At 56.4% G+C, this 110468-nt stretch carries 119 protein-coding genes and 1 pseudogene (1 of these 120 running past the window's edge); 76 read left to right on the top strand and 44 right to left on the bottom strand.

The window, feature by feature from the left end; translation table 11 throughout:
* The 8 genes from AC0IYH_RS11065 to AC0IYH_RS11030 form a co-directional block, all read left to right on the top strand.
* Positions 1 to 4, top strand: partial view of an FAD-binding oxidoreductase gene (locus AC0IYH_RS11065; RefSeq protein ID WP_471834316.1) — the 3' portion only. Its footprint begins 986 nt before the window's first position; the window shows 4 of its 990 coding nt (coding positions 987–990); its start codon lies off the left edge, out of view; its stop codon occupies positions 2 to 4.
* 12 nt (positions 5 to 16) lie between these two features.
* Complete coding sequence (gene rfbF / locus AC0IYH_RS11060; protein ID WP_471834314.1) at positions 17 to 790, top strand: glucose-1-phosphate cytidylyltransferase; 774 nt, start codon at positions 17 to 19, stop codon at positions 788 to 790.
* A 3-nt stretch (positions 791 to 793) separates the two neighbouring features.
* Complete coding sequence (gene rfbG / locus AC0IYH_RS11055) at positions 794 to 1879, top strand: CDP-glucose 4,6-dehydratase (protein ID WP_471834312.1); 1086 nt, start codon at positions 794 to 796, stop codon at positions 1877 to 1879.
* Positions 1880 to 1903: 24 nt separating this feature from the next.
* Complete coding sequence (gene rfbH / locus AC0IYH_RS11050; protein WP_471834310.1) at positions 1904 to 3217, top strand: lipopolysaccharide biosynthesis protein RfbH; 1314 nt, start codon at positions 1904 to 1906, stop codon at positions 3215 to 3217.
* A 3-nt stretch (positions 3218 to 3220) separates the two neighbouring features.
* A complete protein-coding gene (locus AC0IYH_RS11045; RefSeq protein WP_471834308.1) occupies positions 3221 to 4930 on the top strand; it encodes a thiamine pyrophosphate-binding protein in 1710 nt (569 codons plus the stop codon).
* 95 nt (positions 4931 to 5025) lie between these two features.
* A complete protein-coding gene (locus AC0IYH_RS11040; protein WP_471834306.1) occupies positions 5026 to 6093 on the top strand; it encodes an NAD-dependent epimerase/dehydratase family protein in 1068 nt (355 codons plus the stop codon).
* Positions 6094 to 6342: 249 nt separating this feature from the next.
* Positions 6343 to 7662 carry a hypothetical protein gene (locus AC0IYH_RS11035; protein ID WP_471834304.1) on the top strand — a complete coding sequence of 440 codons (1320 nt, stop codon included), beginning with the start codon at positions 6343 to 6345 and terminating at the stop codon, positions 7660 to 7662.
* A complete protein-coding gene (locus AC0IYH_RS11030) occupies positions 7659 to 8630 on the top strand; it encodes a glycosyltransferase family 2 protein (protein WP_471834302.1) in 972 nt (323 codons plus the stop codon). Before AC0IYH_RS11035 ends, AC0IYH_RS11030 begins: the two co-directional genes overlap by 4 nt.
* 922 nt (positions 8631 to 9552) lie before the next feature.
* Here the strand turns inward: AC0IYH_RS11030 and AC0IYH_RS11025 are convergent.
* The 20 genes from AC0IYH_RS11025 to mtnA form a co-directional block, all read right to left on the bottom strand.
* Positions 9553 to 11547 carry a polysaccharide biosynthesis protein gene (locus tag AC0IYH_RS11025; RefSeq protein ID WP_471834300.1) on the bottom strand — a complete coding sequence of 665 codons (1995 nt, stop codon included), beginning with the start codon at positions 11545 to 11547 and terminating at the stop codon, positions 9553 to 9555.
* An 86-nt stretch (positions 11548 to 11633) separates the two neighbouring features.
* Entirely contained in the window at positions 11634 to 12647 is a 1014-nt protein-coding gene (locus AC0IYH_RS11020) for an MraY family glycosyltransferase (RefSeq protein WP_471834298.1), read from the bottom strand.
* A 100-nt stretch (positions 12648 to 12747) separates the two neighbouring features.
* A complete protein-coding gene (locus tag AC0IYH_RS11015) occupies positions 12748 to 13905 on the bottom strand; it encodes a glycosyltransferase family 4 protein (RefSeq protein ID WP_471834297.1) in 1158 nt (385 codons plus the stop codon).
* 88 nt (positions 13906 to 13993) lie between these two features.
* Positions 13994 to 14929 carry an NAD-dependent epimerase/dehydratase family protein gene (locus AC0IYH_RS11010; RefSeq protein WP_471834295.1) on the bottom strand — a complete coding sequence of 312 codons (936 nt, stop codon included), beginning with the start codon at positions 14927 to 14929 and terminating at the stop codon, positions 13994 to 13996.
* Between the two features lie 66 nt (positions 14930 to 14995).
* A complete protein-coding gene (locus AC0IYH_RS11005; protein WP_471834426.1) occupies positions 14996 to 15991 on the bottom strand; it encodes an EpsG family protein in 996 nt (331 codons plus the stop codon).
* A 41-nt stretch (positions 15992 to 16032) separates the two neighbouring features.
* Complete coding sequence (locus tag AC0IYH_RS11000; protein ID WP_471834293.1) at positions 16033 to 16875, bottom strand: glycosyltransferase family 2 protein; 843 nt, start codon at positions 16873 to 16875, stop codon at positions 16033 to 16035.
* A 105-nt stretch (positions 16876 to 16980) separates the two neighbouring features.
* A complete protein-coding gene (locus AC0IYH_RS10995; protein WP_471834292.1) occupies positions 16981 to 17988 on the bottom strand; it encodes a polysaccharide biosynthesis protein in 1008 nt (335 codons plus the stop codon).
* A 27-nt stretch (positions 17989 to 18015) separates the two neighbouring features.
* Positions 18016 to 18873, bottom strand: coding sequence for a dTDP-4-dehydrorhamnose reductase family protein (locus AC0IYH_RS10990; protein WP_471834291.1), 858 nt, complete (start codon positions 18871 to 18873; stop codon positions 18016 to 18018).
* 234 nt (positions 18874 to 19107) lie between these two features.
* Positions 19108 to 19557: a hypothetical protein gene (locus AC0IYH_RS10985; protein ID WP_471834289.1), complete on the bottom strand. Its 450-nt coding sequence runs from the start codon at positions 19555 to 19557 to the stop codon at positions 19108 to 19110.
* A 27-nt stretch (positions 19558 to 19584) separates the two neighbouring features.
* On the bottom strand, positions 19585 to 20781 hold the full coding sequence (locus AC0IYH_RS10980) for a glycosyltransferase family 2 protein (RefSeq protein WP_471834288.1): 1197 nt from the start codon (positions 20779 to 20781) through the stop codon (positions 19585 to 19587).
* Between the two features lie 801 nt (positions 20782 to 21582).
* Positions 21583 to 21879, bottom strand: a complete 297-nt coding sequence (ihfB, locus tag AC0IYH_RS10975; RefSeq protein ID WP_141605831.1) for an integration host factor subunit beta — start codon at positions 21877 to 21879, stop codon at positions 21583 to 21585.
* Between the two features lie 110 nt (positions 21880 to 21989).
* Positions 21990 to 22274, bottom strand: coding sequence for a hypothetical protein (locus tag AC0IYH_RS10970; protein WP_122773019.1), 285 nt, complete (start codon positions 22272 to 22274; stop codon positions 21990 to 21992).
* Positions 22275 to 22433: 159 nt separating this feature from the next.
* On the bottom strand, positions 22434 to 24119 hold the full coding sequence (gene rpsA / locus AC0IYH_RS10965; protein ID WP_016975322.1) for a 30S ribosomal protein S1: 1686 nt from the start codon (positions 24117 to 24119) through the stop codon (positions 22434 to 22436).
* 120 nt (positions 24120 to 24239) lie between these two features.
* Entirely contained in the window at positions 24240 to 24929 is a 690-nt protein-coding gene (cmk, locus tag AC0IYH_RS10960; protein WP_003172653.1) for a (d)CMP kinase, read from the bottom strand.
* The gene (locus tag AC0IYH_RS10955) at positions 24926 to 27136 is read right to left on the bottom strand and encodes a bifunctional prephenate dehydrogenase/3-phosphoshikimate 1-carboxyvinyltransferase (protein WP_471834424.1); all 2211 of its coding nucleotides are present in this window, start codon (positions 27134 to 27136) and stop codon (positions 24926 to 24928) included. The genes cmk and AC0IYH_RS10955 overlap by 4 nt, the downstream gene beginning before the upstream one ends.
* Positions 27137 to 27164: 28 nt before the next feature.
* A complete protein-coding gene (gene hisC, locus AC0IYH_RS10950) occupies positions 27165 to 28277 on the bottom strand; it encodes a histidinol-phosphate transaminase (RefSeq protein ID WP_116629548.1) in 1113 nt (370 codons plus the stop codon).
* 9 nt (positions 28278 to 28286) lie between these two features.
* Complete coding sequence (gene pheA / locus AC0IYH_RS10945) at positions 28287 to 29381, bottom strand: prephenate dehydratase (protein WP_116629547.1); 1095 nt, start codon at positions 29379 to 29381, stop codon at positions 28287 to 28289.
* Positions 29381 to 30466 carry a 3-phosphoserine/phosphohydroxythreonine transaminase gene (gene serC, locus AC0IYH_RS10940; protein WP_471834286.1) on the bottom strand — a complete coding sequence of 362 codons (1086 nt, stop codon included), beginning with the start codon at positions 30464 to 30466 and terminating at the stop codon, positions 29381 to 29383. The genes pheA and serC overlap by 1 nt, the downstream gene beginning before the upstream one ends.
* A gap of 111 nt (positions 30467 to 30577) precedes the next feature.
* Positions 30578 to 33232, bottom strand: coding sequence for a DNA gyrase subunit A (gene gyrA / locus AC0IYH_RS10935; protein ID WP_116629545.1), 2655 nt, complete (start codon positions 33230 to 33232; stop codon positions 30578 to 30580).
* Positions 33233 to 33656: 424 nt separating this feature from the next.
* A complete protein-coding gene (mtnA, locus tag AC0IYH_RS10930) occupies positions 33657 to 34727 on the bottom strand; it encodes an S-methyl-5-thioribose-1-phosphate isomerase (RefSeq protein ID WP_471834284.1) in 1071 nt (356 codons plus the stop codon).
* 109 nt (positions 34728 to 34836) lie between these two features.
* On the opposite strand from mtnA, the gene AC0IYH_RS10925 reads away from it, so the two are divergent.
* The 4 genes from AC0IYH_RS10925 (at position 34837) to AC0IYH_RS10910 (ending at position 38473) form a co-directional block, all read left to right on the top strand.
* Positions 34837 to 36168, top strand: a complete 1332-nt coding sequence (locus AC0IYH_RS10925) for a TRZ/ATZ family hydrolase (protein WP_471834282.1) — start codon at positions 34837 to 34839, stop codon at positions 36166 to 36168.
* Between the two features lie 64 nt (positions 36169 to 36232).
* Positions 36233 to 36931, top strand: coding sequence for a bifunctional 2-polyprenyl-6-hydroxyphenol methylase/3-demethylubiquinol 3-O-methyltransferase UbiG (ubiG, locus tag AC0IYH_RS10920; protein ID WP_116629542.1), 699 nt, complete (start codon positions 36233 to 36235; stop codon positions 36929 to 36931).
* 4 nt (positions 36932 to 36935) lie between these two features.
* Positions 36936 to 37607 (top strand): N-acetylmuramic acid 6-phosphate phosphatase MupP, encoded by a 672-nt coding sequence (gene mupP / locus AC0IYH_RS10915; protein WP_116629541.1) that lies wholly within the window; start codon positions 36936 to 36938, stop codon positions 37605 to 37607.
* A gap of 125 nt (positions 37608 to 37732) precedes the next feature.
* Complete coding sequence (locus tag AC0IYH_RS10910) at positions 37733 to 38473, top strand: YciK family oxidoreductase (RefSeq protein ID WP_122773110.1); 741 nt, start codon at positions 37733 to 37735, stop codon at positions 38471 to 38473.
* A 68-nt stretch (positions 38474 to 38541) separates the two neighbouring features.
* Here the strand turns inward: AC0IYH_RS10910 and AC0IYH_RS10905 are convergent, their stop codons facing one another.
* From AC0IYH_RS10905 to AC0IYH_RS10880, 6 genes are read right to left on the bottom strand one after another with little or no spacing between them, the layout of a single operon-like run.
* Complete coding sequence (locus AC0IYH_RS10905; RefSeq protein WP_471834280.1) at positions 38542 to 40056, bottom strand: ABC transporter substrate-binding protein; 1515 nt, start codon at positions 40054 to 40056, stop codon at positions 38542 to 38544.
* Between the two features lie 36 nt (positions 40057 to 40092).
* Complete coding sequence (locus tag AC0IYH_RS10900) at positions 40093 to 41064, bottom strand: ABC transporter ATP-binding protein (RefSeq protein ID WP_471834278.1); 972 nt, start codon at positions 41062 to 41064, stop codon at positions 40093 to 40095.
* Positions 41061 to 42017 carry an ABC transporter ATP-binding protein gene (locus tag AC0IYH_RS10895; RefSeq protein ID WP_471834276.1) on the bottom strand — a complete coding sequence of 319 codons (957 nt, stop codon included), beginning with the start codon at positions 42015 to 42017 and terminating at the stop codon, positions 41061 to 41063. The genes AC0IYH_RS10900 and AC0IYH_RS10895 overlap by 4 nt, the downstream gene beginning before the upstream one ends.
* A complete protein-coding gene (locus AC0IYH_RS10890) occupies positions 42014 to 42871 on the bottom strand; it encodes an ABC transporter permease (protein WP_471834274.1) in 858 nt (285 codons plus the stop codon). The genes AC0IYH_RS10895 and AC0IYH_RS10890 overlap by 4 nt, the downstream gene beginning before the upstream one ends.
* Complete coding sequence (locus tag AC0IYH_RS10885) at positions 42868 to 43815, bottom strand: ABC transporter permease (protein ID WP_471834272.1); 948 nt, start codon at positions 43813 to 43815, stop codon at positions 42868 to 42870. Before AC0IYH_RS10885 ends, AC0IYH_RS10890 begins: the two co-directional genes overlap by 4 nt.
* Positions 43816 to 43818: 3 nt before the next feature.
* Entirely contained in the window at positions 43819 to 44706 is an 888-nt protein-coding gene (locus AC0IYH_RS10880) for a proline iminopeptidase-family hydrolase (RefSeq protein WP_471834270.1), read from the bottom strand.
* Between the two features lie 183 nt (positions 44707 to 44889).
* Between AC0IYH_RS10880 and AC0IYH_RS10875 the strand changes: the two genes are divergently transcribed.
* The gene (locus AC0IYH_RS10875) at positions 44890 to 45654 is read left to right on the top strand and encodes a LuxR family transcriptional regulator (protein WP_122773013.1); all 765 of its coding nucleotides are present in this window, start codon (positions 44890 to 44892) and stop codon (positions 45652 to 45654) included.
* Positions 45655 to 45748: 94 nt separating this feature from the next.
* Entirely contained in the window at positions 45749 to 46681 is a 933-nt protein-coding gene (locus tag AC0IYH_RS10870; RefSeq protein WP_471834269.1) for a proline iminopeptidase-family hydrolase, read from the top strand.
* 99 nt (positions 46682 to 46780) lie between these two features.
* Here the strand turns inward: AC0IYH_RS10870 and AC0IYH_RS10865 are convergent, their stop codons facing one another.
* Positions 46781 to 48283 carry a nucleobase:cation symporter-2 family protein gene (locus tag AC0IYH_RS10865; protein ID WP_471834267.1) on the bottom strand — a complete coding sequence of 501 codons (1503 nt, stop codon included), beginning with the start codon at positions 48281 to 48283 and terminating at the stop codon, positions 46781 to 46783.
* A gap of 158 nt (positions 48284 to 48441) precedes the next feature.
* Between AC0IYH_RS10865 and AC0IYH_RS10860 the strand changes: the two genes are divergently transcribed.
* Entirely contained in the window at positions 48442 to 49275 is an 834-nt protein-coding gene (locus AC0IYH_RS10860) for a nucleoside-binding protein (protein ID WP_471834266.1), read from the top strand.
* A 69-nt stretch (positions 49276 to 49344) separates the two neighbouring features.
* Here AC0IYH_RS10860 and punC read toward each other — a convergent pair whose 3' ends face one another.
* Entirely contained in the window at positions 49345 to 50523 is a 1179-nt protein-coding gene (punC, locus tag AC0IYH_RS10855) for a purine nucleoside transporter PunC (RefSeq protein ID WP_471834264.1), read from the bottom strand.
* Between the two features lie 122 nt (positions 50524 to 50645).
* On the opposite strand from punC, the gene punR reads away from it, so the two are divergent.
* The gene (gene punR / locus AC0IYH_RS10850; RefSeq protein ID WP_116629529.1) at positions 50646 to 51569 is read left to right on the top strand and encodes a DNA-binding transcriptional activator PunR; all 924 of its coding nucleotides are present in this window, start codon (positions 50646 to 50648) and stop codon (positions 51567 to 51569) included.
* Here the strand turns inward: punR and AC0IYH_RS10845 are convergent.
* The gene (locus AC0IYH_RS10845) at positions 51541 to 52719 is read right to left on the bottom strand and encodes an acetylornithine/succinylornithine family transaminase (RefSeq protein WP_471834262.1); all 1179 of its coding nucleotides are present in this window, start codon (positions 52717 to 52719) and stop codon (positions 51541 to 51543) included. The genes punR and AC0IYH_RS10845 overlap by 29 nt on opposite strands.
* Positions 52720 to 52822: 103 nt before the next feature.
* Here AC0IYH_RS10845 and AC0IYH_RS10840 point away from each other — a divergent pair, with 103 nt between their 5' ends.
* Positions 52823 to 53728, top strand: coding sequence for a LysR family transcriptional regulator (locus AC0IYH_RS10840; RefSeq protein WP_471834260.1), 906 nt, complete (start codon positions 52823 to 52825; stop codon positions 53726 to 53728).
* Between the two features lie 127 nt (positions 53729 to 53855).
* On the opposite strand, the gene fabV is transcribed toward AC0IYH_RS10840, so the two are convergent.
* Positions 53856 to 55049 (bottom strand): enoyl-ACP reductase FabV, encoded by a 1194-nt coding sequence (gene fabV, locus AC0IYH_RS10835; protein ID WP_116629526.1) that lies wholly within the window; start codon positions 55047 to 55049, stop codon positions 53856 to 53858.
* Positions 55050 to 55357: 308 nt separating this feature from the next.
* On the opposite strand from fabV, the gene AC0IYH_RS10830 reads away from it, so the two are divergent.
* On the top strand, positions 55358 to 56182 hold the full coding sequence (locus AC0IYH_RS10830) for an aspartyl/asparaginyl beta-hydroxylase domain-containing protein (RefSeq protein ID WP_122773006.1): 825 nt from the start codon (positions 55358 to 55360) through the stop codon (positions 56180 to 56182).
* A gap of 147 nt (positions 56183 to 56329) precedes the next feature.
* Positions 56330 to 57703 carry a nucleotide 5'-monophosphate nucleosidase PpnN gene (gene ppnN, locus AC0IYH_RS10825; protein WP_116629524.1) on the top strand — a complete coding sequence of 458 codons (1374 nt, stop codon included), beginning with the start codon at positions 56330 to 56332 and terminating at the stop codon, positions 57701 to 57703.
* 4 nt (positions 57704 to 57707) lie between these two features.
* Here ppnN and AC0IYH_RS10820 read toward each other — a convergent pair whose 3' ends face one another.
* Entirely contained in the window at positions 57708 to 58100 is a 393-nt protein-coding gene (locus AC0IYH_RS10820) for a RidA family protein (protein ID WP_116629523.1), read from the bottom strand.
* Between the two features lie 155 nt (positions 58101 to 58255).
* Here AC0IYH_RS10820 and AC0IYH_RS10815 point away from each other — a divergent pair, with 155 nt between their 5' ends.
* From AC0IYH_RS10815 to AC0IYH_RS10805, 3 genes are all read left to right on the top strand, one after another.
* Positions 58256 to 58513: an AbrB/MazE/SpoVT family DNA-binding domain-containing protein gene (locus AC0IYH_RS10815; RefSeq protein ID WP_116629522.1), complete on the top strand. Its 258-nt coding sequence runs from the start codon at positions 58256 to 58258 to the stop codon at positions 58511 to 58513.
* Complete coding sequence (locus AC0IYH_RS10810; protein WP_116629521.1) at positions 58510 to 58905, top strand: type II toxin-antitoxin system VapC family toxin; 396 nt, start codon at positions 58510 to 58512, stop codon at positions 58903 to 58905. The genes AC0IYH_RS10815 and AC0IYH_RS10810 overlap by 4 nt, the downstream gene beginning before the upstream one ends.
* A gap of 72 nt (positions 58906 to 58977) precedes the next feature.
* Positions 58978 to 59352, top strand: coding sequence for a hypothetical protein (locus tag AC0IYH_RS10805; RefSeq protein WP_116629688.1), 375 nt, complete (start codon positions 58978 to 58980; stop codon positions 59350 to 59352).
* A 7-nt stretch (positions 59353 to 59359) separates the two neighbouring features.
* Here AC0IYH_RS10805 and AC0IYH_RS10800 read toward each other — a convergent pair whose 3' ends face one another.
* Both AC0IYH_RS10800 and AC0IYH_RS10795 read right to left on the bottom strand, forming a co-directional pair.
* The gene (locus AC0IYH_RS10800) at positions 59360 to 59689 is read right to left on the bottom strand and encodes a YXWGXW repeat-containing protein (protein WP_065874885.1); all 330 of its coding nucleotides are present in this window, start codon (positions 59687 to 59689) and stop codon (positions 59360 to 59362) included.
* A gap of 130 nt (positions 59690 to 59819) precedes the next feature.
* A complete protein-coding gene (locus AC0IYH_RS10795) occupies positions 59820 to 60719 on the bottom strand; it encodes a DMT family transporter (protein WP_471834256.1) in 900 nt (299 codons plus the stop codon).
* A 98-nt stretch (positions 60720 to 60817) separates the two neighbouring features.
* Between AC0IYH_RS10795 and AC0IYH_RS10790 the strand changes: the two genes are divergently transcribed.
* Positions 60818 to 61666 carry a LysR substrate-binding domain-containing protein gene (locus tag AC0IYH_RS10790; protein ID WP_471834254.1) on the top strand — a complete coding sequence of 283 codons (849 nt, stop codon included), beginning with the start codon at positions 60818 to 60820 and terminating at the stop codon, positions 61664 to 61666.
* Positions 61667 to 61765: 99 nt separating this feature from the next.
* Here the strand turns inward: AC0IYH_RS10790 and mqo are convergent, their stop codons facing one another.
* Positions 61766 to 63412, bottom strand: a complete 1647-nt coding sequence (gene mqo, locus AC0IYH_RS10785) for a malate dehydrogenase (quinone) (protein WP_471834253.1) — start codon at positions 63410 to 63412, stop codon at positions 61766 to 61768.
* 493 nt (positions 63413 to 63905) lie between these two features.
* On the opposite strand from mqo, the gene AC0IYH_RS10780 reads away from it, so the two are divergent.
* From AC0IYH_RS10780 to AC0IYH_RS10770, 3 genes are all read left to right on the top strand, one after another.
* Complete coding sequence (locus AC0IYH_RS10780) at positions 63906 to 65093, top strand: MFS transporter (protein ID WP_116629517.1); 1188 nt, start codon at positions 63906 to 63908, stop codon at positions 65091 to 65093.
* A gap of 199 nt (positions 65094 to 65292) precedes the next feature.
* Positions 65293 to 65958: a Wzz/FepE/Etk N-terminal domain-containing protein gene (locus AC0IYH_RS10775; RefSeq protein WP_471834251.1), complete on the top strand. Its 666-nt coding sequence runs from the start codon at positions 65293 to 65295 to the stop codon at positions 65956 to 65958.
* 435 nt (positions 65959 to 66393) lie between these two features.
* Positions 66394 to 67158 carry a lipopolysaccharide kinase InaA family protein gene (locus AC0IYH_RS10770; RefSeq protein WP_241092287.1) on the top strand — a complete coding sequence of 255 codons (765 nt, stop codon included), beginning with the start codon at positions 66394 to 66396 and terminating at the stop codon, positions 67156 to 67158.
* Positions 67159 to 67217: 59 nt separating this feature from the next.
* On the opposite strand, the gene AC0IYH_RS10765 is transcribed toward AC0IYH_RS10770, so the two are convergent.
* Positions 67218 to 67430: a hypothetical protein gene (locus AC0IYH_RS10765; RefSeq protein ID WP_116629514.1), complete on the bottom strand. Its 213-nt coding sequence runs from the start codon at positions 67428 to 67430 to the stop codon at positions 67218 to 67220.
* A gap of 447 nt (positions 67431 to 67877) precedes the next feature.
* Here AC0IYH_RS10765 and AC0IYH_RS10760 point away from each other — a divergent pair, with 447 nt between their 5' ends.
* The 9 genes from AC0IYH_RS10760 (at position 67878) to AC0IYH_RS10720 (ending at position 74991) form a co-directional block, all read left to right on the top strand.
* Positions 67878 to 68225 carry a metalloregulator ArsR/SmtB family transcription factor gene (locus AC0IYH_RS10760; protein WP_471834422.1) on the top strand — a complete coding sequence of 116 codons (348 nt, stop codon included), beginning with the start codon at positions 67878 to 67880 and terminating at the stop codon, positions 68223 to 68225.
* Between the two features lie 75 nt (positions 68226 to 68300).
* Entirely contained in the window at positions 68301 to 68771 is a 471-nt protein-coding gene (locus AC0IYH_RS10755; protein ID WP_471834249.1) for an arsenate reductase ArsC, read from the top strand.
* Between the two features lie 12 nt (positions 68772 to 68783).
* On the top strand, positions 68784 to 69485 hold the full coding sequence (arsH, locus tag AC0IYH_RS10750; RefSeq protein ID WP_471834247.1) for an arsenical resistance protein ArsH: 702 nt from the start codon (positions 68784 to 68786) through the stop codon (positions 69483 to 69485).
* A gap of 8 nt (positions 69486 to 69493) precedes the next feature.
* Positions 69494 to 70039, top strand: coding sequence for an arsinothricin resistance N-acetyltransferase ArsN1 family B (locus tag AC0IYH_RS10745; protein ID WP_460139766.1), 546 nt, complete (start codon positions 69494 to 69496; stop codon positions 70037 to 70039).
* Positions 70040 to 70514: 475 nt separating this feature from the next.
* Entirely contained in the window at positions 70515 to 71093 is a 579-nt protein-coding gene (locus AC0IYH_RS10740; RefSeq protein ID WP_471834245.1) for a hypothetical protein, read from the top strand.
* 256 nt (positions 71094 to 71349) lie between these two features.
* Positions 71350 to 72249, top strand: a complete 900-nt coding sequence (locus AC0IYH_RS10735) for a hypothetical protein (RefSeq protein ID WP_471834243.1) — start codon at positions 71350 to 71352, stop codon at positions 72247 to 72249.
* Between the two features lie 1248 nt (positions 72250 to 73497).
* Positions 73498 to 73836 carry a hypothetical protein gene (locus AC0IYH_RS10730; protein WP_105522402.1) on the top strand — a complete coding sequence of 113 codons (339 nt, stop codon included), beginning with the start codon at positions 73498 to 73500 and terminating at the stop codon, positions 73834 to 73836.
* A gap of 24 nt (positions 73837 to 73860) precedes the next feature.
* Complete coding sequence (locus tag AC0IYH_RS10725; RefSeq protein ID WP_471834242.1) at positions 73861 to 74544, top strand: SOS response-associated peptidase family protein; 684 nt, start codon at positions 73861 to 73863, stop codon at positions 74542 to 74544.
* Positions 74545 to 74598: 54 nt separating this feature from the next.
* Positions 74599 to 74991 (top strand): DUF2513 domain-containing protein, encoded by a 393-nt coding sequence (locus AC0IYH_RS10720; protein WP_471834240.1) that lies wholly within the window; start codon positions 74599 to 74601, stop codon positions 74989 to 74991.
* 83 nt (positions 74992 to 75074) lie between these two features.
* On the opposite strand, the gene AC0IYH_RS10715 is transcribed toward AC0IYH_RS10720, so the two are convergent.
* Together AC0IYH_RS10715 and AC0IYH_RS10710 are read right to left on the bottom strand one after the other, a co-directional pair.
* A complete protein-coding gene (locus AC0IYH_RS10715; RefSeq protein WP_471834238.1) occupies positions 75075 to 76094 on the bottom strand; it encodes a phage portal protein in 1020 nt (339 codons plus the stop codon).
* Positions 76094 to 77854: a terminase ATPase subunit family protein gene (locus AC0IYH_RS10710; protein WP_471834236.1), complete on the bottom strand. Its 1761-nt coding sequence runs from the start codon at positions 77852 to 77854 to the stop codon at positions 76094 to 76096. The genes AC0IYH_RS10715 and AC0IYH_RS10710 overlap by 1 nt, the downstream gene beginning before the upstream one ends.
* 153 nt (positions 77855 to 78007) lie before the next feature.
* On the opposite strand from AC0IYH_RS10710, the gene AC0IYH_RS10705 reads away from it, so the two are divergent.
* The 13 genes and pseudogenes from AC0IYH_RS10705 to AC0IYH_RS10645 all read left to right on the top strand — a co-directional run bounded on the left by AC0IYH_RS10705 (position 78008) and on the right by AC0IYH_RS10645 (position 84621).
* The gene (locus AC0IYH_RS10705) at positions 78008 to 78853 is read left to right on the top strand and encodes a GPO family capsid scaffolding protein (RefSeq protein WP_105227833.1); all 846 of its coding nucleotides are present in this window, start codon (positions 78008 to 78010) and stop codon (positions 78851 to 78853) included.
* Between the two features lie 46 nt (positions 78854 to 78899).
* The gene (locus tag AC0IYH_RS10700) at positions 78900 to 79952 is read left to right on the top strand and encodes a phage major capsid protein, P2 family (protein ID WP_471834234.1); all 1053 of its coding nucleotides are present in this window, start codon (positions 78900 to 78902) and stop codon (positions 79950 to 79952) included.
* Between the two features lie 10 nt (positions 79953 to 79962).
* Entirely contained in the window at positions 79963 to 80670 is a 708-nt protein-coding gene (gene gpM / locus AC0IYH_RS10695; protein WP_471834233.1) for a phage terminase small subunit, read from the top strand.
* A 104-nt stretch (positions 80671 to 80774) separates the two neighbouring features.
* A complete protein-coding gene (locus AC0IYH_RS10690) occupies positions 80775 to 81236 on the top strand; it encodes a head completion/stabilization protein (protein WP_471834232.1) in 462 nt (153 codons plus the stop codon).
* Positions 81236 to 81448: a tail protein X gene (locus AC0IYH_RS10685; RefSeq protein WP_471834230.1), complete on the top strand. Its 213-nt coding sequence runs from the start codon at positions 81236 to 81238 to the stop codon at positions 81446 to 81448. Before AC0IYH_RS10690 ends, AC0IYH_RS10685 begins: the two co-directional genes overlap by 1 nt.
* Positions 81449 to 81475: 27 nt before the next feature.
* Positions 81476 to 81829: a putative holin gene (locus AC0IYH_RS10680; RefSeq protein WP_471834229.1), complete on the top strand. Its 354-nt coding sequence runs from the start codon at positions 81476 to 81478 to the stop codon at positions 81827 to 81829.
* Position 81830: 1 nt separating this feature from the next.
* Complete coding sequence (locus AC0IYH_RS10675) at positions 81831 to 82109, top strand: phage holin family protein (RefSeq protein ID WP_046035110.1); 279 nt, start codon at positions 81831 to 81833, stop codon at positions 82107 to 82109.
* Entirely contained in the window at positions 82106 to 82951 is an 846-nt protein-coding gene (locus AC0IYH_RS10670) for an N-acetylmuramidase domain-containing protein (RefSeq protein ID WP_471834227.1), read from the top strand. Before AC0IYH_RS10675 ends, AC0IYH_RS10670 begins: the two co-directional genes overlap by 4 nt.
* Positions 82948 to 83151 carry a hypothetical protein gene (locus AC0IYH_RS10665; RefSeq protein ID WP_471834225.1) on the top strand — a complete coding sequence of 68 codons (204 nt, stop codon included), beginning with the start codon at positions 82948 to 82950 and terminating at the stop codon, positions 83149 to 83151. Before AC0IYH_RS10670 ends, AC0IYH_RS10665 begins: the two co-directional genes overlap by 4 nt.
* Positions 83148 to 83513 (top strand): annotated as a pseudogene (locus AC0IYH_RS10660) (Rz-like lysis system protein LysB); the annotation flags it as partial. The gene AC0IYH_RS10665 and the pseudogene AC0IYH_RS10660, both read left to right, overlap by 4 nt.
* The gene (lysC, locus tag AC0IYH_RS10655; RefSeq protein WP_240040482.1) at positions 83479 to 83691 is read left to right on the top strand and encodes an Rz1-like lysis system protein LysC; all 213 of its coding nucleotides are present in this window, start codon (positions 83479 to 83481) and stop codon (positions 83689 to 83691) included. The pseudogene AC0IYH_RS10660 and the gene lysC, both read left to right, overlap by 35 nt.
* Positions 83688 to 84170, top strand: a complete 483-nt coding sequence (locus tag AC0IYH_RS10650; protein WP_471834223.1) for a phage tail protein — start codon at positions 83688 to 83690, stop codon at positions 84168 to 84170. Before lysC ends, AC0IYH_RS10650 begins: the two co-directional genes overlap by 4 nt.
* Positions 84160 to 84621: a phage virion morphogenesis protein gene (locus AC0IYH_RS10645; protein ID WP_471834221.1), complete on the top strand. Its 462-nt coding sequence runs from the start codon at positions 84160 to 84162 to the stop codon at positions 84619 to 84621. The genes AC0IYH_RS10650 and AC0IYH_RS10645 overlap by 11 nt, the downstream gene beginning before the upstream one ends.
* Here AC0IYH_RS10645 and AC0IYH_RS10640 read toward each other — a convergent pair.
* Complete coding sequence (locus AC0IYH_RS10640; protein ID WP_471834219.1) at positions 84612 to 85310, bottom strand: DUF2971 domain-containing protein; 699 nt, start codon at positions 85308 to 85310, stop codon at positions 84612 to 84614. The genes AC0IYH_RS10645 and AC0IYH_RS10640 overlap by 10 nt on opposite strands.
* Before the next feature lie 115 nt (positions 85311 to 85425).
* Between AC0IYH_RS10640 and AC0IYH_RS10635 the strand changes: the two genes are divergently transcribed.
* The 14 genes from AC0IYH_RS10635 to AC0IYH_RS10570 all read left to right on the top strand — a co-directional run bounded on the left by AC0IYH_RS10635 (position 85426) and on the right by AC0IYH_RS10570 (position 97472).
* Complete coding sequence (locus AC0IYH_RS10635; RefSeq protein ID WP_471834217.1) at positions 85426 to 85998, top strand: phage baseplate assembly protein V; 573 nt, start codon at positions 85426 to 85428, stop codon at positions 85996 to 85998.
* Complete coding sequence (locus AC0IYH_RS10630; protein ID WP_471834216.1) at positions 85995 to 86339, top strand: GPW/gp25 family protein; 345 nt, start codon at positions 85995 to 85997, stop codon at positions 86337 to 86339. The genes AC0IYH_RS10635 and AC0IYH_RS10630 overlap by 4 nt, the downstream gene beginning before the upstream one ends.
* Positions 86336 to 87247, top strand: a complete 912-nt coding sequence (locus AC0IYH_RS10625) for a baseplate J/gp47 family protein (protein ID WP_471834215.1) — start codon at positions 86336 to 86338, stop codon at positions 87245 to 87247. Before AC0IYH_RS10630 ends, AC0IYH_RS10625 begins: the two co-directional genes overlap by 4 nt.
* Positions 87247 to 87864: a phage tail protein I gene (locus AC0IYH_RS10620; protein WP_471834214.1), complete on the top strand. Its 618-nt coding sequence runs from the start codon at positions 87247 to 87249 to the stop codon at positions 87862 to 87864. Before AC0IYH_RS10625 ends, AC0IYH_RS10620 begins: the two co-directional genes overlap by 1 nt.
* Positions 87861 to 89780, top strand: a complete 1920-nt coding sequence (locus tag AC0IYH_RS10615) for a phage tail-collar fiber domain-containing protein (RefSeq protein ID WP_471834213.1) — start codon at positions 87861 to 87863, stop codon at positions 89778 to 89780. The genes AC0IYH_RS10620 and AC0IYH_RS10615 overlap by 4 nt, the downstream gene beginning before the upstream one ends.
* A gap of 10 nt (positions 89781 to 89790) precedes the next feature.
* A complete protein-coding gene (locus AC0IYH_RS10610; RefSeq protein ID WP_471834212.1) occupies positions 89791 to 90348 on the top strand; it encodes a DUF4376 domain-containing protein in 558 nt (185 codons plus the stop codon).
* A complete protein-coding gene (locus AC0IYH_RS10605; protein WP_269131716.1) occupies positions 90345 to 90722 on the top strand; it encodes a DUF1353 domain-containing protein in 378 nt (125 codons plus the stop codon). The genes AC0IYH_RS10610 and AC0IYH_RS10605 overlap by 4 nt, the downstream gene beginning before the upstream one ends.
* Before the next feature lie 108 nt (positions 90723 to 90830).
* Positions 90831 to 92006 (top strand): phage tail sheath protein, encoded by a 1176-nt coding sequence (locus AC0IYH_RS10600; RefSeq protein ID WP_471834211.1) that lies wholly within the window; start codon positions 90831 to 90833, stop codon positions 92004 to 92006.
* A 57-nt stretch (positions 92007 to 92063) separates the two neighbouring features.
* Positions 92064 to 92579 (top strand): phage major tail tube protein, encoded by a 516-nt coding sequence (locus tag AC0IYH_RS10595; protein ID WP_276197073.1) that lies wholly within the window; start codon positions 92064 to 92066, stop codon positions 92577 to 92579.
* A 50-nt stretch (positions 92580 to 92629) separates the two neighbouring features.
* Positions 92630 to 92965, top strand: a complete 336-nt coding sequence (locus AC0IYH_RS10590; RefSeq protein WP_213552089.1) for a phage tail assembly protein — start codon at positions 92630 to 92632, stop codon at positions 92963 to 92965.
* An 8-nt stretch (positions 92966 to 92973) separates the two neighbouring features.
* Complete coding sequence (locus AC0IYH_RS10585; protein WP_083207100.1) at positions 92974 to 93093, top strand: GpE family phage tail protein; 120 nt, start codon at positions 92974 to 92976, stop codon at positions 93091 to 93093.
* Positions 93083 to 95758, top strand: coding sequence for a phage tail tape measure protein (locus AC0IYH_RS10580; protein WP_471834208.1), 2676 nt, complete (start codon positions 93083 to 93085; stop codon positions 95756 to 95758). The genes AC0IYH_RS10585 and AC0IYH_RS10580 overlap by 11 nt, the downstream gene beginning before the upstream one ends.
* 5 nt (positions 95759 to 95763) lie before the next feature.
* A complete protein-coding gene (locus tag AC0IYH_RS10575; protein ID WP_213552085.1) occupies positions 95764 to 96204 on the top strand; it encodes a phage tail protein in 441 nt (146 codons plus the stop codon).
* Complete coding sequence (locus AC0IYH_RS10570; RefSeq protein WP_471834206.1) at positions 96201 to 97472, top strand: phage late control D family protein; 1272 nt, start codon at positions 96201 to 96203, stop codon at positions 97470 to 97472. Before AC0IYH_RS10575 ends, AC0IYH_RS10570 begins: the two co-directional genes overlap by 4 nt.
* Positions 97473 to 97504: 32 nt before the next feature.
* Here AC0IYH_RS10570 and AC0IYH_RS10565 read toward each other — a convergent pair whose 3' ends face one another.
* The 3 genes from AC0IYH_RS10565 to AC0IYH_RS10555 form a co-directional block, all read right to left on the bottom strand.
* Positions 97505 to 97669, bottom strand: coding sequence for a hypothetical protein (locus AC0IYH_RS10565; RefSeq protein ID WP_213552081.1), 165 nt, complete (start codon positions 97667 to 97669; stop codon positions 97505 to 97507).
* 137 nt (positions 97670 to 97806) lie between these two features.
* The gene (locus AC0IYH_RS10560; RefSeq protein WP_213552080.1) at positions 97807 to 98331 is read right to left on the bottom strand and encodes a hypothetical protein; all 525 of its coding nucleotides are present in this window, start codon (positions 98329 to 98331) and stop codon (positions 97807 to 97809) included.
* A gap of 80 nt (positions 98332 to 98411) precedes the next feature.
* Positions 98412 to 98759, bottom strand: a complete 348-nt coding sequence (locus tag AC0IYH_RS10555; RefSeq protein ID WP_213552079.1) for a helix-turn-helix domain-containing protein — start codon at positions 98757 to 98759, stop codon at positions 98412 to 98414.
* Between the two features lie 85 nt (positions 98760 to 98844).
* Between AC0IYH_RS10555 and AC0IYH_RS10550 the strand changes: the two genes are divergently transcribed.
* The 12 genes from AC0IYH_RS10550 to AC0IYH_RS10495 all read left to right on the top strand — a co-directional run bounded on the left by AC0IYH_RS10550 (position 98845) and on the right by AC0IYH_RS10495 (position 105338).
* On the top strand, positions 98845 to 99060 hold the full coding sequence (locus AC0IYH_RS10550; RefSeq protein ID WP_065882224.1) for a DNA-binding protein: 216 nt from the start codon (positions 98845 to 98847) through the stop codon (positions 99058 to 99060).
* Positions 99061 to 99089: 29 nt separating this feature from the next.
* Complete coding sequence (locus AC0IYH_RS10545; protein ID WP_471834203.1) at positions 99090 to 99560, top strand: YmfL family putative regulatory protein; 471 nt, start codon at positions 99090 to 99092, stop codon at positions 99558 to 99560.
* The gene (locus tag AC0IYH_RS10540; protein ID WP_093514586.1) at positions 99560 to 99847 is read left to right on the top strand and encodes an Ogr/Delta-like zinc finger protein; all 288 of its coding nucleotides are present in this window, start codon (positions 99560 to 99562) and stop codon (positions 99845 to 99847) included. Before AC0IYH_RS10545 ends, AC0IYH_RS10540 begins: the two co-directional genes overlap by 1 nt.
* Positions 99847 to 100218 (top strand): hypothetical protein, encoded by a 372-nt coding sequence (locus AC0IYH_RS10535; RefSeq protein ID WP_057709692.1) that lies wholly within the window; start codon positions 99847 to 99849, stop codon positions 100216 to 100218. Before AC0IYH_RS10540 ends, AC0IYH_RS10535 begins: the two co-directional genes overlap by 1 nt.
* 76 nt (positions 100219 to 100294) lie before the next feature.
* Positions 100295 to 100528: a hypothetical protein gene (locus tag AC0IYH_RS10530; RefSeq protein WP_105522435.1), complete on the top strand. Its 234-nt coding sequence runs from the start codon at positions 100295 to 100297 to the stop codon at positions 100526 to 100528.
* Positions 100529 to 100534: 6 nt separating this feature from the next.
* The gene (locus tag AC0IYH_RS10525) at positions 100535 to 103249 is read left to right on the top strand and encodes a toprim domain-containing protein (protein WP_471834200.1); all 2715 of its coding nucleotides are present in this window, start codon (positions 100535 to 100537) and stop codon (positions 103247 to 103249) included.
* Positions 103250 to 103279: 30 nt separating this feature from the next.
* A complete protein-coding gene (locus tag AC0IYH_RS10520; protein ID WP_105522589.1) occupies positions 103280 to 103486 on the top strand; it encodes a hypothetical protein in 207 nt (68 codons plus the stop codon).
* Between the two features lie 55 nt (positions 103487 to 103541).
* Entirely contained in the window at positions 103542 to 103853 is a 312-nt protein-coding gene (locus tag AC0IYH_RS10515; RefSeq protein WP_105522436.1) for a hypothetical protein, read from the top strand.
* 58 nt (positions 103854 to 103911) lie between these two features.
* Positions 103912 to 104175, top strand: a complete 264-nt coding sequence (locus AC0IYH_RS10510) for a hypothetical protein (protein WP_105522437.1) — start codon at positions 103912 to 103914, stop codon at positions 104173 to 104175.
* Positions 104176 to 104177: 2 nt separating this feature from the next.
* On the top strand, positions 104178 to 104804 hold the full coding sequence (locus tag AC0IYH_RS10505; RefSeq protein ID WP_471834197.1) for a hypothetical protein: 627 nt from the start codon (positions 104178 to 104180) through the stop codon (positions 104802 to 104804).
* Positions 104801 to 105052 (top strand): hypothetical protein, encoded by a 252-nt coding sequence (locus AC0IYH_RS10500; RefSeq protein ID WP_471834196.1) that lies wholly within the window; start codon positions 104801 to 104803, stop codon positions 105050 to 105052. Before AC0IYH_RS10505 ends, AC0IYH_RS10500 begins: the two co-directional genes overlap by 4 nt.
* A gap of 10 nt (positions 105053 to 105062) precedes the next feature.
* Entirely contained in the window at positions 105063 to 105338 is a 276-nt protein-coding gene (locus tag AC0IYH_RS10495) for a pyocin activator PrtN family protein (RefSeq protein ID WP_471834194.1), read from the top strand.
* Here the strand turns inward: AC0IYH_RS10495 and AC0IYH_RS10490 are convergent.
* Positions 105313 to 106464 carry a site-specific integrase gene (locus AC0IYH_RS10490; protein ID WP_105522440.1) on the bottom strand — a complete coding sequence of 384 codons (1152 nt, stop codon included), beginning with the start codon at positions 106462 to 106464 and terminating at the stop codon, positions 105313 to 105315. The two genes, AC0IYH_RS10495 and AC0IYH_RS10490, sit on opposite strands and share 26 nt — an antisense overlap.
* Positions 106465 to 106567: 103 nt before the next feature.
* Here AC0IYH_RS10490 and dusA point away from each other — a divergent pair, with 103 nt between their 5' ends.
* Together dusA and tal are read left to right on the top strand one after the other, a co-directional pair.
* On the top strand, positions 106568 to 107578 hold the full coding sequence (gene dusA, locus AC0IYH_RS10485) for a tRNA dihydrouridine(20/20a) synthase DusA (RefSeq protein ID WP_471834192.1): 1011 nt from the start codon (positions 106568 to 106570) through the stop codon (positions 107576 to 107578).
* Positions 107579 to 107753: 175 nt separating this feature from the next.
* Positions 107754 to 108680, top strand: a complete 927-nt coding sequence (tal, locus tag AC0IYH_RS10480) for a transaldolase (protein ID WP_122772998.1) — start codon at positions 107754 to 107756, stop codon at positions 108678 to 108680.
* Positions 108681 to 108797: 117 nt separating this feature from the next.
* On the opposite strand, the gene rssC is transcribed toward tal, so the two are convergent.
* A complete protein-coding gene (rssC, locus tag AC0IYH_RS10475) occupies positions 108798 to 109280 on the bottom strand; it encodes an anti-sigma factor antagonist RssC (protein WP_003172602.1) in 483 nt (160 codons plus the stop codon).
* Positions 109280 to 110461, bottom strand: a complete 1182-nt coding sequence (gene rssB, locus AC0IYH_RS10470; RefSeq protein WP_471834190.1) for a two-component system response regulator RssB — start codon at positions 110459 to 110461, stop codon at positions 109280 to 109282. The genes rssC and rssB overlap by 1 nt, the downstream gene beginning before the upstream one ends.
* Between the last annotated feature and the right edge of the window lie 7 nt (positions 110462 to 110468).

Here is a 110468-nt window from a genome sequence, read left to right as displayed (position 1 = left end):
TTGACCCGGAGACAGCATGAAAGCAGTTATTTTGGCCGGTGGCCTGGGAACGCGGCTAAGCGAAGAAACCAGTGTCCGCCCAAAACCAATGGTCGAGATCGGCGGCAAGCCCATCCTCTGGCACATACTGAAAATGTATTCCGCGCACGGCATCAATGACTTCATCATCTGCTGCGGCTACAAGGGGTATGTAATCAAGGAATACTTCGCAAACTATTTCCTGCATATGTCCGACGTTACATTCAACATGCGTGACAACACGATGAAAGTGCACGACCAGCGTGCTGAAGACTGGAATATCACGCTGGTCGATACCGGCGATGACTCCATGACCGGCGGTCGCCTACGTCGCGTTGCCGACTATGTCAAAGACGAAGAAGCCTTTTGCTTCACTTATGGCGATGGCGTCAGCGACCTCGATATCAGCGCCACATTGGCGTTCCACAAGGCACATGGCAAGGCCGCAACGCTGACCGCGACGTTTCCGCCCGGCCGTTTCGGCGCCCTGGACATCCAGAATGGCCAGGTGCTGAACTTCAAGGAAAAACCCAAAGGTGACGGCGCGCTGATCAATGGCGGCTTCTTCGTACTGAGCCCAGCCGTACTCGACTACCTGGAAGACGACGGCACCACATGGGAACAGGGGCCGTTGATGAAGCTCGCGGCCGAGGGCCAGCTCATGGCCTACGAACACCCAGGGTTCTGGCAACCTATGGATACGCTGCGCGACAAACACTATCTGGAGGATCTTTGGCAGTCAGGCAAAGCGCCCTGGAAATCCTGGGACTGAATGATGAAGTCGACGGTTTCTCCAGCCTTCTGGCAAGGCAAAAAAGTCTTCCTGACCGGCCACACAGGGTTCAAGGGCAGTTGGCTGTCCCTGTGGTTGAGCAGCATGGGCGCGCAGGTGAAGGGGTTTGCCTTGGCACCACCCACTCACCCTGCCCTATTTATCGAGGCCGCAGTGGCCACGGGCATGGAGTCGGAGCAGGGCGATATCCGTGATCTGGCAGCCATTACCCGGAGCATGACGCGCTTCAACCCCGATGTGCTGATTCATATGGCGGCACAACCATTGGTCCGGTTGTCCTACCGCGAACCGGTCGAGACCTATGCCACCAATGTAATGGGCACCCTGCATGTGCTTGAAGCCGCCCGGCAATGCTCCAGCCTGCGGGCGATCGTCAACGTCACCACGGACAAATGCTACGAAAACCGCGAATGGGAATGGGGTTACCGTGAAGACGAACCCATGGGCGGCCATGACCCGTACAGCAACAGCAAAGGCTGTGTGGAACTGATCACCAGCGCCTACCGCAATTCTTTTTTCAACGATCCGCAAGGTGCCGCCCTGGCATCCGGTCGGGCCGGCAACGTGATTGGCGGCGGCGATTGGGCGGAGGATCGTCTGATCCCTGATATTCTCCGTGCCTTCGAGCAAGGCCAACCCGTCACAGTTCGCAACCCGAAATCTACACGGCCCTGGCAACACGTACTGGAGCCTCTCAGCGGTTACTTGGTATTGGCCGAGCACCTCTGGACCCACGGGCATCGTTTTGCGCAGGGCTGGAATTTTGGCCCCAAGGACGAGGATGCACGCCCGGTGGAGTGGATACTCGATCACATGGTCCATACTTGGGGGGCAGGCGCGCACTGGCAACTGGATCAAGCCCAACAGCCGCATGAAGCCAACTACCTCAAGCTGGATATTTCCAAAGCCAGGGCCCACTTGCACTGGACACCCAGTTGGAACCTTGAAACCACGCTCGCGCAGATTGTTACCTGGCATCGAGCCTGGTTGAGGGGCAGCGACATGCAGGTCCATTGCCTGGAAGAAATCAACGCCTACATGCTCGCCATGCATGCCAGCAGCAACTAACTCTATTTTTTAGCAGGATTTTTCATGACACCCGATATGCTCCGCCAGGAAATCAGCAAGCTCGTCGAGCAATACGCCAATGTCGCATTGGCGAGCAAGCCGTTCGTGGCCGGCGAAACCGTGATCCCGCCTTCCGGCAAGGTGATTGGTGCGCGTGAGTTACAACTGATGGTCGAGGCCTCCCTGGATGGCTGGCTGACCACTGGTCGCTTCAACGCCGAGTTCGAGAAGAAGCTGGCGGAATTCATCGGTGTCAAATTCCTGCTGTCGGTCAACTCCGGATCTTCCGCCAACCTGGTTGCCTTCAGCACCCTGACGTCTCCCAAGTTGGGGGAGCGGGCGATCAAGAAGGGCGATGAAGTGATTGGTGTCGCCGCAGGCTTCCCGACCACCGTCAACCCGATCGTTCAATTTGGTGCGGTGCCCGTGTTCGTCGATGTCGACATGGCCACTCACAACATCAATGCCGACCTGATCGAAGCCGCAATCACGCCGAAAACCAAGGCAATCATGCTGGCTCATACCCTGGGCAACCCGTTTAACCTGGGCAAGGTCAAGGCATTGTGCGAAAAGTACAACCTGTGGCTGGTCGAAGACTGCTGTGATGCCCTCGGTGCGACCTATGATGGCAAGCTGGTAGGCACTTTTGGCGATATCGCCACCCTGAGTTTCTACCCAGCCCACCACATCACTATGGGTGAAGGTGGCGCAGTGTTCACCAACAATCCGATGCTCAAAGTGATTGCCGAGTCCTTCCGCGACTGGGGCCGCGATTGCTACTGCGCACCGGGTTGCGACAACACCTGTGGCGACCGTTTTGGCCAGCAATATGGCAGCCTGCCCCAAGGCTACGACCACAAGTACGTATATGCACACTTGGGCTACAACCTGAAAATCACCGACATGCAGGCCGCCTGTGGCCTGGCCCAACTCGAACGCGCCCAGGACTTTATCGATACACGCAAGCGCAACTTCGTTTTGCTCAAGGAGCGGCTGTCCAGCCTGTCCGAGTTCCTCGAAATCGCCGAGGCCACCCCCAACAGCGATCCTTCGTGGTTCGGCTTCCCGGTAACACTCAAGGAAAGCAGCGGCGTCAACCGTGTCGACCTGCTCAAGTACCTCGATCAACACAAGATCGGCACTCGCCTGCTGTTCGCCGGCAACCTGACACGCCAGCCCTACTTCCAGAACCTGGAATACCGTGTCGTCGGCGAACTGACCAATACCGACCGCACCATGAACCAGACTTTCTGGCTCGGCGTACAGCCATCGTTGGGGCAGGAGCACTTCGATTTTGTCGGTGAGAAGCTGGAAGAATTCTTTGGGATTGGGTTCTAAACAATGAAAGCATCGGATGCCGTGGCGCTGGTTCTTGCTCAGAACAAGGTTCTGTATGGTTACGAACTGATCGGCGGAATGATCACGCACCTGGTTGACAGCATCAATCAGTTGGGCAAGACGAAGCTAGTCTCGGTTCATCATGAGCAAGGGGCGGCGTTCGCTGCCGCAGCCGTTGCTCGTGCAACACACCACGACATACTTGGAGTCGCATTAGGTACGAGCGGCCCAGGCGCTACTAACCTAATAACCGGAATCGCTGATTGCTGGCTTGATAGCCACCCCTGCCTGTTCCTTACTGGTCAGGTAAATACATACGAACTAAAAGGTGACCGAAACATTCGGCAACAGGGCTTTCAGGAACTTGACAGCGTAGCACTGGTTTCTAGCATCACCAAGTATGCGTACCAGGTCACGCACATCGACGAGTTGCTCCCATGTTTGCAAAAGGCCCTCGACATGGCTCGTGAAGGACGTCCTGGTCCGGTCCTTCTTGATATCCCGATGGATATCCAGCGAGCCGATATTGATGATGCGGCAGTCCAGGCTATATTGGAACGGCGCTTCGAACGGGTGGAGCTAGAGATATGTGCCTCTGATACTGATGCTATTAGTAAGCGGTTAAAGATGGCCCTGCAGCCATTGGTATTGCTGGGCGGCGGAGCAGTCAATACCTGCAACTTTCCACAATGGCTAAAGCAACTTGAAACTTCAGGCATTCCGTATATTTCGAGTTTGAAGGGAGCCGAAAAGATTCCGTCTCATGCGAACTATTTGGGTATGCTCGGTGCATATGGCACTCGCGCCGCAAACAATGCTGTGCAAAACTGCGATTTACTGATAGTGCTAGGTAGCCGCTTGGACGTGAGACAAACAGGCGCAAAACCAGAAGACTTCGCACGTAAAGCCGAAATCATTCAGATAGATATAATGGACGGACAACTGAATAACCGCGTTCACGCTCACTTATCTTACAATATGGATTTGAACACTTTTTTTTCCAGCTTCCCTCTTTCTAAAGTAGAGAAAAATAGTGCATGGCCCCAGTGGGCTGCTAAGCTACGAGTGAATTTACAACAGAGTTTCGTCGATGAGTATACTGACTGGTCAGTAAGCCCCTTCATCATTTGCTCTATCCTTTCCAATCTCACTGAAGGTTACGCTGTCGATTATATAGCTGACGTAGGCAATAATCAGATGTGGGCCGCGCATACACTACGGCTAGCCTCAGGGCAATCCATGCACCATTCTGGAGGCCTGGGGACCATGGGTTTTGCGATACCAGCCTCAATCGGTGCTTGCAACGCGACTAACAAACCCATAATCGTCATTACGGGGGACGGCGGTGCCCAGTTAAATATCCAAGAGCTGGATATCATCGCGCGAGACCAACTACCTATTCTTGTAATTGTATTGAACAATCAATCACTAGGAATGGTACGAGGTTTCCAAGAGATGTACTTCGAAGGGCGAAACTCCTCGACCTACTGGAACGGCTACACCTCTCAATTCACTGCCATTGGCAATGCTTATGGGATTGAATCCACGATGATCGATGACCATGAAGCTTTTGCTATGCACATTTCGAAATTTCTCAAATCACCCAAACCGACTTTAATCGAAATGATGATGCCAGATGCACGCGAATGTAGGCCTCGATTAGAGTTTGGACGCTCAATTGATGAGCAACTGCCGACAAAAACTTTTATTTAACCAAACCTTCTTTAAACGTACAATTGACATTCAGACCAATAAAAACGCAGAGATTAAATTCATAAACTATCAAAGTAAAAAAGAGTAGTACCCTTATGCAAACAACATATCGAAACACAATTATTGCAAATGACCTTGCAACAATTACAACACAATACGGCATTTCTTGGGACCGACTCAAAGATAAAACCATACTTATAACGGGAGCATCAGGATTCCTTGCCGCCTACATGGTAGAAACACTTTTATATCTCAATGAGACCAGAGCACTTAATACTAAAATTCTTGCTATGGTGCGAAATCGTAAACGCTTTGAGAAAAAATTTTCGCACGCCATAAATAGAAGTGACCTAATCTGTATTGAACAAGACATCAACGAGTCTTTAATATGCGAGTTTTACCCAAACTACATTATCCACGCAGCTAGTCAGGCTAGTCCGAAATACTACTCCACCGACCCCATTGGAACTTTAAGCGCAAATACGATTGGGACTGCCGCACTTTTAAAGCTGGCTGCACTGAGTAAATCTGAAGGTTTTCTATTTTTCAGCAGCGCTGAAGTATATGGACAAACTAAAATTGTACCAACGTCAGAAATAGATCTCGGCTTTCTAAATCCTTTATCAATTAGGTCTTGCTATGCTGAAAGTAAGCGCATGGGTGAAAACATGTGCGCCAGTTGGCATCACCAGTCCGGCGTCCCAACTACAATCGTTAGACCATTTCACACTTATGGCCCAAGCATGTTGTTAGACGATGGAAGAGTGTACGCTGACTTCGTCGAAAACATTCTCAACAACCAGCCAATCACTATAAAAGGGGATGGTCTAGCACAGCGCGCTTTTTGTTATGTCGCTGATGCAGTAGCGGGCTTCTGGATCGTTTTACTCAACGGAGCTCATGGGCAAGCCTATAATATTGGGAATCCTTCAGAAGAGACGAGTATTAAAGAGCTGGCTCACACCCTAGCAGAACTTTACCCAGAAAAAAATATAAATATAATAGTGAGCACACGCAAAACCAATAGTACTTATCTAGAAAGTCCAATCATAAGAAGCTGCCCAGATATAAGCAAGGCTAAAGGCCTAGGATGGAATCCAAAAACCTCAATAAGAGAAGGATTCAAAAAAACTATCGAAAGTTACTCTTACGCAATTCGATGAGATTCTAACTCCATACCCAAAAACTCAGTCATCAAATAAAGCATATTCGACGCAATGATATATCCGATTTAAAAACCCAATTTATAAAAATCTTTATTAAACTGAAAAAAATATTTCCAAGCTTCAACAAGTTAAAGCTCATAGAAAGAGCGAAAAATGGTTGTAGTTTATAAAAAATCGCTTTAGTGATATAACTCCTAAACGGCGAAGAATACCAGTATCCAACTTCATCAAGACGTGCGGCCAGCTATGAAAATAAAATATCTCAGAACGCTCGTTAGCTATGACGCCAGGCAGTCCGCGCTAAATCAACTCTGGAGGTTGTTCTCCGGCCCCCTACTTCTAATTTTAGTTCCAATATACCTATCTACTGAAGCACAAGGATATTGGTATACGTTCATTAGTTTAGCTGCCCTAGCTGTATTTGCCGACATGGGCTTTTCTTCGGTACTACTTTTATTTGCATCGCATGAGTTCGCACATCTTAAGTTTAACTCAGATAAGACACTAGCAGGAGAATACGAATACTTAGTAAGACTTGCTACATTAGGAAAATTCGCCGCAAAATGGTCCTGCACAATGGCGGTAGTGGCTTTCCCCATAGTATTGTCGGTGGGATATCTTTTTCTTGCCAATCGAGAATCAGACATAAATTGGCAGCTACCATGGTTACTGTACGGAGTTGCCTCAGTAATGGTTTTTCTTAATAGTATGGCATTGTCGTTTATTGAAGGATGCGACAGTGTGGGCGATGTGCAAAAAATTCGCTTTTATATCAGCTTTACGACAGGGATAGTGACTGCACTTCTATTACTTAACGGCGATAGTCTTTACGCATTAGCGCTAGCACTTCTATTCGGTGCACTTACCGGTTCAGCTCTAGTGTATTTTCGCTACAAACGCATGATAATACAGCTATATAAACTTACAAAAAATAGCGACCATTCTTGGTCATCAGAAATATTTCCATTAATATGGAGATTCTCGATAAGCTGGATTAGCGGGTATTTCATTTTATCTGTATTTACGCCATTGACTTTCCATTTTTACGGCCCCGTAAACGCTGGACAGGTAGGATTCTCGATGGCAATCTGCGTCGCTATGTTTAGTATTTCAAACATCTGGATATCCATTATCACGCCTAGGATAAATATGTATGCAGCACAAAACAAAAAAGACGAATTAGACAAAGTTTTTAAAAAGGGAATACTATTAGCTATAACAACTTATATTCTAGGCATCACTACATTAGCGATAGCACTATGGATTATTAGCGGGCATCCACTTCTTGAAAACCGCACGACAACAACATTTAGCATATCAATATTGAGCATTGGCTGGTTAATACAGCTTATAATAAACGCGCTAGCTATATACATGAGAGCATACAAGAAAGAGAAACTAGTCCTGGTTTCAGTATTTAATGGCGCATACGTAACTATAACAACCCTTATAATAGCAACACATTTTTCCTTTGACTATATATTCATAGGATTTACGAGTGCATACTTGTTAGTCTTACCATGGGTTTATACTATATTCAAGAAGTTCCAAAGGTCCTTACCATGACTCTCGGCCACAATCCCATTCTATCCATTGCGATACCTACTTATAATCGCTCAGACTTCCTTGAGTATTCATTAGAAACTCACATCCCTCTTCTGCAAAAATATAATATCCAAATATTTATCTCAGATAACGCTTCGAGCGATGACACTTTAAAAGTTATAGAAAAATGGAAGAAGGTGTACCCACACCTTCATTACCAACGAAATCTATCGAATCTAGGACCCGACGAGAATTTTAAAAGCGTTTTACAGATGTCAAACACTGAGTACACTTGGCTGCTAGGGGACACTTCAGAAATCCATATTTTAAATCTTGAAAAAATCTTGGGTCTTATTTCCGGAAATGAAAAATATGACGCCATATTAGTTAATTTAATTAACAAATCTCAACAACCAAGCTTAGTCTACCAAGAAAGAAACTCACTTCTAAAAGAACTTGCAGGAATAATGAGCTGCATGAGCTGCTTGATATATCATAAGTCGTTAATTTCAAGTGCTGACTTCTCAAGATACAGCAACTCCTGGTATATACAAACAGGAATTATTCTAGAGAGAATCTCAAGGATACCTTTCAAGATTCGATGGATTCAAGAAATTTCCATTACACCCATAAAAGATCAAAAGCTAAAGAAAGTTGGCTGGGCTGATACGGATAAGATATTTAAAGTTGGCATAGAGGGATGGATAAATTTTATCTTTTCACTTCCCATCAGCTATTCGCTTAGCAGTAAACTGATTGCTTGCAAGGGCTTTGGTGATGCGTCAGGCGCATTCACCATCAAAGGTATGATTCTTTTGAGATCAGCAGGACTTTTAAACTATAAGGTCTATAAGTACTATCGCGAGACTATGAGGCTCTCAATATCATATCCATGCTGGATCGTGATGATAATTTCGCTCATTCCACAACGCCCGCTTAAATATCTAATTACTGTTTACATGAAAGCCTCCCGTCATGAGAAATTCTAGGCTTTATGAAGGGAATACTGTACACAATTAACCGAACAAATAGAAATTCCTTCCGCCGAGCAATTTTTTTGAGTTTGTGATAACACATAAATATTTTGCGATTCTCCTTAGACCAGTCAATTCACAACGAAATATAAACGCTCCAAACATCATACATGCAGTGAATTCGCCCTCATATCGGATGCTATAAGCTTTGTTCTTTAAGCAGACAGTAACCATGATGCATACTAGAGCCAAAGTGAAATGTCTATTTGAGCCCATGTCTGTCGGCTTGCTACAATCCGTTCGCGGCCCCGTCAGGCTCATCTAAGGCCACTGGTAAAAAAATACGTTGAAGAAGAAAATGGGTCTCCGCCACTAAGGCGTAGCAACCATGGCTTTTAACAGTGCATCCCCGATGCATTCACGACCGTCACAGACACGCTGCCGAGGAGCGTCTGAAGGCGCTGCTTGAATGACCGATGCAGTGGCTTATGAACAAAAATCGGAGATCGCAGAATACTATGAAAACTAATGGCAAACCTTACGCTCGCTATGTTAGCGATCGCAAACTCTAAAGACGCTATGATTGGAAATGCTTTGGTCCAGATAACAATCAATTACATGAATATGCTTTGATAGTAATTCGATAAACAAGGACAAATAATTTTATTTAGACTTAAAGGGGTAGAGCGAAGACAGCAGATAACCAATAATACAGCGGGGTTAGATCGGAATATTTATTCCGATCAATACCAAGTTTTGAAGACACAAACATCCGGTAGTAGGGGGGGCCGTGAAAAGCTTACTATATGCCAGCTAAGTAAGCTATGAGCATTACTGCAGAGCCAATATAAAAAGGACAGAAACAGTGCAGCCTAAAAACCCCTCCCATACCTATATTAGCGCTTAGTCTAAATAGCTAGGTTAATATTGCCAAGCCCTACGGCTCGAGCCGGGACTGCAGATAGAATAAATCCACAATTTCACTATCAGGAGAATAACCACTCACAGTGCTACGAAGTAACTGACGCACTCGGACGTAATCCTCATCTCTTAGCGCAGAAAGTAGCTCTATGAGTTTAACTTTCAACTCGTCCCAAGTTAAATAGTCTTCATTAGCACACATGATCATAGTATGTTGTGTCGCTGCAACGTTATCACCGATCAAAAGTTCCTCGTAAAGTTTTTCGCCTGGACGCAGGCCAGTGAACTCGATAGAAATATCGCCTTGTGGATTCTTTTCAGACCGAACGCTCAGACCAGATAGATGAATCATCTTCTCCGCTAACTCCACAATACGAACAGGTTGGCCCATATCCAATACAAATACATCCCCCCCGACCCCCATCGAACCTGCCTGAATAACTAGTTGAGCCGCTTCTGGAATAGTCATGAAGTATCGCGTGATTTTCGGATGAGTAACAGTTAAAGGTCCACCATTTTTTATTTGTGAATGAAATAAAGGAATAACAGACCCAGAAGATCCAAGTACATTCCCAAAGCGCACCATTGTGAAGCGAGTTTTATTTACATGTGAAATATTGGAATCGCAATTAAATAAAACAGGAGCAACTTCGCGACTGAGCGCTTGCAAAACCAACTCGGCTATTCGCTTAGTACTCCCCATTACGTTAGTTGGCCGAACTGCCTTATCTGTTGAAATCAGAACAAAATTAGCCACACCAGCTTGAATAGCTGCTTGAGCCGCATATAATGTGCCAATAACATTATTTAGCACGCCCTCAGAAATATTGTGCTCGACCATGGGAACATGTTTGTATGCAGCAGCATGATAAACGGTGTCTACTTTCCAACTTTTCATCACATCTAACAACTTTGACTCATTTCGAACCGAACCCAAAATTGGCAGTACTGTAACAGGTAAGGATTCACGATCAATTCGCCGCTCTAACTCTGAAAGGACACTATATAAATTAAACTCACTATGTTCGAATAGAAGCAACTTTGCAGGTCGTAATGCGAGTATCTGCCGGCAAAGTTCAGAGCCTATAGATCCTCCTGCGCCTGTTACTAAAACGATCTGATCAGTGATACATCTCTCAAGCAACTCATTTTGAGGGGGCACAGAGTCGCGGCCTAATAAGTCTGCTATGTCGACTTCCTGAATATCATCAACCTTGACTCGGCCACTGGCTAAGTCCATAAATCCGGGGACACTTCTTACGTGAAGAGGAAATCCCTCTAAAAAACCAAGTATTTCGCGACGTCGACCACGATTAGAAGAAGGTATAGCCAGCAATATTTCTTGGGCGCCTGTTACTTCAATCATTCTTTGAATATGTTTAGGCTTATAAACTTGAAGCCCTGAGATCACTCGATCTGAGATACTTGGATCATCATCAATAAACGCAACTGGGCGCATTACACGGCCCACTCGCAAAGCGGCCACCAGTTGATTCCCTGCTGCGCCAGCGCCGTAAATTGCAACTCTTGGAAGTAGGTTTTCACGGTTGGTGAAAGGTATTTGCTGGCCGGCGGTAAACCAATCACCAAGAAAGAATTGGCGCATTGCTAGGCGCAGCCCGCCGATAAGAATTAAGCTAAGCCACCAGTAATTAAATATAATTGAGCGCGGCACGACATTCTGATGACTACCGTACCAGTAGACAATTACTCCCAAAACCAACGAGGATAAGCTTACAGCTTTTATAATAGCAATTAATGCATCATTACCGAAATAACGCATTACCGCACGATATAAACCGAATTTTGTGAACATCGGAATTGCTACAATCGGAGCAGTCAGGAAGAGCCATTGATGCTGAAGAACCGGATTAGCTATATCCTCAATGCCCAGCCTCACGATAAACGCTGCCCATAGAGCGCTCCATGTAAGAACAATATCTGTTCCCACCTGGATTAATCTTTTTTGCCGACGTGGAAGGCCTAGCAAAAAACCTCTGATCCTATCCATAACTTCCTCAGCCGCTCCAGTGTCCGAGCAATAAAATAATACAAATCATGTGCTAAATTTACATGATGGGGACATCACAAACAAGACTAGCGTATCTCACTCTTCCCAGCATTAAAATAGAACGCTAGAAAAATCAAAGGTATATAGGCTATTACTAATGCCATAGCACCATCCATCAGAGATAGCGCAACAGATAGCGATACTGGCAGCAGCCAGAAAATGTTTATAACACATACTCCTAAACTTACAGGCAAGTGCTTGCCCATACGCCTGGACGCAAACTGATAGGCATGACTTCTGTGTGCTTCATGCACCTTCGCTCCCCGGAAAAACCGACGACATAAGGTAACTGTCGCATCTACGATAAACACGCCTAACAAAATGAGCCAACACCACAAAAACTTGGGAGAATGCCAGGCCGCCTGCAGCGACAGCAAAGCAAGTAAAATCCCAAGAAAACTACTGCCAGCGTCACCCATAAATATCTTCGCAGGAGGGAAATTCCAAAATAAAAACCCTATTACAGCCATTGCCAAAGATAAAGGTAACACTATTAGATCATGTACTCCAACTAGTAGATATACAATGCACATACCAAGACATACACAGATAGCCTCCAAACTCGCGAGCCCATCAATTCCATCCATAAAATTATAAAGATTCAACATCCAAACTAAATAAAGAACTGCTAATAAATTCCCAACAGCGCCCAGTTTAACTTCAACTCCGAAAAGCTCAAAATTTGGTAGCCCGCCAACCCAGAAAAGCCCCCAGATTGCTGCCAGAAAATGCCCCAACAATCTCCAGCGAGCGGGTAAGTTGTTTTTATCGTCCATAAAGCCAATGGTTGCGACGAACAAGCCAACTAGCGAAAAACTGATAAAATGAGTAAAAGGAATTATACGAACAAGGTAAGTATAGATGAGCAAAATTATAAATGTGATGACTATCGCTACGCCACCTCCTCGCGGGGTTGGCACATAATGGGAACTACGTTCATTCGGAACATCTAAAATATTCTTCTTGAGCGCATAACTACGAAAAAATGCAGTTAATAAAAAAGCAACTAGAAAATTCAAAAGATAAATCCAATAGTCCATTTTCAGCCTTCGCCCCCAAAATATAGAAAGTCAGTGTCACGTTTATCCCTCCCCGCAGAACCGTTTTAGACCACTACATGTACGTCAGAACTCCGTGCAATCAACGATAAAACCTCTCGTATTCATTTAACATCAAGTTAGATATCCTCGCAGAGTCGAACTCCTCAACAGCTCTTACGTTCGCCCTTTTTCCCATCTCCTGCAGCAAGGCAATATCATCCAGTAGTATAACTAGCGCTCGACCTAAAGCATTTGCATCCCGAGGAGGCACTAGCAAGCCGGTAACCCCATCAACCACAGCGTCCGATAGGCCATAAATTGACGTGCCGACCGTAGGAATTCCCATAGCAGCAGCTTCAATTACAACCGTGCCAAACCCTTCTCGATAGCTAGGCAAACACAAGACGTCAGCTAACGCCATGAACTTTTCCGGTTCATTAGTAAACCCGACTTGATGAACTCTCGCCCAAGCACGGTCGTTGGCGAAAGCATCAATAACCCCACAACCTTTCTCTTCAACTGGACCAACCAGCAGTAGATGAATGAGGTCGTCCGCAGCAGCAACTTTTATGAAAGCGTCCATTAGCTCCTGAATACCCTTTTCCGGCGTGATTCGCCCGACAAAAAGAATCACCTTTCCGTTCAGTGGTATCCCTAAAGTACTCCTCAACTCAGAAACAAATTCACTAGGATATCTAGCCTTGTTGAATCTAGTGAGATCTACTCCAGCCAATGACCCCTGCCCTAGCACCGAAATACTTTCTTTTTTTATGATACTATTTTCGAGAAGAAAGTTTTTTTGAGTTGGACTGTCGGCATAACAATGTGTGTTAAGGGTACCAATAACCCTATCACAAATCTTTAAAATATTTTTTTTCACACCGGACATTGTTGCCCAGGGCTGCCCAGTGAATGTATGAAGTCTTATAGGCACACCTGCAGCATAAGACGCTATGGCACAAAGAAGGCCAGCCTTGGGAGTGGTAGAGTGCACAACATCAAATTTCCGCGATCTAAATACACGGAACAGCCTAATAAGGCTGACAATATCGCTACCCAAACTAATATTCCGCGATATATTGACGGAAATATAGTTAGCCCTTTCTATCTTGTTCATTTGCCCAGGAAAATCTTCTGCGCTGGTGATGACTGTAACCGTCATACCGCGAGATGCGAAAAAATCAATTTGTGATTTAAGTTGAGTAAGCATAAAAAAGGGAACTGTGGACACTCGAGCAATATTAAGTTTTTTATGCATTTCAGCCCCTAAACATATAAATTAAATACCACAACAAAAACGATAGCGATTGTATTAATACACCTTAGTATTTAATATTTTACCCTTACTAAAATATTTCTCGGATTGCTGCAGAAACGACGTTCTTGGGAGAAAACCCCAACACACTTTGAATCTTATTCGTAGGATACCTTGTACGTCGAACCAACGCATCTATGCGCTTCTGTGTAACCGGCAATTTAAATAACCTCGCTACAACTGCGAGCCCGATCCTGACCGGGCGCTCGGGTAGCGTCAACCTAGGAGCCGGCACCCCAAGTGCTTCTGCTATGCCTGCAATCAACTCTTTCAACGTACAATCATTAGATACATTGAAGATATGCCCTTTTGCGCGGGAATCTGACGCGCACAGATAAAGTGCTGAAACAACATCATTAACATGTATGTATGTAGCGATCGAAGGAGAAAAACCTACAAAAAAGAAAACTCTCTTTTTTACTATACGACCGAGTTGACGCAATGACTCATTCGTCATATCACGGCCAAACACGTTAGAAGGCCTCAAAATCGTGTAAGAAAATCCCGAGATTTCATCACAAGCCATAATAATAGCGTCTGCTATAGTTTTGGTGACTTCATAAGTACCCGAAGGATTTGTTGGAGTTTCTTCAGTCACAACTCTAGATTGTTTTGAGCTCCCATAAGCGCCGACGCTACTTAATTGAACCCAGTGAATTTCCTTCCCTGTACGGCAAAAACATGCAGCTGCCTTAAGCAAATTTTCCGTGGCCTGTACATGCAACGCATGCATAAGAGAATCATCTCTAGTTTCTCCAGCGCAATTAACAACAATATTACAGCCGTATAACAACGCCTTAAAATCAAAGTCCTTACTGGTTAAATCACCAATTATAATTTCTACTGACTCTTTAGAACCTTTTAAATTTGAGCGCGTTAAAGCACGAACTTGGACACGATGATAAACCAACTTTTCGACTAAAGCTTTCCCTATGAAACCGTTCGCACCTAGTACCAAAATCTTCATATCTGCTCCATCGCGCTACAGATTAGTCTTTGTTTTCCAAAAAATAAAAAATAACAATTTTTTAAATTACCAGCCATTTAAGTAATAAGGTAAAAATGGGGATGGCCCTATACCCTCCTCATACAAGAAATTTCTATAACTCATCCCTGCTGCAATTAAACCAGCAATGAAAAATGATAGCTTTGCTAACTTTCCTAGTTCTAACCCTCGATTGCTGAACGCGGTTAATACGCACAAAGGAAATGAAAATGATAAAAGATCTAAGAATCGAAGACCTGCATAGGAAAACATTGATATTAACCAAAATACTAACATAGACCCTACGCCCAAAAATAATAGCTTAGCTTTATCTGCAGTAGGCAAATTTGATACGAGAACGCCAAAAAAAATGACCAGCAACGCCAGCATCTTTCCTACTCCAGAGAAGGAGTTAGGAGAGTCAAAGTCCTGATAAGAGACAAACTTATGAAAAAAATAGTCTTCATTAGCATAAAAAAAAACTAATACTAAGAGCATTGCAATTGGAACTATGAGAATATTAGAAGCTTTGACCCAATTGACCTTAGACGCCCAGATCAGAATCAACGAGACCAAAGCAGAATAATGAAACGTTAGAGATGTCGCCGCCAGAGTATATCCAGAAATGGTTTTAATCCGCCTAAATTGCTGGGTAGCCAATAAGAGCAACATAGACGCAAAGCCAACCCTCAAGCCATTCATCGAATATTGATATATGAATGCTGGCAAAATATACGAAGCCAACAAGAATTTTTCATTTTTATCTGATCGATGTAAATAAAAAAATAATGCACAAAAAACTAAACACCCAATTAATCGGACCGTGAGTGGTGCACTATTAGTAACTTGTAAAAGCAGCCAACTAACAAAAACAAATCCCGGCTCCATTCCCGCCAAGGAGAAGCCATCCGATAGTCTCTCCATTATTATTTCATACGCATAAGTATCCGTTCCAACGAGGCCACGAAAAAACGACATTATAAGGATAAAAAACAATGAGCAATATATGAAAAAGGACGTCCTACACCCTGACAGTGAAGTCATAACGAGCGCAATAGCGAGAAGGAACCAACCGACCAAGTAAATCATGACGATACTTTAGCAAACTTAATCCGTATCGTTCTACGGCCATAGCGCATTAAAGACCAGGCCTTCAAAAACAATGCAACAACCATATTTACGCTCCCATTTTTATGCAAAACATCGTAGACCCTAAGTTCCCCACTCTCCATATTCCAGAGTTCACCGCTTAATCCAGCATGCCCATACAGCGGTTTATAACAAAACGTTAAAGGCACATTTACTGAACAACAAACATGTCCTGCGCACACTACCTTACACCAAAGTTCATAATCTTCACAGAATCGTTTACCCGTAGTAAATCTGTACTGCACATCACGCCTTATTAAAACGGAAGGGGTAGAAAATCTATTAGAGAGTAACAATCGAAATTTTGAAATTTCAGAAAATACAACTTCACTCATGTTGTAACTTTTCTTCACGGCGTCTAAAGCTTCACTGATCACCGCGCCCATTTGCCCTGTAAGAGCGACATCGGGATTTTGCTCCATCCAAAAAAATTGAATTTCAATTTTCTGAGGATGCCAACTATCATCGGAATCTAGAAACGCGACATACCGTTGATTTGAAGCATTCCAACCTTCATTCCTGGCTGTACCTGGCCCTGAATTTACGCTCAGGGAAACAACCTTAATCCAGCCCTCTGAATATTCTTTTGCTAGAAAATTCAAATATTCCAATGTACCATCATTGCTCGCATCTTCAACCAAGATAATTTCAGCAGGGCGTAAAGTTTGATTGTACACGGACTCGATCGAACGTTTTATTGTATTCTTGCAGCAATAACACGGGATCACTACACTAACATCCGCGAAGCCTGATAACTTTATCAGTGCTTTACTATCCATCATTGCCGTACCATATCAATTTCCAACCGAATTAGGAGCTACATATAATTTAAATAGCTGTAGCGCAAACAAAAATCAACCGTCGCACTTACAATATATAATAAATCAACTTAATTGATCTTTGATATACCTTAAGGTCAAAAGTAATTTTTTTATACCTTCCACATCTAGCAGTTCAGTATTGTGAGAAGTGTAATCGTCAATTATATTTGCTTCGGGGTGCCCTTCGACAATAAATTTGTCGTAATTGAGATCTCTATTATCCGCAGGAATTCGGTAATATTGGTCCATCTCTTTTGCTTTAGCCATCTCCTCCCGTGAAACCAAAGTTTCGTATAACTTCTCCCCATGGCGAGTACCAATAATTTTGACAGGAACATCGCTACAAAATAGATCTTGCAAGGCAACTGTTAGATCGCCAATAGTACTCGCCGGCGCTTTTTGAACGAATATATCACCTTGCTCACCGTGTTCAAATGCGTGGAGTACTAGGTCCACAGAATCCTCTAAACTCATCAAAAAACGGGTCATGTTAGGATCAGTGACCGTGAGCGGAACACCTGCTTTAATTTTTTCAACAAAAAGAGGTATAACTGAACCTCTCGAGGCCATCACATTGCCATAGCGAGTCGCGCAGAAAACTGGCCCACCCTCTCGAACAGATCTAGACTTAGCGATTAATATCTTCTCACCCAACGCCTTAGATATCCCCATAGCGTTAATTGGGTAAACGGCTTTATCTGTACTAAGCAGTACAACCCGTTTGACGTTATTATCAATAGCAGCATTTAAAACATTTTCTGTACCCAGCACATTAGTTTTAACTGCCTCCATAGGAAAAAACTCACACGACGGTACTTGCTTTAGTGCTGCCGCATGGAATACATAATCAACACCCACCATCGCCTGCTTTAGGCTTGAGCAGTCACGAACATCACCTAGATGAAATTTCACTTTGTCGTTTGAAAGTGCAATACGCATGTCTTCTTGCTTTTTTTCATCGCGACTGAATACTCTAATTTCCTTTACATTCGTATCCAAAAATCGCTTAAGGACAGTATTACCGAATGAGCCAGTTCCGCCTGTGATCATCAAAACTTTATTATCAAACATTTTTTTCACCCAACTTAAATTCTTTTTTCACAACGATGCCCTCATTTTAGCGACCAACAGGTCCCATGAGGGAGGCTCATAGCCCATTATAGATCGAAATTTACTCGAGTCTAGAGAGCGGTCAATGATTACTGAGTCATCTAGAACCAACGAAATCTCTTTCTGATATTGCTTAGCTATCAACTGCAGCAGCGAATACTTGTCAATGGGCGTCGCAGACACATGATATAATCCGTACACGTCGGTCTTTGGCAACACGTAATCCTTTATTACGCTCGCTAACTCGACAGTAGGCAAACCCGAAAATATAGCTTTAGAATAACCCTTCGCTGTGCTCTTTTGAGATAAAAACCAGTCGACAAGGGAGTTTTTTGAGTTTAACTCATGACCTATAATAGACGTTCTTAATGTGATTGCATTGGGTGAGTCAACAACTTCACCGATGAATTTAGATTTCCCGTAAAGATCTTCTGCGTCAGATAAATCCGATTCAATATAATTTCCTTTGCGCCCAGAAAAAACACAATCTGTACTTATCTGAACCAAGCGGCAGCCGGACAGCTGACAAAGTTTTAACAACCGATGAGGTAGCAATGAGTTGAGCGGGATGGTTACAAGCGGATCTTTTGAGGAAGAGAATTGCTTGATCAATCCTACACAGTTAATCACTACATCCGGCTTAACCTTTATGAACAGGTTCAGTAGTTGCTCTGCATCCAATACATCTACACTGGTAATAATATTCGGATGCTGCAAATCGTCAAAATATTTCAGGCCGCCTGCATTTCGCAAGGTGCCCATCACAAAGTAGCGCTCATCTCGGTTGAGCACGTTGAATACGGAGCTCCCTAACATACCTGTAATACCCAACACTAAAACTTTCATATATCCGCCCACATTATTGTGAATTACACAAATGCATTAACTATTTGAAAACCAAAAAAACTTTCAAAACAAATACCTCACCAACAAACACCACGACAACGCCGATTAACTCCAAAACCAACCAACGCCTAGCAATTCACAATTGCACTAACAGACAATTTCACTAAATAAAAACCATCTCTACTGCCATTATAAAGAATGCAATACTCAACAGAAGCTCATGATTGATTATCTTCATGCAACCAAACCGCCGGCCGACAAATTAAAATGATCAACACATATTAAAGACTCGACAACTTCACTTTCGGGGATTGAGCCGATGCGCAACCAACAGTTCACCAGCATTTTCGAACTGGCGCTCAATACAGATTCAATTATTGCTTCCAACAGTACAAAGAACATAAAATAGTTCAACGCCATAGAACCCGAGAAGGTCTTATAGCGTACAGAAGTCAACGACTCCTTGGCCTTGCTACAGGCACGTTTTTTAACTAAACTACGAGTTATCCCTCCTTCGAAGACCACCGCCACCCTCAGAGTGGTATTAAAAAACCCAACTAAACCAACCGCCTCGGCCTCACGCAGTTTAGTGATCCAAGGTGATACAATACTCGCCAATGCGTATACGAGCCGACCAGCTAGGTTAGCTAACAACAAAAATCTAATACTACTTTTATTCAACACAATGGTATCATTCGCATTTTATTGATTCTATTCCGTCACTACCCATGATGATATAGGTTGCTTAGTTAGGTGCTGCCCCAGATAATCATCAAGCTTCTTTCGTGCCAAAAACACATCACTAGCAGTACCTATGATGTATGCACCGTTACTTGGTCCTGGGTGCAATATCCTTTTGAATTTAGCCGCCGCAAACCGCGTAGCAACGATCACAAGCTCTTTAAGTACATTTAGCGCAGCTACATTTCCAACTGTATTCTTCTTAGCGCTGCGCCACGCCCTTATTGTCTCTTGAAAGTAATCAGGATGATGAAAAAGACATAGCGCATAGAGTCTAGCAAAATTAAATCCCGTAATAGATCTATGCCATACGAGGGTTTCCCAAGCTGCATGTCCCCACACCGTTTCCACGCTGAAGAAATTTGGAATACTTTCTGGCCAGTTCAAATTCTTAAAGGGTGTCAGATGCGGATCGTCCTTCAGATTACCTTTATGTTTACCAGTAGCACTTCGACCGCTGTTGCTGTTACCACCACCGCCTGGCATGGTGAAAGGAAAGTCTAGCAAGTGATATTTCCCACCTAGAAGACTCAAACCTACTGACGCGGACATGTCAGGGCTAGCACCGTGAAGCAATAGACCATCATTACGTACTATCTGATTTAACAGTTGGCGCCGTACTAATCCATGGTAAAGCTTGGGCATACCATCAGTTCCCTGACAAGCCCCGCGTAGTGCCAAATTTAACCGTTCATTCAGGTCAAATTCTGACAGACCGCAACCGAATTCAGATATATATATTTTCCCTGCGTGCGCGGCACCATAATTTTTTGTTCTAAAATCAGGCCAGTAATATGCTGCTCTTGCAATGGGTGTCAGCATTTCAATATTATTTTCTTTGGCAAACCGCGACACTTCAACAATATAGCTAGAAACTGTATCATCATCCCCGATTAAACATACGTACTCCCCTTCGGCGAGACGAATTGCTCTTTCATGATTTTCGGTCATTGACAGTCGCTCTTGCCAATGTACATAAAGCAATCTTGGATGAGGATTTTGCTTAATCCAAGCCGCCAATTGACAATCATCATTACTAGTATCGTGCACAACGACTTGAATTTCTTCGGAACTTATATCGAGCAGGCTCTGTACGCAAGCAATTGCGTATCCTGATCGATTATGGGTGGCCACTACTATTGAAACTATATATCTATCACTATCCATAACACATCCAAACCGGATAATAAGCGTCGAATTTAATTAATTAACAAGTTAAATTGCAGAAAAACTACGACTTATATAAATCAGCATAATATCTGTATTGTATGTCATTGCCATGGGCCTTTTCTGTTTCAGAAAATCGAAACGATAGCGTAATTTCAGGATCGCCAGTCTATTTATACGATAGAAATACGTCAGTCACCTAGGTCCAACTGATCACCCAAGCCTAACGAGCGTCCAAGAAATTAATACTATCTCAGTGAGCTTGAACTTTCCAATGAGGCAGGGCCTAGAAGCGATCAGGAGCTCGAGAACGCAGCATTCAACACAATCACGCTGACAGTGGTGGGAATGGGCGCGGGGTTGATCACACTCATCATCCAACGATTATTCCATTTAGGCTTTAGGAGCTGAGCCTGCAATGAGCTCATTAAGGATACCGTCGCCCGCTAAAACTGATGGTTGATATGCGCCGTACGCTGGACGTAAAGCAATCACTCAGGGAGAGGCTTTCGGGTAGGCGTTTACTAGCAGGAAAAGCTCACCCTACCGATTTGTTTTTGACCGGAATCCGATCGTTCTACTAATCAAAATCGTAATAGGCGCGACAGCCATGCCAAAAATTAGCGCCCCGGTAAAAAACAAAGATACTGGCAGCGGGGCTGTCACCCAACCAAGAAAAGAAAGAGTGACGTTTTGCTGGTTTTCAAGCACAAAAATTATGACGAACACTGACACTATCAGCACCATCAGAACCAGTGCGATACGACTAATAGTCTGCATAAATCCTCCCCAGAAACCCAGTCACATATCACCTTCCTCATCCTCATTCACCCGATCCCGCAACTCCTTCCCCGGCTTGAAATGAGGCACAAACTTCCCATCCAGACTCACCGACTGCCCAGTCTTAGGATTCCGCCCTACCCGCGGCGCGCGATAGTGCAGCGAAAAACTCCCAAACCCACGAATCTCAATCCGATCACCTGTCGCCAGGCACTGGGACATTTGTTCGAGCATGGTCTTGATGGCCAGCTCAACATCCTTGGATGAGAGCAGCCCTTGATGGGTGACAATTCGTTCGATCAACTCCGACTTCGTCATATTTTTCCCTTCTTTTTCAAGCAGCTAGGAAAAGCGCTTCGAAGGTTTTAGCATGACTTGATGAATTTGAACAGCCCACGCTGCAACATATCTGCAGGTGTTTTGCACGCTCAATTACAGATCACCAGCATGGTGCGGGTGACTGCGCCGGCAGGGTTCCAGCCGAACAGGTAGTCACCCTCTTCGTCCTTGGCGTCGCTGGAACGGGTGATGACCTTGTAGCCTTGCATCTTGCACTCTCGGGCGGCGCGCTGTTCGCACTTGTCCCATTTGTTGCCAAGGCCCGAGCAGTCGACCTCGATGCCGCTGACGCCACGCCTGGCGTGGGTCTTGGCGCTGGTGACGGAGCAGCCTGCAAGCATTACCACTGCGAATAAGACGATAAGCCTGTTCATTCAGATCCTTATTGAAGCAACTACGCTGAAACAGCGTTTATCAACACTATAGTCAGTTCTGACAGCGAGCTGCGCGCCTTGGTTCTCAGCGCCTGATTCGACGAATTTCAGGCACAAAAAAGGGCGACCGAAGTCGCCCTTTTTACAGCCTTACAGAACTTAGTTCTGCTTAGCCATTGCTTCGCGCAGCAGGGAGGCCATCGTGGTCTCGCCTTGTGCAGCTTCCGGAGCCGATTTCAGGCTCTGGATTGCTTCTTTCTCTTCAACTTCGTCTTTCGACTTGATGGAGAGTTGGATTACGCGGCTCTTGCGGTCAACGCTGATGATCTTGGCTTCTACTTCCTGGCCTTCTTTCAGAACGTTGCGCGCGTCTTCAACGCGGTCACGGCTGATTTCGGAGGCTTTCAGAGTCGCTTCGATATCGTCGGCCAGAACGATGATGGCGCCTTTGGCGTCAACTTCTTTCACAGTGCCTTTAACGATGGCGCCTTTGTCGTTCTCTTGAACGTACTCGGAGAACGGATCGCTTTCCAGTTGCTTGATACCCAGGGAGATACGCTCGCGCTCTGGGTCAACCGACAGGATAACGGTGTCCAGCTCGTCGCCCTTCTTGAAACGACGAACAGCTTCTTCGCCAACTTCGTTCCAGGAGATGTCGGACAGGTGAACCAGGCCGTCGATGCCGCCGTCCAGACCAATGAAGATACCGAAATCGGTGATCGACTTGATGGTGCCGGAGATTTTATCGCCCTTGTTGAACTGGCCAGAGAAATCTTCCCATGGGTTAGATTTGCACTGCTTGATGCCCAGGGAGATACGACGACGCTCTTCGTCGATGTCCAGAACCATAACTTCCACTTCGTCGCCGACTTGTACGACTTTCGAAGGGTGGATGTTTTTGTTGGTCCAGTCCATTTCGGAAACGTGTACCAGGCCTTCCACGCCTTCTTCCAGCTCTGCGAAGCAGCCGTAGTCGGTCAGGTTGGTAACACGCGCGGTTACGCGAGTGCTTTCTGGGTAACGAGCCTTGATAGCAACCCATGGATCTTCGCCCAGCTGCTTCAAGCCCAGGGAAACGCGGTTACGCTCACGATCGTACTTCAGAACCTTGACATCGATCTCGTCGCCAACGTTGACGATTTCGGAAGGATGCTTGATACGCTTCCAAGCCATGTCGGTAATGTGCAGCAGGCCATCGACGCCACCCAGATCGACGAATGCGCCGTAATCGGTGAGGTTCTTGACGATACCTTTGACTTGTTGGCCTTCCTGCAGGGATTCCAGCAGAGCTTCACGCTCGGCGGAGTTCTCTGCTTCCAGGACGCTGCGACGGGAAACGACAACGTTGTTGCGTTTCTGGTCGAGTTTGATGACCTTGAATTCGAGTTCTTTGCCTTCCAGGTGCGTGGTGTCGCGCACAGGACGAACGTCGACCAAAGAACCTGGCAGGAACGCACGGATGCCGTTAACGTCGACAGTGAAGCCGCCTTTAACCTTACCGTTGATAACGCCCTTGACCACTTCTTCAGCTGCGAAGGCTGCTTCGAGAACAATCCAGCATTCAGCGCGCTTGGCTTTTTCACGGGACAGCTTGGTTTCACCGAAACCGTCTTCAACCGAGTCCAGAGCAACGTGAACTTCGTCACCGACATTGATAGTCAGGTCACCAGCATCGTTGTAGAACTGTTCCAGCGGGATCAGAGCTTCAGACTTCAGACCAGCGTGAACGGTTACCCAGCGAGCTTGGTAATCGATATCAACGATAACACCGGTGATGATGGAGCCTGCCTGAAGGTTCAGGGTTTTTAGGCTTTCTTCAAAGAGTTCCGCAAAGCTTTCGCTCATTTTAATTCCTGTTGATAAGGGCGAAGAATACGCCCATCTCCACACCCCAGACGGTATGGGTCAGTTTCAGTTAAAAGAAGCCACCGCAGGACTATGACTGGTCCCCTGCGGCCTTCTTGATCACCCGGCGATATCGCGAATGGCGATTTCACTCAAGATGCGTTCCAGCACCTGCTCGATGGACAACTCCGTGGAATCCAGCTGTATGGCATCAGCCGCCGGTTTGAGCGGGGCTACTGCGCGCTGGGTATCACGCTCATCGCGTGCACGGATCTCATCTAGCAGACTCGACAGACTAACACCATCGACTTTGCCCTTCAACTGCAAGTAACGGCGGCGGGCCCGCTCCTCGGCGCTGGCCGTCAGGAAAATCTTCAGCGGCGCCTCGGGAAACACCACGGTACCCATGTCGCGGCCGTCGGCCACCAGGCCCGGCGGCTCCTGAAAAGCCCGCTGGCGCTGCAGCAAAGCGTCACGCACGGCCGGCAGCGCGGCAACCTGGGAGGCCCAGGAGCCGACTTGTTCGTTGCGCAGGTCATCGGTCACGTCATCACCTTCAAGGATGATGCGCTGGGGATGACCTTCCGTCGCCCCGACGAATTGCACGTCGAGGTGCGCCGCCAGCAGCTTCAGGGACTCTTCGTTGGTCAGGTCCACGCCATGGTTACGCGCAGCAAAGGCCAGCAGTCGGTACAGCGCGCCGGAATCCAGCAGGCACCAGCCCAGGCGCTTGGCCAGGATGCCGGCGATCGTGCCTTTGCCCGAGCCGCTTGGCCCGTCGATGGTAATCACCGGTGCTTTGATATTCACAATTGAGCCTCTTGGGCAACACGGATGCCGACTTGGGCACACAGTGTAAGAAAATTCGGAAAAGACGTAGCAACATTGGCACAGTCACGGATACGAATCGGTGCTTGCGCCCGGAGGGACGCCACACTGAACGCCATGGCGATTCGATGATCACCCTGGGCATGCACTTCGCCACCGCCGATCAGGCCACCGTCAATGATAAGCCCATCGGGGGTCGGTTCACACTTCACACCCAACGCCTGCAGACCGTCGGCCATCACCTGGATACGGTCGGACTCCTTCACACGCAGCTCCTGCGCCCCACGCAACACGGTGCGCCCTTGCGCACAGGCCGCCGCGACAAACAGCACCGGAAACTCGTCAATCGCCAACGGCACCAGCACTTCGGGGATCTCGATCCCCTTCAACGCAGCAGCACGCACCCGCAGGTCTGCGACAGGTTCACCGCCGACTTCGCGCGGGTTTTCCAGGATGATATCCGCGCCCATCAGCCGCAGGATATCGATCACCCCGGTGCGGGTCGGGTTGACGCCGACATGCTCCAGCAACAGTTCGGAACCCTCGGCAATCGACGCCGCCACCAGGAAAAACGCCGACGAGGAAATATCCCCCGGCACTTCTATATGCGTGGCAGTCAGCGCATGGCCGGACTCCACCGACGCCGTCGCGCCCTCCACCGCCACCGGATAACCAAACCCACGCAGCATGCGCTCGGTATGGTCGCGGGTCGGCGCAGGCTCGGTCACGGCGGTTTTCCCTTGCGCATACAACCCGGCCAGCAGCAGGCAGGATTTGACCTGCGCGCTGGCCATCGGCATCGAATAGTTCACGCCTTTCAAAACCTGCCCGCCACGAATAGTCAGCGGCGGACGCCCTTCCGGCCCGGTTTCGATCACTGCGCCCATTTCCCGCAATGGCTTGGCCACGCGGCTCATCGGGCGCTTGGACAACGACGCATCGCCGGTCAACACGCTGTCGAAACGTTGCGCCGCCAGCAACCCGGACAGCAGGCGCATGGACGTGCCGGAGTTACCCAGGTAGATCGGCCCCGGCGCCGCTTTCAAGCCATGCAAGCCCACGCCGTGAATGGTCACGCGCCCATGGTGCGGCCCTTCAATCACCACGCCCATGTCACGAAACGCCTGCAAGGTCGCCAGGGCGTCTTCACCCTCAAGAAAACCCTCGACCTCCGTCACGCCGTCAGCCAGCGAACCGAGCATGATCGAACGATGCGAGATCGACTTGTCACCGGGCACCCGGATACGACCGCTCAAGCGGCCGCCCGGGTTGGCGAGGAAAGTCAGCTCATCGGCGTTCACGGCGGTTTCCATGTAGGCCCGGCGCGCCAGGATCTTGCTGAAATGCTCTCGCGCCACCCGCGCACGGGTGAACACGCCCAATAATTGATGGCCATCCCCGGCATCGACCGCATCGCGCAAGGCGTCGAGGTCACTGCGGAAGGTGTCCAGGGTGCGCAACACCGCTTCGCGATTGGCGAGGAAGATGTCGTGCCACATCACCGGATCACTGCCGGCAATCCGCGTGAAATCACGAAAGCCACCGGCGGCGTAACGGAAAATCTCGAGGTTTTCGTTGCGTTTGGCCAATGAGTCCACCAGGCCGAACGCCAGCAAGTGCGGCAAATGACTGGTCGCCGCCAGCACTTCGTCGTGGCGCTCAACCTGCATATGCTCCACATCCGCGCCCAGCTCGCGCCACAAGCGATCGACCACAGCCAAGGCTGCCGGGTCGGTTTGCTCAAGCGGCGTGAGGATCACTTTATGGCGGCGGAACAGTTGCGCATTGGAGGCCTCTACCCCGCTCTGCTCGGAACCGGCAATCGGATGGCCCGGCACAAAGCGCGCCGGCATGCCGCCAAAGGCCAGTTGCGCAGCGCGCACCACATTGCCCTTGGCGCTGCCGACGTCGGTGAGGATCGCCTGGCCCAGGTCCATGCCGGCTAATATCCCGAGCAATTTCTCCATGGCCAGGATCGGCACGGCGAGCTGGATCACGTCAGCGCCCTGGCACGCGAGCGCAAGGTCTGCTTCACAGCGATCCACCACGCCCAATTCCACCGCCAGCTTGCGCGATTGCGGGTCGAGGTCCACGCCCACCACCTCGCCGCACAGCCCGCTTTCACGCAGGCCTTTGGCGAAGGAGCCACCGATCAACCCCAGGCCGACCACCACCAGGCGACCGATCATAGGCACAGCAGGTTGCAATGCAGTGACATCAACCACGAGCCAGAACCTTGGCCAACGCCTCCAGGAAGCGGGCGTTTTCCGCCGGCAGGCCAATGGTGATACGCAGGTGGTTCGGCATGCCGTAGTTGGCCACCGGGCGCACGATCACGCCTTCGCGCAGCAGGCCCTGGAACACCGGCGCGGCCACTTGGCCGAGGTCGACACAGATGAAGTTGCCCTTGGAGGGAATCCAGCCAAGGCCCAGCTCGGCAAAACCTTCCTGCAATTGCAGCATGCCGCTTTCGTTGATGCGACGGCCCTGCTCCAGGTACTCGGCATCCTTCACCGCCGCACAGGCCGCCGCCAGGGCGAGGCTGTTGACGTTGAACGGTTGGCGCACGCGGTTCAGCACATCCGCCACCACGGCGGTGGACAAGCCATAACCAACGCGCAGCGACGCCAGGCCATACGCCTTGGAGAAGGTGCGCGACACCAACAGGTTCGGGTAGGCGGCCAGGAAGTCCAGGCCGTCGGGCAGGTCGCTGCCTTCGGCGTACTCGATGTAGGCCTCGTCCAGCACTACCAGCACGTGCTCGGGCACATCCTGCAGGAATTCATTCAGCGCCTGCTCGTCGAACCAGGTGCCGGTCGGGTTGTTCGGGTTGGCGATGAACACCACGCGGGTCTGGGCGTCGATGGCGGCCAGCATGGCCGGCAGGTCATGGCCCCAGTCCTTGGCCGGAATAACGCGCGCGTCAGCGCCGACGGCCTGGGTGACGATCGGGTAGACCGCAAACGCGTGCTCACTGAACACCGCGTTCAAGCCAGGCGCCAGGTAGGCACGGCCGACCAGCTCAAGAATGTCGTTGGAGCCGTTGCCCAGGGTCACCTGGTTCAGCTCGACCCGGCATTTTTCCGCCAGCAGGGACTTGAGCGCGAAGCCATTGCCGTCCGGATAACGGGTCAGCTCGGCCAGCTCTTCACGAATCGCCGCCAGCACTTTAGGGCTCGGGCCCAGCGGGTTTTCGTTGCTCGCCAGCTTGACGATCTTCGAAGGGTCCAGATTCAACTCACGCGCCAGCTCGTCCACAGGCTTGCCCGGGACGTAAGGCGACAGTTGTTGCACGCCCGGCTGCGCCAGGGCGAGGAAGTTGCCACTCATGTTAAAGCCTCACAAAACCGCTTTCGGGTAAGAGCCCAGCACCTTGAGTGCCACGGCTTCCTGACTGATTTGCTCAAGCACACCTTTAACCAGCGGGTCGCGGTGGTGGCCGACGAAGTCGATAAAGAACACGTAGGTCCATTTACCGCTGCGCGAAGGACGTGTCTCGATGCGCGTCAGGTCAATCCCGTTGTCGTGGAACGGCACCAGCAGCTCATGCAGCGCGCCGGGCTTGTTGCTCATGGAAACGATGATCGAAGTCTTGTCGTCGCCGGTCGGCGGCACTTCCTGGCTGCCGATCATCAGGAAGCGCGTGGAGTTGTCCGGGCGATCCTCGATTTTTTCGGCCAGGCGCGTCAGCCCGTACAGGCCTGCGGCCATGTCACCGGCGATGGCCGCCGAGTTCCACTCACCCTTGACCCGCTTGGCCGCCTCGGCGTTGCTGGACACCGCCACGCGCTCGACATTCGGGTAATGCGCGTCCAGCCACTTGCGGCACTGGGCCAGGGACTGGGCGTGGGAGTAGATACGGCTGATGCTGTCGGTCTTGGTGTTCTCGCCCACCAGCAGGTGGTGGTGGATGCGCAGCTCGACTTCGCCGCAGATCACCATGTCGTGCTCGAGGAAGCTGTCCAGCGTGTGGTTGACCGCGCCTTCGGTGGAGTTTTCCACCGGCACCACGCCAAAATTCACCGCACCGGCGGCCACTTCGCGGAACACTTCGTCGATCGCCGCCATCGGCTTGCTGATCACCGCGTGGCCGAAGTGCTTCATGGCCGCCGCCTGGGTGAAGGTGCCTTCCGGTCCGAGGTACGCCACTTTCAGCGGCTGCTCCAGCGCCAGGCACGAAGACATGATTTCACGGAACAACCGCGCCATCTCCTCGTTGCCCAACGGGCCCTTGTTGCGCTCCATCACGCGCTTGAGCACCTGGGCTTCACGCTCCGGCCGGTAGAATACCGGCACTTCGCCCTCAGCCAGGGACGCCATCTTCACCCGTGCGACTTCCTGGGCGCAGCGCGCACGCTCACTGATCAGCTCCAGGACTTTCTCGTCCAGGCTGTCAATGCGTACCCGCAGGGCCTTGAGTTCTTGCTCAGACATTAGCCGTGTTCCTTTTCGAACTCTGCCATGTAGGCAACCAGCGCGTTGATCGCGTGGATGTCGACAGCGTTGTAGATGGAGGCGCGCATGCCACCCACCGAGCGGTGACCCTTGAGGTTCAGCAGGCCACGCGCGTCGGCACCGGCCAGGAACGGCTTGTCCAGGCGGTCGTCGGCCAGGCGGAACGGCACGTTCATCCACGAGCGGTCGGTGAGGTTGATCGGGTTGCTGTACAGGCCGCTGGCGTCGATGAAGTCGTACAGGGTGCGCTTCTTCTCTTCGTTGAGCTTGCCCATGGCGGCCACGCCGCCCTGCTCTTTGAGCCACTCGAACACGAGGCCCGACAGGTACCAGGCGAACGCCGGCGGGGTGTTGTACATCGAGCCGTTGTCGGCCGCGACCTTGTAGTTAAGCATGGTCGGGCACAGCGAACGGGCGCGACCCAGCAGGTCTTCACGGATGATGTTGACCAGGATGCCGCTCGGGCCGATGTTCTTCTGCGCACCGGCGTAGATCATGCCGTATTTGGACACGTCGATCGGGCGCGAGAGGATGTCCGAAGACATGTCGCACACCAATGGCGCGTCGCCCACTTCCGGCACCCAGTCGAATTCCAGGCCGCCGATGGTCTCGTTGGCGACGTAGTGCACGTAGGCCGCGTCCTTCGTCAGCTTCCACTCGTTCTGACCGGGAATCGCGAAGTAATCGTAGGGCTTGGCGGTGCCGGCGACATTGACGTGACCGTAGCGCGAAGCTTCTTCAATCGCCTTCTGGCCCCAGATACCGGTGTCGATATAGTCGGCCGTGCCGTCTTCCGGCAGCAGATTCAGCGGGATCTGGGCGAACTGCTGGCTTGCGCCGCCTTGCAGGAACAACACTTTGTAATTGGAGGGGATGTCCAGCAAGTCGCGCAGGTCCTGCTCGGCCTTGGTGGCGATGGACACGAACTCATCGCTGCGATGGCTCATTTCCATCACGGAGAGGCCTTTTCCATGCCAGTCGAGGAGTTCACCCTGCGCGCGCTGCAGGACTGCTTCAGGAAGCGCCGCGGGACCGGCACAGAAGTTATAGGCTCTCTTGCTCACATCCAATCTCACTCTGATCTGGTGGGGTGGTGCAATAAACGGGTATTTCAATACTTTCCAAAGGGACAAACAACAAGGGGGCGAATCTTCATCCGCCCCCTGTGTGTCCGCTTATTCCTGCGGTTCTTCTTCGTCTGCGGCAGCGTCGAGGGTTGGCTCGTCGACGTTGTCATCGCCTGCTGCGATCACCTCGCCTTCGAACTCTTCACCTTCCAGCTCTTCGCCTTCGACTTCCGACGGCTCCTGCACACGCTCCAGGCCCACCAGTTTTTCGTCGTTGGCCAGCTTGATCAGCGTCACGCCCTGGGTGTTACGGCCCAGGCTCGAGACTTCAGCCACACGGGTACGTACCAGGGTGCCCTGGTCGGAAATCAGCATGATTTCCTCGCCATCGAGCACCTGGACCGCGCCGACCAGACGGCCGTTGCGGTCGTTGCTGACCATGGCGATCACGCCCTGGCCGCCACGCTTGTACTCCGGGAACTCGCTGATGGCGGTACGCTTGCCGTAACCACGCGCCGAAGCGGTGAGGATCTGGCTGCCCTCTTCCGGGATCAGCATCGAAATCAGCTTCTGCCCTTCCGGCAGGCGCATGCCGCGCACACCGCGGGCGGTACGGCCCATGGCGCGAACGTCGGATTCCTTGAAGCGCGTGACCTTGCCGCCGTCGGAGAACAGCATGACTTCACGCTCGCCATCGGTGATGGCCGCGCTGATCAGTACGTCGCCTTCATCCAGCTCCAGGGCGATCAGGCCCACGCTGCGTTGACGGCTGAAGGATTCCAGCGGGGTCTTCTTCACGGTGCCCTTGGCGGTGGCCATGAAGATGAAGTGACCTTCGGTGTATTCCTCGACCGGCAGCATGGTGGTGATGTATTCATCACTGTCCAGCGGCAGCAGGTTGACCAGTGGGCGACCACGGGCGGCGCGGGACGCTTCTGGAATCTCGTAGGTCTTGAGCCAGTACACCTTGCCCTTGCTGGAGAACAGCAGCAGCGTGGTGTGACTGTTGGCGACGAGCAGGTGAGCGATGTAGTCCTCATCTTTAACGCCGGTAGCCGATTTACCTTTACCGCCACGACGCTGGGCCTGGTACGCAGCCAGAGGCTGAGTCTTGGCATAGCCACCGTGGGAGATGGTCACCACGCGCTCTTCTTCCGGGATCATGTCACCCAGGGTCAGGTCGAGGCGCGCATCGAGGATTTCGGTGCGGCGCACGTCGCCGTATTCGGCGCGGATCACTTCCAGTTCTTCGCGGATCACTTCCATCAGGCGTACGGCGCTGCTGAGGATGCGGATCAACTCGCCGATCTGGTTGAGAATCTCCTGGTACTCGGCCAGCAGCTTCTCGTGCTCCAGACCGGTGAGGCGGTGCAGACGCAGTTCCAGGATGGCCTGGGCCTGTTCCGGCGACAGGAAGTACTTGCCTTCGCGCAGACCGTATTGCGGGTCCAGGGTTTCCGGACGGCAGGAGTCGGCGCCGGCACGCTCAACCATGGCCACCACGGCGCTGGATTCCCAAGGGGTGCTGATCAGCGCCTCTTTGGCTTCCGACGGGGTTGGCGAGGCTTTGATCAAGGCGATCACCGGGTCGATGTTCGACAACGCAACAGCCTGGCCTTCCAGGATGTGCCCGCGTTCGCGAGCCTTGCGCAGTTCGAATACGGTACGGCGGGTGACCACTTCGCGGCGGTGACGGACGAAGGCTTCGAGCAGATCCTTGAGGTTCAGGATGCGCGGGCGGCCGTCGATCAGGGCCACGACGTTGATACCAAACACGCTTTGCAGCTGGGTCTGGGCGTAGAGGTTGTTGAGGATCACCTCAGGCACTTCGCCACGACGCAGCTCGATCACCACGCGCATACCGTCTTTGTCGGACTCGTCGCGCAGCTCGGTGATGCCTTCGAGCTTCTTCTCTTTAACCAGCTCGGCGATCTTTTCGATCAGACGCGCCTTGTTCAACTGGTATGGCAGTTCGGTGATGACGATCTGCTGGCGGCCACCGACCTTGTCGATGTCTTCGATCATCGAACGGGCGCGCATGTAAATGCGCCCGCGACCGGTGCGGTAGGCTTCGATGATGCCGGCGCGACCGTTGATGATCGCGGCGGTCGGGAAGTCCGGACCGGGGATGTATTGCATCAGCTCATCGACGGTCAGCTCGGGGTTGTCGATAAGGGCCAGGCAACCGTCGATGACTTCACCGAGGTTGTGCGGCGGGATGTTGGTGGCCATGCCCACGGCGATACCGCTGGAGCCGTTGACCAACAGGTTGGGGATCCGGGTCGGCATGACCGCCGGGATCATTTCGGTGCCGTCGTAGTTCGGCACCCAGTCCACGGTTTCTTTGTGCAGGTCAGCCAGCAGCTCGTGCGCCAGCTTGGTCATGCGCACTTCGGTGTATCGCATGGCGGCGGCGTTGTCGCCGTCCACGGAACCGAAGTTACCCTGGCCGTCTACCAGCAGGTAGCGCAGGGAAAACGGCTGGGCCATCCGAACGATGGTGTCGTACACCGCAGTGTCGCCGTGAGGGTGATACTTACCGATCACGTCACCGACAACACGGGCAGATTTCTTGTACGGCTTGTTCCAGTCGTTACCCAGCTCGCTCATCGCGAACAGCACACGCCGGTGCACGGGCTTCAAGCCATCGCGCGCATCAGGCAGTGCCCGACCGACAATTACGCTCATCGCGTAGTCGAGGTAGGACTGTTTCAGCTCGTCTTCGATATTGACCGGGAGGATTTCTTTGGCCAGTTCGCCCATGAGAAGCCTGATTCCTTTTTCGGGTGAAACCTCGTCGCATCCATATGGGACGAACGAAGCTCGCCGCTGCCGGCAGAGTGCCTGACAACGACTTACGACAAATCAACGAGTTATGACACGGATCTGCACGTTACAGGCAACCCCTCGGGGCGGCCCTGGAAACCGCCGGATGTTATCACAATCGCCGCCACGCACCTATCCCCCTGATGCGCATGGAGGCTAGTAATTTGACGGGTGACAGGCTTGAGGGGGACGAGAGGGGCTCAGAGGTGGGGTGGTGCTGTTTTTTGAGGGTGGATCCGAGGGGTTTATTGACTTTCAGGGCCAATCGGGGGCAAGCCCCCTCCCACATTTTGACCGTGTTCACAACTCAAGTGTGGGAGGGGGCTTGCCCCCGATAGCAATCCAACAGGCACCAACACCCTCAATGCAGACGCTTACGGCACATCAACTTGGCCAGCTTGGCGGCATCGGGCCGCTCAACAATGCCCTTTTCGGTGACAATCACGTCGATCAAGTCAGCCGGGGTCACGTCAAACACCGGATTGAACGCCTGCCCCTGCAACCGTTGCCCATCAACCACCAGCAACTCACCCGCATCCCGCTCTTCCAGGGCCACGTCATCGCCCGTAGCCATCATCAGGTCCAGGGTCGAGCTGGACGCCACCACCATAAAGCGTACGCCATGGTGCATCGCACACACCGCCAACTGATAGGTGCCAATCTTGCTGATCACATCACCATTGGCCGCGATGCAATCGGCGCCGACGATCACCCAGGTCACGCCCTTGGTCTTGAGGATATGCGCGCCCGCTGAGTCAGCATTCACCGTCACCGGAATGCCGTCGCCCGCCAGCTCCCAGGCGGTGAGCCGCGAGCCTTGCAGCCACGGGCGCGTTTCATTGACGTAGACCTGCTCGACCAGGCCCTCCAGGTACGCCGCGCGAATTACCCCCAGGGCCGTGCCGACACCGCCCGTCGCCAGGGAACCGGCATTGCCGTGGGTCAGGATCGCCTGGGCATTGCCCTGATGTTTGCGAATCCGCTCAACGCCGAGCTGAGCCATGACGAGGTTGGCCTCGCGGTCACTTTCATGGATGGCGATGGCTTCGGCTTCGAGCACCGCCAGCGGGTCGGCGTGCTGTTTGACGCGGTCCAGGCGGTCGCGCATGCGTTTCAGAGCCCAGAAGAGGTAGGACGCAGTCGGTCGGGTATCGGCCAGCAGCGCGTAGTCTTCTTCCCACGCCGCCTGCCAGTCACCGCCTTCGGCGATCCGCTCACGTGCGGCCAGCACCAGGCCATACGCCGCGCTGATACCAATGGCCGGCGCACCGCGCACCACCATCGACCGAATGGCCGCAGCCACCTCTTCGACCGTGGCGCAGGCGACCCAGCGTTCCCGGGACGGCAGTGCACGCTGATCGAGCAGGTGCAGTGCGCCATCACGCCAATCGATGGCCTTCACTTTCTCCGCTGCCAACAGTCGATCGCGCATCCGTCACCCCGTACTCATCAACAAAAGCCGCCGATTATAGCGATCCGCCAGCCCGGACGCTCGGGTATACTTCGCCCTTCTTTTATAGCTGCCCAGGAAGAAGCCCGCGATGACCTCCACTGCCGCCCCGCTCGACGTGCTGCTACTGCCGACCTGGCTGGTACCTGTCGAACCCGCCGGCGTGGTGCTCAAGGAGCACGCCCTGGGCATCCGCGATGGGCGCATTGCGTTTATCGGGCCACGGGCCGCAGCCTTAAAGCTGGCCGCCAGCGAAGTGCGCGAGCTGCCGGGCATGCTGCTCAGCCCCGGCCTGATCAATGCGCACGGGCACGCGGCGATGAGCCTGTTTCGCGGCCTGGCCGATGACCTGCCGCTGATGACCTGGCTCGAGAAACACATCTGGCCCGCCGAGGCCAAATGGGTCGATGAAGCCTTCGTGCGTGATGGCACCGACCTGGCCATCGCCGAGCAGCTCAAGGGCGGCATCACCTGCTTCTCCGACATGTACTTCTACCCCAAGGTCGCCAGCGATTGCGTGCACAACAGCGGCATGCGCGCGCAGATCGCGATTCCGATCCTCGACTTCCCGATCCCCGGCGCCAGCACCGCCGATGAGGCGATTCGCCAGGGCATCGAGCTGTTCGGCGACCTCAAGCACCACCCGCGCATCAAGATCACCTTCGGCCCCCACGCGCCCTACACCGTGTGCGACGCCAACCTGGAAAAAATCCGCGTGATCGCCGAAGAGCTGGACGCGGCGATCCATATGCACGTGCACGAAACCGCCTTCGAGGTCCAACAGGCCGTCGAGCAGACCGGCGAGCGGCCATTGGCGCGCCTGGGTCGCCTCGGGCTGCTGGGCCCACGCTTCCAGGCCGTCCATATGACCAAAATCAGCGAGGATGACCTGGCTTTGCTGGTAGAAAGCAACACCAGCGTGATCCATTGCCCGGAATCCAACCTGAAACTGGCCAGTGGCTTCTGCCCGGTGGAGCGCCTGTGGCAGGCTGGGGTCAATGTGGCCATCGGCACCGACGGCGCCGCCAGTAACAATGACCTCGATCTGCTGGGCGAAACCCGCACCGCCGCGATGCTGGCCAAGGCCGTCGCCGGTTCGGCCACCGCCCTGGATGCCCACCGTGCCCTGCGCATGGCTACGCTCAACGGTGCACGCGCCATGGGCCTGGAAAGCGAAATCGGCTCGCTGGAAGTCGGTAAGGCGGCGGATATAGTCGCGTTCGATCTTTCCGGGCTGGCGCAACAACCGATCTACGATCCGGTCTCACAGCTTATATACGCCACCGGACGCGATTGCGTGAAACACCTTTGGGTCGCCGGCAAACAGTTGCTCGACGACCGGCAATTGACCCGCATGGATGAGCAACAGTTGACCGCCACGGCCATTGCGTGGGGCCAACGCATCAGCGGGCACAGCGAATAACGACGCTGTTGAGCCCTCGGGCTCAGCACCGACACACCGATTTATCAGATTTAGAGGATTCACCATGAGCAACGTCGACCACGCCGAAATCGCCAAATTCGAAGCCCTGGCTCACCGCTGGTGGGACCGCGAAAGCGAGTTCAAACCCCTGCACGACATCAACCCGCTGCGGGTCAACTGGATTGACGAACGCGTCAACCTGGCCGGCAAAAAGGTGCTGGACGTCGGTTGCGGCGGCGGCATCCTCAGCGAAGCGATGGCCCAGCGCGGAGCTACCGTGATGGGCATCGACATGGGCGAAGCGCCGCTGGCCGTGGCCCAGCTGCACCAGCTGGAATCCGGCGTGAACGTGGAATACCGCCAGATCACTGCCGAAGACCTGGCCGAAGAAATGCCGGAACAGTTCGACGTGGTCACCTGCCTGGAAATGCTCGAACACGTGCCGGACCCGTCCTCGGTGATCCGCGCGTGCTTCCGTATGGTCAAGCCGGGCGGCCAGGTGTTCTTCTCGACCATCAACCGCAACCCCAAGGCGTACCTGTTCGCGATCATCGGCGCCGAATACATCATGAAGCTGCTGCCGCGCGGCACCCACGATTTCAAGAAATTCATCCGTCCGTCCGAGCTGGGCGCCTGGAGCCGCCAGGCCGGGCTCAGCGTAAAAGACATCATCGGCCTGACCTACAACCCGCTGACCAAGCACTACAAGCTGGCCAGCGACGTTGACGTCAACTACATGATCCAGACCCTGCGCGAGGAGTGAGCCTGTGAAGTTGCGAGCAGTTCTCTTCGACATGGACGGCACCCTGCTGGACACCGCGCCGGACTTTATCGCCATCTGCCAGGCCATGCGCACCGACCGTGGCCTGGAGCCGATCAACCCGCAGCACATCCGCGATGAAATCTCCGGCGGTGCGAAGGCGATGGTCGCCGTGACCTTTTCGATGGACCCGGAGTCGCCGGGCTTCGAGGAACTGCGCCAGGAATTCCTCGAGCGCTACCTCAAGGGCTGTGCGGTGCACAGCAAACTGTTCGACGGCATGGCCGAGCTGCTGGAAGACATCGAGAAGGCCAAGCTGGTGTGGGGCGTGGTCACCAACAAGCCGCTGCGGTTTGCCGAACCGATCATGCAGCAGTTGGGCCTGGCTGAGCGCTCGGCGCTGCTGATCTGCCCGGACCACGTGACCAACAGCAAGCCCGACCCGGAGCCAATGATCCTGGCGTGCAAGATGCTCGACCTGGACCCGGCCAGCGTGCTGTTCGTGGGCGACGATTTGCGTGATATCGAATCCGGCCGCGACGCCGGCACCCGCACGGCGGCGGTGACCTATGGCTATATCCACCCGGACGACAACCCCCGCCATTGGGGCGCGGATGTGGTGGTGGATCACCCGCTGGAGCTGCGCAAGGTGCTGGATAACGCGTTGTGCAGCTGCTGATTGCTCACCGGCTCTACTGACTGATGAAAATACAATGTGGGAGGGGGCTTGCCCCCTCCCACATTGGATCTTCACTGCACTCAAGATTGGTGTTTGCAACCTACTGAATTCTGTCGAGGATGTTTATGTTTGATTACTCCGCACGTCCAGAACTGCTCAAAGGCCGGGTCATCCTGGTGACCGGTGCCGGTCGCGGGATTGGCGCGGCGGCGGCAAAAACCTATGCCGCCCATGGCGCCACCGTGCTATTGCTGGGCAAGACCGAAGCCAACCTGGCCCAGGTGTATGACGAAATCGAAGCGGCCGGCCATCCTCAGCCGGTGGTGATCCCGTTCAACCTGGAGACCGCCCTGCCCCATCAATACGATGAGCTGGCGGCGATGATCGAAAAGGCCTTCGGCCACCTCGACGGCCTGCTGCACAACGCCTCGATCATCGGCCCACGCACGCCGATCGAGCAGTTGTCGGGCGAGAATTTCATGCGGGTGATGCACGTGAACGTCAACGCGATGTTCATGCTGACCAGCACGCTGCTGCCGCTGCTGAAACTGTCCCAGGATGCGTCGGTGGTGTTTACCTCCAGCAGCGTCGGGCGCAAGGGTCGGGCGTATTGGGGGGCTTACGGGGTGTCGAAGTTTGCCACTGAAGGCCTGATGCAGACGCTGGCCGACGAGCTGGACACGGTGGCGCCGGTACGCGCCAACAGCATCAACCCGGGTGCCACACGCACCAGCATGCGGGCCCAGGCGTATCCGGGGGAAAACCCGGCGGACAACCCGACGCCTGAGGAGATCATGCCGGTGTATCTGTACCTGATGGGGCCGGACAGCAGCGGCATCAATGGCCAGGCGTTTGATGCGCAGTAACCCCTGACACGATAGAGATCAAATGTGGGAGGGGGCTTGCCCCCTCCCACATTGTTTAGTGGTGTTCTTTAGTTTTTCACCACTTCCTCAAGGGTGAAACGCCCCAGCGGGTTTTGCAGGAAGTTGCTCACATTCTTGCGTGAGATGTTGATGTACGGGCTGTAGTACAGGTCAATCCAGTTCACGTCCTGTTTCGCCAGTTTCTGCAATTCCACATACATCTGCTCACGCTTGACCGGGTCGGCCTCGATGCGTGCTGCTGTTACCAGCTCCTTGACCTTGTCGTTCTTGTAACGGGTCATGTAGTTCTGGTTGGTGTCGTGGCCCAGCACGAAGGTGGTTTTCTGGTCCGGATCGAGGATGTCGTTGGTCCAGTACATCACCGAAATATCGTACTCACCGTCCACCAGCATCTGCCAGCTTTGGGTCGGGTCGACTTTCTGCAGGTTGGCCGTTACGCCGACCTTGGCCAACTGGTCCTTGATGATCACCGCAATCTGCTCGTCGGCTTCGTTGCCGGCGTTGACCACGTAATTGAGCTTCAAGTCCTTGGCGCCGGCCTGCTCCAGCAGCTTCTTGGCGGCGGTCGGGTCATACGGGCGTTGCAGGTTGTTGGCGTAGTGGTACAGCGAGCCCTTGGGGATGTAGGAATAGGCCACGGTGCCCTGCCCGTAAGTGGCGGTCTTGACCAGCGATTGCTTGTCGATCGCCATGTCCAGCGCCTGGCGCACTTCCGGCTTGGCCAGCAGGCCGTGTTCGTGGTTGATCAGCAGGTGATCTTCACGGGTGGACGGGTCGGAGTGGATCACCACGTTCTTGTCTTTCTTCAGCTCTTCAACCCGCGAGAACGGTACGAAGATCGCCGTGTCCAGTTCGTTGTTCTGCACCATGCGCATGCGCGTGTTGTCGTCGGTCACCGAAACCCATTCCACGCCATCCAGGCTGACCTTCTTGGCCTGCCAGAACTGCGGGTTTTTCTTCAGGATCACGCGGTCGCCCTTGCGCCACTCCTCCACGGTAAATGCGCCGGAGGTCACCGGGTTTTCCGAATAGGCATCCTCGCCCATTTTGGTCATGGCTTTTTCCGACAGGATCGACACCGTTGGCGACGCCAATTGCGAGAGGAAGGCTACGGCTGGCGTCTTGAGGGTGACCACCAGGGTTTTCGCGTCCGCGGCCTTGGCAGTGTTGATCAGGTTGAACGGGTCGGCCCACAGCGAGGCTTTGTTGTCGCGGATGCGCAACAGGCTGAACGCCGCGTCGTCGGCGGTGATCGCCGAGCCATCGGAGAATTTCGCGTCGCGCAGCTTGAAGGTGTAGGTCAGGCCGTCCTTGGAAATCTCCCAGCTTTCAGCCAGGCCCGGCTCCATCTTGGTACCGAGGTTGTCCACGCGCACCAGGGTGTCGTAGACGTTGGCGAACACCCAGGTGTCGCGGTTCTGCGCGCTTTTGATCGGGTCAAACGTGGTGCTGTCTTCACGGCAGCCGATGGTCAGGACGCCGGCGGCCTGGGCGAAGCCGGCGGTCAGGGACCACGCGGTCAACGTCGCGGCGGCGAGCAACTTCAAGTGGCGCGATTGCATGTCATAACTCCTTGTTTATAGACGGCAGGGGATGGGTTAAAGCAAAGGTTCTTCAAGCACGCAACTGTATCGATGCTCGTGCAGGAAATGGGTCGGCGGCAACACCTCGGCACACATGGCCCGCGCATGTCGGCAACGCGGGTGAAAGGCGCAGCCTGTAGGCAAATTCAGTGGGCTCGGTGGCTCACCGGGTAGAGGCTCTGTAGGCAAAGGCCGATGCGGATCAATCTCGGGAATCGCCTGGATCAGCGCCGCTGTATACGGATGGCGCGGCGCGGTAAACACCGCTTCCACCGGGCCTTCTTCGACGATCTTGCCCAGGTACATCACCGCCACGCGGTCGCACAGGCGCCGCACGATGGCCAGGTCATGGGCGATAAACAGGATCGCCAGGTTCATGCGCTGTTGCAGCTCCAGCAGCAGGTTGATGATCTGGCCCTGGATCGACACATCCAGCGCCGCCACACATTCGTCGGCAATGATCAGGCGCGGCTCCACCGCCAGCGCGCGGGCGATCCCCACGCGCTGGCACTGGCCGCCGCTGAGGGAACCGGGTTTGCGGCTCGCCAGTTCGGGGCGCAGGCCGACCAGGTCGAGCAGTTCATTGACCCGCGCCGGGATCCGTTCAGGACTGACCTTGCGCTGCACGCGCAACACCTCGGCGAGGGTTTCGCCGATGGTGTGGCGCGGGTTCAGCGCGGCGTACGGGTCCTGGAAGATCATCGCGGTTTCATGCCGCAGGCGGCTGATGTCGATGGCGCTGCCGTGGGCCATGTCGATGCCGTCGAACAACACCTGCCCGGCGCTGATCGGATTGAGGTGCAAAATCGCCCGGCCCAGGGTGCTTTTGCCGCTGCCGGACTCACCGACCAGGCCCAGGGTTTCGCCTGCGGCCAGGTTCAGCGAGACGCCGTTTACCGCCCTCACCCACTGTTTGTTCAAACCGAACAGGCCGGTGCCGGAGGCGGCAAATTTCACCTCAAGGTCCTTGATCTGCAACAGGCTCATGGCTGCACTCCCAAAGGGTAATGACAGGCGACGCGCGCGCCTTGGGGCAGCACCTCGGTGCACAACGCGCCGACCTGCGGGCAGCGCGGGTTGAAGCGGCAGCCGGCGGGCAGCGCATCCAGCAACGGCGGCTGGCCGGGGATGGTGCGCAGCAACGCATGCCCACTGCTGTGGGCCGGCTGGCAGTCGATCAGACCGGCGGTGTACGGGTGCTGCGGATGGGCCAGCAGCTCGTATTTGCTGCCGTGTTCGCACAGGCGTCCGGCGTACATCACCGCGATGGAATCGCAGGTCTGCGCCACCACGCCAAGGTCGTGGGTGATCATGATGATCGCCAGGCCGCGCTGGTCGCGCAGGTCCAGCAGCAGGCGCAGGATTTGCGCCTGCACGGTCACATCCAGGGCCGTGGTCGGCTCGTCGGCGATCAGCACTTTGGGGTTGCAGCCCAGGGCCACGGCGATCATCGCGCGCTGGCGCATGCCGCCGGAAAACTCGTGGGGGTAGTTGTCGACCCGCGCCTGGGGGTCGGGAATTCCGACCTGACGCAGCACCTCGATGGCCCGGCGGCGCGCGTCCTTTTTCGACGCGCCCTGGTGCAGGCGGATGCCCTCGGCGATCTGCTCGCCGATGCGCATCAAGGGGTCGAGGTGGCTGCTGGGGTTCTGGAAAATCATGCCCAGTTGCCCGCCGCGCACCGCACGCATGCCGGCATCATCCAGTTGCAATAAATCCGTTCCGACCAGGTGTACTGCACCGCCCTGCACCCGCAGGCTCGGCGACGGTAGCAAACGCATCAGGCCACGACAGGCCATGGTCTTGCCCGAACCGCTCTCGCCGACCAGGCCGAGGATTTCGCCTTCGGCCAGGTCAAAAGACACGCGGTCCACCAGGGTCACATCGCGCCCGGTGTTGTTGGCAATCACGCTCAGGTCCCGGACCTGCAGCAGGCTCATGTGCGATCCCCCAGCACTTGCGCCACACCATCGGCCAACAGGCTGAAGCCCATGGCCAGGGTCACAATGGCCAGGCCCGGGAAGGTGCAGATCCACCAGGCGGTGGTGATAAAGGCCTGCCCTTCGGCGACCATCGTGCCCCACTCGGCGGTCGGCGGTTGCACGCCCAGGCCCAGGTAGCTCACGGCGGCGCCGTTGAGCAGCACCAGCACCGCGTCCGACATGGAAAACACAATCGAACCGAACATGGCGTTGGGCAACAGATGCCGAAACAGAATGCGCCCATGGCCAAAGCCCAGGCTCTTGGCGGCCAGGGCAAATTCGCTTTCCTTGAGTACCAGGATCTGCGAGCGGATCAGCCGCGCGTACGACACCCAACCCACCAGCGCCATGGCGATATAAAAGCTCTTCAGGCCCGGGCCGAGGATGGCCATGATCGCCAGCATCAACACCAGGAACGGGAACGCCAGGATCACGTCGATCACGCGCATGCAGAAGCTGTCGAAACGCCCGCCGATATAGCCGGACACCGCGCCGACAAAGGTGCCGATCATGAACGGGAAAATCACCCCGACCACGGCCAGTTGCAGGTCGATCCGTGCGCCCCAGATCACCCTCGACAGAATGTCTCGCCCATAGTTATCCGTACCGAATGGATGGGCGAGGCTCGGGGCGAGCAAGCTGAAATCGGTGTTCTGTGCAATCGGGTCATAGGGCGCGAGCCACGGCGCAAACAGCGCCAGGGCCAGCCAGATGAGCAATATCAGCAAACCCCACGCGGCAGTCAGGCGACCATTGCGAAAACCAAAGCGCAGGCGCAAGCGCCACGGGGCAATCAGGGGGCGGCTGCTCATTGCATCTTCACCCTGGGGTCGAGGGCCACGGTCGCCACGTCGGCAAGGAAGTTGACCACCACCGTCGCGCAGGCCAGCACCATCGCCACGCCCTGCACCACCATGTAGTCGCGGGTAAAAATGCCGCGCACCAGCAGTTGGCCGATGCCGGGGATGGCGAACAGGCTTTCGATCACCACCGTGCCGCTGATCAACCAGCCGATATTCACCGCCAGCAGGTTGACCGCCGGCACCAGCGAGTTGGGCAATACATGGCGTCGGAACACGGCCGCTTCCGACAGCCCGCGCGCCCGGGCAGCGGTCACATGGTCGGCCTGTAATTCCATCAACATGCTGGCCCGCAGGTTGCGCACCAGCACCGCCGACAGCGCCAGGGCGATGGTCAGGCACGGCAAGACCATGTGATGAGCCTTGTCCAGCCAGGTGCGCCCGTAGCCCGACACCGGGAACAGCCCCCACTGCACACTCAGCAGCAGGATCAGCATCAAGCCCAGCCAGAACGCGGGCATGCCCAGGCCCACGGTGGTGAACACGCGGATCAGGTTGTCTGCCCAGCCGCCTTTATTGCGCGCCGCCACCTTGGCCAGCGGCACCGCGATCAGCAGCGCGAGCACCACGCTGCCGAGCACCAGCACCAGGGTCGGTTCGATACGCGTGACAATCAGCTTCAGCGCATCGACCTTGTACAGCAGCGACTGGCCGAGGTCGCCCTTGAGCAGGTTTTTCAGAAAGTAGAAATATTGCAGCCACAACGGCTGGTCGAGGCCGTACTGGGCGCGGATTTTCAGCAAGGCGTCGGGCGTGCTGCGAGAGCCCAGCAGCGCGCGTGCCGGATCGCCGGGGATCGAGCGCACCAGCACAAAGGTAATCAGGCTGATGCCAAACAGCACCGGCAGCAATTGCAGCGGCCGGGACAGGACAAAACGGTAGCGCGCCAGGTTCATCCGTCAGCCTCGGTGGCGAGCAAGGAAGTCGAGCAGCACCGGAAAATACGCCTGGGGTTCTTCATAGAACGGCATATGGCTGCTGTTGGGGAATACATGTAACTCGGCGTGTTTGGCCGCCATCTTCATGCGCATGGCGCAGGCAGGGGTGAGTTCGTCGTGCTGGCCGGTGGTTATAAGCATCGGCATGTTGAACGCGGCCATCTCGGGGATGCGGTTCCAGTCCTTGAGGTTGCCGACGTAGAGGAATTCATTGGGGCCTTGCATGGTTTCGTAAGGGCCCATGTTCCAGTCGCCGAGGGAGCGTTTGACCGGTTCGGGCCATTCGTCCAGGCGGCACACGTGGCGATAGTTGAGCAAGGTGATCGCGGCCTGGTACTGCGGGTGGTCGAGGGTGCCCAGGGCTTCGTGACGTTGCATCATGGCCACGGTTTCGCTGCCGAGGGCGCCGCGCAGGCGTTCGAGCTCCTGGGACAGGTGTGGAATATCGCCCACGGTGTTTTCCAGGATCAGGCTTTTCAGCGCATCGGGATAGTGGATGGCGTATTCGATGCCCAGCCAGCCGCCCCAGGAATGCCCAAGCAAATGCACGCGGCCAAGGCCCAGGGTTTGCCGCACGGTTTCGACTTCTTCGACATAACGGGAAATTTCCCACAAGGAAACGTCGGTTGGTCTGGCAGAAGCGCCAGTGCCAAGCTGGTCGAATGCAACCACTCGCAGGTTATGGTCTTTGAGCCAGCCATGGGCGTCGCGCAAGTAGTCACACGGCAGGCCGGGCCCGCCGTTGAGGCACAACAGCACCTCATCGCCGTCGCCAAAGCTGTAGACCACGAGGTTATGGCCGTCGACTTGCACGTTGTACTGCTGGTCGGGGGCAATTTCACGCCACATGCATACATTCCTTGTGTTGTATCGGCCTGGCAGGTAGCGGCCGTTTATCAGGCCAACACTACCGAGGATGCCGTGCGTCCATAACCTAGCAGTTCTTATAGGTTTGGCCTGGCAGTCCTTCGCCGGGGCGTGGCATTCTACTTGCAGCAAGTCGAGATTCAAATGAATTCGGGAGCAGAACGGATGCTGGCCAAGCTAACTGCCTTCAACAATCGTCTGATGCCGGGCAGGAGCCTGGATGAGCAGATGGACAACAGTTTCATCCTCGCCCAGCAGTTGGGCTTCGATGCACTGGTGTATGACTACACCCCGGTACCCATCGACCAGGACGGTGCATTGATCACCCCCTCGGTGCTGGAATTGCGCAACACCCCGCCCGACTGGCACGCGTTGTGGTGCAGCAAAGGCTATTACCAGATCGATCCGGTGCAACACCTGGCCCTGAGCACGGTGTCACCGTTTGTGTGGTCCTACGAGGCCAAGGCCGATACCGCCCTGCAAAAGATCATCGACCCGTGCCATGCCCCCGTTTCGTCCTACCTGCACGACCAGCAACTGACTTGCGGCGTGAGCGTGCCGATGCATTTGCCCCGTGGCGGCTTCGCGTCGCTGACGGGCCTGCGTACCGGCAAAGCAAGCTCCGTGTTGCGGGATGCGCAGAAGACCTTGTCGGAATTCAGCCTGATTTCCCACGCCTTGCAGGAAGCGGCCTACCCGTTGTTCAGCAAAGAGCTACGCACCTACCCGCATATCCACCTGACCAAACGCGAACGCGAGTGCCTCAAATGGGCAGCCGACGGCCTGACCGCGGCTGAAATTGCCACGCAATTGAGCCGCTCGCTGGCGGTGGTGACCCTGCACCTGGCTTCGGCGATGCACAAGCTGGGGGCCAGGAACCGCGTGCAGGCGGTGGTTCGCGCCACCCATTACCGGCTGCTCGAAGACTGACGCTCGGCAAAAAACCTAGCTGTTTTGCTAGTTACCTGAATGTCGTGCGCGGTTTATCGTAGCCCTGATCCTTTTTTTCAGAGCAGGGTACGAAATGGAATTCATTGAAAAAATCCGCGAAGGGTATGCGGCGTTTGGCGACTACCAGACCTGGTACCGTGTGACCGGTGACCTCTCGAGCGGCCGCACCCCATTAGTGGTTATCCACGGCGGCCCCGGTTGCACCCACGACTATGTCGACGCATTCAAGGACGTCGCCGCCAGCGGCCACGCAGTGATCCACTACGACCAACTGGGCAACGGCCGCTCCACTCACCTGCCCGACCAAGGCCCGTCCTTCTGGACGGTCGAGCTGTTCCTCAAAGAGCTGGATAACCTGCTGGACCACCTGCAGATCAGCGATAACTACGCGATCCTCGGCCAGTCCTGGGGCGGCATGCTCGGCAGTGAACACGCGATTCTGCAACCCAAGGGCCTGCGCGCGTTCATCCCGGCCAACTCGCCGACGTGCATGCGTACCTGGGTCAGCGAAGCCAACCGGCTGCGCAAGTTATTGCCCGAAGGCGTGCATGAAACCCTGCTCAAGCATGAGGCCGCCGGCACTTACCAGGACCCGGAATACCTGGCCGCCTCACGGGTGTTCTATGACCACCATGTGTGCCGCGTGAACCCGTGGCCGGAAGAAGTGGCGCGCACCTTCGCCCAGGTTGATGCGGACCCGACCGTGTACCACGCCATGAGCGGCCCGACCGAATTCCATGTGATCGGCAGCTTGAAGGACTGGCAATCGATTGGCCGTCTGTCGGCGATCAACGTGCCGACCCTGGTGATTTCCGGCCGGCATGACGAGGCGACGCCGCTGGTGGTCAAGCCGTTCCTGGAGGAAATCGCCGATGTGCGCTGGGCGCTGTTTGAAGACTCCAGCCACATGCCCCATGTGGAAGAACGCCAGGCGTGCATGGGGACTGTGGTGAAGTTTCTGGATGAGGTGTGTTCGGTGCCTTACAGAGAACTCAAGGCCGGCTGAGTTCAAATGTGGGAGGGGGCTTGCCCCCGATGAGGGTGTGTCAGTTGATAAATCTGTTACTGACCCACCGCCATCGGGGGCAAGCCCCCTCCCACATTTTTAGACCTCCGTGGTTTCAGGTTTTGCGGTGTGCTTCGGCACCTCCGCCACCAACGGAATCTCCCTGCCCTCGGCATCAAACAACTTGCCGCCCTTGAAGTAATCCCCATCCCGCAGCTCCGACACATCGCGAAAGCACAAGCTGCGCTCGGTCCCCGCGACAAACACTGACTGCTGGTCCGAGTTACCCGCGGTGAAATGGTTGAAAGCCAGGTTCAGCAATATCGCCATGATCGCCGACGAACTGATGCCCGAGTGGAAAATGGTCGCGAACCAGCTGGGGAACTGATCATAGAAGCTTGGTGCGGCGATGGGGATCATGCCGAAACCAATGGAAGTGGCGACGATGATCAAGTTCATGTTGTTGCGGTAATCCACCTTGGACAAAGTGCGAATACCACTGGCGGCCACCGTACCAAACAGCACAATCCCGGCACCGCCGAGCACCGAGGTCGGCACTGCGGCAATCACCCGGCCCATGAAGGGCAGCAGGCCGAGGATCACCAGAAACAGCCCGCCAGTGGCCACTACAAAGCGGCTCTTCACCCCGGTGACCGCCACCAGGCCGACGTTCTGGGCAAACGCGCTTTGGGTAAACGAACCGAAGATCGGCGCGAACATGCTCGACAGCATATCGGCGCGCAGGCCGTTGCCCAGGCGTTTGGAGTCGACCTTGGTGTCGATGATTTCACCCACGGCCAGGATATCCGCCGAGGTTTCCACCAGGGTCACCATCACCACGATGCACATCGAAATGATTGCCGCGATATGGAAGGTCGGCATGCCGAAATGGAACGGCGTGGGGAAACCGAACATCGGCCCTTGGGCAACGCCGGAGAAGTCGGCCATACCCAGCAACACCGCAATCACGGTGCCGATCACCATCGCCAGCAGGATCGACAGGCGCGAGATGGTCGCGCTGCCGATCTTGCTCAATAGCAGCACCAGCACCAGGGTCAGCGCCGCCAGGCCAATATTGGGCATGCTGCCGAAATCCGCCGCGCGGCTATTGCCGCCCATGGCCCAGCGCGCGGCGACGGGCATCAGGGTCAGGCCGATGGTGGTGATTACGATGCCGGTGACCAACGGCGGGAAAAACTTGGTAATCCGCGAAAATATCGGCGTGATCAGTAATCCGATCAACGACGCGGCCATCACCGCCCCAAGAATCGCCGGCACCCCGCCAGCGCCGTTGCTGCCGACAATCGCCACCATGGTTGCCACACCGGCAAACGACACGCCCTGCACCAGCGGCAACTGACAGCCGAAAAACGGCAGGCCCAGAGTTTGCAACAGCGTGGCCAAGCCCCCGGCAAACAGCGACGCGGCGATCAACAGGCCGATATCCGCCGGCGACAACCCGGCGGCCTGGCCGACGATCAACGGTACCGCGACGATGCCGCCGTACATGGTGAGCACATGCTGCAGGCCATAAGCCATGTTGGCGGCGACGCCGAGATTCTCATCTTCTGGCCGCTGCGGTGACGCCTTCGGGATAGTCATGGTGAGGGGTTCTCTGTTTTTGTTGTGCGGCCACTGTATGCAATGTAAGGACTAGATGTCCATAGAGTTGTATACAATCAATCGAACAAGATACCCTTCGTCGGCGTTACAAAAATAATCCGGCCGTGATGAGCCAGAACGCCAAAGGACCTAGAACAATGAAAAAGGCATTACAGGGCGCAACCGTCGCACTCACCCTCCTCGGCGGCGGGGAGGCTGTCGCGGTGGAATGGATGAACAACAGCCTGGGGTTCCGCTACGGCCAGCAGTTCACCAACCCGAATAACCCCGACGATTTCAGCAAGCGCATCTACAGCTTCACCCACGCCAGCGGCTACCGTTACGGCAGCAATTTCCTCAACCTGGATGTGTTCCTGTCCGACAGCCGCGACCCGCGCAAGGGCACCGATCACGGTGGCAGCGAGGTGTACGCGGTGTACCGCCATCAGCTCTACGCATCACGGGTATTCGACGTACCGCTGGGCACCGGGCTGATCAAGGATTACGCGCTGACCCTGGGCTTCGACGCCAATCGCAACAACAACTTCGCCTCGGCGAAAAAGCGCGCGCTGGTGATCGGGCCGACGTTGAAGTTCAACACCGTCGGGGTACTGGATTTGAGCCTGATGTACTACAAGGAACGCAACCACACCGGCATCCCCGGCGCGCAGGAGTCAGACCACACGTTTGATGACACCTACATGCTCAACCTGACGTGGATGCGCCCGTTCGAGATCGCCAATCACGGGGCGAAATTCCAGGGGTTTATCAACTATGTCGGGGAAAAAGGCGAGGACTACCACGGCCGTGATACGGCACCGGAAGCCCTGATGCGCACGGCGCTGATGGTTGCGGTGCGACCGGGGAAGAGCGTGAAGCCGAACCTGTATCTGGGGGTGGGTTATGAATATTGGCACAACAAGTTCGGGGTGGATGGGGGGCGGGGGACTCGGACCTCTACGCCAACGCTGAATATGGAAGTCACCTTCTAAGCCCTGAAGAAACGCGGTCAAAATGTGGGAGGGGCAAGCCCCCTCCGACATTTGGATTGCATTATCAAGTTAAGCGCTTGCGAGCTCTGAATCATTCACCTTGGGCCGCGCCAGCCAGTACCCCAACACCGCCAACGGCGCGGTCGCCAGCATTACAATCACAGTGATCAGCAACGGCTGCTCAAGCATCGACGACACCAGCAAACTGCTGAGAAAGCACAACCCCAGTTGCAGGGTGTTTTGCAGCGCCGCCGCCTTGCCGGAATTTTCCGCAAACGGCATCAGTGCATTCGCCACCACAATCGGGTAGCTGGCGCCATTGACCAGTGCCATCAGGCAGAACGGAATCAGCAAGGTGGTCAGGGTCGGCACGGTCAAGGTCGCCACCAGGTACAACGCCACCATGCTGATGCAGTACGCCAACAGCAACCACGGCAACAGCGTCTTGCCCTGGAAATGCTGCAGGGCGCTGCGGCAGCTGTAGCCACCGATCAGGAACGCCAGGGTGGGCAGCACATAGCTCAGGCCGATGTCATTGGGGCTGTAACCCATGTCGCCAAGGATGAAAGGCGACGCGGTGAGCCAGGCAAAGAAACTCGCCGAACACGCGGCGAAGATCATCACGTTGCCGGTGAACACCCGGGAGGTGAGCAGTTGCCCATAACCCAGGCGTGCAGGCGCTTGCGTAGGGTTTTTCGGCACGGGGCGCAGGAACAAGGTCGGCAACAGCAACAGCAGCGACACACCCAGCAATACGCCGAAGATCGCCTGCCAGCCAAAGTGATTCAACACCATCGCCCCCAGCAGCGGCGCCAGTGCCGGCGACAACGACATCAGCGGCATGATGCTGGCGAACACGCGGTGCGCCTTGTCGGCGGGGTAGCGGTCGATCACCAGCGCCTGCCAGCTCACGGCGGCGGAGCACACGCCAATCGCCTGCATAAAGCGCAGCGCCAGCAACTGCGGCGCCGTCTCGACCCAGAACATCCCCGCGCAGCCCAGCACAAACAGGCCAAGGCCCGCGAGCAGGATCGGCTTGCGGCCGAGCCGGTCGGACAACGGCCCCCACAACAACTGCCCCACCGCAAAGCCGGCGAGGAAAATACTCAAGCTGGCGCCCACCGCGCCCGCGCCAATCTGCAGTTGCTCGCCCATGGCGCCGAAGGCCGGCAAGTACATATCCATGGCCAGATAACCGAGCATGCTCAGCCCCGCCAGGTACCAGGTGAAACCAAAAGAATTTTTCATTGAAGCCTTGTAGAACCTGCCATCAAACTATTTGCTGACTGGCGCCCATTATGAAGCTGACAGATTTACTGTGAAGCGATAATAATTGGACGCTCTTATCAATAATTTTGAAGGCAGCTGTCATGTGGTCTGAATACTCCCTGGATGTAGTCGATGCGGTGGCGCGCCATGGCAGCTTCAGCGCCGCCGCCCAGGAATTGCACCGCGTGCCGTCGGCCATCAGCTACACGGTGCGTCAGATTGAAGAGTGGTTGGCAGTGCCGCTGTTTATAAGGCGCCACCGCGACGTGGAGCTGACCCCCGCCGGCCGTCTCTTTATAGACGAAGCCCGCGGCGTGATGAAAAAAATGCTCGGCACCCGGCGCTTGTGCCAGCAGGTGGCCAATGGCTGGAGCGGCCAGTTGAAGGTGGCCGTGGATTCCATCGTCAAGCCCCAGCGCTGCCGGCAGTTGGTACTGGATTTCTATCGGCAGTTTCCCGAGGTGGAATTGCTGCTGGAGTACGAGGTGTACAACGGCGTGTGGGACGCGCTGGCGGATGAGCGCACCGACATTGTGATCGGCGCCACCAGCGCGGTGCCGGTGGCCAGCCATTTCACTTTTCGCGACATGGGTTTGCTGAACTGGCTGTGCGTAGTCAGCGCGCGTCACCCGTTGGCGAGCGTGGAAGGTTTGCTCAGTGACGACCAACTGCGCCCTTTCGCCTCGCTGTGCATGACCGACACTTCACGCAACCTGCCCAAGCGCGACACCTGGACCCTGGATAACCAGCGCCGCCTGGTAGTGCCCAACTGGGCCTCGGCCATCGACTGCCTGCGCGACGGCCTGTGCGTCGGCATGGCGCCGGCGCATCAGGTGTTGCCGTGGATCGAGCGCGGTGAGCTGGTGGCGTTGCAACTGACCCGGCCCTTCCCCGCCAGCCCGTCGTGCGTGGCCTGGGCACAGAACAAGCTGTCCCCGGCCATGGCGTGGTTGCTGGAATACCTGGGCGACAAGGAGACGCTGAACCAGGAATGGCTCAATGGCCCTGACCCAATAACCGGCTGATGGCGCGCACGATCATCTCCACCTCCTTGGCATCCAGGGTCAACGGCGGCAGCAGGCGAATGACTTTGCCGCGCGTCACATTGATCAGCAGCCCATGCTCCTGGGCGGAGCGTTGGGCCAGGTCGCGATAGGGGCTGGCCAGCTCGATACCGACCATCAGGCCTTGGCCGCGAATCGCCAGGACCCGCGGATGGTCAGCCAACTCGATCCGCAACCTCGCCAGCAGGCGCTCACCTTGCTGCGCGGCGTTCTGCAGCAGGCCTTGTTCTTCGATGATGTCCAGCACGGTGCAGCCAACCCGGCAGGCCAGCGGGTTGCCGCCAAAGGTACTGCCGTGGCTGCCGGGGGTGAACAGCTGGGCCACACCGGACCGGGCCAGGCAGGCGCCGATGGGCACGCCGTTGCCGAGGCCTTTGGCCAGAGTCATCACGTCGGGCACAACGCCTTCATGCTGGCAGGCAAACCAGCGGCCGGTGCGGCCGATGCCGGTCTGGATTTCGTCGAGCATCAGCAGCCAGCCGTGGCGTGTGCAGTGGTCGCGCAGGGCCTGCAAATAGCCAGGCGGCGCGGGGAGCACGCCACTTTCGCCCTGGATGGGTTCCAGCAGCACCGCCGCGATGCGCGCGCCATATGCTTGGGTAAGCGCCTCGATCGCCGCCAGGTCACCAAACCTGACCTTGAGAAAATCCCCCGGCAGGCGCTGAAAGCCGAGGCGCACCGATGGTCCATCGCTGGCGGCCATGGTGCCCAGGGTGCGGCCGTGAAAGGCATTTTCCATCACCACCACCAAGGGCTCCTCAATGCCTTTTTTCCAACCGTGCAGCCGTGCCAGTTTCAGTGCCGTCTCGTTGGCTTCGGCGCCGGAGTTGTTGAAGAAGGCGCGGTCCAGGCCCGACAGCTGCGTCAGGCGCTCGGCCAGGCGCTGTTGCCAGTCGATGCTGTAGAGGTTGGAGGTGTGCAACAGCAAGCCGGCCTGTTCGCTGATGGCGGCCACCAGTTTCGGATGGGAGTGCCCGACATTGGTCACCGCCACGCCCGCCACCGCGTCCAGGTATTCGCGGCCCTGCTGGTCCCACAGGCGCGTGCCCAGGCCACGGGTAAAACTCAGGGCCATGGGTTGGTAGGTGGTCATCAGGCAGGCGGCGGTCATGGTGGCGGGCTCCAGTGCATCGTTGTGATGCCGTCAGTATCGTTAGCCACCCAAGCTGGATAAACTGCGCATTCCTGCAATGACTTTAAACCAGGACTTGATAATGGATCTGTTCCAGGCGATGTCGGTGTACGTGAAGGTGGTGGAGACCGGCAGCATGACCGCCGCCGCCCAGGAATGCGGGATGTCGACCACTATGGTCGGCAACCACCTGCGTGCCCTCGAACAGCGCCTGGGCGTCAGCCTGCTCAAGCGCACCACGCGCAAACAAAGCCTTACGGAATTCGGCGGCGAGTACTACCAGCGTTGCCTTGAGGTGCTCGGGCTGGTGGCTGACTCCGAGTTGCTGGCGGAGCAGATCCACAGCGAAACCCCCAAAGGCAGCCTGCGCATCACCGCGCCACCCGTGTTCGGCACCGAACGCCTGGTGCCGGCGTTGAGCGAATTTTCCCAGCGCTACCCGCAGATCGACCTGTACGTGGTGCTCAGCAATGAGCGGATGGACTTGATCGACAGCGGCTTCGACGTGGCGATCCGTCTCGGCGAACTGGAAACCTCCAGCCTGATCGCCCGGCCACTGCAGGCCTACACCCTGACCCTCTGCGCGTCACCCGCGTACCTGGCGCGACGCGGCACGCCTTCAACGCCGGATGACTTGCGCCACCACGACTGCCTGGCGTTTGCCTATCCGGCGAACGACAACTGGCGCGACAGCGGCAAACTGTGGCGCATGAGCGACGAGGACGGCGAGGTAGAGGTTCCGGTCGGCGGTTCATTGACCATCAACAGCTCGCAGGGCTTGCGCCAGGCGGCCGTCAACGGCATGGGCATCATCATGCTGGCCGATGCCCTGGTGCAGCCGGACCTGGAGAGAGGCAAGCTGGTGGCCTTGCTGACCACCTATCAACTGCCGAGCCGCCCCATGCACTTGCTCTACCGCCAGGACCGCTATCGGCTGCCCAAGCTGCGGGCGTTTGTGGATTTTGCGATGGAGAAGTGGGCACGCTGATCAAGGCGCACACAAAAAAATGTGGGAGGGGGCTTGCCCCCGATAGCGGAGTGTCAGTCAGCCTATGTATGACTGACACACTGCCATCGGGGGCAAGCCCCCTCCCACATTGTTTAACCGACGTGTCTTAAGCCTGGATCAGGCCATTGATCTTCACAGTCGGGTTCACGTCAGCGTCGTAGTCCACGCCATCGACTTCAAAGCCGAACAAGCGCAGGAACTCCGCCTTGTAACCGGCAAAGTCGCTGATCTCGTTGACGTTGTCGTCGGTCACCTGGTTCCACAGCGCCGCGACGGCGTCCTGAACCTTAGGCTCCAGCTCGGCCAGGTCGGCGCGCAGGCGGCCGTCGGCGTCGAGCTTCGGCTGGCTGCCGTACAGGCTGTCCTTGAACAAGCCGTAGACCTGCTCGATGCAACCTTCGTGGGTGCCCTGCTCTTTCATCACTTTGAACAGCAGCGACAGGTACAGCGGCATGATCGGGATCGCCGAGCTGGCCTGGGTGACCACGGCCTTGAGCACCGACACACGGGCGTCGCCCTTCAGCGCAGCGAGGTTGTCGCGCAGGGTCAGGACTTTCTTGTCGAGGTCTTTCTTGGCTTCGCCGATGGAGCCGTTCCAGTAGATATCCTGGGTCAGCTTCTCGCCCAGGTAGGTGAACGCGGTGGTCTTGGCGCCTTCGGCCAGTACATCGGCGTCACGCAGGGCGTCGATCCACAGCTGCCAGTCTTCGCCGCCCATCACTTTGACGGTGCCGTCGATTTCTTCCTGGGTCGCAGGCTCCAGGGTGGTGTCGACCACGACGCCCTTGTCGGTGTTGATCCCGCGCAGGGTCACGGCCTTGCCGATCGGCTTGAGGGTGGAGGTGTGCACCACGCCTTGCGGGTCGGTACGGCGTGGCGCGGCCAGGCTGTAGACCACCAGGTCGATCTTGCCCAGGTCTTTCTTGATGGTTTCGATGGTCAGGCGCTTGATCTCGTCGGAGAACGCGTCGCCGTTGATGCTCTTGGCGTACAGGCCTTTTTCGACGGCAAACTTCTCGAACGCGGCGCTGTTGTACCAGCCGGCGGAGCTCAGCTTGCCTTCTTCGCCTTCTTTCTCAAAAAACACGCCCAGGGTGTCGGCGCCGCAGCCAAACGCAGCACTGATGCGCGCGGCCAGGCCGTAGCCGGTGGAAGCGCCGAGAACCAGCACCTTTTTCGGGCCGCCTTCGATGACGCCGTGTTGAGTCACGTAGTCGATCTGCTCTTTGACGTTCGCTTCACAGCCAACAGGGTGAGCGGTCACACAGATAAAGCCACGAACCCGCGGTTTGATGATCATAAAATTTCTGCCTCTTCCAAGGTGCCGAAGGCCAATGGTGGCCATTCAACTTAATCGTACCGGTCTATGACGCCTGAAAAACCGAAGCGTCACGATAGTCGCAAATGTTCTGTTTACAAAATCCAATCCCGCACAGCGTTCACAAGGTTCACATCTGCGTAACGCCTTCACAATTTCGCACTATTTAAAACGCCAATCCGCCGCTGAACGCCTTATCATGACGCAGTTGTTTCAATATGTTTCAAAACCCCCACCACTCGCAGCCAGGGATCCGGACCTGTCGAATGGCGTCCTGCTGGAGCTGTGTCATGAACAAGCCTGCTTTGCGTAAAAAAGCGATCTCGGTCGCCTGGGTATTCGGCGTACTTTTGATTATCGATGTATTCCCTGAAACCACGCTGGTGTTTCTCGGCCTGGTGCTGGTGTGCGGTATCTACGATTTCCTGCGCAACGGTTTGTATGACGCGCCCACGATCAAGAAATACTTCGTCGGCAGCGGCCGCAATACCTGGCTGCTGGCACCGTTCAACACGCTGTTTGACCTGTTGAGCTCGCGTAACCGCCATGTTTATACAATGCGCGACCTGCCACCCGCCTGGCGTGAAGACCTGCAAAAGGTGATCAACGATGCCATGGCCCACAAGGATGAAATCATCGGCTACCTCGATGAGCGCATGGCCGAGAAAAAACGCGGCATGTTGTTTTTCCAATGGTACGGGCGGCCGATCGAAACCACTCTGGACATCCCGCAACTGCGCGAAAAGCTGCCGTTCGTGAAGACCATCGGCGTATCGGTGTTCAACGAAAACCGCTCCACCTCGTTTCACTTCGGCCCGCTGCGCATGATGTTCCGCGTGCTCTACAACATGGCCCCGGCGCCCCATCACGACGGCGTCTACATCCAGGTGGGCAAGCACAAGCATTACTGGCACGACGACCCGCTGTTTATCTTCGATGACACGCTGATGCATGCGTCCTTCAACAAAAACGATGCAAAGCGTTACTGCCTGTTTATCGACATTGTGCGCCCCACCCCGCTGCCGTCGGTGCTCAACGCCGTGATCGCTGGGTTTGCCGGCATGGTCTTTACCCTGCGTCGGGTTTTCTACAAAAACTGGAAGCTGATTCAGTAAGTTCTGCGGCATGATGGTGGTGGACGGTATTTGCGCTCGGCCTGGCGCCTGAGGTAAATATCGTCGCGTGCGACCGTAATCGGCGCCCACCCTTCTCAAGCCATCGCGCCTCACGGGCTGCGGTGGCTGCGTTTTCAAGGAATCAGAATGCCCCAACGCCAAGTCATCAATGCCTCCGTCAGCCCCAAGGGCAGCCTCGAAACCCTCTCCCAACGCGAAGTCCAGCAACTGAGCGAAGCCGGCACCGGCAGCATCTATACCCTGTTCCGCCAGTGCGCCCTGGCCATCCTCAACACCGGCGCGCATATCGACAACGCCAAGACCATACTCGACGCCTACAAAGACTTTGAAGTACGTATCCACCAGCAGGATCGCGGCGTACGCCTGGAGTTGCTGAATGCACCGGCCGACGCCTTCGTCGACGGCGAAATGATCGCCAGCACCCGCGAGATGCTGTTCAGCGCCCTGCGCGATATTGTCTACACCGAGAACGAACTCGACAGCCAGCGCATCGACCTGAGCAACTCCCAGGGCATCACCGACTACGTGTTCCACCTGCTGCGCAACGCCCGTACGCTGCGCCCGGGCGTCGAGCCGAAAATCGTGGTGTGCTGGGGCGGCCATTCGATCAATACCGAAGAATACAAATACACCAAGAAAGTCGGCCACGAGCTGGGCCTGCGCAGCCTCGACGTGTGCACCGGTTGCGGCCCTGGCGTAATGAAAGGTCCGATGAAAGGCGCGACCATTTCCCACGCAAAACAGCGCATCACTGGCGGCCGCTACCTCGGCCTGACCGAGCCGGGCATCATCGCTGCCGAAGCGCCGAACCCGATCGTCAACGAGCTGGTGATCCTGCCGGACATCGAGAAACGCCTGGAAGCCTTCGTGCGCGTGGGCCACGGCATCATCATCTTCCCGGGCGGCGCCGGCACGGCCGAAGAATTCCTGTACCTGCTGGGCATCCTGATGCACCCGGACAACCGCGACCTGCCGTTCCCGGTCATCCTCACCGGGCCGAAACACGCCGCGCCGTACCTGCAACAACTGCACGCGTTCGTCGGTGCCACCCTGGGCGAGGCAGCCCAGGCGCACTATCAGATCATCATCGACGACCCGGCCGAAGTGGCGCGCCAGATGACCGCTGGCCTCAAGGCGGTGAAGCAGTTCCGCCGCGAGCGCAACGACGCGTTCCACTTCAACTGGCTGCTGAAGATCGACGAGGGTTTCCAGCGCCCGTTCGACCCGACCCACGAAAACATGGCCAGCCTGCAACTGAGCCATGCGCTGGCGCCCCATGAACTGGCGGCCAACCTGCGTCGCGCGTTCTCGGGGATTGTGGCCGGCAACGTCAAGGACAAGGGCATCCGCCTGATCGAACAGAACGGCCCGTACGAAATCCACGGCGATCCGGCCATCATGAAGCCGCTGGACGAGTTGCTGCAGGCATTCGTCGCCCAGCACCGCATGAAGCTGCCGGGCGGCGCAGCGTATGTGCCGTGTTACCGCGTGGTGCAGTAAGCCGTCAGCGCTGGATTGCCACGCATTTGATTTCCACCAGCAAACCGGGGTGCGCCAGTTCAGACACCCCAATGGTGGTCCAGGCGCAATGCCCGCGTGGGAACAGGCGGTTTTTCACCTCTCGGAAAACCGCCATGTGCTGGCTCATATTCACGTGGTAGGTGGTCATGTCCACCACGTCGTCGAAGGTACAGCCGCCCTCTTCCAGAACCTGCCGCAGGTTGTCCCAGGCGGCGACGAATTGCGCCTCGGGGTCCTCGATCACCGCCAGTGCTGGCGTACGCCCCACCTGCCCCGCGCAGTACAGCGTCTTGGCGACTTTGACGGCAGGCACGTAACCCGCGCGCTCGACGATGGGCTGCATGGCAGCGGGGATGATGAGCTGGCGATCGGTCATATGCTGTATCTCTTTACAGGGGCTTGAGGGCGTGCGGACGGGACGAAGCGGGCTATCTTTTTACCTGTTCCGATCAAACCACACCAGAAGAGCGACCTATGGACCAACGGATCTTGTCCTCCATAATTCCTTACCCTAATGTAAGGAATATCACGATGGAGATTTTCGATATGGCAACCGCCACACTGACCTCAAAAGGACAAATCACTATCCCGATCCAAGTCAGGACCGCCCTGGGCCTGGAAACCGGTGACCGGGTTGAGTTTGTCGAAATGGAAGACGGCAAATTTTCCATAATCGCCGCGAGCAAAACCGTTCACGACCTCAAGGGCCTGATTCAAAAGCCAGCCAGGGCTGTGTCTCTGGAGGACATGAACCGCGCCATCGCCGCACAGGGAGCGAAAGCTGGATGATCGGCCTGGATACCAACGTGCTGGTGCGCTATGTCACCCAGGACGACCCGGTTCAATCGCCCAAGGCATCCGAGTTGATCGAATCCCTCACCGCGTTTTCACCCGGTTTTGTCAGCCTGGTGTCGGTGGTGGAGCTGGTCTGGGTGTTACAGAGCTGCTACCAGTCGGCCAAAAGTGATGTAGTCACCGTTCTGGAAACCCTCCTGCGCACCCGTGAATTGACCATCGAGCACGCCGAAGTCATCTGGCAGGCGTTGCGACGATTCTCCACCAACAAGGCTGATTTCGCCGACTGCCTGATCGAGCGCTGCGCCCACGCTGCCGGGTGCGAGTACACCGCCACCTTCGACCTCGCTGCGGCGAAGGCAGCCGGCATGAAACGGCTGGCATGAGTCGCAGCGTTGCGGCAACCGGCAGGCTTTGGTAAAAACCGCATCTACCCCTTGATCGAGAGAACGACCCACGTGCGCATGCTTCTTCTCGCAGCCTTGGTCATCGCGCCAACGTTCGCCCAGGCCAACACCATCACCTGGCCCGACCTGCCGCAAAGCTGCTTTGTGAGCGGCCGCTCCGCTACCAGCCTGGATGTCGACAGCGGTTGTGCGGCGTTCCTGATCAATGTGAAAGGCCAGGCCGCCGGTACACCCATCAAGCTGGATATTCCCCAGTACGCGTTGCACATCGACGAAGCCACCGGCAAAGAGACGCCGGTGATCATCATCCAGGCCGAAGAGAACGGCGAAATCAAGGCCGTGGGTTACCGGGAACTGGGCACTGACCAACTCGGTGCCGCACTGTTACGTGAGGTTCGGCTGCTGGGCACACAAAAGCCGGGCTAGCCAGGGCTCAGCGAACCCAGCCACCGCCCTGCCAGTGGTAACCATCGTTGCGTTGCACCCAGTGCGGATGCACATAGCGATAGCCCTCGCGCACCGGCTCCCAATGGCCGTGCACTGCGACGTAACGCCCGCCGTCCCAACGCCAGTAACCGCGTGACCAGACATAGCCGTAGCGCACCGGCGGCTCGACTTCGATCACCTGCACGGGCGGCGGTTGCGGCGCGACGACTTCGACATACTCGCGTTGCACCGGCCTGCGCTCATGCACGACACGCTCTTGCACACACCCGGACGCGGCGACGACCACGGCCGCCAATGCTGCATAACGTAGCAACATACAAACCCCTCGGGCGCTGACGCCCAACACCTGCAAACCGTAAAAAATCCCCCTTGTTACCGCCATGCTCCTGCTTGGCCTGGGTAAGTTTTAACAGGTGATGTCTGTCAGCTTGCTGAACCCTCGGGCCTCAAGAAGCACACACGACGGTCGGTCGCTGCCGGCGTACCACTAGCAACCCCGCGACCACCACGGCAACCCCGGCATAGGTGGACGGCTGAATCGCGTCGCCAAACATCAGTGCTGCCCAGGCCAGGGTAACCGGCGGCTCCAGGTAGACCAGTGCGGCGACGCGGGTTGCGGTCATTACCCGTAGCAACATCCACAGGCTCAGGTAGGCGATAAAGGTCGAGAACACCGTCAGCCAGACAATCGAGATCAGCACGTCAGGGTCACTGGGAATACTCAGGGTATCGGTATAGAGCACGGCCCCGGTAAACCCGATCAGGGTCAGCACCGACTGGATAAACAGCGGCAACACCAGGCCGGCGTTCTGGTGTTGTACGGTGCGGCGTTCATACAAGGTGGCCAGCGTGAGCCCCAAGGCCGCAGCCAACGGCAACAGGTACATGACCAAACCGACGTCTTGGCCCGCGCTGCCGTATTGCCCGGCAATCACGATCGACACCCCGGCAAAGCTGATCGTCAGCCCCAGCCACTGCCAGCCGCCACTGCGCTCGGCCACGCTTGCCGTGGATAACGCCGCCGTCATCAAGGGCTGCAGTGCCGCGATGATCGCCGCGATGCCGGGCGGCAAACCGTTCTGGATCGCGACATAGAGGCAGCTCAGGTACAGGAACTGCGAGAGAACGCCGATCACGGCGTAATGGCGAATCAGTGTCCATGAAAGCTTGCGCAACCTGACATTCAAAAATAGCCCCAGGCACACCGAGACCAAAAGGAACCGCCAGAACAGCAAGTTGAACGCCCCGCCACCTTGCGTGCCGAGTTTGGCGCCGATATAGCCGGAGCTCCACGACAGGACGAATGCGGCTTGCAACAGCAGCAGCCCCAGGGATGATCGCTTCATGCAGCCTCCAGCCGTTCTATGTTGACGGTCAGGCTAAGGGCCGCGCATGATTCTGTATATTTGAATAACCTGCACAACCAGTCCTAAAAAGTGGAACCATGGCTAAACAACTGAATATCGAGCTGTTGCGAACCTTCCACGCCGTGGCGCGCTTTCGACGGTTCAATGAGGCCGCCGAACATGTGCACCGCAGTGCGTCCACCGTGACCACGCAAATCCAGAAGCTGGAAGACCAAGTCGGTCAGCGCCTGTTCAGCCGCAGCAACCAGGGCGTGGAATTGACGCTGTATGGCAACAAGTTGCTCGGAGAAACCACCGAATTCCTCAAAAGCCACGACCGCTTGCTGATCTCCCTGATGCCCCAGCGCATGCAGGGCAAGATCCGCCTGGGGGTACCGGACACCTATGCCCCCGACTTTATGCAGGAATTTCTGCCACGCTTGATCGCCGACAACCCGCTGCTGGAGCTGGAAGTCGAAGCACGCACCAGCGGTGAACTGCTGAATTTGTTTATGGCAAACCGGCTGGACCTGGCTATCACGGTTACTGCGCACCCCTTGGCACAGGGCGAACGCTTGGGGCCTGTTCAGCCACTGTGGGTTGCGGCCGAGCACTTCAGTTGCGCGGCCAATGGCGCGCTGCCCATCACTGTGCCGGTCGCGGGCTGCCCGTATCGCGCGGCGGCGCTGCAAACTCTGAAAGACCACGGAATTTATCACCGGGTGTTACTCGAAAGCCCTAACTCTACCGCCGTCGAGGCCTGTATCCGCAGCGGTGTGGCGGTGGGGCTGATGGAGGCAAGCCGCATGGGCGAAGGGCTGACACAAGTAATCGCTGGCTTCGCGCTACCGCCGCTGCCGATTCACCATCTGTACCTGCTGTGCGATACCAGCAATGCGCTGGCCTTGCACCTGTATGAGCAAGTCAAATACGGGTTCCACATCTGAGCTGCCGCCCGTCCCGCGAAGCCATCGTCGCGCCTGAATAACCGCCACAAAAAAGCCCGCTGACCGTTACCGGTTCAGCGGGCTTTTTATCGGTGTTGCTTACAGCGCCAGATCAGACGCCGGCTTGCTCGGCTCAGCCGCAGGCTTGGCAGCCTCGGTAGCGGTTGGAGCAACGCCCTGCGGGATCACAGGCGGTGTCGGCAGTTGCAGGATGTTGGCGGTGTAGGCCCATTCCTTGGCAACCGCTTCCGGGCTGTCGTTCAGCTTGGTGCCGTAGCTCGGCACGATCTGGTGCAGCTTGGCCTGCCACTCAGGGGTCGCAACCTTGTCCTTGAACACTTTCTGCAGCACGGTCAGCATGATCGGAGCCGCGGTGGACGCGCCTGGCGATGCACCCAACAGGCCTGCGATGGTGTTGTCGGCGGAGCTGACCACTTCGGTACCGAGTTTCAGGACGCCGCCCTGCTCTTCGTCACGCTTGATGATCTGCACGCGCTGACCGGCTTGCCACAGGCGCCAGTCTTCTTTCTTGGCGTTCGGGAAGTACTCTTGCAGCGCCTTGAAGCGGTCGTCATCGGACAGCATCAGTTGGCCGGCGAGGTACTCGACCAGTGGGTATTCACGAATACCGACTTTGGTCATTGGCCAGATGTTGTGGGTGGTGGTGCTGGTCAGCAGGTCCAGGTACGAGCCTTCTTTCAGGAACTTGGTCGAGAAGGTCGCGAACGGGCCAAACAGGATTACGCGCTTGCCATCCAGCACGCGGGTGTCCAGGTGCGGAACCGACATCGGCGGCGCGCCAACCGACGCTTTACCGTAGGCCTTGGCCAGGTGCTGCTCGGCAACCGATGGGTTATCGGTGACCAGGAACGAACCACCTACCGGGAAGCCAGCGTATTCCTTGGCTTCAGGAATGCCCGACTTTTGCAGCAGGTGCAGTGCACCGCCGCCGGCGCCGATGAACACGAACTTGGCGTCGGTTTCAGTCTTGGTGCCGTCTTTCAGGTTTTTGTAGCTGACACGCCACGAACCGTCGGCGTTCTTGGTGATGTCCTGCACTTCGCTCGACAGTTTCAGGTCGAACTTCGGCGTGGTCTGCAGGTGGGCGACGAACTGGCGGGTGATCTCGCCGAAGTTCATGTCGGTACCCAGCGGGCTCCAGGTGGCCGCGATTTTCTGGTTCGGGTCACGCCCTTCCATCATCAGCGGAACCCATTTGGCGATCTGCGCCGGGTCTTCGGAGTACTGCATGCCGGCGAACAGCGGACTGGCTTTCAGCGCTTCGTAGCGTTTTTTCAGGAACTTGATGTTGTCATCGCCCCACACGAAGCTCATGTGCGGAGTGGTGTTGATGAACGAACGTGGGTTCTTCAGCACGCCCTGCTGGACTTGCCAGGACCAGAACTGACGGGAGATCTGGAACGCTTCGTTGATTTCGACCGCTTTCGGGATCTCAACGGTGCCGTCCTTGTTTTCCGGGGTGTAGTTCAACTCAGCCAGGGCCGAGTGACCGGTACCGGCGTTGTTCCAGCCGTTGGAGCTTTCTTCGGCCACGCCATCAAGGCGCTCGACCATTTCCATGGACCAGTCCGGCTGCAGCTCGTTAAGCCATACACCCAGGGTTGCACTCATGATGCCGCCGCCGATCAGCAGCACATCGACTTTCTTTGCCTCTTCCGCGTGAACGGACGTAATCCCCAGCGACAAAGCCAGCCCCAGCAGGGCAGTGTTTACTTTTTTAAACATCAGTAGCACCTATGATAAAACGCCATCCGCCCTACCGCCCCTGATCATGGGCAACCGTCAATCACGCTGCGCCAGGCAACGCATCGCGGGGTTTGCACATTCACGTGAGAGCCGCAGGGTGGGCACACAAGGTCGATGTATCGACCTCACTTTTATGTCCCTTCTGCGCTGACTTCTTATCATTATTGGCTTCAGCTACCTGGGCGACAGCCAATCGCCGGGACGTATACGGGTGTACGTACCAGAGAAAGACTAGACCAAGACGGCGCGCAGAATATCACGCCAAACGGCTGATATGCGCTGTTTGGCCAATTGACAGCTCTAAAACGCGGGTTTTAACGCGGCTGCCAGGGCTAAGTGTCAAGCCTGGCAGGCGCGACGTGAGGTCACAGGCCTGCGACGCTCGCATAAAGGGCTGTCCTAGACACCTTCGCCGCTGCTTGCGTAGGATCGGCGACTCTTGTTCGTACGATCCATCCCAACAGAGCGACACATGACTATCCAGCAAACACCCGGGCATGTGCTGCCCGCGCGCAGTGCCGCCAAAATGGAAGCGGCCATGGCCGTGGGCGCCTTCGCGATCGGCACCGGCGAATTCGCCATCATGGGCCTGATGCCCGATATCGCCCACAACCTGAACCTCAGCGAGCCCCAGGTGGGCCACGCCATCAGCGCCTATGCACTGGGCGTAATGGTCGGTGCGCCACTGTTGGCAATCCTCGGCGCCAAGCTGCTGCGCAAGCACATGCTGCTGCTCTTGATGGGCCTGTATGCCCTGGGCAACCTGGCCACGGCGTTCACGCCGACCTTCGGCTCGCTGGTGGCCTTCCGCTTTATCAGCGGCCTGCCCCATGGCGCCTACTTCGGCATCGCCGCCGTGGTGGCCTCGAGCATGGTGCCCACCGACAAACGCGCCGGGGCCGTCGCGCGGGTGATGATGGGGCTGACCCTGGCCATGTTGCTGGGCAACCCGATTGCCACCTTCCTCGGGCAATACCTGGGCTGGCGCTCGGCGTTCGCGCTGGTCAGCGTGATCGCGCTGTGCACCATCGCGCTGGTTTGGCAATTCGTGCCGGATCGCCGCGACGAACCGCGCAGCGACCCACGCAAGGAACTGCGCGCGTTCACCAAGCCCCAGGTGTGGATGGCCCTGGCCATTGGCGCCATCGGCTTTGCCGGGATGTTTTGCGTATTCAGCTACCTGGCTCCAACCATGCTGGAAGTCACCAAGGTGTCGCCCCAGTGGATTCCGTTTGGGCTGGCCGCGTTTGGCGTGGGCGGGATTATCGGCAACATCGCCGGCGGCAAACTGTTCGATCGCCTGCAGTTTCGTGCGGTGGGCTTGATACTGGTGTGGTCGATGGCGGTGCTGGTGTTCTTCCCGTTTGCTGCGGGGTCACTGTGGGGCGTGCTGCTGGGCATCGGCCTGGTCGGCACCATGGTGTCGCTGGCCGCACCGCTGCAGATCCGCCTGATGGACATCGCCCACGAGGCGCCGAGCCTGGCGGCAGCCTCCAACCATGCAGCGTTCAACCTGGCTAACGCGTTGGGCCCCTGGTTTGGCGGGATGGCGATTACGGCGGGGCTGGGCTGGACGAGCACGGGATACATTGGAGCGGTTACGGCACTGGTTGGGCTCGGGGTTTACTTGATAGCGCGTCGGATGCAGGGCGGGCATTAAATGATGGGGGCAAACACACTTGCCCCTGTGTTATAGAGCTCCATGAACGATTGTCGCCTTAGAGTGCTCAAACACCTGCGGCTGGATAATTCCAGCCCCGACTAACAGGAACCATTCTCACCTAAGGCGCTTAGGAATAACAACTGCTGTATTGCGGCTTTTTCTCTACAATCCGGGAACGCAAAGAAAGGAATTTTTCGTGAGCACTACAACCAAGCCAACACCCCGCCCCATTGATGACGAAATAGATTTGGTTCCGCTACTGCAAGCCTTGTGGTCAAGCAAGATCACCGTAGTAGCCACAACCTTGGCCGGCGCTGCTATTTCTTTCGTGCTCGGTATTACGTCGGCGGAACAGTGGAACGCCAGCACTTACATTACCAAGTCTTCGCTTTACAGCTTATATGGCGGCGTGAAAGAACAATACGCGAGCACCTCGGCGAGCCCGCCACCGCTGGATACCAAACTCTATAGTTCGATACAGAACGATATGTTTTACACCGCTATGGGTGTGATGACGGCGAACGCCGTTACCTTGAAAGAGACTACGCCCAAGTCCAACAATAACGGACCAGTTATCTATATCGCATCGACGACAGCCACGACCGAGGACAGGGCGAGAACTCTGCTGACATCAGCCTTGGACAGCGCCAACACCGACGCCATCAAACTTAACTTGCCCGCCTTGGCCGCAGGCAATAACGTCAGAGCGTTTAATACCCTGGACGAAGTAAAAGTCACCAACAGCAAAAACCCGAAGAAATTTTTACTATTGGGCGCGTTTCTCGGACTTATCTTAGGCAGTTTATTCGTGATCGGTAAGTTTTTGACACAGCAATACAAAAAAAATAACCACGCCTTATAGAAGCGCATCCGCCAACAGATAAATAATACAGACCAATGATGCAGCAATAAAAACGATAAACAATTTCGCAAAAAATGTTGTTTTCATTAATAGCACTTAAAATTGAAATAATGGCCTAGAGCCATTATTGCACCGCGCACGTCTTTTTCCACAACATTTTTTTGCTGCCAACTGCGCGGAAATGGGTTGCCGCGCGAAAAAATACGATCACTGAAAACATGACTTATCAATACAGGAAACCCCTTAGCTCGAGCGAGATGACAATAATTTCATTTTCGTTCAGGAAAGGTTCAGGTTGGATCCAATAGCTCGAGCATGTAACATGCCTGTAATATTTTTCCGACATGACAAGGACGTGTTTTGAGCTTTCCTGACAGCAGCGTGCTCCAAAGCTTTCCTTCTACACTGAGCCATCGCAATGCCACGGTTTTCACCATGCGCAGCGCGAGCGACAGTGCCCAGCAGGCGATTCAGGACCTGATCGACACGCGTCATCAGATAAAAGACCGTATCAGCGCCCCGCTGAAAGGGATGGAGAACAACCTGTTCGCCAAATCCCAACCGCTTGACAGCCTCCGGCCAAAATTGAGAGTCACCTTCGGGCGCGCAAAACGCGACGGCACATTCGATTGGCCGGTCGAAGAAGTCATCAACACCCTCGGCGCCCAGAAACGCGGCGCCCCGGTCGCCGGCCTTTACGGCTTCGGCTACAGAAAGTCGGCTCTTGGCCTGATCCAGGAATTCTTCATCTTTACCGAGATGCTCGACGGCTACGTCAGTGGCCTGGATTGGCTCGAGCAGGCGCGCGACGTACAAAGCCTGATCAACGTTTCGTTCAGGCTGCTGCGCTCCCTGCACAGCAAGGGCGTCGTCCACATGGACTTCTGGGCCAACAATGTGATGATCGACCCGCGCCAGCCCAACACCGCCAAGGCCATCGACCTGGAAAACTGCTTCCTCACCGAATCGGACTACCTGACTGAAGTGCTGGCATTTCAGTTCGGGTTCTACTATCGGCGCGAGATCTTCCGGTTCGTCATCGAAAAAGAATACGACCAGATGGTGCTCGAAGAGCTGGCCAAATATGAAGGCATTGATCGCGAGCGTTTCGACGCGATGTACGCAGCCAGCAAGCATGAAAACATCAGCCGCCGCGCACGGCGTGAGATTTTCCACAAAGGCACCGTGGTTACGGGATAACTCCCCCCGTGGCGAGGGAGCTTTCTCCCGCTGAGCTGCGCAGCGACCCCATTGCTAAATCAATCGTCGTGCAACAACCCCGAACTGTACTGACTAAAGCTGCTACCCAGCGCACTGCCACCAAAATTCACCTTAGTGGCGTTGTTGTTGGCGCCATGGCCATCAAACGCCTGGCACCCCTCAGAGAAACACGTGCTGCTGCTTATGCCGGAGCAGGCGCTCAGTAGTAACGTGCCGGTGATCATCACGACTTTGATGAGATTCGAGATCATGTTTTCAGTCCCAGTAGGCAGGAGGCGCGCTGATACGCTCTTGACAGTGATCGTATGCCTGCGCGATGCAGGGAATTATGAAATCTTGCGGCGCGACAGGTTTGGTTCAGGTTAGCGCCTTGCGACAAGGCAGTGGAACACCTCCCCGACACCCTGGATACATCCCTGATAAACTACGCCACTCGCCTCGCTGACTCAGATTTCCAATGCCCCTACAAACCGCTCCCCTCTCCCGCCGCTTCTCCGTCGCACCGATGATGGATTGGAGCTACTAATCCAAAAGCACCGGTAATATTGGCCTTGTAGAGCCACTCATAAACCCACGTACCACTTTCGTACCAACACCATCCCCAAAGGTTGACCAAAAGCGGGCGTTCGTCCGTGGGTACTTGTCCCACATATGCTTATATGCGTATATTCGATTATCCACATATAAAAGTATTCGGCATGATAACCCCTCCAGAAGTATTCAAAAGCCTGGCAGATCAAACCCGTGCCCGCGCCACATTACTGATCGCCTCCCATGGAGAGCTTTGCGTCTGCGAACTGATGTGTGCTCTCGACGATAGCCAATCGAAGATCAGCCGCCACCTCGCACATTTACGCGGTAGTGGCTTGTTGCAGGATCGTCGCCAGGGGCTATGGATTTACTACCGTCTAAATCCGGACCTTCCCGCCTGGGTGTACGAGATATTGCAAGTGACATTACGGGCTAACGTTCATTGGCTGCAGGAGGACGCTTCCCGCCTACAGAATATGGATGGACGCCCTTTCCGCGATATTGCCTGCTGCTAATCCCAATCGATAACACCCTCGAACTGGCGCTGTGCCTAAGTCTTTGGTATCCGCGAAGAGCGGAAGGAGCAATAAATGCGAGTCCTGTTCATGTGCACGGCCAACAGCTGCCGTAGCATTCTTTCAGAAGCCATGTTTAACCACCTAGCGCCGGAAGGATTCAAAGCGGTGAGCTCCGGAAGCTTTCCCAAAGGGCAGGTACTGCCACGCAGTTTGACTACCTTGAAACAGTCGGGCATCTCCATCGAAGGCTTGCACAGCAAGGGCAATGAAGCATTCGAAGATAACCCTCCGAATATCGTCATCACTGTATGCGACAAAGCGGCGGGTGAATCTTGCCCGTTGTACTTCGGCCCGGCCTTGAAATCTCATTGGGGCCTAGAAGATCCGTCCGATACCGTGGGTGACGAATCAACGGTTGATGCCGCGTTCAGCGTCACGCTTGCTCGAATCGAACAACGCTGCAAAGCGTTCCTAGCCCTTCCCTTCAACAGCCTCAGCCGCGATGAACTCAAACGTGAGCTGGATCGAATCGGCACAATCTGAGAAGGAGTACTTATGTCAGAGCAACTACCCAACCTGGACCTTTCTCTGTTCGACGCTCCGCAGATGACGCCTCGCCCGAACGATCAAAAGCCTCGGATCCTGTTGCTATATGGATCGACTCGTGAGCGCTCCTTCAGCCGTCTGCTGGTAGAAGAGGCCGCGCGCTTACTTGAGTACTTCGGTGCGGAAACCCGAGTCTTCAATCCTACCGGGCTCCCACTGCCCGACGACGCTCCGGTGGATCACCCTAAGGTGCAGGAACTGCGCGATCTGATGTTGTGGTCGGAAGGTCAGGTTTGGTGTTCACCGGAAAGACATGGCGCGATGTCAGCCGTGTTCAAGGCGCAAATCGACTGGGTACCTCTTGAGCTCGGCGCTGTTCGCCCTACCCAAGGGAAGACACTGGCAGTGATGCAGGTCTGCGGCGGTTCACAGTCCTTCAACGTGGTCAATCAGTTGCGTGTATTGGGTCGCTGGATGCGCATGTTCACAATTCCCAATCAATCCTCTGTACCGAAAGCCTATATGGAATTCGACGAGGCTGGTCGAATGAGGCCTTCTGCGTTCTACGATCGGGTGGTCGACGTGATGGAGGAGCTCATAAAATTCACGCTACTTCTGCGTGACAGTCAGGCCTTCCTGGTAGATCGGTATTCAGAACGCAAGGAAAGCGCCGAACAACTCATGGCACGCGTGAACCAACGCTCAATCTAAGGTCATATATGTCTTTCGAAATAAGGGTGGCACAGCTTGACGACGCTTTGACCATCCAATCTATCTACGCTCCGATAGTAACCAGCACCGCAATTTCTTTCGAAGAGGTGCCACCGACCGTCGAAGAGATACAACAGCGTATCGCAGTGACACTGCAGACCTATCCTTACCTGGTTGCGGTTCGAGAAGGCATAGTGGTCGGCTACGCCTATGCCAGCCAACATCGAGCTCGCGCGGCGTACCGCTGGGCAGTAGATGTCACCGTCTACATTGCCGAGAGCGAACGTCGCAAAGGTGTGGGCCGCAGCCTTTATGAAGTGTTGCTGCCCACCCTAGCTCGACAGGGCTTTCGTTCTGCCTATGCAGGTATTTCCCAGCCTAATTCGGGTAGCGTAGGAATGCATGAGCGACTTGGTTTCCGTCACATCGGTACCTACCCGAAGGTCGGTTACAAGCTCGGTCAATGGACCGATGTGGGCTACTGGCACCTTGAGCTAGGAGCGAGCAATTGCCCGCCGAGTGAGATCCGTCCGTTTCGGGAACTTGCGTATTGAGCGTGCGGATGGGGGGGATTGAAACCATTCACGCTCAAATTCAACAGGTTTATCGGTTATGGATTGGACTGATTTTTTGTAAACCCCTTAGATTTCATGGCCCATACAGTAGCGTAAAACTCTCCGTACCACTTTTGCACCATCGATAGGTGATCCTCGCGTGGCATCTGCTTCCATTCCCCCACTCGTAGTGGCATCGTGCCTATAACAGATAGCTGTGAGTTCGCGGCGTTGGCAACTGACAGCTAACAAGCATTGAAACAGGTATCGGACGGAAACCCGTAGGGGGCGTATGCAAACACCACCAAATCCACTCTACTTAGATTGGCAGTTTTGGTCCGCACTCATTGCGGGCTTAGCCATTGTCTTATCGCAACTTCCCCCCATACACTTATTACTGCGACCCAGGCGACTTGAGGTTGAGGTTCATAGTAGAATCCATATAACTCACAAAGTAGGAAACCCTAACATTGGAATGTTCGTAAGCGTCAGAAATACTGGCGGACGTGAACTAAGAGTTCGCTCACTACAAATCTTAGTTTCAAGAGACGGTGTCGCAATTGGCACGTTTCCAGCACAAAATTACTACGAAACCCCTTCATCCAAAACCTCTGTCCTCTTCATTCCATTCTCACTAAGGCCTGGTGAAAGTTGGGCTCATGGAACTAATTTTTTAACTTGGTTCGATCGTAACACCGAAAAATTTTTTAGAGAGGGCCAAGCGTCTCTAACCAAAGACATCCGAAATAAAATCAAAGCTCGCCCAAAAGACGACGACCAAGATGTGATCGCAGACCCCGAGCTAATAAGACCTTTTACGGAACTTTTTAACCGTTTATTTATTTGGACACCTGGTGAGTACGTAGTAACTCTTGAACTGCAAGCCGAGCCACAATCGGCATCATTCAGCAAAAGATATAGATTTACACTATATGAATCCGACTCAACAGAGCTCAAATCCCAGATAGAAGACTACAAGTTCGGAGCCGGGATTTCTTATGAGGTGGATCATCACGTACCAATACTAGTACCGATTACTTCACATGACGCATGAGGTCGATAAGGATGGCGAGCGAATACTCACTGAGGGACGTGCTGGAAAGGTTGTACGAAAATCAACTGACGTTAGAGGCTGCAGGAATGAAGCTAACCTTCGGACAGAACATCAAGGCGCATCCGCGCCTGGAGAAAATGTTCGGGGATTCTTCACACGATTGGGGAAAATGCAGGCCATATTAAATAAGGCCTAGCCCAAATGAAAAACTTGATTCCCCGTGAACCCTTGTAACTAACAAAGCAAGTGAGGATCTATGCGCTACGCTGTAGGTGCGTTTTCAGGCTTCGTAATAACGCTATTCGCAACATTGATTTATTTTGCCTTCGGAGACGGTACTGTCTCTCCAGTAACCAAAAGCCATTACGAAATTTTTAAAGATTATGTAAGCCCTATGGTCGCCGGTTTTGCTGGCGCAACTGCGGGTGCTCTATGTGCTTATGCACTTTCAATTATACAGAGGACACGACAAGATCTAGAGCAATCAGCAGAAGTTTTTGTTTCTTCAGTATATGCAATTGCTGCAATGATTGAAAATGTATCTAATACCATTGAAAACGTAGTAAGACCACATGAAAATCAACAAGCTAGGTTTTTATTAATACCACACATTGGATACACACTCCGCTCTTACGAACTAGAAATTGACAAGCGAGTATTTGGTTTATTTGTTCGACTGAGAGCTGTTGAAGGCAATCAAAAATTATTTTTGGCTGAAGGCCAGTATAAAAATCTTATACACCAGATAAGTGCTAGGCGCGATTTAATGAATGAGTACTGGAACTTTAGAAATAGCTTACCCATCAAAGACAAGCTCATAACACTTTCAGAACTTACAGACGCAGTAGGTGCTACACGAATCTTAAATATGTACGCCGCTTCTGAAAATTTCATAGAGTCTTTGATAAGCACACGCACGGCCTTAATTGATCTAGCAAATTATCTTGTATCCCTTGGCCGAAAGCACTTTACCGGCAAGGGAGTGAGTGTTTTTTTTCCAATACTTAGAGAAAGTCTACCTGGACTGAGTCCTCCCTTTATTAAATCAATCGAAGACCTTAAATCTATTATTGGATCGAGTCAACTTTATCCCACGCGAATTTCAGCACCAGATTGGTCTGTACCGGGAAGATTGACTGGCAGTTCTTTTTATTAACACAGTTGAGTAGTGTTAGCTCTGTATGCGCATGCGCTGCCAGCCTGAAGTCGTATCCCCGCAAATCTAATCAAATAAACAGTGAGACCGGGCAGTCGGGACCTGTGCAGCCTGGAGGGTGATTCCAAGCGCCACAAAGCTCTTGGAAGGTTAGAGGCGGCGATGAGCATAAAGACATGCACCACAGAATCGCAACGAGCTACGCACGCTCTCCGTTTGCACTTCCAGCCTAATAAGTCAGGTTGAGCCTAACTCTCCTCCCAATTTCGGTATTACTGATATGCGCATCTTAGCGGCGACAACCAAGTGCGTGAGAGTCTCTGCATATGCTGGTTATGAGCGAATAAAGAAGCGCGTGCAGGCTCCGCGTGTACAGCGATCGCTTTTTTGAGTTGGGCGTCGGAAAAAGGTAATGTGGGTAAGGAGGTACGCCAAACCCTCTACAGCCCTTAATTTTAAAGGGATTGAGACAAAATCGGAAAAGTAATATCCAAGTAATATATAGGTTATTAAATTACTATTCTTAAAGGTAATATCAATCACAGGCTAACTCCTTGCAAATCAATTAGTTACGTAAAAATTACTTGAAGAATTACTAAAAATAACTTCTCCAAGTAATAGAAGAGACCCAACGAATTCGGGGTTCTCAAGCACCCGCCTTGCACCATATTTCCTAATTACCTTTTTCCGATGCCGTTCCTGAAAAAGCATCCAGCCAGTACCAACACCATCCCCCAATACACCTACCCTCGCAGGGTTCCGCAGGCTTTTAACTTCTCCACAACGCCAAGCAAGCGCCCAGCCTGTGCCGCCGGGAGTGGTCCGCAGGGGCGCAGAAATAACGACCCATTTAGCCCGCAGGCGAGGTGGGGGGACGACGGCGCGCGCCGAGTGCTGAAGCACGCCACTGCCCCACTTGTGACACGTCAGTGGCCCGTTCGTGGCACGCCAACTCCCCGGACTGCCGGCGGCGAGCCGGGGCCTGTCCTGCCTGCGAATGCCCGGCAGGCCAAAACAGGCTGAAAGCCCCGTGTTTATTGGCCCTAGCAGGAACCTACGCTTGCCGTGACAGCCAGCAAATGCTATGTTGAGCTGGGTTTTTTCATGCTGCTGAAGGGCAAACTTTCATCTATGCCAGCTGACTTTTCCGGCCCAATCTCCGCCTTCCCTCTTACAGCTCGTCGCCTCAAATCGCGTCATGGCTAAACGTCATTTACTGTATGTGCATACAGTATTGGATTCGTAACCATGAATAACGATGAAGACACCCTAGGATGGCTTGGCCTCCCCACCCCACTGCAGATGTACCGACAGCATTGCCGTCTGCTAGAGAACGAGATCCAGGAACTCAACCTGCAATTACGAAAAGCGCGGGCGGACGTTTTCGGTATCAGTGAAATGCTGCTGGAAACCCAGGCGAAGAACACAGAGTTTGCGGGGTATCTGCGGGAACGCGGGGCCGAGGCCGCAACAATGCGTAAGCAAATCGCCGATCTGACCACGTTGTCCAATGTGAGCAGGCGGGAAGCGGACGAGCTGCGGCGCATCGTCAATGAAATGAGACCTCGACCGACCACGATTGTCTAAGGTCAAACGTAGAGAGGGTTTGCTATGTGCGGAAGACTGTCGCAGTACCGGGGAATCCACGACTTTGTTGCGGCACTGAGCATGCCCAATGCCCTGGCAAACTCGGTGGGTGATCAGCCGATCGAGCGATACAACGTCGCCCCAACGACCCACGTGGCATTACTACACCTGCAGGGCGAGCTGCTACACGCCGATCCTGTGCGATGGGGCTGGCGCCCGCATTGGGCGAAAGACCGGGCCGCGCCCATCAATGCACGCGTCGAAAAGGTTGCACACGGCCCCTTCTTTAGGGCGATCTGGCCACACCGTGCGATCACGCCTATCGACAACTGGTTCGAGTGGGTGGACGAAGGCGGACCGAAGAAACAGCCTTATCTGATCCGCAGGCGGGACGGCGCGCCGATCTTCTGCGCAGCCATTGGCCAGCTACCAGACGCTGATGAAGGCCCGGGCGAGCATGACGGCTTTGTGATCATCACCGCAGACAGCGCCGGCGGTATGGTGGACATCCACGACAGAAGGCCCGTGGTACTTACGCCGGACCTTGCCCGTGAATGGCTGAACCCAGCAACGCCAAAAGAGCGTGCTGAGCAGTTGGTGTTGCACCAGGGCGAGCCGGCCGAGGCCTTTGAATGGTTCAAGGTCAGCACCGCCGTGGGCAATGTTAGAAACAAGGACGCCGCCTTGATTGAGCCGGTGGCGTTGTAGTATCAAGACGGGATGGGTATTCAGCATGGTCTGTAAGGACGCTAGGAGACGTACATGCAAAGAAATATGGATCTGATCCGCGCTATCGTTTTGAAGCTGGAGTCATGGGATCTAGGTCCAGGCGCGATAATCATCGTGAGTGACATTGAAAAGGACTTCCCAATAGACGGCTATACAGCACACGAGATCAGCTATCACTTCAACTTGATTGCTGAAGTAGGCTGGGTAGATACAGGAGGTAGAAACCCCTCCAGTAGAAGCTTCACGTTCCGAAGCCTCACATCGAAGGGTCACGATTTCGCCGACTCTGTCAGAGACGACAAAATCTGGGCTGTAACAAAAAATGGTGCGGTTAAAGCCGGTGGGTATAGCTTGGAATTACTGGGGAGCCTCGCTAAAGGTCTGTTGAAAAAGCAGATTGAAAAACATACAGGCATCGATCTTTAATGCCTGTTGGCTCAAGCCAGTAATACCTATTGACCCAACAAAAAGCCGCCAAATAGGCGGCTGATTTGTTGCGAAAATTTCAGCTACTGAGCCGTAACCTCAGCAAATGGCTTGAACCTCACCACCTCTTCACCGACCCAGTCATTCAGCAGCGCCAGACGCGTCTGGATAGGCTCAAGCTCTAAGGTTGCCCACACACCCGCGGCTTCCTGCGGCGAACCGAATCCCCCCGCATTTTTCGGCACGATACCCATCAGCTGTGGATACACCCGCAATGCCGCCAGCACATCGCCCTGGGTTTGATCCTTGATCGAGTTGAATTCGTCCTTGGCCGACACTTCGCTCACCGGTATCAACTGAATGCCCTCCTTTTTCCCGTTCGGTGCGTACACAAACAAATTGCGGAAGTTGCCCGGCCCCTTAGAGTTTTTCAACGCCGTGCGCAGGTCATCGATGTCGGATTCGTTCTGCGCCGCGTCCGTCATGTACAGAATGAAACCCGCATGGCTGCCGTTCTCGTAATATTTGCGGCGGAACAACGTTGCCGACTGGTTCAACAGCGCCGATTGCAGTGCACACAGCCACTCCGGCAACCCGTAAATTTCCTGATGCAGATCCAACTCGCGCAAATGGAACACGCTGCCCTGGTCAAACTCGTGCTCATTCTTCCAGCCCTGCACCTGGAAAAAGCGTTCGTCCTTCCCCACTCGCATGTACTTCGCCAGCGGCGGCTTTAGCGCCACAGTCGAGCCCAGTAGTGACCGCCGCGCCTCCACGTACGCATTGCCCAATGCCAGGTAGTCCTGAGCGTATTGGTCAAACGCCTCGCGGGTCAGCAGCTTGTGCGGGATGAACGTTCGGGTCAGTTGGTTACGCTTGAAGCGCAGCCCAGAGTCGAGGTGAACGCTCGCTTTAACCGACCGGGCAAGTCCGTCCAGTGACAATGGCGGCTCATACCACCGCCCGTTAAACCAGCACTCCAACGAGTCGAATATCTCCCTGGCCGACAACACCGACTCCGGCTCACCGAACGTGAATGCCACCGATTTGTGATCACTCGCCGCCTGCTCAGTGGCAACCGCCACCTCATTATCTGTACTCATCAAAAAAGCTCCATCCGCCCGGTATTGGCAGCCGTCTGCCCTTCGAGCGGTTCGTGGTGTAGTGCATGGAAAAGCGCCCAGGCCAGGTCGGCATGGCCGGTTGATTCGCTACGCCCGGCCGTATAGGTGAACTGCCGGCCGCTGGCGGTGATGGTTTTGCGGATAGCCATCAGTGATTGCGCGAAGTCCGTCCAGCCGGCGTCGAACTCCAGTCGGCCCTTGTTGATCACGTCATAGGCCTTCATGACCAGGCGCGACTTCACCTCTGGCGAATAACTGAAAGTTGTCAGTCCAGGGAAGAACTGCCGCACCAGCTGCGCCACGCCCGAGCCCATACCTGTTACGTCGATGCCGATATAGGTCACCCAATATCGCTGGGTCACCATGCGGATGGATTCGGCCTGCGCCGCGAAGTCCATGCCACGGAACTGGTGGCGCTCAATCACCCGGAACTTACCGCCCGGCACCATCGGCGGCGCTACGACCACCAGACCAGAGCTGTCGCCCGTTTCGGCCGGGTCATAGCCCAACCACACTTGGCGGTCAGCCAACGGGCGCGGCGCCAATGGTTTGTAGTCCTCGGCCCAGTTGACCCAACTGTCCACCATGCACGACTGCAACATTGCCAGCGGAAAGATGCTCGCCCCGTCGTCCACAAACTGGCACATCAGCAGGTTCTGGAAGGCCTCGGCGTCGTACTCCTGGCGCAGCTCTTCAAGGTCGAACAAGTCACAGCCGCGCTGCTCGGCGTCCAGAATCGTGACGATCTGCCGCCACACCTTGTCCTCGCACAACCGTCCCTGCTGCAGGGCATCGTGGGAAACATCAACCGAAATACGGCTGGCGGCCGGTTTGCCCTTGTTGAATCGCTCCCCCGTCCAGAACGTGTATGCCTCATGAGCCATGCTCGACGGAGTGCTGAAGTACGTGCGGCGGTACTGCTTCTGCATCGCCATCCCCGAGGCGACCTTGTTCAGTTCCTTGAACTTGAACGTCCAGAAGAATTCATCGAAGTAGAAGTTGCCGTGGTAGCCCTGGGCGGTTCGGGCGTTGGTGCCCAGGAAGTGCAGCTCTGCGCCGTTCGCAAGCGTGATCGGATCGCCGGTCAACTCGACGCCGACGACTTCCCTGGCAAAGGACTGAATATACGACTTGAAAATATGGGCCTGATTCTTCGACGCCGACAGGAATATCTGGTTACGGCCCGTGGTCAGGGCATCAATCAACGCCTCCCGAGCGAAGTAGAAAGTCGCGCCGATCTGCCGGCTTTTCAGGATTGCCCTGGTGCGCTGATTACCCGCCTTGTACCAGTCCAGCTGATAACCGAAACATCCATCGACAAAGGCCTGGGTGAGCAGCTCGATATGCTCTTCGCTGAACTCGTTGCGGCTTGGTTTTTTCTTCGGCCCGCTGTTGCGGTCATTCAGCTTCGGGTTTAGCTCAGACTCGGTGCCGCCGCCCTGGAACCTCTGAATACGGGCCTGGCGCTCCAACTGCCGGTGGAGCAGATCAATTTCCTTGAAGTCGCCGCCGGTCTTGCCTTCCTTCAGGATTAACTGCACCAGTCGGGCCTCCAGCGCCCCGCCGATGCGCTCGACGTTATCCGCCCGGTCCCATTCGTCACGGGTTTTCCAGCTGTGGACGGTCTTCTCTTTTTCGTCCAGGTACTCGGCAATTTCGGTGATGCGCCAACCCGTCCAGTACAAAAATTTGGCCTGGCGACGGTTATCACGGACGGGAATTTCAGCGAGAGCATTCATGGCGCAGATGCTGCCTCCCGCGCGCGTGGTACACCCGCCCCGCTCACTGTAAGGCGGCGCGCTACAAGTCCGGCTCGTTGCCCGCGAGGCCGCAGCTACCGACCATGCCCACATCGCAACGGCAGTTCGCCGCCACCGCACTGAGGACTCCCCATGGCCAGCAGCACCAAACAGAAATTCCGCTCCAAGTGGACCCGCATTGCCGTAGAAGGCGCGACCACCGATGGCCGCATCATCGAGCGGAGCTGGATTGACGACATGGCCTCGCAGTACAGCCAGAACACCTATGGTGCTCGCATCAACTGCGAACACATCAAGGGTTACTGGCCCGGCGGCGAGTTCGGCGCTTATGGCGACGTAGTGGCGCTCAAGGCTGAAGAAGTCGAGATTGCCGGAATCAAGAAATTGGCGTTGTTCGCCCAGCTCGAACCCAACGACGCATTGCTGGCCTTGAACAAGGCCGGTCAGAAGGTCTACACCTCGGTCGAGATCCAACCCAAGTTTGCCGATAGCGGCAAGGCCTACCTGGTCGGCCTCGCCATCACTGACACTCCAGCCAGCCTGGGCACCGAAGCCCTGAGCTTCAGCGCTACACATGGCACCTTGGCCGGACGCAAACAGGACAAAGACAACCTGTTCAGCGCTGCCGAGGAGGCCTTACTCGAATTCGAAGAAGTCACCGACCAACCGAGTGCTTTTGCAGCAATCAAGGCCAAGCTCGGTGAGTTCATCAAACTGAGCAAGGACAAGGATGGCAAGGACGCCAACACTTTCTCCGACATCGGTGAAGCGCTGGAAAGCCTGGTAACCCTCGCCACCCAGCAGGCTGAGCAAGCTGACGCTTCAAGCAAGGCCTTGGTCGATCTGAAAAAGCAGTTCACCAGCCTGGATACCGAGCTGAAAGAGCTCAAAACCAAGCTCGGGCAAACCGCTGACCTCAGCCAGCCACAGCGCCCGCACAGCACTGGCGGTGCAGGCACCGTACTGACTGCTTACTGAACCCACGGCCCAACACCGACAAGCCTATTCACCGGAGAACACCCCCATGCGTAAAGAAACACGCTTCGCCTTCGCCGCCCTGGCCGTGCAGATCGCCCTGCTCAATGGCGTAGCCAGTGCCCACGAAAAATTCAGCGTCGACCCCAGCATCCAGCAAAAACTGGAAGTTGCGGTGCAGGAATCCGATGGTTTCCTGAAGCAGATCAACATCATTGGCGTCGACGAGCAGTCCGGCGAGGCCCTGCTGCTGGGCGTAAATGGCCCGGTTGCAAGCCGCACTGATACCTCCGGCGGCACCCGTCGCAGCCCGTCGAGCCGTAGCACGCTGAGCAAAGACAGCTACGTCTGCAAGCAGACGAACTTCGACAGCGCGTTCCCCTATGCCCTGCTGGATGCCTGGGCCAAGTTCCCCGACTTCCAAGTCAAGCTGAGCAACGCGATCATCCTGCGCCAGGCCCTGGACCGCATCATGATCGGCTTCAACGGTACCAGCGCTGCAGCAACCACCAACCGTGCCGCCAACCCCCTGTTGCAAGACGTCAACATCGGTTGGCTGCAAAAAATTCGCCTCAGCGCCGACGACCGCGTGTTGGACGCTGCCACCATCGGCTCCCGCAAAGTCATCAAGGTTGCGGGAGTAGAAACTGTATTCGAGGGTGATTACGCCAACCTCGACGGCCTGGTGTTCGACGCGATCCAGATGCTCGACCCATGGCACCGCACCCGCCCGGATCTGCGCGTCTTGGTTTCCCGCAACCTGATGCACAGCAAACTGCTGGCAGCAGTGGAAAAGGGGGCCGACTCCAACCAGGAAGAAAACGCCGCTCAAGAGATTGTAAGCCGTGCCCGTTTGGGTGGCCTGCCGGTCGTCGACGCCCCGTTTTTTCCGGATAACACCGTGCTGGTCACCACCCTCAGCAACCTTTCGATCTACTACCAGAACGGTGCCCGCCGTCGTCACCTGAAAGACGAACCTGAGCTGGATCGAATCGCTGACTATCAGTCTTCGAATGAAGCCTACGTGATTGAAGACTTCGGCCTGGTCGCCCTGGTGGAAAACATCACGGCCGTCAACTACCCAGCCCCGACCGAGGCCTAAGAGGCGCGCCATGCACCAGACACCAGCCCAACGCAACCAGCTGCGCAAACGCGCAGCCATTGAGTCCGCCGCAACTGCGCCGGCCACTTCAATGGAAGGCGCAACCGCCTACGAGCACCAACTTGCCCAGCTGGCTCAGCACCGCGCGCGTCTGAAGCAGGTGCAGTCCAACCAGGGCAAAGCTGAGCTCAAGGCGCTACTGATCCCTGAGTACGAACCCTACGTGCAGGGTGTGTTGGATGCTGGCAACGGTGCTCAGGATGAGGTGCTCACCACCATCATGCTTTGGTGCATTGATGCCGGCGGCTACCCCGGAGCGCTGCAGATCGCCGAATACGTCATCAAACACGGCCTGAAAATGCCGGACCGCTTTGAGCGCACCACTGGCACCTTGATCGCCGAGGAAATCGCCGAAGCGGCTCTCAAAGCGCAGAAGGCGGGCGAAGGCTTCCCGTTGTGGATTCTGGAGCAGGCAGCACGCATTACCACTGAACAGGATATGCCCGACCAAGCCCGCGCCAAGCTGCACCTGGCCATCGGTAAGGAAAACGCTGCCAAAGTCCCGAATGAAGACCTCACGACAACCGACGTTGGTTTTCTGGTGGTGGCAAAGGCTCACCTGAGCAAAGCAATCGACCTGCACAGCAACTGCGGTGGCAAAAAGGATCTGGAGCGCGTTGAGCGCCTCCTCAAGAAATACGCTGCTCCCAGCAGCTAACCGAGCGTCCCCACGCACCCCGCCGGCTCGGGGCGGATCGGCCAGGCCGCTCCTCCTGAACGTGATGCCCCGACCACCGGCGACCTATTTTTGAGTGCCGTTCCATGAGCGCATTTGTAGCTAGCGGCCCAGTCACCGGCGGCCATATCAACACCGACCCGTTCTGGCCCTCAATCGACCTTGAGCAGCTGCGGGCCACCCTGCGCATCGACAACAGCGTCACACCAGCCCGCCTGGAAACTGCCGTAATCGCCGCAGCCATCAACCTCAACCGCGAATTGAAGTCCTGGAAGGCCACGCAACAGGCCGCCGGCTACGCCACGCTGGCTGATATGCCTGACGACATGATCAAAGACGTTTCAGTCCAGGCCCACCTGTACCACCGTGCGATCGAGGCCGGTACCGGCGCGGAAGTATGCGAGCGGTACCGCGACTACAGCGCGACTAATACCGGCAACGACAAAGCCGAAGAAACCACCCCAACCATCGACGACTATCGCCGCGATCTGCGCTGGGCCGTTCGTGACTTCCTAGGGATCAGCCGCACCACCGTGGAGCTGATCTGATGCCCGTCGCCGTCCGCACCAATCAAAACGACACCGTCGACGCCCTCTGCTGGCGGTTCTACGGCCGCACCGCCGGCGTCACCGAGGCCGTGCTGGAAGCCAACCCCGGCCTGGCCGACCACGGCCCAATCCTGCCGCAAGGCCTTGTCGTCAACATGCCCGAAGCCCCAACCACCGCGCCCCAGCGGCAGATGGTGCAGCTATGGAACTGACCCCCTGCATCCAAGGAAAACCACACCATGGCTGATCCGACTTCCAGCGTTGTGACTGGCCTGCTCATTGGTTTGGGCCTGTCCACCGTAACGCCCGTTATCGACGACGGGGCGCTATTCGGCGCCATCCTCGGCGCCTGGCTGGTTACCAGTACCAAGCGCGACCTCAAAGTCTGGCAGCGGCTGGGCTCACTGTTCCTGTCGGCCGGCGTGGGTTACCTGTTCGCGCCCATGGCCTTACAGGCAATTCCGTTTATCACCAGCGGCGGCAGTGCATTTCTCTGTGCTCTGGTGGTCATCCCGATCAGCATCAAGCTGATGGTATGGGTGGAAAAAGCGGACATCTGGGACATATGGCGTCGCTTCAGAGGGGGCACCTGATATGCCGAACATCGAACTGGCCGTGCAGTTGATCGCGGCGATTGCCTACCTGCTGAGTGCCCTGCGCCTGGCCTGCTACACCCGAGGCGATGCGCGGTACCGGCGCAGCATCTCACTGCTGGCAAGCCTGTTTGGCGCCACGTTGTGCATCTGCGGTCTGGAGATCCTGCTGGAGCGCCAGCCCACTAGCCTCGGCCAGGCCGCTGCCATCGTACTGCTCTGCATCCTGATTTTCCGTTCACGCGGCAATGTCGCCGCCCTGTTGAGGCCCAGCGCATGACCACCACCCTTCGCCATGGCGACCGCTCGCAAGCGGTGCTGATGCTGCAAAAGAACCTCAATAAGCAGGGCGCCAACCTGGTGCCGGATGGACACTACGGCGACACCACCGAAGCTGCCGTCCGCGCCTACCAGGTCAAAGTCGGACTGGTCGCCGACGGCATCGCCGGTACAAAGACCCAAACCAGTCTGGCGGGTGGCGACTGCGCCCAGCTGCTGCGCAACAACGACCTGGTGACCGCTGCCGAACGCCTCGACGTGCCGTTGGCGAGCATCTACGCGGTCAATGAGGTGGAATCCAAGGGCAAAGGGTTCCTCGACAACGGCAAGCCGGTGATCCTGTTCGAACGGCACATCATGTACCGACAGCTCGCCACGGCTCGACATGCCGGCGATGACGCTGCCGAACTCAAGCGTCACGCCGATCAGCTCGCCACCGCCAACCCTGCCTTGGTCAATCCGAAGCCGGGCGGATACATCGGCGGTACCTTCGAACACCAGCGCCTGGCCATGGCCCGCCTGATCGACGACACGGCCGCCCTGGAGTCTGCTTCCTGGGGAGCGTTCCAGATCATGGGCTTTCATTGGAAGCGTCTCGGTTACACCAGCGTGCAGGCCTTCGTCGCGGCAATGGCGGCCGGCGAATCGCAGCAGCTCGACGCTTTCACCCGATTCATCGAAACCGACCCTGTGCTGCACAAGGCGCTGAAGGGCCGCAAATGGGCCGAGTTCGCCAGGCTCTACAACGGGCCGGATTATCTGCGGAACCTCTACGACACCAAGCTCCAGCGCGCCTACGAGCGGCACACCGCCTGCGAGTGCGACAGAGGGGTGGCGGCATGATCGACTTCGAAGCGCTGCAAAAGCTGATGGTAAAGGACGGTGACCTGCTGGTCGTACCGGAGTCGACCGAACAATGCGATATGGAGTTGTTGGCCGAAGCCATCCAGATCATGAACGGAGCACGGGCCGTAATCGTGCGCGGCCCGATCAAACAGCTCGATACCGCCGACATGAACAAGCTCGGCTGGTACCGAGCGTGAGCACGCTGCGCCAGGCCCTATATGGCCTCGCCCTGCTCGGCGCTCTGGTGCTGCTGATCTGGGTCCAAGAAACACGCATTGACGTCGCTGAAGGCAAAACCGAACGGGCAAAAGATGCGGCCAAGTCCGCCCGCGACGACGCCGCTCGCAACCTGAAAACCGCCAATACCCTCGCCGATACCCTGACACAGGAACGCGACGCACAGATCACTCTGCGCGGCCAGCAGGACCAGCTGCGCCAGAGCCTGGCCATACGCGAGCGAACAATAGAGGATCTGAAACGTGAAAACGACGAACTACGGGACTGGGCTACTCAGCTTTTGCCTGATGCTGCTCGCCGGCTGCGCGAGCGCCCCGCCCTCACCGGCGCCGCCGCTTATCGTGACTGGCTGTCCGGCCGTGGTGCCGTGCCACCTGCCGGCGACAAGCCCCCTCAACAACGGTGACCTATTGACCGACGAAGACCGCGCCGAAGCTGCCTGGGCTGACTGCGCGGCGCAGGTCGACATGGTCTACAAACACCAGCAGGCCAACCCATGAATAAGCCGGAAAGCCTACGCGCCCACCTCCTGGCCACCGTCGCCGAGTTCAAGCACAACCCCGACCGTCTGCTGATATTCATCGACAACGGCAAAGTCCGCTGCACTGCCGCCCACACCCTGTCGTTTGAATACAGCTTCGACCTGCAGATCATCCTTACTGAGTTCGCCGGCCATCCCGATAGCGTGATCTTGCCGATCCTGGGTTGGCTCAGCGTCAATCAGTCCGAGCTGCTGGAAAACCTCGACAAGGTCAAAGACGGCATCCAGTTCGAAGCCGACATCCTGGACAAGAACAAGGTGGACCTCAGCATTACCCTGCCGCTGACGGAACGGGTTGTGGTCGGAGAGGATGACCAAGGCAACACCACCGTGAAGCATCCGAACGAACCGCAGTACGTGGCGGGCTACCTCGATCCGAACTGGAAGCCTGGAGCCCATGGCAACACCAGTGAGTGGAGAGTGCCTGGTGGTGAATAACCTGGAAGCGCTGGAAACCTGGGCGGCGGTGCTGCTGGATCGGCTGGAACCGGCGGAGCGCAGCAAACTGGCTCGAAACGTTGGGCAGGAGCTGCGTCGCAGTCAGCAGAAGCGGGTGATTGCGCAAGAGAACCCGGATGGGACCAAGTTTGCGCCGCGTAAGCAGCGAAACCTTCGCGGGAAGCAAGGACGTCTTAAGCGAAAGCTGGCGATGTTCAAAAAGCTGCGGACTGCGTCATACCTGAAGGTTCGTGGTGACAGTAACGCCATTACCGTTGGTTTCACCGGGCGTATAGCCCGGATTGCTAGGGTTCACCAGTACGGTTTGAAGGACCGGGCGGAACGCGGGGCCCCCGATACACGTTACGAACAACGGGAATTACTGGGGTTTACCGATGCGGACTTAGATATTGTTCGAGACCAGCTTTTAAAACATCTGACTCAAAGCTGATCAGCCAGTATTTCCTCAATCTCGATTTGGTCTGGTGATTTATAAAGAGCTGAGCGTTGAACGTTCCCTTCGAATCCAAGATGTTCTTGAAAAAAGAATTTGAAGGCGCGAACCAATTCATCCGGGGCTCTCGGATCAAGGAGAATTCTATCAATAAAGTTGTGCGGATCAATTGGAACAGTGAACCCTTTATGCTCATGCAAAAGATCCACAGACTTAGCATATAGCGTCCCACGCCATTCCTTTTCGTGATCGAACGCTTGACGCTTCATATAAAGCGCATCTATCGCTCGAGAAATCTGAAAGGCCTCAGTTAAATCTTTACCTATTTTTTTTGCCTTCCAGTCCAACTCTTCCTGAGGATAATAGCTAACCTCCGCGACTCTAAACTGATAGTTCTTTAACTTAGCGGACGCCTTTAAAGCAGCTCTCAATTTTGAGTCGGTGGTGGAGACTCTAACTCCCATACCGTTATGAGAATAGATACGCCACATAGCATCGGATATTGGTGCGCTGCTCCAGCACTGCGCGAAAACCGCATTAACCTTTGAGTGTTTTATACGTTTCTCATATGGATCATCCCAAGAGTTTGGGCTGGCAAAAAACAGCTCCTTCTTTTCAAAAATCTGAACAACCCTTGTGAAGTCCAAAATTCGATACAACCGTTGAGGCTTTTCCGTCTTTGCCATAACACTGCTCCTAGTTATTTCCCGCACTGTAGCAATTCGAGGATCGCCTTGTAACGTACAGTCCTACAAAGCCTGAGCGCTGCACTAGCGCGCGCGAGCAATCACCATCGGCGCCATGAACGACTTCGCCGCCCTCTCCCGCATGCTCGAAAACCTCATCCGCTTCGGCGTCATCGCCGCCGTGCAGATGGCCCCTCCGCGCGTGCAGGTAAAAACCGGAACCCTGGACACCGCTTGGCTGCCATGGCTCGCCCTGCGCGCTGGAGCTGACCAGGAGTGGGACCCGCCCACCGTGGGGGAGCAAGTAATCCTGCTCAGCCCATCCGGCCAACTCGCAAACGGCATCGTCGTAACCGGCCTGTTCAGCGACCACATCCCCGCCAACGGCAACCGCCCCGGCCTGCACCGCCGAACCTACGCCGACGGCGCGGTGATCGAATACGACAGCGTCTCCCATCACCTGAACGCCACCCTGCCCGACAGCGGTACCACCAGCCTGGTCAGCAAGGGCGGGATCAACATCATCGGCCCCATCAATCACCAAGGTGATTACAACCAAACCGGCAACCAAAACGTGGTCGGCCTGGTGACCGTCTCCGAAGACGTGGTCGCGGCCACCATCAGCCTGGTCAAGCACATGCACGGCGGCGTGCTGGTGGGCGGCGCGAAGACGGGGAAACCAGAATGAACCGCGAAACCGGCGCAACCATCAGCGACCTGGACCACATCGGCCAGAGCATTTCGGACATTCTCACCACCCGCATCGGCACGCGCGTGATGCGCCGCGAATACGGCAGCCTGTTGCCCGAGCTGGTCGACCACCCTTTCAACGATGCCACCCGCCTGCGCGTGTACGCCGGCACCGTCATGGCGCTGATGCGCTGGGAAACCCGCATAACCCTAAGCCGCGTGCAGTTCCTCGGCGCAAACCTGCAAGGGCAGTCCGTGCTCGAGCTGGAGGGCTCCGTCGTCGACACCAATGAACCCTTGAGCCTGAGCCTGCCGCTGCAACTGGGGGGAAGCGTATGAATTCCTTTGCCGCAATTGACCTCAGCCAACTCCCCGCACCACAGATCGTCGAGCAGATCGACTTCGAATTGATACTGGCCGAGCGCAAGGCCTACATGATCAGCCTGTGGCCGATCGAGGAGCAGGAACAAATTGCCGCACGCCTCGAAATGGAATCCGAGCCCCTGGCAAAGCTGCTGCAGGAGAACGCCTACCGCGAAACCATCTGGCGTCAGCGGGTGAATGAGGCGTCCATGGCGAACCTGCTAGCCTTTGCCAAAGGCCCCGATCTGGACCAACTGGCTGGCAATTTCAACGTACAACGACTGGTGGTTCAGGAAGCCAAGCCCATGGCTGTCCCGCCTGTCGCGCGGATAATGGAAGGCGACGACAGTTTGCGTGAACGGGCGCAAATGGCCTGGGAGGGGCTGAGCACCGCCGGCCCGCGCCAAAGTTACATTTTCCATGCCCGTGGGGCTGATGGCCGCGTTGCCGATGCGACCGCTGAAAGCCCATCACCCGCCGTGGCAGTGGTCACCGTGCAGGCCCTGCTCGGCGACGGCACCGCGTCGGCCGACCTGGTCGCCACCGTCAAGAAGTATCTGAGCGACGATGACCGCCGGCCCGTGGCCGACCGCCTGACCGTGAAGCCCGCAGAAATCATTCGGTACCAGGTGAAAGCCAAGCTGTACTTGCTGACCAGTGGCCCCGAGTCTGAGCCAATCCTTGCTGCGGCTGAACAGAGCTTACGGGCCTATGTGAACCAACGTCGCCGCCTGGCTATGGAGGTGTCGGAATCCGCCCTGCACGCGGCGCTGTTCGTCGAAGGTGTACGCAAGGTCGTGCTGGAAGATTGGGTCGATATCGTCGCCACCAAGGAGCAGGCGCCCTTCTGCACCGGCGTCACCATCACAAAGGGCGCTGAGTAATGGGCGTCCAGCAGCTGCTACCGAACAACTCCACAACGCTTGAGCGCCAGGCGGCACAAGCGCTCGCGGAGATTCAGCGCGTGCCGATCCCGCTGCGGGATCTGTGCAACCCGAACACCTGCCCGGTGGCAGTACTGCCCTACCTGGCCTGGGCCTTCTCGGTCGACCGGTGGGATAGCAATTGGACCGAGGCCACCAAGCGCGCGGCCATTCGCTCGTCCCGCTATATCCACGCACACAAAGGCACCATCGGCGCCCTGCGCCGCGTGGTCGAGCCGCTGGGCTACCTGATCGAGGTTGTGGAGTGGTGGCAGACCGTACCGGAAGGCTTGCCCGGCACGTTCGCCTTGAAGGTCGGCGTGCTCGACACCGGCATCACCGAAGAAATGTACCTGGAGCTGACCTGGCTGATCGATGACGCCAAGCCGCTCACCCGCCCACTGACTGGCCTGGCCATCAGCCTTGAAAGCACCGGCACCGTGTTTATCGGGGCCTGCGTTTACGAAGGCGACGAACTCAGCGTTTACCCACCGACCCAGCGCGATATCGACGTCAGCGGTGTGTACCGCATCGGTGGCCGCGAACACCATATCGACACGATGGACATCTACTCATGACCGACCAAAACAGCCAGTTCTTCGCGATCCTCACCGCCGTAGGTGAAGCCAAGCAGGCGAACGCCGCAGCCCTCGGCACATCATGGACGTTCGCCCAGATGGCCGTGGGTGATGCCAACGGCACAGAACCTATCCCCAGCCGCACACAAACCAAACTTATCAACGAGCGCCGACGTGCACCGTTGAACCAAGTGAAGGTGGATCCGGCCAACGCCAGCGTGATCATCGCCGAGCAGATCATCCCCGAGAGTGTCGGTGGCTGGTGGGTGCGGGAGCTGGCGTTATACGACGCGGACGGCGACATGGTCGCAGTGGCCAACTGCGCGCCGACCTTTAAGCCGCTGCTCGCCCAGGGTTCCGGCCGGACGCAGGTGATTCGAATCAACCTAATCGTCAGCAGCACGGCCAACATTGAGTTGAGGATTGATCCAAGCGTAGTACTTGCGACCCGCGAATACGTCGACACCGTAGTTGTAGAGGCGCTCTCAAAGCTGGACTACAAACACTCGGTGTTGGCGGCAACCACGGCAAATATCGTGCTGAGTGGCATCCAGACCATCGACGGGGAGTTGTTGCCCAGTGGTGCACGGGTGCTGGTCAAGGACCAGGCCCAGGCCAAAGACAATGGGATCTACGTTGTGCCCGCAGCAGGTGCGTGGAAGCGTGCGCAGGACGCGGACACCAGTGTGGAGGTAACGCCGGGGCTGTTCGTCAGTGTTGAAAAGGGCACAGTCAACGGAGACAGCGTCTGGCAGTTGGTGACGGATGCTCCGATTGTATTGGGCACCACCGCGCTGGCCTTTGAGATGGTTGCTGGGCCTACGGGCGTCAGCGCGGGCGCCTACACCAAGGTAACGGTCGACAAATACGGACGAGTGATTGCCGGTACCACGCCGACTACTCTGGCAGGCCATGGCATCACCGATACCTACACCAAGGTCGAAATCGCGGCAATGATTGCCCAAGCCTCGGCGTTGCCGGTGGGCTCGATGATCGGTTTCCCGGTGGGTCAGGTAGCCCCAGGCTTCCTGGAGTTGGACGGCAGCGTCAAAAGCGCGACGGCTTATCCAGACTTGGCCACGTTTCTGGGCGGTGTATTCAACAAGGGTGACGAGGGTGCAGGAAACTTCCGCCTGCCTGAGTCGCGCGGCGAGTTCCTGCGGGGCTGGGACCACGGGCGCGGGATTGATGCAGGTCGTGCGATTGGCAGCTACCAGCTCGACGCGCTGCAAAACATCACTGGCGAGTTAGCTGCTGATCCTGGACTGGCCTATCAGTTTTTGGGAGAGGGTGGCCTTACCGCAACGGGTGCTTTGTCGGTTAAGACACGCCAAGGTGTTTTGATTGGTGATGCGAGTGTTTCCGGGGTAGTTGGTGCGAGCTTTTCGTTTGATGCTTCCCGTGTAGCTCGGACCTCGACGGAAACGCGCAGCCGTTCCCTTGCTGTGATGTGGTGTATCAAAGCCTGGAACGCGCCGATCAATCAGGGAATTGTTGATATTGCTGCGTTGTTGCCACTTGCGGCCCAGGCAACCGAAATCAATCAAGGCACGGCCAGGGTGTCCACGGCTGCGCAAATGCTCGATAGCGCAAACGATTCGGTCATGGTCACGCCAAAAAAGCTACGCCTCGGGTTTCAGTTCAGCGTTGCAGCCAACGGCTATTTGGTTTTCCCGACCTGGCTTGGCGGGCTGATTATCCAATGGGGGGTCCAGACAGCGGAGCCTAGCGCGGCAACGAACTACGGATACCCTATGGCATTTCCCACCGGATATCTGTTTGGCGGCGCGCAGGTAGGAAATGCAGCAGGCGTGGACGCGTCAATCCGAAATATCAACATGAACTTGAGTCAATTCCGACTAGATACGTCGTACTCGTCTGCGCACGCTGCGGCGTGGTGGGCCTTTGGATACTAGGGGTTATTCAATGAAACGTTTTTACAGCGCAAGCACGCAATCGAGCTACCTGCTTGGCATGCACTCTGACATTCCGGCAGATGCTGTTGAGATTACCGAGGCGCTATACCTGTCGGTAATTGGCGATCCCGCACCTGGGAAGATCCGGGCTCATGATGAGAGTGGCCTACCCTACCTGATAGATGCGCCGATACAGCCGATTGTCGTGACAGGGAGCCAGATAGATGCAGAGCGTGACCGCCGGATCGACGCTGGCATAACGTTCGATGGGGTGCTCTATCAGTCGAAAACGACCGACCGAGAGAATATTGCAGGAGCTGCCCAAATGGCGTTCATGGCAGTGGTAGCAGGCGTTCACCCCGGCAACTTGCGCTGGTCAAACCCGGACCAAGACTTCGCCTGGATCTGCGCCGAAAACACCCTGGTGCCCATGGACGCACAGACCGTTGTGGAGTTCGGGCGAGCCGCCGCCCTGCGGAAGTCGGAACTGATCTACGCCGGTCGCGCATTGAAGGATCTGCCGGAGACTCCTGAGAACTTCACCGATGACGTGTGGTGGCCGGCGTGAGCAAGTTCCTGAACACCCTCAAAACCGAACAGGACGGCAAGTGGGAACGCACGCTGCTGGACGAGCTGTCGCTGCAGGACGACGAGCACGGCCTGATCACGGTACCATCGGGCTTCAGGACCGACTTCGCCAGCATCCGTTTCTTGCACAACATATTCCTGTTCGTGCTGTATGCGCTGCTCGCCGGCTACGGTAACTACGCCGCCACCGTGCACGACTGGCTCTACACCACCGGTCCCCTCACGCGCAAACAGGCCGACGCCGTGTTGTACCGTGGCTTGCGCGCCGAAGGGATCGCACGCTGGCGGGCCTGGCTGTTCTGGGCCGGTGTACGCATTGGCGGCGCTAAGCGCTACAAGATCACCCCCGCCTGATCGTCCGCCACCTGTAACCCCCATTCCTACAAGTCCGCACGCTCGCCCATCCGGCGCGCGCGCGGCAGCCTGTGCACTGTCATTCCATCACAGCGCAGGCAACCACCCATGGCCGGTTCAGACTATCTCCACGGCGTGCGGGTTCTCGAACTCAACGACGGCACCCGCCCCATTCGCACCATCGCAACCGCAGTCATCGGCCTGGTATGTACGGCTGAAGATGCAGACCCGCTCGCTTTCCCGCTGGACACCCCTGTCCTGCTGACCAATGTGCAAACCGCCATCGCCAAAGCCGGCGTGAAAGGCACCTTGGCGATGAGCCTGCAGGCCATCGCGGACCAGACCAAGCCCTACACCATCGTGGTGCGGGTCAAGGAAGGCGCAGACGAAGCCGCCACCACCAGCGCCCTGATCGGCACCACCACCGCCGACGGCAAGTACACCGGCATGAAAGCCCTGCTCGCCGCCAAGGCCCGAGTGGGCATGACGCCGCGCATTCTCGGTGTGCCAGGCCTCGACAGTCAGCCGGTGGCCACCGCCCTGGTATCGATCGCCAAGGACCTGCGCGCCTTCGCCTACGTCAGTGCGTGGGACTGCAAAACCAAGGAAGAGGTGGTCGCCTATCGCGAAAACTTCGGCGCCCGTGAAGTCATGGTGATCTGGCCGGAGTTCCAGAACTGGGACACGGTCACCAGCGCGACCGTCACCGCGTCGGCAGTAGCCCGTGCGCTGGGCCTGCGGGCGCTGATCGATAAAGACATCGGCTGGCACAAAACCATCTCCAACGTCGCCGTCAACGGCGTGACCGGTATCAGCGCCGACGTGTTCTGGGACCTGCAGAACCCGGCCACCGACGCCAACTACCTCAACAGCAACGAGGTCACCACCCTGATCAACGAGGGCGGTTTCCGCTTCTGGGGTAGCCGCACGTGCAGCGACGATCCGCTGTTCGCGTTCGAAAACTACACCCGAACCGCGCAGATCATCGCCGACACCATGGCCGAAGCGCACATGTGGGCCATGGACAAGCCGATGCACGCGTCCCTGGTCAAAGACATCATCAACGGGATCAACGCCAAGTTCCGCGAGCTGATTGCACAGGGTTACCTGATCGGCGGACAGTGCTGGTACCCGGAAGACATCAACGATAAGGACACCCTCAAGGCCGGCAAGCTGACCCTCGACTACGACTACACCCCCGTGCCGCCCCTGGAAGACCTCACGTTGCGTCAGCGAATCACCGACCGCTACCTGATGCAGTTCGCCGCCGCAATCGCTGCTTAAACCGGGCCTCCCCGCGAGGGGAGTTAACCCTGTGCCATAACTCCGGAGATCCCCGCCATGGCCATGCCTCACAAACTGAAAAACATGAACCTGTTCAACGATGGCGGCAGCTACGCAGGCAAGGTCAAGACCGTCACCCTGCCCGCCTTGGGCCGCAAGATGGAGGCCTGGCGCGCCGCCGGCATGAATGGCCCCGTCAAGGCTGACTTGGGCATGTCCGACGACGGTATCCAGCTGGAATGGAAGCTGGGTGGCCTGGATCTGATCGTGCTCAAGCAGTTCGGCGCCGTCAACGCAGCGGGTATTGCCCTGCGCTTCGCTGGAGCCTTCCAGCAGGACGACACCGGTGAAATCAGCGCCGTGGAGGTGACCGTTCGCGGCCGTCACGAAACCATTGAAATGGGTGACGCCACACCTGGTGAAGACACCGAACACTCTGTCACCACCACCTGCACCTACTACAAGCTGACCGTCGACAACGAAGACATCATCGAAATCGACCTGCTCAACTTCATCGAGAAGGTCGGCGGCGTCGACATGCTGGAGAAACAGCGCAGCGCCATCGGCCTTTGATCGGCGGCATCGATCGCTAACCGCATACCCTCACCAACCGGAGCTTTCCCATGAAACCCGCAGCTACCGAACAACCAGACGTACAACCCCTGGCCGACGACAACACTGTCATCCTCGACACGCCGATCCGCCGTGGCACCACCTCCATCGACAGCATCACCTTGCGCAAGCCCAACTCGGGCGAGCTGCGTGGCGTGAGCCTGTCCGAGCTTTTGCAGATGGACGTCAACAGCTTGGTCAAGGTCGTACCGCGCATCAGCAGCCCCACCCTCACCGCCGTCGAAGTTACGTCGATGGACCCTGCCGATCTGTTCGCGCTCGGCACCAAGGTGTGCGGTTTTTTGTTACAGAAATCGATGAAGACGGACGCATCCCTCGTTGCGTAGAAGACGCCATGGCCGACCTGGCCGTGGTTTTTCACTGGGCTCCAGCTGACATGGATCAGTTGGGCCTGAAGGAACTGATGGACTGGCGCGAGCGCGCCAGGGTGCGGAGCTCCACCGATGGGAAATGATCTGAGACTACAGGTGCTGCTCAGTACCATCGACAAGGCTACCCGCCCGCTGAAGCACATCAGCGAAGGGGGCATCGAGACAGCGCGTGCCCTCAAGGCCGCTCGCGACCGCCTGAAAGAACTCACCTCCCAGCAGAAAGACGTCAGCGCCTGGCGGGCTCAGCGAGCAGCTGCCGAGCAAACCGGTGCTTCGCTCACTGCTGCACGCGATCGAGTCAAATCCCTCAGCCAGGAACTCGCCGCGACCGACGCGCCGACCAGGGCAATGACCCGCAGCTTCCAGGCAGCGGTGCGCGAGGCCACCCGGCTCAAGCAACAGCACCAGCAACAGAACGTGCAGTTGCAAGGGCTTCGATCGAAGCTCTACGAAGCCGGCATCAGCACTAAAAATCTCGGTACCCACGAGCGCCAGCTTCGCGAGCAAATCAACTCCACCAACGCCAGCATCAGTACGCAATCCAAGCGCATGGCCGAGCTGAGTGCCCAGCATAAGCGTGCGGCGGCTGCTCGCAGCCAGATGGAGAAGACCCAGCGCGCCGCCGGTAACCTTGCCGTGAACGGCGCCGCCGGCTTGGGTGTTGGCTACGCAGCCAGCCGCCCCATCGCCGCCGCAGTGAAAGCCTTTGCGCCCAATGAGGATTCCGCCACACAGCTCAAAGTGTCGATGATGGACAACACCGGCAAGGTCTCCGAGGACTTCCAAAAGATCACGGATCTGGCCACCAAGCTGGGCGACCGCTTGCCAGGCACCACGGCTGACTTCCAGAACATGATGACGATGCTCCGGCGCCAGGGCATCAGCGCACAGAGCATCCTCGGCGGTACTGGTGAAGCCGCAGCGTACTTGGGCGTCCAGTTGAATATGGGAGCGACGGAGGCGGCTGAGTTTGCCGCCAAGATGCAGGACGCCACGCGTACCAGCGAAAAGGACATGATGGGGCTGATGGATACCATCCAACGCGGCTTCTACGCTGGTGTTGATCCAACAAACATGCTGCAGGGCTTCAGCAAGATTGCCCCAGTGATGGACGTGATCAAGAAGTCAGGGATCGATGCTGCAAAAGAACTGGCGCCGCTGCTCATCATGATGGACCAGGCCGCTATGGACGGTGGCTCCGCAGGCAACGCTTTCCGCAAAATTTTCCAAGCAGGACTGAACCAAGACAAAGTCGACAAAGCGAACAAAGCGCTCGCGAAATCTAACCCAGGGAAGTCGTTCAAGTTTACGGATGACAAGGGCAACTTTGCTGGCCTAGAAAATCTGTATGCGCAAATTGAGAAGCTGAAAGGCCTGAACGATATCGATCGAACAGAAATAAAACAGACGCTGTTCGGGGATGATGCGGAGACGATGTCGACTCTGGACGCCATGATGAACAAAGGTCTGGCGGGATATCGGGAAGTCCAGCAGAAGCTGCAAACTCAAGCTGACCTGCGCACCCGCGTCAACGAACAACTCGGCACCCTGACCAACGTGATGGAGGCTGCGGAGGGCAGCTTCACCAATGCCATGGCGGAATTCGGTGCTGCGGTCGCCCCGGACCTGAAAGATCTGATCAACACCTTGGGCGCAATCGCCAATAGCATCGGCACCTGGGCCCGGGAGAACCCTAAATTGGCCGGGGGGCTGGTCAAGGTCGTGGCTGCAATTGCTGCGATGGCATTCGTTTTCGGCGGTTTGGCGCTGACTATGGCAAGCATGCTGGGGCCGTTCGCAGTGCTGCGTTACGGCATGACCATGTTCGGTCTCCAGGGTGGCGGCATCACCAAAATGCTCGGCCGGTTGATGCCCACGCTGACCGGGCTGGCGCGCAATGCGTTCCCGATGTTTGCCCAGGGTGTTCGTATGGTCGCCTCGACAATGGGCGGCGCCCTGCTGACCGCCCTGCGCACCGTCGGCGTGGCTCTGTGGGGTCTGGCAGCGAACCCAATCGTTCTGATCATCGCCGCCGTGGTCGCCGCGCTCGCCGGCGGGGCCTACCTGATCTACAAAAACTGGGATGCGGTGAAGAACTACTTCGCCAACGCCTGGACCGAGATCAAAGCGGGTTTCGATGGTGGGATCGGCGGCATCATCACCACCCTGGTCAACTTCAGCCCGCTCGGTTTGTTGTATCAAGCGTTTGCCGGCGTCATGAGTTACCTAGGCATCGAACTGCCCGGCCGCTTCACCGAGTTCGGCGGCATGATCGTCAACGGCCTGATCAATGGGCTGACGGCCGGAATCGGCGCCGTCAAAAACGCCATTGGCTCGATCGGAGACGCCAGCATCGGTTGGTTCAAGGAAAAGCTCGGCATCCATAGCCCGTCGCGGGTGTTTGCGGAGCTTGGCGGGTTCACCATGGCCGGGCTTACTCAGGGCCTTGAGGGAGGGCAGAAAGGCCCGCTGAAGGCCTTGACCAGCATGGGCAAGCAGATGACTGCCGCAGGTACATTGGCCCTCGGCGCCACCGCGATGCCGGCGTTTGCCGTGGATAACGCGCCCCCGATCAGCGGATCGTCTTCAGCCGCTGTTTACGACAGCCACGACACCTACCAAATCACCATCACCGCAGGGCCTGGTACCGACATGCAAAGCTTGGAAAAAAGCCTGCGCACAATTCTGGCCCGCATCGAAAACGAAAAGAAAGCGCGTCAGCGCAGCAAACTCTCCGACCTGGAATAACCACCATGATGATGGCTCTCGGCATGTTCGTGTTCAGCCTCCACACCGCCGCCTACCAGGAGTTGCAACGCCAAACCGATTGGCGCCATGCCAGCAACAGCCGCATTGGTGCAGCGCCCGCGCGGCAATTCGTTGGCCGGGGCGAAGACGCCATCACCCTCCCCGGCATCCTCTTCCCCGAACTAGCCGGCACGGCTCTCAGCCTCGACTCACTGCGCCTGATGGCAAATACCGGCAAGGCCTGGCCCATGGTCGAGGGCACCGGGCGGATCTACGGCCTGTGGGTGATCGAAAGCCTCAGCGAAACCAGGACTATATTTTTCCCCGATGGCACGGCACGGCGCATTGAGTTCACCCTGAGCCTGAAGCGTACCGACGATGACCGTATCGACCTTCTCGGCGCCGGCACCAGCATCGGCGTCAACATCCTGCGGGGCCTACTGTGATCGAGCCCATCATTGCCAAAGTCACCGGTTACCTGCGGAACACCGCAGAACGCTTCGTCCGGGACGCCGCCTATCCGGTGCCGGCCTTCCGGCTCGCCGTCGATGGCCTGGACATCGCCCAAATAATCAGCCCGCGTTTGATGAGCTTGGAGTTGACCGACAATCGCGGCGTCGAGGCCGACCAGCTCAGCATCACCCTCAGCGACCATGACGGCCTGCTGACGATTCCGCCGAAGGGTGCAGTGGTCCGATTGTGGCTGGGCTGGAGCGACACCGGCCTGGTGGACAAAGGCACCTACACCGTCGACGAAACCGAACATAGCGGCGCGCCGGACGTGCTCAGCATCCGCGCTCGATCGGCAGATCTGCGCAAGGGCCTGAAAACCAAGCGCGAGCGCAGTTGGAGCAATACCACCCTCGGCGACGTCCTGGGCGATATCGCCATAGGCAATGGACTCACCGCCACCATCGCTGGCGCGCTCGATGGCTTGCCCATCCTGCAGCTCGACCAAGCCAACGAATCCGACGCCAACCTCATCAGCCGCCTGGGCGAAGAGTTCGACGCGGTGGCCAGCGTCAAGGCCGGGTGCCTGCTGTGCCTGCCGGCGGGTGGCGGCAAGACCGCCAGCGGCATGGACCTGCCCCACATCACCCTCACCCGCGCCGAGGGTGACCAGCACCGCTACCTGCAAGCCGACCGCGACAGCTACGACGGCGTGCGCGCCTTTTACTACGACGTGAACAGCGCCAAGAAACAGGAGGCAATCGCCGGCGGCGGCGACAATCTGAAAGATCTGCGACACACCTACAGCGACCAGCAATCCGCACTGCGCGCTGCCCGGGCGGAATTCCGGCGTCTGCAACGTGGTAGCGCCACGCTGAGTTACACCCTTGCCATGGGCCGGCCGGATCTGATTCCCGAGCTGACGTATACGCTTCAGGGCGTGAAGGCGGAGATCGACGAGATCATTTGGTATGGCGGCAACGTGCAGCACAGCCTTACTGACAGCGGCGGGTACACGGTGAGCCTGGAGCTGGAGAGCAAGCTGCCGGAGGACAACGTTGAAGACCTGGCAGAAGAGAATCGAGGCGATTACACAGGGATCATTGCCTACTACCGAGATCAGAAAACCGGGACGGAAAAGACGATTACGGCGGGGGATCAAACGAAGCCGAGGCGGTTGCGGTGGCTGTACGCCACTGAAAAGACGGCCAAGCGTGCAGTGGATCGAGAATGGAAGAAAGCTCAGGCGGACAAGCAAGTTTAAACCCCGGAACTTGTCCGGGGTCCGCCAGCGAATTAATCAGGGGCCTGAGTGAAGGCCTCCAACAACCGCAACACGTCTTTCTGACGCTGGTGACTGATCGACCTGAACATTGCCAGCAACATCACTTCCTGATCGCTAAGGCTGTTCGCATCTGCGACTTGCGCTTGGCTTTCCGATACACCGCTGTTCTCCATCATGCGAATACTCCTTTCACACGCAACCGGTACCCGGCGCCACCGCGGCGCCGTTGAGGTTTCCCGGGGAACAGCTAATTTCAATCACGTTTTTGTGTGTCATCGCACTACGTGAAAAAAAACTATGAGCCTCTGTTACCTTACAGTTGCCCAGGTCGAGCGCGGACATCAAGGATCTGGTTATTCGCGGGATTGAAGTCACATTCGTAAATGTGTTTTTGAAAGGCACCAAAACCGTTCTGAAACTCGATTTTGTCGCCGATGTAGGTGAGGGTGCCTTGAGATTGATTTAACCAACGGAAATGGCTGAACTTCGGTTCAAAGGTGCCGTCTGTCCATCGGGAACTGTACTTAGCAAGGCGTGCCACAGAGTCCTTGCAATACACACCGACCGCAACAGTGTACTTGTCGCCCGCACATTGAAGGTCTTTACGGCAGGCCGCTTCATCTACCTGCGCTTTTTTCTCGGCGTCCTTATCTTCTGGTTTGTCGCTTTTTCCGCCAGAACACATAGAAACAGTCACGCCAATGATGACCGCTAAAATCAGGAAACCGCCGATGGCGCTTCCTGTCGTAACGCCTGGGTTTGATACGCCACAGTTAGGGCAGGTTTTCGCAGATGCATCAACGGTGTGTTTGCAGGATTTACAAGGCTTCAGCGCCATTCCTCTACTCCTTTAACTTCCATGAAAAAACCGACCATCTTGGTCGGTGTGAAAATCCTCGGCTGCCTCTGTCGACTTGCTTAGTCGCGATTTAAATTCCCCTCCCCATCTGCTGCGTTCGCAAACGCCGAAACCATTCGAAACAGCACCTCACGATCAGCATCTTTAACGCGCTGATACACCTTCAAAAACTGTGCGACTTCCGCACTGATGCTGTCCGATGGTACGGGTTTCCGTTCGCCAGTTACCAAATACAGGATATCTACCCCCAGCGATGCTGCATGGGCTAGATAGGCGGTATCAGGATTCCGGTCGCCCTTCTCGTAGGCAAGTTGAGTGTTTTTAGTCACACCGCATTTTTCCGCCAACACAGTCTGGTTTACACCGATCCGTTGGCGTTCTTCTTTCAGGCGCTCGCCCATAGTCATAAAAGTTGTACCTTAGGCGTTGACAATCCCAATTTACAGGGACAAAATCGCCACATCATCACGCGAAATCACACGAATCCGAACTATGCACGCCACCTACGCACCCGAGCAAGCATGCCAGGCCGCTAGAACCCGCCTGGAAATGAAGGGCATGTCCGTCAAGGACTTCGCCATTCAGTACGGCCTTCATCCTTCAACTGTCTATGCAGTACTGAACGGGCAGAAAAAGTGCCTGCGCGGTGAGGCTCATCGCGCCGCAGTTTTACTAGGCATCAAGAAAGACGGCGTGATTACAAACTAGGGCCTCTGGCTCCAAGGGGAAACCAGAAGATGAAACGCCCAGTTCTAGACAGCAGAAAGAGCGTCGTAATGGCCGTCATCGGCGCCTACCCAGGAGGTCGGTCGTATGCCTCGGCAGACCTCGGCATGCCGCTGAAGAAGTTCGACAACCAGGCCTACGAGAACGCCGGCAGCCGCCCGCTGACCGACGAACACATCCACCGTCTGGAACAGGTCGCCGGCACAACGTTCCTGGCTGATTACATTGCCTCAATGTACGGCGGCATGTTCGTACCGCTGAGCGTCACAGAGAACCTGGACAACGTGGAATTGTATAGCCGCTCGCTCAAGGCCTCGGCCAAGCGCGGCCGGGTCGATCAGATCATGTCTGCGGCTCTGGACGATGGGGTCATTGAAAAGCGTGAAGCCGACGCAATCGTCGCAGCCCTGTTTACTTACATGTCGGCCCGTTACGCCGAGGTGTTTGCGACTATCCAGCTCTACAGCCAGGGAGCTGTCTAGTGAGTACCTACAAACTGGTCTGCCCCCATTGCCACGGCCGCATGCGCATTCGCACTAGCGAAGGCCAGCACATTTTCCTACGTATCGCTTACTTGCAATGCACCAACGAGGCTTGCGGCTTCGTGGCGCGTGCTGAGTTTCAAATGACCCACGAACTAAGCCCCAGCGGCATGCCAAACCCGGCTGTACAGCTACCAGTCGCAGACGTGGTCATTCGCCGCCAGACAATGAAAACCGCCAACGATCAACCCGATCTGCTGGACCAACTGGAAATGGAGCGCGCGTGATGAACCTCGATCAACAGACTCATGACTACCGCAGCAGCATGCAACAAGCCGCTTTCGCTTACCTGCAACGCCACGAGGCTGAACACCTGGTGGATTCCGATTTGCTGTTCGATCGCTGCATTCGCCACCTGACCCTTGCGTTGGAAGTGCCTGTGTTCATGGCGCCAAAGCTTGTACACAACGCATGGACTGAACTGCAGATGATCAAAAAGCGCCGTTGGATAGGCGTTGACTGGGCCACTGGGGCTGACAGCACCCGTGTGCACCTGGTGGATGTTCTGGCGGATCAACGTTTCCCCGTCCCGGCTCGTTTTCTACCGCAAAAAATGCTCGACCAGCGCAACGCCGTACACAAGCCACACCCTCAGTAACGCTCCCTTTTAAACCCCCGCCCTGCCCCGATCCCAATGGGTTTGGGTGAGCTTTGCCCGCAATCCGAGGTGGACCATGGAAATCGACATCGCCATCACCGCAAAACTGCCCCGCGCCCAGGCCGAGGCACTGCTCAAAGACCTGCGCGCGCAGTACGCGGTGCTGTTCAACGAGCATTGGTATGACGACCGCTTTCGCATGATCCCCGAGGGTTTGCGGCACGGCTCGTTGCTGGTGGCCTTCCCTGCGATGGCTGCACGAAAAAGCCTGATAGGCGCCCTTAAACATAGCCTCGGCGAAGTGAAGTAAGCCCCAATGACAATGGAATACGAGTTGCGCGCCGACATCCTGGACCGCCTGAAATCCGATTACGGTTTCAAGCACAAGGCCGGCCAATACATGCGGGAAGGCAAATGCCCAGCCTGCAATAAAAAAGAACTGTACGCTTTCCATGACGCGCCATGGGTCATCCGATGCGGTCGTGGCAAGTGCGGCCAGACCTGGCACGTCAAAGAAATTTATGAGGATCTGTTCAACGACTGGAGCAGCCGCGCCCCAGCCACTGAGCAACATCCAAACGCCACCGCACGCGCTTATCTGGAATTTGCCCGGGGCTTCCGCTTCGACGTCATTCAGGGCTGGTTCACCCAGGACTCGTACTTTTCCACCGAGCTGAACGAAGGTAGCGCCACAGTGCGGTTCGCACTGGATAAAGGTGGTTACTGGGAGCGGCTGATTGACCGTCCGCACCGCTTCGGAAAGATGAAAGCCCGTTTCAAACCCGGCGACAGCCCGCGTGGCGTTTGGTGGTGCCCGCCGTGCGTTGAGCTGCTGGACGTCAAGGAGCTGTGGATTGTTGAGGGCATCTTTGACGCTATCGCATTGGTGCACAACGGCATAGCGGCGGTTTCAGCAATGTCATCCGGCGCCTATCCCGAAGAATCACTGAAGGAACTTGCTCGCCAACGCGGTGGCAAGCTGCCCAAGCTGATCTGGGCTCTGGACAACGAGCCAGGGGCTCACCGGTACACCAAGCGCTGGGTGCGTGAGGCACGCGCCCTGGGCTATGTCTGCGAAGCGGCACAAATCCCCCAGCCTGACAGCCGCAAGGTCGACTGGAACGACCTGCACCAGCGTTGGCAGTTTGTCGATGGCGATGAGCAGCGCGCTAAACAGGTCGAAAAGGATTTGGACAATGCCCGCTATCACGGCGACCTGCTCCTGGCTGAAAGCGCCTCAGAGAAAGGCGTACTCATGTACGACCATTTTGAGCGCCACGAATTTTTCTTCGGGTTCGAGAGTCGGCTTTACTGGTTCAAAATGGACTTTGAAAAATTCAACAAAGCCATGCAGGCGCTGGAGACTTCCGAACGCCAGGAAGACCAGTTGCTCAACGACAAACAACGCCGAGACAAGGCTCTACGCCAGTGCGGCGGCGTGGTCGAAATCGCCAACTGCTACCCCCAGGCCCTGTACTTTCAACGCAACGAAGTGACAGACGAGTCCTGGTACTACTTCCGCGTGGACTTCCCGCATGACGGTGGCAGCGTTAAAAACACATTCACCGGTGGGCAGGTTGCCGCCGCCAGCGAGTTCAAAAAACGCCTGCTGAGCATGGCCGCAGGGGCGGTGTTTACCGGCAGCGGGCAGCAGCTCGACAAGATCATGAAAGACCAGCTCTACGGCCTGAAAACCGTGGAGACCATCGACTACGTGGGCTACAGCAAGGAACACGGCGCCTACGTGTTCGGCGACCTCGCCATGCGTAACGGGATTGTCAGCCAGGTCAACAAGGAAGACTTTTTCGAGTTCGGCAAGCTGCGCCTGAAGACGCTGCAGAAATCGATCGCAATGCATATCCAGCGTGATGCCAAGCATTACCGCAGTGACTGGCTGCCAATGCTCTGGATGTGCTTCGGCGCCAAAGGCATTGTCGCTCTGGCTTTTTGGTTTGGCTCGCTGTTCGCCGAGCAGATCCGCGCGCAGTACAAATCCTTTCCATTTCTGGAAGTCACGGGCGAAGCCGGCGCCGGTAAAACCACGCTGCTGATGTTCCTGTGGAAATTGCTGGGCCGCGAATACGAAGGCTTCGACCCGTCTAAATCAACCCGAGCAGGCCGCCAGCGCGCTATGGGCCAAGTATCCAACATGCCGGTAGTGCTGATCGAGGGCGACCGCAATGAGCCGGACAAAGCGCATGCCAAGGGCTTCGACTGGGACGAGCTGAAAGACTTTTTCGGCGGCGGCACCCTGGGCACCAAGGGCATGAAAACCAGCGGCAACGAGACCTACGAACCACCGTTTCGAGGGACCATCGCCATCAGCCAAAACGCCGACGTCAGCGCCTCTGAAGCGATCCTGACCCGGATTATCAAAACCCACTTTGCACGCCCGGACGTGACCACCGAGAGCCGTGCAGCGGCAGACAATCTCAACCTGATCCCAGTGGAGCAGCTCAGCCATTTCCTGCTGATGGCCGTGCGTGCCGAAGCCCAGATCATGGCGAAATTTGCCGAACGGGTTCTGGTGCACGAACAACACCTGCGCAAGCTCAAGGAAATACGCGTCGAACGGATCATAAAGAACCACAGCCAGATCATGGCCCTGGTGGACTGCATGTGCCTGATTTGCCCGCTGAGTGAAAACCAACGGATCACAACCCACCAGGCCCTGACGGTCATGGCTTTGGAACGCCAGTCCGCGATCAGCGCCGACCATCCGCTGGTGGCCGAATTCTGGGAAGTCTACGAGTACCTCGAAAGCCTGGGCGATGGCCCGCAGGTCAATCACAGCACCGACCCCAAGTTGATCGCCATCAACCTCAACGAGTTCGCCGAGCTAGCCAGCATCCATCGCCAGAACCTGGCCGACCTCAAGACCTTGCGTTCCCTGCTGACGGAGAGCCGCAGCAGAAAGCTGCTGGAAACCAACAAGTCAACGTACAGCGCGGTCCGCGCCTCTCAAAGCGCCGGCAATGCCTTGTTCAATAAACCATTAACCGTGCGCTGCTGGGTGTTCAAGAGCACGTAGCTACTGGGGTGACTCAGTGAGGGAATGACCATGAAATGGGCAGTAAAACGAAACAGAGACGGGCAAGTGCAGCAGAACTGCTGGATCACCGACAACGGTTACACCGTCGCCGAGTGCCGGTTGCCTGAGTCGCGCTACCCCGTGACTCGACCAGGGGGAGAACTCCCGTTCGCTTATGCGAGGGACCGTGCCGAAGTCGTCGCGATTATTGAGCAGGATATGGCCGACGAAGCCTGACAACCACACATGGGGCTGCAACCCCTCGACACCGACCACCCAAAGGAGAAGCACCATGCACGTACAAGTCATCACCGGCGACGGCCAACAGGGCGAAACCAACCGCCTTCGGCACCTGAAAGAGCTGAAGGACTGGTTTAACGAGTCCGGGAAGATCGTTCACGCCGAAGCATACGACCCAGCCGGCCTGGTCGCGATCCTGGAGGTTCGTGCGGTAAGCGACAAAGAAATTCTGGTGCTTGAGTGCAGCCGGGAACAGATCCAGGCAGTCCTGGAATGGCAGTCGGCAACGGATGAAGTCGTTGAATTTGAAAACCTGCTGCTGCACCTGGTGCGGAAGCAAAACCCAACCGGCGAATGCCAGTAAGAAGGTGGTGCCGAGGGGCTGCAACCCCTCGACACCGACCACCCAAAGGAGAAGCACCATGCAAGTGAATCAACCCCAAGGCGGCACCGCAGAGGCTACCACAACCCCGATGGCTGTCGGCGACAAGGTCTGCTACGTCGCTATGAGCGGTGGTGGCCAGCAATACCAGCTCAGTGCTCGTACCGGCGTCATAGAAGCGATCGATGGCAGCGTTGCCACCGTGCGAGCAACGAACGGTCGTAGCATCACAAAACCGCTCAACAAACTGACCCCGGACGGCAAGCCCAATGCACTGACGCGCATGCTCATGGGAGGCCAATGATCATGTCTGACCTCTTCTTCTTGCAGGACAGCCGCAGCAATGTCGGCAGCCGAGCCATTTTCTGGCGAGAGGGTGGCGGCTACACCTCGAACCTCAACGAGGCTGAGCAATTCAAGCGCGAGCCCGCGGTCAAGCAGTACGAATGCCGCGAAACCGACCTGCCCTGGCCAGTGGAGTACGTCCGCACCCGGGCAGAGGTCGGCGTTGACTGCCAGTACCTCACCAAGTCAGAGGCCGAGGCCTACCGCAACGAAGACGGCCGCGTATATGTCGCCTACGCACGCGAGTGGGACGGCAATGATCTGGTGTGGCGCGGCGGCAAAGGCCCAACCGCCAACCTGCATAACGCCATCCACCCCGGTGCGGCAGATGCCGCTGGTTACCTGGCCCAAGGCTTTGAGCTTTGGCCATGCGGATACATCGTCGAGCGCTCCCGGCCGGTGGTCCCGGCCGCGCTGCTCGACCACAGGCAGGCACTGCGCTCAGTCGGCCTCAAGCTGCCCACGATCAAGCGCCCGCGCAACCGCACCTACAGCGACCGGCTTAACTGCGAAGGCTGCGGGCGTTTTCTCAGCGAACGTCAGCGTTTCGACGACTGCCCGAACTGCGGCGCAGGGAACGCACCATGACCGTATTTCTTTTGCTTTACCTGTGCGCGGATGCGACCCGTACGGATTGCCAGGTGATTAGGGCTGATAGCTGGAGCGGACCTCACGCCTACGAGCAATGCGTCGAAGTCTTGCCAGGTCTGACTGAGGCGCTGACTGCGCCCAATCGGAAACGCCATCGGTTTGTTTGCGAGATCCAGGGCGACGGACCAAAGCCTGCAGAACACAAAGCGCTGCTGGCCTTCATTCATCAATCGTTACGGATGTGAGGGGATCACCATGAACACAGCCTTAATTCTCATGGCCCAATACGACGGCCAGGCGATTATCTCGCTGGAGCTGGTTTGCCGAGATTACTTCACGCACCTGACGCCGGACATGTTCCAGCGCAAGGTGATGAGCGGTCAGATCAAGTTGCCCATTACACGCCTGGAACCGAGCCAGAAATCGGCCAAAGGCATCCACCTCACCGACCTCGCTGCCTACCTCGACTTGCAGCGCGCCGCCGCTGTGAAGGAACACAACCAGCTCAACGGGATAAAACACGCCGTTTGAGCCACTTCTCTGATGCGGCGCCCAGTTGGACGGGCGCCCTCAGTATCTTTTCGTGCCATTCCCAACCCACATAACGGTCACCCTTGCCACGCAGGTGGGTGTACCGCCGCATAGAATTCCAATCTCGGTGGCCGGACACACTCGCCACTCGCGGGATGTCCCAATCCATCTCAAACAGGCGGCTGACGCCTTCATGGCGAAGGTCGTGGAAGTGCAGGTCCGCGATGGTCAAGAACTTGCAGGCTTTCGCCCAGGACGTGGAGATGGATTCAGGGCTGTAGGGGAAGATGTCTTCGCCGGCCCTCGGCATGGTCTGGAGGATCTGCCACGCCTCGTCCGGTAGGTAGCACCACACGTCGTTGCCGATCTTCTGGCCGGGGTTTTTCATGTCGCGCACCAGCACCCGCTGGCCTGGCACGTCGACGTCGGCCCACCGGATGCGGGTAATTTCATCCAGCCGACGGGTGGAGAACAGGGCAAAGCCCACGACCTTGAGCATATTGATGACGCTCGGGCGCCGCACCTGCATGGCCTGATAGTGCGTCAGCACCTTCGCCAGCTCGTCCAACGTCGGCCGGCGGTCACGCTCGCGGCTTTTCAGGTTGTAGCCCAGTTTGCGCAATACTCGGCGGGCGCCGCCCATGGCGAGCGGGTCGACCTGGTAACCCCATGCGTCTTTGGCGATCGCTAGGACGGCACCGAGGTGCGCCAGGTCGTTGCCGGCGGTTTGCGGCTGGACACCGCCGCCCTCGCTGCTCATCCGAAACAGCGCAAAGTCGACCAGGCATTGGGTGGTGACGTTGGTATCGCTCAGTTGGCCGATGTCCATCTTGCCGATGGCTTCGAGCGTGGCCTTCTTGGTTTTGCCCAACGGCCGGGCCTTTCCCACTTCCAACAGGTACTGATCGATCATGTCTTTGACGGTGACGCCCTTCCGGCTGGCCCGCTCGATCGCACCAGGTTCGTCCAACTCCGATTCGCGCTTGCGCGTCCACGCCAGGGCAGCCTGTTTCCGGGCGAAGGTCTGGCTCTCTTGGTAGACTTGCACTCCGTCGCGTTTGATGCGGATTTGAGCCGTGTAGCTCACAGTCCCATCCGCCAGTTTTCTTGCCCTGATAGTCGCCATATCGAAAGTGGTACGCGTCAGTTTTGAAGTGGTACATCGTACCACCGAGCCTTAAAAAACGCCTGAAAACGCCCTAAAACTCGCCCAGAACACGTTGAGTAAAATGCTAGATAAACAGAGCTTTAGCCCAGCAGAATCAAGCCCCGCACTGTCTCGGCGCTTTAGCGTTGCACCTATGATGGACTGGACCGACCGCCACTGCCGGTTCTTCCTACGCCTGCTGTCCAAACACGCCCTGCTCTACACCGAGATGGTCACCACCGGCGCTATCCTCCATGGCGACCACGACCGCTTCCTGCGCCACAACGAGGCCGAGCACCCGCTTGCGTTGCAGTTGGGTGGTAGTGTGCCGGCAGATTTGGCCGCGTGCGCGCGGATGGCCGAGGCGGCGGGGTATGACGAGGTGAACCTGAACGTCGGCTGCCCGAGCGATCGGGTGCAGAACAATATGATCGGCGCGATCCTGATGGCGCACCCGGCGCTGGTGGCCGATTGCGTGAAGGCGATGCGCGATGCGGTGTCGATTCCGGTGACGGTCAAGCATCGTATCGGCATCAATGGCCGGGACAGTTATGCCGAGCTGTGTGATTTCGTCGGGACGGTGAAGGACGCGGGCTGCACCAGTTTTACCGTGCATGCGCGGATTGCGATTCTGGAGGGGTTGTCGCCCAAGGAGAATCGCGACATTCCACCGTTGCGTTATGACGTGGCAGCGCAGTTGAAGCAGGATTTTGCCGAGCTGGAGATTATTCTCAACGGCGGGATCAAGACGCTGGAGCAGTGCCATGCGCATTTGCAGGCGTTTGACGGCGTGATGCTGGGCCGCGAGGCTTATCACAATCTGTATCTGCTGGCGGAAGTGGACCAGCAGTTGTTTGGCACCTCGCAGCCGGTGATCACCCGGGCTGAGGCGCTGGCGCAGTTGCGACCTTATATTGCCGAGCATCTGGCCAGCGGCGGCTCGATGCATCACATCACGCGGCATGTGCTGGGGTTGGGCACAGGCTTCCCGGGAGCACGCAAGTTTCGGCAGTTGTTGTCGGTGGATATTCACAAGGCCACAGACCCACTTGCATTGCTGGATCAGGCTGGGGCGTTGCTGGAAGGGCGCTGACTGTCATTCGGGTTGAACCTGCCGGCCGTTTTGCCCTCCTATTTACCGCCAAGGCCGGTGATTCAAACGGCTGTTTTCAGGTAGTTGCCCTCGCAAACGATCGAACGCATTTGCGCCCTTGAGCGCCTGCTGGCGCTCGGGTAATGTCATCAGACCCATAGGACAGAGCACGCCCATGACTTCCAAGCTGGAACAACTCAAGCAGTTCACCACCGTAGTAGCGGATACCGGCGACTTTTCCACCCTCGCCAAGCTCAAGCCGCAAGACGCCACCACCAACCCTTCCCTGCTGCTCAAGGCTGCCTCTATCCCGGGCTATGCCAAGCTGCTGGAAGAATGCGTGCAGGACTGCAACGGTGATGTTGGCCTGGCCAGCGACCGTTTTGCGGTGGCAGTGGGTCAAGAGATCCTGAAAGTGGTACCAGGGCGCATCTCCACCGAGGTGGATGCCCGCCTTTCGTTCGACACCGACGCCGTACTCAAGCGCGCGCATCGTCTGATCGACCTGTACGAAAAAGCCGGCGTTGGCCGCGACCGCGTGCTGATCAAGATCGCCGCCACCTGGGAAGGCATCCGCGCCGCGGAGAAGCTGGAAAAAGAAGGCATCCAGACCAACCTGACGCTGCTGTTCTCCTTCGCCCAGGCCGTGGCCTGTGCAGAAGCCGGCGTGTTCCTGATCTCGCCGTTCGTGGGCCGTATCTACGACTGGTACAAGAAGGCCAACGGCAACGACTACACTGGCGCCGATGATCCGGGCGTGCAGTCCGTAACGCGCATCTACAACTACTACAAGGCCAATGGCTACAAAACCGTGGTGATGGGCGCGAGCTTCCGTAACCTCAGTCAGATCGAAGAGCTGGCCGGTTGCGATCGCCTGACCATCAGCCCGGACCTGCTGGAAAAACTCGCCGCTGATACCGGCAAGCTGGAGCGCAAGCTGTCCCCAGGCCATGCCGGTGAGGCCCGCGTGCATTTGAGTGAAGCGCAGTTCCGCTGGGAATCCAACGAAGATGCGATGGCCACCGAGAAGCTGGCCGAGGGTATTCGTCAGTTTGCTCGGGACCAGGAGAAGCTGGAGGCGCTGTTGACTGCCAAGCTGTAAAGCGGGCTCAGCAAAAAGGGCGGTACCTGTGAGGGTACCGCCCTTTTTTATGTGCTGGTCTCAAGCAGGTCACAGCTCAAGCCCCCTCCCACATTTGGAGGGTATTTCAACTACAGCTCAGTGGCGCTCCAGAGCGTTGACGAGGTCGTGGAACGCTTCGCGATTGGACTCGTTCAAGCCCATCAGGATCTTGTGCGCTTCCAGCACCTTGACCCGCACCACTTCCTCGGACTGGTCCTGGGACGGCAGGTCGGTCAGGCATTCCGGGCAAGGGATCGGGCGGTCAACGATGTTGAACACCTGGTCGAAGCCCATGGATTGCAACAGACGGGTGATGTCTTCGTGGGTGGTGACGACCGTTGGCAACAGGCCGACCTTCTGCCGAGACAGAATGGACAACTTGGCCAGCAGGCCAAGGGTGGTGCTATCGATGCTGCGGGTTTCAGTCAGATCGATCACGATCGCCGAAAAATTCAACGCCGTGAAAATCCGCTCAATCGTCGCATCCAGCGCCGAACACAAGGTCAGGCGCACTTCACCGACGAATTTCAGGACAAAAGTCCCGTCTTGCTCGGCGAATTGGATTCTTCCGGTACTCATCAAAGATTCCTGCTCAACACCAATAGGGCGATATCATCCGGCATCTCCCCTAGCGTGGCCAATCCAAAAACCTGCCGCAGGCCATCCAGGCTGCCGCCCGCCGACTTGACCTTTTGAGGCAAGGCGGCTTCTTTCTCTTTGAGTGTAGGCTCTGGAAGAAGGTCCAGGATGCCGTCGGACATCAGCGTAAGGCTGAAGGTCGGTGGCAACTCCAGAATGTGGTCTTCGTAGGTGGCTTCGTTGAACAAGCCCACGGGCAGACCACGCCCCTCCAGGTAGCGCACACTGTCAGGAGTGTACAAAACCGGCATCGGCAGGTGGCCGCCAATGCTGTAGGTCAAAAGACCGGTTTCTTCATCAATCACGCCGCCGACCATCGTCACGTGCTTGCCCAGCTTGCAGCTGATCAGGCCTCGATTGATGTGGCCCAGCACCTCGGAGGGAGTGAACTCCGGCAAGGTGCCATTGCGTTTGGATTCGAACAACAGGCGTGTGGTCATGAACTTCAACAACACGGTGACAAAAGCAGAGGAAGCGCCATGGCCGGAGACATCGGCCAGGTAGAACGCGACGCGCCGCTCATCAACGCGGAAGTAGTCGACAAAATCACCCGACAAGTACAACGACGGGATGATCTGGTGCGCAAACTTGAACTCGGCGATGCTCCACGGGCTGACCGGCAGCATGTTCATCTGCACCTGGCGACCAGCGTTCTGGTCTTCCTGGAGCAGGTTCAGGCTGGCTTCGAGTTCGCGGTTGGCGGTTTCGAGCTTTTCGCGGTAACGCTGATTTTCTACCAGCAGGCGTGCACGATCCAGGGCACGGCGCACCGAGTGCTCCAGCACCGCCAGGTCTTCCAGGGGTTTGATCAGGTAATCGGCGGCGCCCAGGCGCAGGGCCTCGACGGCATCGTTCATCACACCGGCACCGGACACGACAATCACCGGCGTCTGCGGCGCGCGCTCGGTTACCTGACGAATCAGTTCCAAGCCGCCCATCTGGGGCATGCGCAGGTCGCAGATCACGAGGTCGGGCTGGTCGCGCTCGAACACCTGGAGACCCTGTTGGCCATTGCTGGCCTGCAGGACGCTGAAGCCACTGTCTTCCAAATAGGCCGCGAGGCTCGCGCGCACTACTTCGTCGTCATCGATTATCAGCAGCGTGGCACTGGTTTTTTGCATGTGGGCA

Source organism: Pseudomonas sp. AC463 (assembly GCF_979253585.1).
This window is presented reverse-complemented; position numbering and strand designations above follow the sequence as displayed.

What these genes read in the sequence shown, in the direction of transcription:
- rfbF (WP_471834314.1), top strand. Translation starts at nt 17, where the DNA reads ATGAAAGCAGTTATTTTGGCCGGTGGCCTGGGAACGCGGCTAAGCGAA.
- rfbG (WP_471834312.1), top strand. Translation starts at nt 794, where the DNA reads ATGAAGTCGACGGTTTCTCCAGCCTTCTGGCAAGGCAAAAAAGTCTTC.
- rfbH (WP_471834310.1), top strand. Translation starts at nt 1,904, where the DNA reads ATGACACCCGATATGCTCCGCCAGGAAATCAGCAAGCTCGTCGAGCAA.
- AC0IYH_RS11045 (WP_471834308.1), top strand. Translation starts at nt 3,221, where the DNA reads ATGAAAGCATCGGATGCCGTGGCGCTGGTTCTTGCTCAGAACAAGGTT.
- AC0IYH_RS11040 (WP_471834306.1), top strand. Translation starts at nt 5,026, where the DNA reads ATGCAAACAACATATCGAAACACAATTATTGCAAATGACCTTGCAACA.
- AC0IYH_RS11035 (WP_471834304.1), top strand. Translation starts at nt 6,343, where the DNA reads ATGAAAATAAAATATCTCAGAACGCTCGTTAGCTATGACGCCAGGCAG.
- AC0IYH_RS11030 (WP_471834302.1), top strand. Translation starts at nt 7,659, where the DNA reads ATGACTCTCGGCCACAATCCCATTCTATCCATTGCGATACCTACTTAT.
- AC0IYH_RS11025 (WP_471834300.1), bottom strand. Translation starts at nt 11,547, where the DNA reads ATGGATAGGATCAGAGGTTTTTTGCTAGGCCTTCCACGTCGGCAAAAA.
- AC0IYH_RS11020 (WP_471834298.1), bottom strand. Translation starts at nt 12,647, where the DNA reads ATGGACTATTGGATTTATCTTTTGAATTTTCTAGTTGCTTTTTTATTA.
- AC0IYH_RS11015 (WP_471834297.1), bottom strand. Translation starts at nt 13,905, where the DNA reads ATGCATAAAAAACTTAATATTGCTCGAGTGTCCACAGTTCCCTTTTTT.
- AC0IYH_RS11010 (WP_471834295.1), bottom strand. Translation starts at nt 14,929, where the DNA reads ATGAAGATTTTGGTACTAGGTGCGAACGGTTTCATAGGGAAAGCTTTA.
- AC0IYH_RS11005 (WP_471834426.1), bottom strand. Translation starts at nt 15,991, where the DNA reads ATGACTTCACTGTCAGGGTGTAGGACGTCCTTTTTCATATATTGCTCA.
- AC0IYH_RS11000 (WP_471834293.1), bottom strand. Translation starts at nt 16,875, where the DNA reads ATGGATAGTAAAGCACTGATAAAGTTATCAGGCTTCGCGGATGTTAGT.
- AC0IYH_RS10995 (WP_471834292.1), bottom strand. Translation starts at nt 17,988, where the DNA reads ATGTTTGATAATAAAGTTTTGATGATCACAGGCGGAACTGGCTCATTC.
- AC0IYH_RS10990 (WP_471834291.1), bottom strand. Translation starts at nt 18,873, where the DNA reads ATGAAAGTTTTAGTGTTGGGTATTACAGGTATGTTAGGGAGCTCCGTA.
- AC0IYH_RS10980 (WP_471834288.1), bottom strand. Translation starts at nt 20,781, where the DNA reads ATGGATAGTGATAGATATATAGTTTCAATAGTAGTGGCCACCCATAAT.
- ihfB (WP_141605831.1), bottom strand. Translation starts at nt 21,879, where the DNA reads ATGACGAAGTCGGAGTTGATCGAACGAATTGTCACCCATCAAGGGCTG.
- AC0IYH_RS10970 (WP_122773019.1), bottom strand. Translation starts at nt 22,274, where the DNA reads ATGAACAGGCTTATCGTCTTATTCGCAGTGGTAATGCTTGCAGGCTGC.
- rpsA (WP_016975322.1), bottom strand. Translation starts at nt 24,119, where the DNA reads ATGAGCGAAAGCTTTGCGGAACTCTTTGAAGAAAGCCTAAAAACCCTG.
- AC0IYH_RS10955 (WP_471834424.1), bottom strand. Translation starts at nt 27,136, where the DNA reads ATGATCGGTCGCCTGGTGGTGGTCGGCCTGGGGTTGATCGGTGGCTCC.
- hisC (WP_116629548.1), bottom strand. Translation starts at nt 28,277, where the DNA reads ATGAGTGGCAACTTCCTCGCCCTGGCGCAGCCGGGCGTGCAACAACTG.
- pheA (WP_116629547.1), bottom strand. Translation starts at nt 29,381, where the DNA reads ATGTCTGAGCAAGAACTCAAGGCCCTGCGGGTACGCATTGACAGCCTG.
- gyrA (WP_116629545.1), bottom strand. Translation starts at nt 33,232, where the DNA reads ATGGGCGAACTGGCCAAAGAAATCCTCCCGGTCAATATCGAAGACGAG.
- mtnA (WP_471834284.1), bottom strand. Translation starts at nt 34,727, where the DNA reads ATGCGCGATCGACTGTTGGCAGCGGAGAAAGTGAAGGCCATCGATTGG.
- AC0IYH_RS10925 (WP_471834282.1), top strand. Translation starts at nt 34,837, where the DNA reads ATGACCTCCACTGCCGCCCCGCTCGACGTGCTGCTACTGCCGACCTGG.
- ubiG (WP_116629542.1), top strand. Translation starts at nt 36,233, where the DNA reads ATGAGCAACGTCGACCACGCCGAAATCGCCAAATTCGAAGCCCTGGCT.
- AC0IYH_RS10910 (WP_122773110.1), top strand. Translation starts at nt 37,733, where the DNA reads ATGTTTGATTACTCCGCACGTCCAGAACTGCTCAAAGGCCGGGTCATC.
- AC0IYH_RS10905 (WP_471834280.1), bottom strand. Translation starts at nt 40,056, where the DNA reads ATGCAATCGCGCCACTTGAAGTTGCTCGCCGCCGCGACGTTGACCGCG.
- AC0IYH_RS10900 (WP_471834278.1), bottom strand. Translation starts at nt 41,064, where the DNA reads ATGAGCCTGTTGCAGATCAAGGACCTTGAGGTGAAATTTGCCGCCTCC.
- AC0IYH_RS10895 (WP_471834276.1), bottom strand. Translation starts at nt 42,017, where the DNA reads ATGAGCCTGCTGCAGGTCCGGGACCTGAGCGTGATTGCCAACAACACC.
- AC0IYH_RS10890 (WP_471834274.1), bottom strand. Translation starts at nt 42,871, where the DNA reads ATGAGCAGCCGCCCCCTGATTGCCCCGTGGCGCTTGCGCCTGCGCTTT.
- AC0IYH_RS10885 (WP_471834272.1), bottom strand. Translation starts at nt 43,815, where the DNA reads ATGAACCTGGCGCGCTACCGTTTTGTCCTGTCCCGGCCGCTGCAATTG.
- AC0IYH_RS10880 (WP_471834270.1), bottom strand. Translation starts at nt 44,706, where the DNA reads ATGTGGCGTGAAATTGCCCCCGACCAGCAGTACAACGTGCAAGTCGAC.
- AC0IYH_RS10875 (WP_122773013.1), top strand. Translation starts at nt 44,890, where the DNA reads ATGCTGGCCAAGCTAACTGCCTTCAACAATCGTCTGATGCCGGGCAGG.
- AC0IYH_RS10870 (WP_471834269.1), top strand. Translation starts at nt 45,749, where the DNA reads ATGGAATTCATTGAAAAAATCCGCGAAGGGTATGCGGCGTTTGGCGAC.
- AC0IYH_RS10865 (WP_471834267.1), bottom strand. Translation starts at nt 48,283, where the DNA reads ATGACTATCCCGAAGGCGTCACCGCAGCGGCCAGAAGATGAGAATCTC.
- AC0IYH_RS10860 (WP_471834266.1), top strand. Translation starts at nt 48,442, where the DNA reads ATGAAAAAGGCATTACAGGGCGCAACCGTCGCACTCACCCTCCTCGGC.
- punC (WP_471834264.1), bottom strand. Translation starts at nt 50,523, where the DNA reads ATGAAAAATTCTTTTGGTTTCACCTGGTACCTGGCGGGGCTGAGCATG.
- punR (WP_116629529.1), top strand. Translation starts at nt 50,646, where the DNA reads ATGTGGTCTGAATACTCCCTGGATGTAGTCGATGCGGTGGCGCGCCAT.
- AC0IYH_RS10845 (WP_471834262.1), bottom strand. Translation starts at nt 52,719, where the DNA reads ATGACCGCCGCCTGCCTGATGACCACCTACCAACCCATGGCCCTGAGT.
- AC0IYH_RS10840 (WP_471834260.1), top strand. Translation starts at nt 52,823, where the DNA reads ATGGATCTGTTCCAGGCGATGTCGGTGTACGTGAAGGTGGTGGAGACC.
- fabV (WP_116629526.1), bottom strand. Translation starts at nt 55,049, where the DNA reads ATGATCATCAAACCGCGGGTTCGTGGCTTTATCTGTGTGACCGCTCAC.
- AC0IYH_RS10830 (WP_122773006.1), top strand. Translation starts at nt 55,358, where the DNA reads ATGAACAAGCCTGCTTTGCGTAAAAAAGCGATCTCGGTCGCCTGGGTA.
- ppnN (WP_116629524.1), top strand. Translation starts at nt 56,330, where the DNA reads ATGCCCCAACGCCAAGTCATCAATGCCTCCGTCAGCCCCAAGGGCAGC.
- AC0IYH_RS10820 (WP_116629523.1), bottom strand. Translation starts at nt 58,100, where the DNA reads ATGACCGATCGCCAGCTCATCATCCCCGCTGCCATGCAGCCCATCGTC.
- AC0IYH_RS10815 (WP_116629522.1), top strand. Translation starts at nt 58,256, where the DNA reads ATGGAGATTTTCGATATGGCAACCGCCACACTGACCTCAAAAGGACAA.
- AC0IYH_RS10810 (WP_116629521.1), top strand. Translation starts at nt 58,510, where the DNA reads ATGATCGGCCTGGATACCAACGTGCTGGTGCGCTATGTCACCCAGGAC.
- AC0IYH_RS10800 (WP_065874885.1), bottom strand. Translation starts at nt 59,689, where the DNA reads ATGTTGCTACGTTATGCAGCATTGGCGGCCGTGGTCGTCGCCGCGTCC.
- AC0IYH_RS10795 (WP_471834256.1), bottom strand. Translation starts at nt 60,719, where the DNA reads ATGAAGCGATCATCCCTGGGGCTGCTGCTGTTGCAAGCCGCATTCGTC.
- AC0IYH_RS10790 (WP_471834254.1), top strand. Translation starts at nt 60,818, where the DNA reads ATGGCTAAACAACTGAATATCGAGCTGTTGCGAACCTTCCACGCCGTG.
- mqo (WP_471834253.1), bottom strand. Translation starts at nt 63,412, where the DNA reads ATGTTTAAAAAAGTAAACACTGCCCTGCTGGGGCTGGCTTTGTCGCTG.
- AC0IYH_RS10780 (WP_116629517.1), top strand. Translation starts at nt 63,906, where the DNA reads ATGACTATCCAGCAAACACCCGGGCATGTGCTGCCCGCGCGCAGTGCC.
- AC0IYH_RS10770 (WP_241092287.1), top strand. Translation starts at nt 66,394, where the DNA reads ATGCGCAGCGCGAGCGACAGTGCCCAGCAGGCGATTCAGGACCTGATC.
- AC0IYH_RS10765 (WP_116629514.1), bottom strand. Translation starts at nt 67,430, where the DNA reads ATGATCTCGAATCTCATCAAAGTCGTGATGATCACCGGCACGTTACTA.
- AC0IYH_RS10760 (WP_471834422.1), top strand. Translation starts at nt 67,878, where the DNA reads ATGATAACCCCTCCAGAAGTATTCAAAAGCCTGGCAGATCAAACCCGT.
- AC0IYH_RS10755 (WP_471834249.1), top strand. Translation starts at nt 68,301, where the DNA reads ATGCGAGTCCTGTTCATGTGCACGGCCAACAGCTGCCGTAGCATTCTT.
- arsH (WP_471834247.1), top strand. Translation starts at nt 68,784, where the DNA reads ATGTCAGAGCAACTACCCAACCTGGACCTTTCTCTGTTCGACGCTCCG.
- AC0IYH_RS10745 (WP_460139766.1), top strand. Translation starts at nt 69,494, where the DNA reads ATGTCTTTCGAAATAAGGGTGGCACAGCTTGACGACGCTTTGACCATC.
- AC0IYH_RS10740 (WP_471834245.1), top strand. Translation starts at nt 70,515, where the DNA reads ATGTTCGTAAGCGTCAGAAATACTGGCGGACGTGAACTAAGAGTTCGC.
- AC0IYH_RS10735 (WP_471834243.1), top strand. Translation starts at nt 71,350, where the DNA reads ATGCGCTACGCTGTAGGTGCGTTTTCAGGCTTCGTAATAACGCTATTC.
- AC0IYH_RS10730 (WP_105522402.1), top strand. Translation starts at nt 73,498, where the DNA reads ATGAATAACGATGAAGACACCCTAGGATGGCTTGGCCTCCCCACCCCA.
- AC0IYH_RS10725 (WP_471834242.1), top strand. Translation starts at nt 73,861, where the DNA reads ATGTGCGGAAGACTGTCGCAGTACCGGGGAATCCACGACTTTGTTGCG.
- AC0IYH_RS10720 (WP_471834240.1), top strand. Translation starts at nt 74,599, where the DNA reads ATGCAAAGAAATATGGATCTGATCCGCGCTATCGTTTTGAAGCTGGAG.
- AC0IYH_RS10715 (WP_471834238.1), bottom strand. Translation starts at nt 76,094, where the DNA reads ATGAGTACAGATAATGAGGTGGCGGTTGCCACTGAGCAGGCGGCGAGT.
- AC0IYH_RS10710 (WP_471834236.1), bottom strand. Translation starts at nt 77,854, where the DNA reads ATGAATGCTCTCGCTGAAATTCCCGTCCGTGATAACCGTCGCCAGGCC.
- AC0IYH_RS10705 (WP_105227833.1), top strand. Translation starts at nt 78,008, where the DNA reads ATGGCCAGCAGCACCAAACAGAAATTCCGCTCCAAGTGGACCCGCATT.
- AC0IYH_RS10700 (WP_471834234.1), top strand. Translation starts at nt 78,900, where the DNA reads ATGCGTAAAGAAACACGCTTCGCCTTCGCCGCCCTGGCCGTGCAGATC.
- gpM (WP_471834233.1), top strand. Translation starts at nt 79,963, where the DNA reads ATGCACCAGACACCAGCCCAACGCAACCAGCTGCGCAAACGCGCAGCC.
- AC0IYH_RS10690 (WP_471834232.1), top strand. Translation starts at nt 80,775, where the DNA reads ATGAGCGCATTTGTAGCTAGCGGCCCAGTCACCGGCGGCCATATCAAC.
- AC0IYH_RS10685 (WP_471834230.1), top strand. Translation starts at nt 81,236, where the DNA reads ATGCCCGTCGCCGTCCGCACCAATCAAAACGACACCGTCGACGCCCTC.
- AC0IYH_RS10680 (WP_471834229.1), top strand. Translation starts at nt 81,476, where the DNA reads ATGGCTGATCCGACTTCCAGCGTTGTGACTGGCCTGCTCATTGGTTTG.
- AC0IYH_RS10675 (WP_046035110.1), top strand. Translation starts at nt 81,831, where the DNA reads ATGCCGAACATCGAACTGGCCGTGCAGTTGATCGCGGCGATTGCCTAC.
- AC0IYH_RS10670 (WP_471834227.1), top strand. Translation starts at nt 82,106, where the DNA reads ATGACCACCACCCTTCGCCATGGCGACCGCTCGCAAGCGGTGCTGATG.
- AC0IYH_RS10665 (WP_471834225.1), top strand. Translation starts at nt 82,948, where the DNA reads ATGATCGACTTCGAAGCGCTGCAAAAGCTGATGGTAAAGGACGGTGAC.
- lysC (WP_240040482.1), top strand. Translation starts at nt 83,479, where the DNA reads ATGCTGCTCGCCGGCTGCGCGAGCGCCCCGCCCTCACCGGCGCCGCCG.
- AC0IYH_RS10650 (WP_471834223.1), top strand. Translation starts at nt 83,688, where the DNA reads ATGAATAAGCCGGAAAGCCTACGCGCCCACCTCCTGGCCACCGTCGCC.
- AC0IYH_RS10640 (WP_471834219.1), bottom strand. Translation starts at nt 85,310, where the DNA reads ATGGCAAAGACGGAAAAGCCTCAACGGTTGTATCGAATTTTGGACTTC.
- AC0IYH_RS10635 (WP_471834217.1), top strand. Translation starts at nt 85,426, where the DNA reads ATGAACGACTTCGCCGCCCTCTCCCGCATGCTCGAAAACCTCATCCGC.
- AC0IYH_RS10630 (WP_471834216.1), top strand. Translation starts at nt 85,995, where the DNA reads ATGAACCGCGAAACCGGCGCAACCATCAGCGACCTGGACCACATCGGC.
- AC0IYH_RS10625 (WP_471834215.1), top strand. Translation starts at nt 86,336, where the DNA reads ATGAATTCCTTTGCCGCAATTGACCTCAGCCAACTCCCCGCACCACAG.
- AC0IYH_RS10620 (WP_471834214.1), top strand. Translation starts at nt 87,247, where the DNA reads ATGGGCGTCCAGCAGCTGCTACCGAACAACTCCACAACGCTTGAGCGC.
- AC0IYH_RS10615 (WP_471834213.1), top strand. Translation starts at nt 87,861, where the DNA reads ATGACCGACCAAAACAGCCAGTTCTTCGCGATCCTCACCGCCGTAGGT.
- AC0IYH_RS10610 (WP_471834212.1), top strand. Translation starts at nt 89,791, where the DNA reads ATGAAACGTTTTTACAGCGCAAGCACGCAATCGAGCTACCTGCTTGGC.
- AC0IYH_RS10600 (WP_471834211.1), top strand. Translation starts at nt 90,831, where the DNA reads ATGGCCGGTTCAGACTATCTCCACGGCGTGCGGGTTCTCGAACTCAAC.
- AC0IYH_RS10595 (WP_276197073.1), top strand. Translation starts at nt 92,064, where the DNA reads ATGGCCATGCCTCACAAACTGAAAAACATGAACCTGTTCAACGATGGC.
- AC0IYH_RS10590 (WP_213552089.1), top strand. Translation starts at nt 92,630, where the DNA reads ATGAAACCCGCAGCTACCGAACAACCAGACGTACAACCCCTGGCCGAC.
- AC0IYH_RS10585 (WP_083207100.1), top strand. Translation starts at nt 92,974, where the DNA reads ATGGCCGACCTGGCCGTGGTTTTTCACTGGGCTCCAGCTGACATGGAT.
- AC0IYH_RS10580 (WP_471834208.1), top strand. Translation starts at nt 93,083, where the DNA reads ATGGGAAATGATCTGAGACTACAGGTGCTGCTCAGTACCATCGACAAG.
- AC0IYH_RS10575 (WP_213552085.1), top strand. Translation starts at nt 95,764, where the DNA reads ATGATGATGGCTCTCGGCATGTTCGTGTTCAGCCTCCACACCGCCGCC.
- AC0IYH_RS10565 (WP_213552081.1), bottom strand. Translation starts at nt 97,669, where the DNA reads ATGATGGAGAACAGCGGTGTATCGGAAAGCCAAGCGCAAGTCGCAGAT.
- AC0IYH_RS10560 (WP_213552080.1), bottom strand. Translation starts at nt 98,331, where the DNA reads ATGGCGCTGAAGCCTTGTAAATCCTGCAAACACACCGTTGATGCATCT.
- AC0IYH_RS10555 (WP_213552079.1), bottom strand. Translation starts at nt 98,759, where the DNA reads ATGACTATGGGCGAGCGCCTGAAAGAAGAACGCCAACGGATCGGTGTA.
- AC0IYH_RS10550 (WP_065882224.1), top strand. Translation starts at nt 98,845, where the DNA reads ATGCACGCCACCTACGCACCCGAGCAAGCATGCCAGGCCGCTAGAACC.
- AC0IYH_RS10545 (WP_471834203.1), top strand. Translation starts at nt 99,090, where the DNA reads ATGAAACGCCCAGTTCTAGACAGCAGAAAGAGCGTCGTAATGGCCGTC.
- AC0IYH_RS10535 (WP_057709692.1), top strand. Translation starts at nt 99,847, where the DNA reads ATGAACCTCGATCAACAGACTCATGACTACCGCAGCAGCATGCAACAA.
- AC0IYH_RS10530 (WP_105522435.1), top strand. Translation starts at nt 100,295, where the DNA reads ATGGAAATCGACATCGCCATCACCGCAAAACTGCCCCGCGCCCAGGCC.
- AC0IYH_RS10525 (WP_471834200.1), top strand. Translation starts at nt 100,535, where the DNA reads ATGACAATGGAATACGAGTTGCGCGCCGACATCCTGGACCGCCTGAAA.
- AC0IYH_RS10520 (WP_105522589.1), top strand. Translation starts at nt 103,280, where the DNA reads ATGAAATGGGCAGTAAAACGAAACAGAGACGGGCAAGTGCAGCAGAAC.
- AC0IYH_RS10515 (WP_105522436.1), top strand. Translation starts at nt 103,542, where the DNA reads ATGCACGTACAAGTCATCACCGGCGACGGCCAACAGGGCGAAACCAAC.
- AC0IYH_RS10510 (WP_105522437.1), top strand. Translation starts at nt 103,912, where the DNA reads ATGCAAGTGAATCAACCCCAAGGCGGCACCGCAGAGGCTACCACAACC.
- AC0IYH_RS10505 (WP_471834197.1), top strand. Translation starts at nt 104,178, where the DNA reads ATGTCTGACCTCTTCTTCTTGCAGGACAGCCGCAGCAATGTCGGCAGC.
- AC0IYH_RS10500 (WP_471834196.1), top strand. Translation starts at nt 104,801, where the DNA reads ATGACCGTATTTCTTTTGCTTTACCTGTGCGCGGATGCGACCCGTACG.
- AC0IYH_RS10495 (WP_471834194.1), top strand. Translation starts at nt 105,063, where the DNA reads ATGAACACAGCCTTAATTCTCATGGCCCAATACGACGGCCAGGCGATT.
- AC0IYH_RS10490 (WP_105522440.1), bottom strand. Translation starts at nt 106,464, where the DNA reads ATGGCGACTATCAGGGCAAGAAAACTGGCGGATGGGACTGTGAGCTAC.
- dusA (WP_471834192.1), top strand. Translation starts at nt 106,568, where the DNA reads ATGCTAGATAAACAGAGCTTTAGCCCAGCAGAATCAAGCCCCGCACTG.
- tal (WP_122772998.1), top strand. Translation starts at nt 107,754, where the DNA reads ATGACTTCCAAGCTGGAACAACTCAAGCAGTTCACCACCGTAGTAGCG.
- rssC (WP_003172602.1), bottom strand. Translation starts at nt 109,280, where the DNA reads ATGAGTACCGGAAGAATCCAATTCGCCGAGCAAGACGGGACTTTTGTC.
- rssB (WP_471834190.1), bottom strand. Translation starts at nt 110,461, where the DNA reads ATGCAAAAAACCAGTGCCACGCTGCTGATAATCGATGACGACGAAGTA.